Origin of the sequence: Rubellimicrobium roseum (genome assembly GCF_006152145.1) — a bacterium.
Taxonomy (GTDB): Bacteria; Pseudomonadota; Alphaproteobacteria; order Rhodobacterales; family Rhodobacteraceae; genus Rubellimicrobium; species Rubellimicrobium roseum.
On the sequence record NZ_VDFV01000003.1, the window covers coordinates 1 to 113,677 of the forward strand.

Here is a 113,677-nt window from a genome sequence, read left to right on the forward strand (position 1 = left end):
CCCCCTCAGACCGGGAGCTTGAATCACACCGTCACAGCGGGAGCGAGCAGATCAATGGGTCCTGAACCTAATGCACTATCTCTGCAATGTGATCATTGATCGCGGCACAAATACGCAGTTGTGGGCAGACCTTGTGCGTCGGCCGAGAAGGCCCAGTACTTCGTGAGTGGTCTCAGGTGGAACAAGAAGTTCGCAACGCCCACGCACAACTCTTCGGCTCTTCTTCGTAGCGAACATTTCCTGAAGAACGATGACGGCCATGCCGTCGAAGCTCCCTTGATCTTGCGGGTGCTCAAGCGTGAGAATTTGGACGACGACATCGTCGTCGTGTCGCGCTGGTCTGGAGGCACGCCATTAAGTGCAAAGCGTTTTCCCCACGTTCACGCTGGAGCGAGGGTCCACCTCGACACGCGTTGACAATGGGGTCGCCGTTCTCTCAGGAGAAAAAAGGCCAAGGCTGCCTCATGGCCAGAGAGGCCAAGGATCAGCCTGATACAGGTTTGGAATCCGCAGGGGATAACCGGAACGGAGGCCATACGGGCGCATAGAGCCGGCGGCAGTCGTCTACCGAGCCCGAGACTATGGTTATAAGGCTGGTCATGACCTAGGCTCAGGGTCTGTAACGGTTCTGGCCTTTCAGCGGCTTAGCTGATTCAGGCGGCCCGACCTTGGAGGGGGGCATGACGGGACAGTTCTGGTTGACGAACGAGCAGGTGGAGCGGCTACGGCCGCACTTCCCGAAGCCCCGGGTCGATGACCGGCGAGGGCTGAGCGGGATTCTGTTCGTCCTGCGCAATGGGCTCAGATGGCAGGATGCGCCGGCTGTCTACGGACCGCACAGCCAAGGGTGCCCTGGTGCTTCTGGCCGAGATGCCACTGGCCAAGAGGCTGCTGGGCGACAAAGGCTATGACGCCGACTGGCTGCGCGACGAACTGGAAGCCCGAAACGTCCGGGTCTGCATCCCCGCTTGCAGTGGACGAAACCACCCCGCCAGCCATAACCGGCGGCTCGACAAGAAGCGATGCCGGATCGAGAACGCCTTCGCCCGCCTCAAAGATTGGCGCGGGATCGCCATGCGCCACACCCGCCGTGGCGACCCGTTCCTGTCCACCATCGCGTTGGCCGCAGCCGTCATCCTCTGGCTTCAGTAACGAGGCTCGACCCTTACCGGCCGTCGTGCCGCCGAGGCCTGCGGCATCGGCCCGAGAGATTGATTTAAGGGCCGGCGCGTCTGACCGCCGACACATTCAGGGTCATCGGTGCAAGGACCCAGGCGCTTTGCGCCGGCCAGATGGGCCACTTCGTGCCTTCATGATGGCGCCGGTGACCCACAGGTGGGCGAAAATGGTTCGATGCAGCGCGACGTGAGACTGGTGGATGTTCGCCCTTGACGGCATAGATGCCGCAGACCGCAGCCGCGCCACGGCCGGCGCAGGACAGATAGTAGCTGATTCAAGTCATCTCATCATGCTCTTAGCCGATATCACGCTGCTTAGCCTGTCGGGCTTCTTTGCGGGCATGGTCAACGCCATCGCGGGCGGCGGCACGTTCCTGACCTTCGGTGCGTTGACGTTGGTCGGCCTGCCTCCGATCTCCGCCAATGCGACGTCCTCCATCACGCAGTTTCCAGGCTATGTCACATCGACGCTCGCCTACTGGCACGACCTCAGGCGGATATGGCGGAGCGCGATGCTGCTCGGCGTCATGTCCGCGATCGGTTCAGCGGGTGGTGCGCTGATCCTGCTCGCGCTATCCAACCCTTCCTTCCGGTCCATGGTGCCCTGGCTTCTGCTCGCTGCGACCGCACTCTTCGCGGCCGGACCTTGGCTCAAGCCAAAGGGCACCGTCAGGACGGGCAAGGAGGAGAGCGCGTCACCGTTCGCCCTTGTCCTTCAACTCCTAACCTCGATCTATGGCGGCTTCTTCGGCGCGGGCATGGGCGTAATGATGCTGGCGACGCTGGGTCTGACCCAGAGCGGCGATTACCATCGTCTGAACGCCCTGAAGAACCTGTTCGCGGCCATCATCGCGGCCGTCGCGATCGTCGTGTTCGTCGGCGGTGGGGTTGTGGCCTGGCCTGAAGCGCTCGTGATGATCCCGGCCGTGGCGTTTGGCGGCTATGCGGGCGTTTGGACGGCTCGGCGCGTTCCGCAGGTTGCTGTGCGGGTGGTGGTCGTCGCGATCGGGCTGCTGCTAGCGGTCTACTACTTCGCCCAAGGCTAGGTCGCTAGTAGTTTCCGACGCCTGGACAGAATCCAGTTGGATTGCGGCCAGTTCCTGAGGCAGCAGGCCAAGCAGGGAACTTTGGCGTGTGACAGACCTAAGCACCGCGCAGCGTCGTCGGTGCGTCTGGGGGAACTGCCTTGTCGCAGCCCGGCTCCGGCCTGCGAACCAAGTCGTTTCGGCAGGCGGATGACGAACGCAGGCCTGATAAATCGCTAGGTTCAGGAACCATTGATCTGCTCGCTCCCGCTGTGCCGGTGTGATTCAAGCTCCCGGTCTGAGGGAGTGGTGATGAGCAACCTGTACTGGCTGACGGACGATCAGATGGAGCGCCTGCGGCCCTTCTTTCCCAAGAGCCATGGGCGGCCACGCGTGGATGACCGACGTGTGTTGAGCGGCATCATCTTCGTCAATCGCAATGGGTTGCGCTGGCGGGATACTCCTGCGGAGTACGGCTCACGAAGACGCTTTATAGCCGCTGGAAGCGCTGGAGCGGCATGGGCGTGTTCGCTCGGATGATGGAAGGCCTGGCGGCGGAAGCCGACGTTCCCAAGACGATCATGATCGACGCGACCTTTCTCAAGGCACGCCGCACGGCCTCGAGCCTGCGGGTCAAAAAGGGGGCGCGGTCGGCTCATCGGGCGCGCAAAGGGTGGGCTGAACACCAAACTGCACGCCATCACCGATGCCGAAGGGCGGCCGATCCGGTTTTTCCTGATCGCCGGCCAGGTGAGCGACTACACAGGCGCGCTCGCCCTTCTGAGCAGCTTGCCCAAGGCCGACTGGCTGCTGGCGGACAAGGGCTATGACGTGGACTGGTTCCGAGAAGCCCTACAGGACAAAGGCATCAAGCCCTGCATCCCGGGCCGGAGCTCTCGCGATAAGCCGGTCAAGCACGACAAACGACGCTACAAGCGCCGGCACAGGATCGAGAACATGTTTGGCCGGCTGAAAGACTGGCGCCGTGTCGCCATGCGTTATGACCGCTGCCCCAAGGTGTTCCTTTCAGCCATCGCGCTCGCCGCAACCGTCATGTTCTGGCTGTGAGTCCTGAGCGTAGAGGCATTCGACGGTGGCGCAGTCGATGCGCGTGTCGAGAAGCGCGGGCCGGAGCATCATGTGACTTGGTCGTGATACACGTTGAGAGGCCAGTCTCGCAGGCGGCCGGATTCCGCCGATGAATTCACCTCAGTATATCTGTATGAAATGAATGAAAAAATCTTTCTGGACGCGTCAGAAGCGTCGCCTATTTTATCACGTAAGTTGAAGTTAGCTGAACCAAAACACGCGATGCGAGTGAACGGGTGGTAGCGAAGCTGCGCCGTCCCGTGGGCCCGATGTCGCCATACAGGGAGTGCCAAAGATGCCGTCGTCAATTCAAGCCAGCGCCCAATGGTGGGTGAATGATCAGACGCCAGGCAATCCTTACGGCAAGAGCGAGGATTACGAGGCCTTTCTCGACTACTTGGGGGAACTGGATCGCAGCCTGACGCCCGAAACTGCCGCGGAACCGCTGAGGATCAACCTTCACGAACTCAATGATCATCCCGACTACAAGGCCGCTGCCGTCGGCGCCCTGCAGGCTTGGTCCTCGGTCACGCCGCTGAACTTTGAGATCGTCGACGATGCGCCCTTCGACAGCGAAACGGACTGGATGGAGGTCGTAAGCCCCGAATTAGGCGAGCCCGATGATGGAAGCGCCTATTCGAGCGACCGCTACGTCAGCATCGGCCAGCGGTTCCACGACACCGAGCCGGACATCACGGACATCGGCGGCTACGTGTTCGACTCTTTCGTCCACGAATTCGGGCACGAGTTCGGCTTGAACCATCCCGGCCTCTACAACTACAGCGGTCCTGGTGGCGTCCAGATCAACTATCTGAACAACGCGACTTGGATCTATGACCGCCAGCAGTATTCGGTCATGTCCTACTTTGATGGGATCGATGTCGGCGAAACCAGCCGCTGGTCCGCCTCGACGCCGCTCATCGCCGATATCGAGGCGATCATCCGCCGCTTCTTCTCGACCGTCGATGAGGGCGGGGTGCGGACCTACCAGACGATCAACTTGAACACGGGCGACGACGTCTACGGCTTCAATGCCACGGTCTATGGCCACGAGTTGGAGGCGTCAGGCCCGCAGCGCGACATCGGCTTCGTCATTCATGACACCGGCGGAACCGACACGATCGACTTCTCCGGCTCCACAGCCGGCACGATCCTCGACCTGCGCGCCGGCCGGTTCTCCAGCGTCAACGGCCACACCAACAACGTGGCAATATTTGCAGGGCACAACGCCGACCAAGCCGGGTACCACATCGAGGTCGGCATCGGCAGCCGCCATGACGACATCCTGATCGGCAACAGGGGCCGCAACGTCCTGGACGGCCGTGCGGGTGACGATCGGATGGCCGGTAACGGCGGCGACGATACCTACTTCGTCGACTCCCTGGACGACATCGTGCGCGAGAGGGCGAACAGCGGAACGGACACTGTCATCGTCGTGGCCGAGGGACTGGACGTTGGCCAGATCGCGAATGTCGAAACGATCATCTATGCCGGCGGATCACCCGTGCCGCCTGTGGATGAACGCGACGACGGCCCACCCAGCGCTGGAGGGCCGCTGAAGGATATCCTCATCGGCGACGAAGGGAGCAACACGCTCGACGGTGGCGCGGGGGGCAGCACGATCTTCGGCCTGGACGGCGACGATCGCATCATCGGCGGCCGCGACACCCTGGCCAGCCGCGACATCAACAACACGATCGACGTGGAGGACCTTGAGGACCAGACCGAGAGCGACGACGGCAATGACGCGCTCTATGGCGGGCGTGGGAACGATACCCTGCTCGGCGGAGCCGGTGACGACACTCTGGACGGCGGACGTGGTGACGACATTCTGAAAGGCCAGGATGGCATCGACGTCTTCCGAGGCGGCGCGGGCGCCGACACGGTCGATTACAGCGAGGAAAGCCCGTTCCAGCTGCTCGTCAATCTTCAGACGAATGTCGCCAGCGGTGGCACCGGCTCGGGCGACACCTTCTTCAGCATCGAGAACCTCATCGGGTCCGACGACCGCATCGACCGCTTCGTCGGCACGTCTGCAGCCAATCATTTCCAGGGCCGGGGGGGCGGTGACTACTTCAACGGCCGCCGTGGCGATGACCTGCTGGATGGCGGTAACGACGGCGACATCCTGTATGGCGAAGGCGGCAACGACACGATCATCGGCGGTGCCGGCCAAGACTATATGGATGGCGGCAGCGGTTCCGACACGGTCGTGTATGCGGGCAGCTCCGGCGGCGTCACGATCGATCTGGCCGAGGGGACGGCCCGTGGAGGCGACGCCGATGGCCCGGCCCAGATCGTGGGACGCGGCACGGTCATCCGGCACGACATCCTTGCCGGCTTCGAGAACGCCGTCGGGTCCTTCTCGGATGACCACATCATCGGCAGCGCCCGGGCCAATGAATTGTACGGTGGATCGGGCAGCGATACGCTGGCAGGGGGAGGCGGTGCCGACAGGCTGAACGGCGGTGCCGGCCGCGACACGGCGGACTACGCCGACGCGGCCCGAGGTGTCAGGCTCGACATGGCTCGGGGCCAAGTCGGCGACGACACTTTTGTCTCGATCGAGAACCTGGCCGGCTCCGGCTTCGACGACCGGCTGCGAGGCAACGATGCCGCCAATGTCCTGACTGGCCAAGGCGGCTCCGACTCGCTCGTGGGCGAAAGCGGCGACGACACCCTGCTGGGCGATTTCGCCTATGAAGGCGACGCCCCGCCTCGTCCCGGGATGGGCACCGGCTACACCACGCTGGGGCCGGATGCGACGAACAACTCGATCGCGACCGCATGGGACATTTCGGACAACTTCTCCCTGACCGAAGATCCCGACATCTTCGACTCGACGAGCGTGCTTCACACGACCGTCAACGCCACCGGAAACGGCCAAGGCGGATTCTACCGGATCGATCTGGCGGCTGGAACGGTCATCACGATCGACATCGACGGGATCGCCGACCCCAATGTCCACGACAGCTGGGTCAGGCTTCTCAACAGCGAAGGCGAGATCGTCGCCCAGAACGACGACGGCGGCGGCGATCCGGGTTCGGCGACCAACCGGGATTCCAGCACGGTCTTCGTGGTGCAGGAAACCGGAACCTACACCATCGTGGAAGGAAGCTGGTCCGAGACGGCGCCGGGCGACGGCTGGTCGGAATCCGTGCCGGAAGGTTCGACCTACGAGCTGAACGTCTCGGTCGAGTTCCCGCCTCCGCCCGCCAATCCCGGCGCGGCAGGGGCCGATCGGCTCCTCGGTGGTCGCGGGAGCGACTTGCTGGATGGCGGGCTGGCAGCCGACGTGCTGCTCGGCGGCCGGGGGGAGGACTCGTTCCGCTTCTCGACCACGCTGGGACGAGGCAACGTCGATCGGATCGGAGACTTCGATGTCGCCGACGACATGATCCTTCTCGACAGGCGGATCTTCGAGGGTCTGGGCGACGACGACGGTGCCCTCGCCTTCGGCGTGTTCCGCAGGAGTTCGGCGGGTGTCGCTCAGGATGCGACCGATCGCATCATCTACGACACCGACAGCGGAACCTTGTCGTATGATGCCGACGGGTCCGGGCAGACTGACGCGGTCCGGTTCGCACGGCTAAGTGCGGGTCTGGGTCTTTCGGCCGATGACTTCTACATCGTCTAGGCCGAGCCGGGGAGGGAGCGGTTCATTCTCCCTCCCTTGGCGGACCTTGCCTTTCCCTGGCATCGGGGCCGCGGTCCAACGGCAGCAAGTGGAGGTCCGATGAGTCGTTTGGTTGATCGCCGCACCGTGCTGCTCGCCCTTGGGGCCGCAGCTACCGCCGCGCATGCCGGCGCTGTCTCCGCACAGCCGGCCGAGATCAACGGCACCATCAAGTTCCAGGGTGGCGCGCCCATCCCGAAGGGAGAAGTCGAGATATCCCTCGAAGGCGTGGCCATCGAGGATGGCACGCGGCATCGAGCAGCGGACATCCGCGTCAGCAGCGACGGCGTATCGAGGGCGATGAACTTCTCCTTTTCGCCGTCGGCCAGTTCGACCCCCCTCTCTGGAACCCGGATCGTTGCGCGTCTGGAACGCGCGGATGGCTGGCTGCTGGCAAGGGGCAGCGCACGACTCGAGGCCGACTCGTCCATCTCCATCACACTCTCCACCGCGATGTACTGAGGGGAGTCTGTCCGGTTCCGGCGAAGGCGGATTTCGATACACCTTCGTCGAACCGGGCCGGCCCGCCGCAGGGTCGCTGACGACCCTGAGCCGCAGCGGATGCCAAGAGGCACGTCGGCTACTTTTTGGTCGCTCCGCTCCCGTCCGGCGTAGGCGCGCTCCGCGATGGGAGATGCCGGGCAAGATTGGCAGGAATATGACGTTATGTTCTCCGGTCTTGACGGCTGTTTCAGCGCCCTGCCTGCCAAGGGGCGATTGCTATCTTCCTGAGCAGCGCCTTCAATGGCGCCAGTTCGTCATCCGGCTCGAAGGAATCTCGACATGACAGGATACTCGAAGTTGCTGATGTCCGCGGCGGTCTGCCTTGCGGGGGCAGGGGCAGAGGCCAAGACGCTGGTCTACTGCTCCGAAGGATCGCCCGAAGGCTTCGACCCGGCGCCCTACACGGCCGGCACCACCTTCGACGCTTCCTCGCGCCCGATCTACAACCGCCTCGTGGAGTTCGAGAAAGGCACGACCAACGTGGTCCCCGGCTTGGCCGAGAGTTGGGAGGTCAGCGAGGACGGGCTGCAGTACACCTTCCGCCTGCGTCCGGGCGTGACCTTCCACACCACCGACTGGTTTACCCCTACGCGCGAAATGACCGCCGACGACGTGATCTTCTCGTTCGAGCGGCAGCGCGACGCGGCGAACCCCTGGAACCAGTACACCGCCGGGATCAGCTACGAGTACTTCAACTCGATGGACATGGGCTCGCTCATCGAGAGCATCGAGAAGGTGGACGACCTGACGGTCCGGTTCAACCTGACCCGTCCCGAGGCTCCGTTCTTGGCGAACCTGGCCATGGACTTCGCCTCGATCATGTCCAAGGAATATGCCGACCAGCTCGAGGCCGAGGGCCGGATGTCGGACCTGAACCAGCAACCGGTCGGCACCGGGCCGTTCCAGCTCGTGGCCTACCAGCAGGACGCGGTCATCCGCTACAGCTCCAACCCGACCTACTGGAATGGCCAGCAGCCGATCGACGACCTCGTCTTCGCGATCACCACCGACCCGGCGGTGCGGCTGCAGAAGCTGCAGGCGGGCGAGTGCCACATCATGCCCTATCCGGCGCCGGCTGATATCGAGGCGATCCGCGCCGACGAGAGCCTGACCCTGATGGAGCAGCCGGGCCTCAACGTTGCCTACCTCGCCTACAACACCCAGGTGCCGCCCTTCGACAACCCGCAGGTCCGCCGCGCGCTCAACATGGCGATGAACAAGCAGGCGATCATCGACGCGGTGTTCCAGGGCACAGGCGAGACGGCCAAGAACCCGATCCCGCCCACGATGTGGAGCTACAGCGAGGAAACCCAGGACGACGCCTACGATCCCGAGGCGGCGCGCCAGATGCTCGAGGAGGCCGGCGTCACCGACCTGTCGATGAAGGTCTGGGCGATGCCCGTTCAGCGGCCCTACATGCCGAACGCCCGCCGCACGGCCGAGCTGATCCAGGAGGACTTTGCGGCGATCGGCGTCGACGTGGAGATCGTGTCCTACGAATGGGGCGAGTATCTTGAGCGCTCCTCGGCGGAGGACCGCGACGGCGCGGTGATCCTGGGCTGGACCGGCGACAACGGCGACCCGGACAACTTCCTGGGCGTGCTGCTGTCCTGCGCCGGCGTGGGCGAAGCCAACCGGGCGCAATGGTGCAACGAGGAGTTCTCGGACCTCATCAACCAAGCCAAGGCGACCGCTGACCAGGAGGAGCGCGCGGAACTCTACCGGCAGGCGCAGGCGATCTTCAAGGAAGAGGCGCCCTGGGCCACCATCGCGCACTCGACGGTCTTCATGCCGATGTCGAACAGGGTGCAGGGCTACATCATGAGCCCGCTTGGCTCGCACCACTTCGAAGGCGTGGACATCGCCGAGTAAGGCCCAGTCCTTGAACACGGGCGCGGCGGACCACCGCCGCGCCCTATGGATTTAAGATCATGATACGTTTCATCCTCGGTAAGCTGCTTTATCTCGTGCCGACCTTCATCGGCGTCACGATCGTCGCCTTCGGCTTCGTGCGCGTTCTCCCCGGCGATCCGGTGCTGCTGATGGCCGGCGAGCGGGGGATCACGCCCGAGCGTTATCAGCAGCTCATGCAGCAATTGGGTTACGACCAGCCGGTGTGGCGGCAGTACCTGGAGTTCCTGGGCCGGCTCTTTCAGGGCGACCTCGGTGAGTCCTTGGTGACCAAGAGCCCGGTCCTGAGCGAGTTCCTGACCCTGTTCCCCGCCACCGTGGAACTGGCGCTCTGCGCGATCCTGCTCGCCACCCTGATCGGCATTCCCGCCGGGGTGCTGGCAGCGGTCAAGCGCGGATCGTGGTTCGACCAGGTCAGCATGGGCACCGCGCTCATCGGGTATTCGATGCCGATCTTCTGGTGGGGGCTCCTCCTCATCATCCTGTTCTCGGGCGTCCTGGGCTGGACCCCGGTCTCGGGACGAATCTCACTCCTGTTCTTCTTCCCCGAGGTGACAGGCTTCATGCTGATCGACAGCCTTCTGTCCGGGCAGGACGGTGCCTTCGGCTCGGCGGTGGCGCACCTGATCCTGCCGACGATCGTGCTGGCGACCATCCCCCTCGCCGTGATCGCGCGGCAGACGCGGTCCGCCATGCTCGAGGTGCTGGGCGAGGATTACGTCCGCACCGCCCGCGCCAAGGGCTTGCCCTGGCGCCGGGTGGTCGGCATCCACGCGCTGCGGAACGCGATGATCCCGGTGGTCACCACCATCGGCCTGCAGATCGGCGTGCTCATGGCCGGCGCGATCCTGACCGAGACGATCTTCTCCTGGCCGGGCATCGGTAAGTGGATGGTGGACTCCATCTTCCGGCGCGACTACCCGGCCGTGCAGGGCGGGCTCCTGATGGTGGCGGCCATCGTGATGGCTGTGAACCTGATCGTGGACCTGCTCTATGGACTCATCAACCCGCGCATCCGCCATGTCTGACCTTCCGAAGGAGAAGCGGGCATGACCGCGACACCCGACCTCGCCAACAAGCCGCCTGCCGGCACCCGCCGCCAGATGCTGGCCGAGTTCTGGTTCTACTTCAGCCAGAACCGCGGCGCGGTCATCGGGCTCTGGGTCACGGTCGCGCTGATCCTCGTGGCCCTGGCGGCCCCCTTGCTCGCGCCTCATGCTCCTTCGATGCAGTACCGCGACGCGTTCCTCGTCCCGCCCTTCTGGCAGGAGGGGGGTAGCACGCGCTTCCTGCTGGGCACCGACGCCATCGGGCGCGACATCCTTTCGCGGCTGATCTACGGCTCGCGTTATTCGCTGTTCATCGGGTCTGTCGTGGTCTCCATCGCGCTGGTAGGGGGCATCGTGATCGGCCTCATCGCCGGGTTCTTCGGCGGCTGGGTCGATGCCGTGATCATGCGCGTCATGGACGTGATCCTGGCCTTCCCCTCGCTGCTGCTGGCGCTCGTGCTGGTCGCGGTCCTGGGGCCGGGCCTCACGAACGCGATGATCGCCATCGCCTTGGTGCTCCAGCCGCACTTCGCCCGACTGACCCGCGCGGCGGTCATGGCCGAGAAGAACCGCGAATACGTCGTCGCCTCGCAGGTGGCCGGGGCGGGGCGACTGCGGCTGATGTTCCGCACGATCCTGCCCAACTGTCTCGCGCCTCTCATCGTGCAGGGCACGCTGTCCTTCTCCAACGCCATCCTCGACGCGGCGGCGCTGGGCTTCCTCGGGATGGGCGCGCAGCCGCCAACCCCCGAATGGGGCACGATGCTCGCCGAGGCGCGCGAGTTCATCCTGCGCGCGTGGTGGGTGGTGACCTTCCCGGGCCTCGCCATCCTGATTACGGTGCTGGCGATCAACCTCATGGGCGACGGGCTGCGCGACGCCCTCGACCCCAAGCTGAAGCGGAGCTGAGGCATGGCCCCCGTTCTCGAGATCCGAAACCTGTCCGTGAGCTTCGACACGTCCACTGGACCGTTCCACGCCGTGCGCGGCATCGACCTGTCCGTGGACAGGGGCGAGGTTCTGGCCATCGTCGGCGAAAGCGGCTCGGGCAAGTCAGTCGCCATGCTGGCGGTGATGGGCCTTTTGCCCGACACGGCCACGGTGACGGCCGACGTCATGCGCTTCGGTCCCCATGACCTGTTGACGATCGGAGAGGACGAGCGCCGGGCGATCATCGGGCGCGAAGTCACGATGATCTTCCAGGAGCCAATGGCCAGCCTGAATCCCTGCTACACCGTCGGCTTCCAGATCGAGGAGGTCCTCCGGCTCCATCTCGGGATGACGGGCCGGGCGGCGCGGTCCCGGGCGGTCGAGCTGCTGACCGCCGTGGGATTGCCTGATCCGGCGGACAAACTTCGCAGCTACCCGCATCAGTTGTCGGGCGGGCAGTGCCAACGGGTGATGATCGCGATGGCGATCGCCTGCAACCCGACCCTCCTGATCGCGGACGAACCGACGACCGCGCTCGACGTGACGATCCAGAAGCAGATCCTCGACCTGCTGCTGACCTTGCAGGAGAAGCACGGCATGGCCCTCATCCTGATCACGCACGACATGGGCGTGGTCGCTGAAACGGCGGATCGCGTCGTCGTGCAGTATCAGGGCCGCAAGATGGAGGAAGCACCGGTGCTGAACCTCTTTGAGGCGCCGCAGAGCCCCTACACCAAGGCGCTGCTGTCGGCCCTGCCCGAGAACGCCACGGGTCGCCGGCTGTCCACGGTCAAGGACTACATGGACCAACTGGCGGGAGGCGCGGCATGAGCGGGCGCGACGAGCGGCCCGGCGAAGGGCCGGGGACGACCGATCCGCGCGGCGTCGGGCCGGGCGTCGAGCGCCAACTGGGTGTCGGGCCCGCAGGTGCCGAGCCCGCGACGGTGCGGGCGGACGAGGCCGGCCGGCGCCCGACCGGGGGCGATCCGGTCCGGCATCCGTCCCCGTTGCTGGACGATCCGGTCCTCGAAGGGCGGGCCATCACCCGCGACTACCATGTGGGCGGCGGGCTCTTCCGCGGAGCGAAGGTGGTGCAGGCCGTCCGCGGCGTGGACTTCGCCGTGCCGCGCGGCAAGACGCTGGCCATCGTGGGCGAAAGCGGCTGCGGGAAATCGACACTGGCGCGCATCATCACCCTGATCGACCCGCCGACCTCCGGCACCCTCCTCATCGAGGGCAAGCCGGTCGAGATCACGGGACGACGCCCCTCCCGCGAGCTGCGCTCCCGGGTGCAGATCGTGTTCCAGAACCCGCACGGGTCGCTCAACCCCCGCCAGAAGGTCGGCCACGTGCTGATGGAGCCACTGGAGCTCAACACTGATCTCCCCGCGGCCGAGCGGCGGGACCGCGCGCGCGCCATGCTGGAGAAGGTCGGCCTCCTGCCCGAGCATTTCGATCGCTACCCCCACATGTTCTCGGGCGGGCAGCGGCAGCGGATCGCGATCGCGCGCGCGCTCATGGTCAATCCGTCGATCCTGGTGCTCGACGAGCCGGTCTCGGCCCTCGACCTCTCGGTGCAGGCGCAGGTGCTCAACCTCCTTGCCGATCTCCAGAAGGAGTTCGGGCTGACCTACGTCTTCATCAGCCACGACCTGTCGGTGGTACGGCACATCGCTGACGAGGTGATGGTCATGCTGCGCGGCGAGGTGGTGGAGCGCGGCTCGCGCGAGGCGGTCTTCGCCGACCCGCGACACGATTATACGCGCACTCTCTTTGCGGCCACGCCTGTCACCTCCCTTCAGTCGATCCGCGCACGGGTGGAGCGTAAGGCCAGTCGCCGGGCGGCCTCGGAGGGACGCTTCCACGCGTCCTGAAATCCGCCGTCCTGATGCGGCTCAGGAAGAGGCACGCTGCTGCCGGGGTACAAGAGAAGTTTTGCCCGTCCAGGACTCGAGTCGCGTCCGCTACGCCGGAGGTTTGGAACCGCCGTGAGCCGTCCGCGAAGCGCCGGGCCCAGAATATGCACCCGGCTGTCCTGCACCTGAGGCTTGGGCGCGAACTGTGCGCCCAAGCCCTCATCGCCCGAACCGCGATCTTGCCCGCCTTAGGCGATGACGGTGTTGTCTGTTCGGCGGATCGCCACGATGGCCGAGCGGGGCAGTCCGGTGCCGTCGGGCCAGGAGCCGCCCGGGTGCTGGATGCCCGCGAACACCGTGCGCCGGTCCGCGGAAAAGGCCATGCCGGTCACTTCGGCGCCGTTCGGCCCCGTGAGGAAGCGCGCGATCTCGCCCGTCGCCGGGTCGCCCACCAGCATCTGGTTGTTGCCCTGGCCGGCGAAGTCGCCCTCGTTGCTGTCGTCCCCGTCCGTCTGGATCCACAGAAGGCCCTTGGAGTCGAACATCATGCCGTCGGGCGAGTTGAACATGTTGCCTTCGGTCACGTTGGGCGAGCCGCGATAGGCGCCCTCGGCGTGGACCGTCGGGTTCCCGGCCATGACGTAGAGGTCCCAGGTGAAGGCCGGGTCGGCGTGGTCCTCGTTCGCCGGGTACCAGCGCACGATCTGGCCGAACTCGTTCTCGGCGCGGGGGTTGGGGCCGCCCTGGACCGGGACCATGGCGTCGCCGCCGGCGTTGGTCGCCTCCGGCGCCCGGCGCGAGTTGTTGGTCAGCGCGCAGTAGGCCTGGACGGCATGCGGATGGATGGCCACCCATTCCGGCCGGTCCATGGTGGTGGCGCCCACAGCCGAGGCCGCCTGGCGGGTGTGGATGTGGATCATGGCCTGGTCCATGCCCGTCGCCTCGGGCGTCAGGGCGATCCACTGCCCGGTCCCGTTCTCGAAGAACCTGGCCACGTGGAGCAGGCCCTCGTCGAGCAGCGCGTCGGTGCTCTGGCCCGGGACGTAGCGGCCGTTCGACACGTACTTGTAGAGGAACTCGCCGCGCTCGTCGTCGCCCAGGTAGACGACCACGCGCCCGTCGGGCGCAAGCGTGACGGCGGCGTTCTCGTGCTTGAAGCGGCCGAGCGCGGTGCGCTTGACCGGCGTGGCGGCGGGGTCGAGCGGGTCGATCTCGACCACGTAGCCGAAACGGTTGGGCTCGTTCGGGTTTTGCGAGAAGTCGAAGCGGGGATCGAACCTTTCGTAGGCGTAGCCCGACTCGATGGCGATGCCGTAACGGTCGAAGCCCTGGGGCAGCTCGATCTCGGGATCGGTCGAGCCGAAGTAGCCGTTGAAGTTCTCCTCGCAGGTCAGGTAGGTGCCCCAGGGCGTCCGGCCGGCGCCGCAGTTGTTCATTGTGCCCAGCACCTCCCGCGCGGTCGGATCGGCGGCGGTCTGGAGCAGCGCATGGCCCGCGGCCGGGCCCGAGATCCGCATGGGGGTGGTGTGGTCGATGCGGCGGTTGAACTCGCTGTCGAGCGCGATGGACCATTCGCCGGCGTCGGACTGGAGAAGCTCGACGATCGTGACGCCCTGCGCGGCCTGGGCCTTCTGCACCTCCTCCAGGGAGGCCGGCACCACCTCGTAGTCCATCGCGGCGGCCTTCTCCTCCTCGGTCGTGGCCGCGGCCGCGCGGGCCTCGGCCTCGGCCGCCATGCGGGCCGCCGTCTCGGGCAGCAGGACGTCGAGGTTGGTGTATTCGTTGTTCACCGCCAGGATGTTGCGGTTGTTCAGGACGAACATCTCCATGCCGTCGGTGTTGTCGCCCACGGCCCGGCGCTGGCCTTCGACGGTGACCCCGGTCGCGGGATCGAACGCGGGCGCGTCCGAAAAGAGCGGGTCGCCCCAGCGCACGAGCACCTGCGCGGTGTAGCCTTCGGGAACATGCACCTCGAAGTCGGTCGCGGTCGGGATCGGCGTGAAGCCGAAGCGCGAGGACGCCGCGCCCTGCGCCAAGGCCGAGCCGGTGTTCAGCAGGCCCATCGCCGCCGCCCCCGAGCCCACGGCCAGCACGCCGCCCAGAAAGCCCCGGCGCGAGATCGCCGCCTCGACCACGCGGTCGAAGTCCACCGTCTCCGCCGCAGGGCGGTTGCGCTCGTCGAGCGCGTCCCAGTTCATCGGCTTGCGGTTGAAAATGTGCATGACTGAACCCCTTGGCGTGTCGTTGGTCGGCTGATGCCGGTCGGCCGTGAGAGCCGGATAGAGCGACAGCGTGACAGCCCGATGACACGTCGGTCGCCTTACGCAGCGCAAAAAATGGATCGCGCCAGCCTTGGAATCAATGACGAAGAGTGAGGGGAGTCCCGCGCTTCGTCCGCGGCGCAGATTTTTTTAAAGGCACGGCGGACGGGTCGGACGGCCAGCCGTATCGGGAAGGGTGGGGCCATGATCGGGACCATTGCGCCCAGAAAACGGTGCCCGACTTGTCAGTAATGTGCACTTTATGGTGTTCGGGACGCCTTTAAGGCCTAATGCCTGACCGCGAACCGGCCCTCAGTCAGACTACGGCGCATTGTCGTTCTCTGCCCGAACGTTACCGCGCCAGCAGTTCGGGCACATGAAGGCGGATCATCTCGGTGTCGTCGGCCTGGTCCGGGCTTCGGCCCGAGGAGAAGGGCAGGTTGTTGTCATTGGCGACAAGGATGTGGTCCGGACCGTCCATGACCACGCTTTCGATGGTCTGGAACGGGAACAGGAAGCGATCACCGATCCGTCCCGGCCCGATGCCTTGCGGGTCGGACAGGCCAAGAAGGTCGATCTGATCCAAGCGAGCGATGCGGCCGGAGGCATCCCTCTGCCCCAAGTCGATCATCGTGACCCGCTTGACCTGCGCGGGCTCGGGAAAGCAACTTCCCGCGTCGGCGGGCGGGGTGACTTCGGCACAGGCCCGGGCTGCATCGCCTTGGTGGTTGTCGCGCTCTATCACCAAAGCATGTCTGGCGTCCACGAAGCTGATATCACCGATGGACGTGGCCCCCTCGGTCAGGGCAAGACGTCGGACCTCGCCCGTCCAGGCACGCTGAACCGGATCGAACTGCAAGAGGAGGACGTCATCCTCGGTTGCGCCGTGCGACGTTCGCAGTGGCTGTTCGAGCACTGCCCAAAGTTGGCCATCGGGGGCAAGCCCCAGGCCCTCGAAGCCCGCCGAATTGGCCACCTGCCAAGTTGCGGGACCGGGCGCCGTGCCCGGAGCCACGGAGGGGTGGTCGGGCGAGCGCAGCATCCGGCCCTCATAGATGGTTGAATAGATCCCCGTAATGCGGCCATCGAGCGTTGCCGAGAGAAGGAACGGCCCGAATTCGTCGCCGATCCAGACCTGATCGCCGATGACCTGAATGGATTCCGGATCGAAATCCCCCCCGGTCAGATACCGGGCTTGGGTGCCCTCCTGCACGATGCGGAAGGGCACGAGTTGGTCCGGGTCGCGCAACCAGATCCGATTGGCCACCCTGATGGTCCCAAGTCCGAACTCCGGCACGAGGTGTACGAAGGACAGGAGCGCATCGGGCGAGTTGCGCTTGGAGCCGAAGCCGTTGTCGATCACGGCCCAGATGCCGCCGGTGGCCGGGCGCTCCTGCGCAAAGCCGGAGATCCCCTGCACCGGCTGGCCCAGGAACGGCGTGGGCAGGCCCGTACGCTGGGGCACGCTGTAGGGCTCGTCGACGCGCGAGAGCGGGTCGAGGAAACGACCGCTCAGGAAGTTCTCGCGCGGAGCGTCCGGGGGCGGGGCCGAGAAGGTGGCCGCTGGCAACCTGGAATGACCTGCCAGGGTGGCGTCGACCCTCTGCTGTGATGCCGCAGGGCTGCCCAGGGCGACGGCCAAGATCAGGACGGACGGAATGGCCATGCGCATCGCGTTCTCCAGAAGGTCCAGATGCCGTCAAGGTGGCTGCGCAACTTGAACCGGATGTGACAGCGACTGGGCAGGCCGCCGGTGGATCAAGTGTTCCGCGCAGCCGTAGGTCAGAGTCACCGTGCTGAGAATAACCGAATGTTCTTGCGGCGTCCGCGCTCGTGGCCTGACAAGGCCCAAGCGGGAGAGGTCCCGGAACGGAGCGGTTGACCACCCCTGGCATCGGTGGACCTGTGGTCAGCCGCGGGGCACGGTCGCCAGTGCCTTATCGGGCCTTCCGGCCTAAGACGCAGTCCGCTCGGGCCCCTACCTAAACGGAACCGAAGCCGTGGGCGCGTGCGCACCGTTTCCCCAGGAGCAGGAAACTTCATCCAAGATATGAAAAGGAAGGTCGCCCCACAGCAGGAGCGCCCTCTAGGAGTTGGGCAACAAGGAAAAGGGCCGCCGAGTTGATTTTATTAAGGGTTCGTTCTCGACCTTCGGCGGCTCTCCTAGGGTTTTCAGGCCGCGCGGGATCGACGTCCGACGCCCACTCCCGTTGCCATGGCGAGTGCGGCAAGGAGGAGGACCCCAGAACCGGGAAGGGGGATCGGGGCTGGGACGTCTTGCCCGACCCCAAGGGCGGCGAGGTCGTAGGTCGTGCCGTCCACAAGCCCGCCCAGCGGGTCCTCCCCGACCGGGTCGAGGAAGAACAACTCGAAGGTCAATGCCGTCCCGAAGATACTGGCCGCCGGGCCGTCGAGGTCGTCGAAGGTCAAAGCGAGGAGGTCCTCGCCTCGACCGATAGAGAAGGCAAGACCACCCAGGACCAGGCCGTTGCCGTCGGACAGGTCGAGCGTGGCCCGTGCCGTGTCGTAGGGGGACGCGAGGTCGAAGCTCAGGGCGAAGATGGCCCTGAGATTGCCCAGCGGCCCGGCGCCCTCCGCGATGGCATCGCCCTCGAAGAGGAGATCGCCGGCGCCGCCCTGGGCGACGAAGACGGCCTGGGCCGAAGGGATGTCGATCACGGGGACAGCCGCGGCCGGCAGGCCGGCGAGCCCGGCCCCGACAAGGGTCGCGGCCGCGAGAAGCGCTTTCATCCGGGTCATCCTTTGCAAGGGCAGGGAAGGGGGGCGCTTATGCGCCCACCAGGGGGAAGTCTTCGATGAAGGTGATCGCGTTGGCAGTCACGTTGTCGCCGCGGACATAGATCGCGTCGTCGGCGCCCTCGGGGTCGTCGAGGTAGACGATCACGTTGCGGCCGGCCTGCCGGACCGAGGCCACCGACACGCCTTCACCCAGCGCGATGGCATCGACGCCCACCTCGTAGTCGAGGATCGTGTCGCGCTCGCGAAGGCCATCCAGCGCCTCGGCCCCGAACAGGAACACATCGGCTCCGGCATTGCCCCGTGCGGTGTCGAACTTGCCCGCCAGGGTGGCGATCAGGTCGGCGCCCGTGGTGCCTTCCAGCCGGTCGCGGCCATTCGTGCCCAGAATGAACTCGAACTCGGGCTCGTCGAGGACCGTATCCTCGCGGAAGGCGAGGTTCTGGATGCGCTCGTCGTCCACGCGTCCGGTGTCCGCCTCGGCATAGGCCGTCTCGTCGGTCGCGTGATTGGCCGCGAGGTACTCGGCGAAGGCGTCCTGCTCGGTGCCGTTGTCGGCGAAGGTCGCCACGCCGTCGCGGGTCCCGTCGGGCGAGCCGTTGCCGTCGAGGTCCACCAGATCCACCCGATCGGCCCCGCCCCCTTCGGGGAAGGGATAACCGTCGCCCCCATCCGCGAGGAAGCCGAGCGTGACGATCCGCACGCCGGCGCCTGCGTCGCCCACGATCTCGCTGTCACGCACCAGCACGTCGAGATCGTTGCCTTCGCCGTCGGTGATGGCGGCGTTGACGATGCGCGAGCCCGCCGGCTGCGTGGCGTCGAAGCTGAACTGGAGCCCCGAGATCTGGGGGAAAGCGCCGGCCGCGGCCGGCAGCCCGGACGCCGCATGCTCCAGAATGGCAACCAAGTCGGCACGGCTGATGGTGACGAGCGTGAGACTGTTGTTGAAGGCGAGCGCGGCGGCGATGTCCGCTTGGCTGATGCCGCCCTCAGGCTTCACGAGGTTCCCCGCGCTGTCGAGGATCGCGCCGTTGGGCTGGCGCACGAAGCTGTCGCCGCCCGCCGGCACCACCGTCTCGCCGATCGAGGCGCGGATGCCGCCCCCGTTCTTGATCGAGACCAACACCGTATCGTCGACCTGGCGCGCATAGGCAAGGTTGGCATCCGAGGTGAGGTTGCCTAGGTTGGTCTCTTGCGTCCTCACGCCGTCGGGGTCGGTCGCGGTCTCCACCCCCGAGCGGTTGCCGTTGAGGAACACGTCCGCGCGCCCGAAGACGTTACTCTGGGTCGCAACGATCTGCTCCTCGATGGCGTCCGCAATGGCCTGCACCTCGGGATCGACCAGCTCCTCGGCCCCGAGCCGCGCCACCCCTGCGGCGTCGGTGGCGTAGGCGCCCGAGACCTCCGGGTCGTAGCTGTCGGCGACGACCCGGCCCTCCTCGTCAAAGTCGACCACCAGACGGCCCACATACTTGTAGTTGCCGTCGGTGTTGACGACCGCCGTCACCCCGCCGTCGGCGTTGGTGAGGAACCGCGGATACTGGCCCTGCGCGCTGTCGCCGTCGATCAGCACGTCAGTCTCGTCCAGGAGCCGCGTGTTGGAGCCGCCCGCCACGATGACATCGACGTTCGACAGCCGCTCGGCCAACGCGAACTCGATGTCGATCTGCTGCATGTGCGCGAGGAGGATCACCTTGTTCATCGCCGGATTGGCGGCGAGGAGGACGTCGACCTCTTCCTGGATCACCGCGGCCAGCGCGTCGAGCTCGGCCGCCGTGGGCTGGGTGCCCGCCCAGGGCGGGAAAACTCCGACGCCGCCTGTGCTGGACAGTCGGGCCAGGGTCGGAGTGGTCGCTCCGACGACGCCGATCAGTTCGCCGCCTTCCTCGAGAACGGTCGAGGATGTAACCACGTTGCCGACCGGCGCTTGGCCCCCCTCGATCTCGAGAGGCGCGAGGTCCGGGTCGGTCGAGAAGTCGAGATTTGTGGACAGGTAGGGGAAGAGTGTGCCGCCAAAGTCCTGCCCGTCCAGGGTCGTGCCCGTCAGGGCGCCAAAGTCGCCTGGCGCCGCGCCGCTGATCAGGTCGGCCAGCGTGGCAGTGCCCTTGTCGAACTCGTGGTTGCCTAGGGCGATGGCCTCGAAGCCCAGCTCGTTCTGGATCTGGATGTCCGCGATGCCTCCCGATCCGAACACCGCCTGAGAGGCGTCGAAGAACACGCCGGGGATGAAGGCGTCGCCCGAGGACAGGCGGAGGGTGTTGTCCGCGATGCCGTCATCGCCGAGATCCTGCGCCTCAAGCGCGTTCAGCACCGCCGAGGCGTTCGGCGCATAGAGCACCGAGGACCCCGTACCCTCCTGGTCGGACAGGTGGAGCAACTCCAGCGTATAGGTCTCTGGCTCAGGCACATTCAGGCCGAGGTCGAGGCCCACGACGATCGGATCGTGGTCCGAGGCGCGATAGGGATCACTGGTGTAGAGCGACGGATCGCGTCCGAAGTCGAGGTTGTAGTCCAGCGCGTCGGCTTCGTCGGCGTTGGCGTTCCAGTAGGCGGCGCCCGTCACCTGCGCGGCAAGGCTCTCGTTGGCCAGCGCGTAGTCGAGAGTGCCCGTCAGGCCGTCGAAGACGTAGCTGGGGCTCTCGGGGTCGTAGACCTCGCCCAGGTCGGTGAAGTCGTCCGCGGTGCCCAGCGTATCGTCCGCGCCTTCGCGGATCGCGGTGATCGGGTCTTCCCTCCGATAGGAGTTTAGGTCGCCCAGGATCAGGACGTCCGTCTCGCCGGTGCCTGTCGGATCGGTCGCCAGCCAGTCGACCAGCGCCTCGGCCGCAGCCTCCCGCACGTTCGAGCTGGCGCCCTGCCCATCGCCGATATCCACGTCGCCATCGACGGCCGAGCCCTTGGACTTGAGGTGGTTGATGACCGCGGTGAAGCTTTCGCCGGTGGCAGTCTCGGTGAAGGTCTGCGCGATTGACGGTCGCTGGACCCCTTCGGTCTGGAAGCGCGGATCGACCGTCTCGTCGAGAAGGGCGAAGTCGCCCTGCAGCGACACCGTTTCCGTGTTGTAGAGGAAGCCCACCTTGATGGCGTCGCCTCCGAGCGTCCCGCCCGTGGCGCCCTCGATCGCACCGGCCTCGACATAGGAGTAGGTGCCGCCGGCCGCATTCAGGGCCTGTGTCAGGGCCATCAGCGACACCGAGCCCGCTGGATCGTTCTCGATCTCCGTGAGACCGATCACGTCGGCGTTCATCGCCTGGATGGCGGCGACCAGCTTGGCCTCTTGTCGCGCGAACTCTTCGGAGCTGTTCGCCCCGCGCGGGTTCTGCGTGCCGTCCGGCCCGGTGTCGCCTGTAATCGTAGTGAAGTAGTTCAGCACGTTGAAGGACGCGACGCGCAGGGTGCCGCCCAGTTCGGCCGGCGCCTCGGGGCGCGGATTGTTCTGGACGAGCGTGCCGTCGGTCGGCTGGTGGATGCGGTACTCCGGCTCCTCGCTGCCCGTGGGATCCGCAGAAAAGCCGATCACGCCCGTGAGGCCGGTGTAGCCGTCGCCCATGCGGAACACGTCGCCCGCCGACAGGATGCCATCGGCGCCGAGGAACGGCACTTGGATCGGGGACGGGTTCTGCGCGATGGACCCGTCATCGACCACGAGCGAGCGCGACGCCACCTCCTTCAGAAACTGCTGGTAGCCTTCGACGCTGGGCGCGTTGGTCTGGGTGTAGGTCTCGATCCGACCCTCGGAGGTCAGGCGGATGGTGCCGAAGCGGTCGAGCTGGAACAGCTCGCTCACCGTCAGCTCCTCCGGCACGGTGACGCGCATGCCCTCGTAGGCTTCGAGGTTGGCGACGTAGTCGCCGTCCGCGTCCTGCAGCACGGTCGCGGTGGGAAAGCTGATCGTCACCGCCTCGGGCAGGGGATTGCCGCTGGAGACGATGGTGGCCGCGTCAGCCAGGATCTCGGTCTCGCCCGCATCCTCGCGCACCCGGCCCTCGACGGTCACGAGGTCGCCGACCGCGACCGCCTGCGAGGAGGCGACGAATACGCCCTCGGAGGTGCTGGCCTGCGCGTCCGCATCCGCGTCCTCTTCCTGGACGTAGAAGCCGCCGAGCCCCGGCAGGAGTTGGGTGACGATGCCCTGGATACGCACGGCCTCCCCGTTCAGCGGGCTCGCATCGGCCGCGCCGGCGACGCCCACCAGCGTGCTGTCGGCGAGATCGGTCGAGCCCTGGACCTCGTGGATCCTGACGTCGCGGTAGACGACTTCGCCGCCAATGGCACCGCCAGCAGTTGGGGTGTTCACCCCCCGGTCGTTGTTGAAGTCAAGGAGGCGGAAGTCCGAGGCTTGATCGGTATCCACGCCATCGGCGACCCGGCCGACCCCTGCGGGCAGCAAGGTGCCGTCCGGCCCGACCACGGGCGCCCCGAAGGCAAAGGAGGCCGCTCCCTCGCCGTCCGACACGCCCACCGAGTCGAGCACGACCTCCGAGCCCGTGACTCTGGTGCCAGTGATCGTGGGAGTCTCGACCAGCGCGAGCGTGTAGCTGGAGTTCTCGACGAAGTTGGACGACAGCACCGCATTGGGCGTGACGCCATAGACGTTGCTCACGAGGCTGTTGCCCAGCAGGAAATAGCCGTTCTCGCCCACCACATGCTCAGCGGTCAAGTCGAAGCGCCTGTCAATCGAGCCGTTATCGGTGATGGCATCGCTTTCTACGACGATGAGGCTGAGGCCCGCGAGAGACTGGCCCGGGGTTCCCCGCAATTCGATGTACTCGGCATCGTCCCCGGTCGTGGAGCCCAGCACCTCGTTGATCACCAGGGCCGGTGCCGTAGCGATCGCCGCCGTGCCGATGATGGATGCTTCGCTTCCACCGGAGGAGCCTTCCTGCAGGCGGTCTGTTGCCTGGGTATCGCTGGCGACGGGAACTTCGCTGAAGGACGGCAGGCCACGCAGGAGTGGTCCGGCGGTGACGGGTCTGTTCATGCTGCACCTTTCTAGAGAGCAGGTTCTTGGTGCCAGTACTCTCGATTGTTGACAGTATCGCAACAAAGAGGCGTTCTGACGCCACGTCGCTCATCAAGTCATCCAGTGTGGCGGCTCGGAGATGCGTAGGGTTCGTGCCTCTGGATGGGGCAGGACAGCGCCGGGAGGTCGTCAGAGGTCCGGATGCAGATCACCTGACCCGCGACGAGGCTGACGCCTCGGGAGGCGTCATCGCCTCGCCGCGGGAGATCGATGTGAGCTTCCCCGTCGTCCGGTGGGCCGGGCCGCAGGCTGCGGGACGCGCCTGATCTTCCACCCGCCTGCTGCCTCATTGGACGGCCCTTGCGGTTCGGCTATCAAAATTGTCCGTGCATACCTGCAGCGTTGACCGCTGAGGAATCTGGTGCCTCCGCGGCCGGATCGACCGACCGACGCGCCATCATCGCCTGCGCTCTCCTGCGGATCGGCGCTGTTGCGTGTCCTGCGAACGGGCTCCAACGCACATGGCCAGATGGGTCATGAGTTCGGTCATCCGTCACGAGTTCGGGGCCAAAGGCGCGCTCCGTCGATGGAGGCAGATCCGCGCCCGCCGTCGATGTCGTGACCCGCGATCCGCATCCGGCCAACGCGACCGTCCCGAAACAGGTGGCGGTCGACCGCCGGACGGGCAGGGTGCCTCACCTGCGATGCCCACGAGCCTCATCTCAGGGTCCGGACGGACCTTCGGCCGACGCGGAGGCCGTCTGCTGCGCGGTCGGCGCGACCCTCCAGATCGTGTTCGACAGGTCGTCAGCCACGATCAGGGCGCCGCGCGGGTCCACCGTCACGCCCACAGGCCGTCCCCGCGTGTTGCCCTCGTCCAGAAGGAAGCCGGTCACCACGTCGATCGGATCGCCGGCGGGCTCGCCGTCGCGGAACGGAACGAAGACCACCTTGTAGCCGACCGGATCGCTGCGGTTCCAGCTGCCGTGCTCGCCGACGAAGACACCTTCGGCGAAGTCCTCACCCATGGCCTGGTTCGAGAAGGCGACGCCGAGTGCTGCCACATGCGCCCCCAGGGCATAGTCCGGCTCAAGGGCCGAGGCGACCATCTCGGGGTCCTGCGGTTGCGCGCGCGGGTCCACGTTCTGGCCCCAGTAGCTGTAGGGCCACCCATAGAAGCCGCCCTCTTGCACCGTGGTCAGGTAATCCGGGACGAGGTCGGGGCCGATCTCGTCCCGCTCGTTGACGACAGCCCAAAGGTCGCCCGTCCCGGGCTGGATGGCGAGGGCGGTGGGATTGCGCAAGCCGGTGGCAAAGGGCCTGTGAGCTCCGGTTGCCACGTCGATCTGCCAGATCATGGCCCGGTTTTCCTCGGCGTCGATGCCCCGTTCGGTGATGTTGCTGTTGGACCCGATGCCGACGTAGAGGAAGCGGCCGTCGGCGCTGGCGGTCATCGCCTTGGTCCAGTGATGGTTGATCTCCGACGGCAGCTCCGTGAGCGTGACAGGCTCCCCGCTCGCTTCGGTTTGCCCGTCCTCATAGGCGAAGCGGACCACCGCGTCCTGGTTGGCGACGTAGATCGCCCCGTCCACCAGCGCCAGGCCGTAAGGGGCGTTGAGTCCGTCCGCAAAGACCGTCTGGAGTTCGTAGGCGCCGTCGCCATCCGCGTCGCGCAGCAGCGTCAGCCGATCGCCTCCTTCGACCGGGCTCTTGCCCAGGCTCTTGATGAAGCCCGCGACGATGTCCTTGGGACGAAGCGCGGGCGCGCCCCCGCCGGACCCTTCCGCGACCAGAATGTCCCCGTTGGGCAGGACGAGCATCTGGCGCGGGATCATGAGGTCCGTGGCGATGGGCGTGACCGTGTATCCTTCGGGCACCGTGGGAAGATCGTCGCCCCACAGCGCCGGCCTCGGGACGGCCATGGACGGCAACAGGCCGCGGCTCGGCTCGGGCAGGGCCGGGTCGGAGCCGTAAAGCGAGGACTGAGCCATGGCGCCCGGGGGCAGGGCGGCCAGAAGCCCGGTCAGCAGGAGCGAGCGCATCATCCGATCTCCCTGACTCGGAGCCCGGAGTAGCCTATCCAGGCCGCCGCGAGCGCCAGCGCCGTTGCCGCCACCGACAGATAGAGGCCCTCGGGCATCGTGGCCCAGGCGTCCTTGGCGTGGACCAGCGCGTTGATGAAACCGACCACCCAGGTTGCGAGCAGCACGAGGGCATAGAGAACCGCGCGCCCGTTGCGGTGCGCGCGGCCGCGCAGAAGGTTGACCATCGCCCAGAGCAGCGCGAAGCCGCCGCCGAGCAGTCCACCGGCGTTGAGCCAGGCCGCGAAGTTGGCCCACTGGATCTCGAAGGTCCGCCAATAGGCGATGTCGCTGACCAGCGCGCTCAGGAACAAGGTGACCGGGAAGGCGAGAAGGATGGAGTGTAGGGGATGGAGCGGTCGCAGGGGACCTGGAGCGAAGGTTGCAACCACGGTGTCTCCTCTCAGGCTCGCATCCTGCCGCGCGCCCCTAGGTTCAGCGAGACGGTCGATGGGGGAATGCGCCCGTGGTCCAGAGGTTCCGCAAGCCGCCTGGATCTGCGGCCAAGCTCCCGCCAGCATCCGTTGTCCCAATGCCCGCGCCGGCTCTGGCAGGGACGGGAGGTCCGAGCGGACCTGACATCACGCGCTGGTGGGTCCTTTGCTGCCCGGATCCGAGAGGGACCGATACACCGACGACCTGGCGATCCCGAGCTGCCGGGCGATGGCGGAGGGGGAGAGCTTCTCCTCGTTGCGGAGCCGCCGCACCTCGGCAGGGTCGATTTTGGGCTTGCGTCCCTTGTAGACGCCCTTGGCCTTGGCCGCCGCGATCCCTTCCATCTGCCGCTCGCGCCGTAAGTTCGTCTCGAACTCGGCAAAGACTCCCAGCATGTCGAGGAAGGCCTTGCCCGCCGCCGTGGAGGTGTCGATGGGCTGCTCGGTCGCCCTGAGCGTGACCTCCTTCTGCTTCAGCTCATGGACGAGGTCCTGCAGGTCCCTGAGCGAGCGCGCCAGCCGGTCGATGCGGGTGACCACAAGGGTGTCGCCGGGCCTGAGGAATTGCAGGAGCAATTCGAGCTCGGCCCGGCCCTGCCGCGAGGTGCCGGTTCGCGTTTCCGAGCGCACGATCTGGCAGCCGGCCCGCCAGAGCTCCGCTTCCTGGAGCGAAGGGTCCTGATCGGACGAGGACACGCGGGCGTAACCGTAGAGGGCCATCACAAGGCTCATCCGTCCGACTGGGATCCAGACCCGAGTAGGCTAGCCTGCGACATGGCCGAGCGCCATCCCATCCGAACAACAGGTCTCGTCGTCGACCCGACAGTTGCGACGGAGGCTGCGGATCGCTCACAGACCCCGGCCCCCTTGATCGTCTCGATCCAGCGCGGGTCCTCAGTTGGTCGCGCCCGAATGGTTGATGAAGGGATAACCCATAAGCGCTTTTCGCATGACATGCGGAACAGCATCTGCGACGGCAGCAAGACCCAAGAAGCGCAAATCGGCACCGCGATCCGTTGCCTGCATGATCATGGGCGGCTGGCGAAGAGTGGGAGAGCGTCCGATCCAACCACGTCTCCCGGGCCGAGAACGCCCGATCGGCATCTCGGGCGAGGACGGCATGCCCGTGACACCCGAGGCTGGGGTCATCGACCCGTTCCCTCTCAGATGCACCCATAGCACCTGGGACGAGACCAGCCTGAACGAGCCTCTGAAGCGGCAGGCCGCGACCCAGGTCGTGCTGGCTGGGCAGCACACCTGTAACGGCTCACCATGCCTTCCGATGCGGTCTGTGTCCTCGACGGAGTCGACAACAAAGTGGCGCTGCACGACCTGCGGACGAACCAAGCGCCACGATCACGGCAACCGAAGTGGCCAGCAGCCGCAACAAGGCGGCCCGCTCAGGCCAGTTGGCACGAACTCTTGGTGGCAGCCTTGCCGATAGTCGGTCTTGGCAGGCCAAGCTCGCACGCCGACCCGCCCGCCCATCGTTCAAGTGACCCGATGCTGCCGATGCCTGGGCCCGAGATGGCGCCATTCGACAAGTAGAGGAACGACCAGCCGTCGCTCCTCCAGGCCTGGCGGTCCAACTTGAAGCCGCAAAGGCGCAGGCTGACGCTCAGTCGTCTTCCTTCTGCAGGGCTGCGTACTCCTCCTCGCTGAGGGAAGCGAAGCCCACCTCGGCCGCATCGAGATCCCGCTCCGATTCCTCGTCGGACACCTGCGCCTCCTCGCCCTGGTTCTCGACGATGCCGCGAATGATGCTTTCGGCCTCGATGTCCATGAGAGCCTCCCCGATCTCGTCCCGCAGATCGAGACCGGGCTCGGTGGTGTAGAGCGTCACGGTGTAGCGGCGGCGGAAGAGCGTGGTCATGGGATCTCCTTCGGGGTCGAGATGTGGTCAGCCATAACGGTCGTTCCGGTGGAACTAGCTGGACCATCCCCGGATGGAAGGACGATCTTCCGGGCGGCCGCCTGCTTTGTGAGATCCGGAGTCCGCCGTCGCAACCAGATCACTGGCTGGCCGCCAGAGCCGGGACGGAAGGGAACGTCACCGTCGGCAGGCCGCCCCCGGGTCAGACGCCCCCGCCTGTTCCGGGTGGTCGCTCGTCGTACCTGTCTGCCTGACATCGCCGGATCAGGTCTTGCAGCATGGCTTCCAGCTTCTCGGCGTTGCGGGGGCCGAGAATGCGCCGCAGGTCCTGGTCGAAGCGGATGGCCCGTTGGCCCAGCGTGGCGAACGTCTCGTGGCCCCGGTCGGTCAGGGTCAGGTTCTCGCTGCGCCGGTCCACGTCGTCGGTCCGCCGCGCGAGAAGGCCCCGCGCTTCCAGGGCCGCGACGGCGCGGCTCACCTTGGTCTTCTCCATGTGCGAGATGCGGCAGATCGTGGCGGCCGTCATGGCCCCGAACTTGCCCAGATTGGCGATGATGCGCCATTGGGTACGAGTCAGGTCATGTTCGGCGCGATAGATCGCCTGGAAGTCCCGGCTCGTCGCCTCGGCGGCCTGATTCAAGAGGTAGGGAAGGAAGGTCTCAAGGTCGAAGCTCCGCGGCTGGCCGCTCTCATCCTGCATCGTCGTCCTCGCGTCTCGTTCAGGGCTGGGCGCCATCTCGCGCGTCGATCACGCCGTGGGCGTCATACGGTCGGGGTGGGCGACGACGACGGGAGGCAACTCCGCCAGGCGGCTCCCGATGGCCGCGATCCGGGGATAATCGGCCAAGGCCACGCCCCAACGTTCCGCATGGTAGATCTGTGGGACAAGGCAGATGTCGGGCAAGGTGATGCGGTCGCCGTGGCAGAACCGCCCCGTGGAGCCGTCGGCCAGCATCGCCTCGAGCCCTTGCAGGCCCAAGGCAATGAAGTGGCGCATCCAGGCCTCCTGCGCAATGGCGCCCCGCGACGCCTGAACGGCGTGGTGGGCGACGCGAAGGTTGCACACGGGCTGGATCTCGGCCGCGACGGCCAGCGCCAGCGTCCGTACCCGTGCCCGGCCAGGAGCGTCGACCGGCAGGAAGCCCGCGTGCCGCGTCTCGTCCAGGTATTCGAGGATGGCGAGCGACTGAGTGAGCCGCAGCCCGTCGATCTCCAGCGTGGGCACGAGTCCCTGCGGGTTGCGCGCAAGGTTCTCGGGGCCGGTCTGCTCGCCCCGGGGCAGGTCCACAGCGCGGCGCTCGTAAGGCAGGCCCAGCAGGTTCAGGGCGATGCGCACCCGGTAGGCCGAGGACGAGCGCCAATAGTCGTGCAGGACGATGAGCGCGGAGGAGGGCATGTCGATCGCTCGTGAGAAGGTGGACCTCCGACCGACGCTAGGATTGACTAAGTTGCGGATGCAACGATCATCCAGCGCAACCGGCATGACGGAAGCGGGCCGTGTCTTGGAGGACCCCATGACGACTCACCGATTGCCCGAGGGCATGATCCGTGCGGCGGTCACGAGCGGCCCGCACGAGGGCTACATGCCCGGCTTCGGGAATGACTTCGAGACGGAGGCCCTGCCGGGTGCGCTGCCGCAGGGCATGAACAGCCCGCAGAAGTGCAACTACGGCCTTTACGGCGAGCAGCTCTCGGGCACGGCCTTCACGGCGCCCTCCCACCAGAACGAGCGGACCTGGTGCTACCGCATCCGGCCCTCCGTCAAGCACACGGGTCGGTTCCAGAGGATCGACGTGCCCCACTGGAAAAGCGCCCCCCACGTGCTGCCTGACATCGTCAGCCTCGGCCAGTACCGATGGGACCCGGTGCCCCATGCGGGCGAGCCGATGTCCTGGATCACGAGCATGCGCACCGTCACCACGGCCGGCGACGTGAACACCCAGACCGGCATGGCGAGCCACATCTACACCGTCACCGCCTCGATGGTGGACGAGTACTTCTTCTCGGCCGACGGCGAGCTTCTGGTCGTGCCGCAGGAGGGACGGCTGCGGTTCTGCACCGAGCTCGGGATCATCGATCTTGAGCCCAAAGAGATCGCCCTCCTGCCGCGCGGCCTCGTCTACCGCGTCGAGGTGCTGGACGGGCCGTGCCGCGGGTTCGTGTGCGAGAACTACGGGCAGAAGTTCCAGCTGCCGGGCCGCGGGCCCATCGGTGCCAACTGCATGGCCAACCGGCGCGACTTCAAGACGCCCGTGGCGGCCTTCGAGGACCGGGACGCGCTCTCCCGAGTGGTCATCAAGTGGTGCGGCCAGTTCCACGAGACGCGGATCGGGCACTCGCCGCTCGACGTGGTGGCCTGGCATGGCAACTACGCGCCCTGCAAGTACGACCTGCGCACCTACTGTCCCGTGGGCGCGGTGCTCTTCGACCACCCCGATCCGTCGATCTTCACGGTGCTCACCGCACCCTCGGGGCAGGAGGGGACCGCCAACATTGATTTCGTGCTGTTCCGCGAGCGCTGGATGGTGGCCGAGAACACCTTCCGCCCGCCCTGGTACCACAAGAACGTCATGAGCGAGTTGATGGGCAACATCCACGGCGTCTACGACGCCAAGCCCAAGGGCTTCGTCCCCGGCGGCATGTCCCTGCACAATTGCATGCTCCCCCACGGCCCCGACCGGACCGCCTTCGAGCGCGCATCGAACGCCGATCTCAAGCCCGAGAAGCTCGATGAGACCATGTCCTTCATGTTCGAGACCCGCTTTCCGCAGCATCTGACCGAGTGGGCAGCCAAGTCCGCGCCCTTGCAGGACGACTATCTCGACTGCTGGGACAGCCTTGAGAAGAAGTTCGACGGCACGCCGGGCGTGAAATGATGGTCAGTCGGGGGGCGGGGTCCGGGCTGGTCCTTTATCCCCGCTCGCCGCTCCAGCCCCGCCCCTGACCAGGCGGACCGTGGCTCCCCTTCCACCGTTCCGGACAGATCCTTGCCCCTTCTGCGCTCCTGGCTCGACGCCGCCAACGATCCCGCGGGCCCGTTCCCGCTCAACAACCTGCCCTATGGCGTGTTCTCCGCGCATGGGGGCACACCCCGCTGCGGCGTGGCGATCGGGGACATGATCCTCGACGCCACGGGGCTGGAGGCGGCGGGAGTTCTGCGTCTCCCTGGTGGCCCGCTCCTGGCCGAGCCCGCCTGGAATGCCATCATGGCGGCGGGATCGGATGTGTGGGACGCGCTGCGGGCGCGGCTCACTGCGCTTCTGGCCGAGGGCGCGCCCGAGCGGGCCTCGGTCGGGCCTCATCTGGTGCCCTTGGCCGGGGCGCAGCTCCACCTGCCGTTCCGCGTGGCGGAGTACACCGACTTCTACGCCGGGCGGCATCACGCGACCAACGTGGGCACCATGTTCCGCGGCCCCGAGAACGCCCTGCCGCCCAACTGGCTGCACCTCCCTATCGGCTACAACGGCCGCGCCTCGTCGGTGGTCGTCTCGGGAACGCCCGTGCGTCGGCCCTGGGGTCAGGTGAAGGGCCCGGATGACGCCGCGCCTCGCTTCGCGCCCTCGGCCCGCTTCGACATCGAGCTGGAACTTGGCGCCGTGGTGGGCACGCCCTCGCAAGCCGGCCAGCACGTCACGGTGGCCGAGGCCGACGCGATGATCTTCGGCTATGTGCTGCTCAACGACTGGTCGGCCCGTGACATCCAGGCCTGGGAGTACCAGCCGCTCGGCCCCTTCCAGTCCAAGGCCACCGCGACCACCATCTCGCCCTGGATCGTCACCAAGGCGGCGCTTGAGCCCTTCCGCACCTCCACGCCCGCGCGCGAGGTGCCGCTCCTACCCTACCTGGAGGAGCCTGGGCCCATGCTCTACGACATCGCGCTTGAGGTGGCCCTCATCCCCGAGGGCGGCGAGGAGACGGTCATCAGCCGCACCAACTATGCGGAGATGTACTACTCCACCGCCCAGCAGCTCGCGCACCACACCACCTCGGGCTGCGCGATGCGCACGGGCGACCTCCTCGGCTCAGGTACGATCTCGGGCCCGACCAAGGATAGCCGCGGCAGCCTGCTGGAACTGTCCTGGGGCGGCAAGGAACCGATCGCCATCGCAGGCGGCGCCCGACGCTTCATCGAAGACAACGACACCGTGACGCTCCGAGGTGAGGCCAGGGGCGACGGCTACACCATCGGCTTCGGCGACTGCACGGGACAGGTCATCCCGGCGTTGCCCCAGCCTTATGAAAGGTAAGGTCCCTTGAGGCTTGTGCCTTTCCAGGGAGCCACGACGCCCCCCACGCCAGCCCTGTCCGGCTTCAAGTCGCAAGGGGCAACCGGTCGAACTCCAGGCGCGGCGCGGCTCCGCCAACTCCCGGACCGTGAGGAAAAGCCTCGCCCGAGCGGGACCGGCTTCGACTTCACGACGCTTGTTGACCGGAACTCGTCCGACCCGCGGAACCCTCTCCCGTAATCCTCCGCCTCGACACAGAACGGAAGCGCCCGAAGCGAACCAGTTACCCGTAGGCGTGCGCGGGGCCACAGGTCAGGCGCAGCCGTGCACCAGCAGAGTGGTCGACGTGGACACACGCCTGGATGCGCAACGCCCGCCAGCCGAAGGCACCCGCTTGGGCAAGCCCACAACGACAATCTGGCCCATCTGTGCCTTCGCCATCCGACCGGCGGCGCTTGCCGACGAAAAGGTCCGGCGTGGCCGGCGCGGAAGCCAGAGCGGTTCAGTCCCGCTGCCGTTCGCCGTCCAGCACGGAGGCGAGGAGAGCGCCCACAGAGGTCGTCGAAGCATGTACGCGCCAGAACCTTGAATGTGCCGCCGCGGTCCTTGCGCCCGGCCCACCTCTAGAATGGGCCGAGCGTTGCGCTATTGACCCCACCTTCGCGACCGGACGCGCTGGCCAGGCACGACCACCGCCGGACCGCCTAAGCCGGCCAACCAGCCGCGCCGCACAGATTTGGCCGGCTCCATGTTGCCCGCTCGGACCGGTTTTCTTACCCGTGCGGGGGCGAGGCGCTTGCGCAGGGCGGGACCAGGATCTATCGATCAGGCATGTCGTGATCCGTCCCGCCGCTCCTGAGCATGATCTCGCCCGCCATTCCGGTGGGTGGGCATGTCATGGAGAGTGAGCCCAATGAAGCACGACAAGGTGTCCGACGAGCGTCGACGTGGAGAAACCCGCGAGCGCATCATCCGCGCGGCCGAGCAGGTCCTTGCCCGGGCCTATCGCTTCGCTTCCCGCCAGGAGATGATCGAAAGCCAGTTCCGCGTGCGCGAAAGCGTGGTGCGGGAGATGAGGCGCCGCCTGAGGTGAGCCCGGATCGGGACGGGGCGACCCGTCCCGATGGCGCGTGATCGTGACGCTTCCTCGGCCCGTACCGGGCGTCGTCGTCCCGTTCGCGCCGAGTCTCGGCAAAGGGACGGGCCACGCGGCGTGCACCGCCGGTCCACAAGTGCGGCGCGCAGGCTGGCACGCTCGCGCTTGGCACCAAGGGCCTGATCCGCGAGCGACTACGACGCGAGCGTCCCACCGTCGGTTTGCGCGGTCGACGGGATGGTTATCAGCGACAACCTTGACGACGGTCAGCGCGGGAACTGAGACAGCCAGCCTTAGCGGCGCACCTTTGGCGGGCGGAACGCCACCCGCATCGACGGGCAGAGGGCAATTAGTTCCATGTCTTGCGCGGCCTCGTGCCGGGGGCGAAACGGATCGCGTGCAATTACAGATGTCTGCAATCTTCTGCACGCCGAACTTCCCAATGGCGAGTTCATGGGCATCGCCCAAGTTGCAATGCACCAGCGGTCGGATGAGTTGCCCAAGCAGATCGCCCCTGTCAAAAGAACGAAGCGCATCGCCGACCTGGGTGGCGCGGCGGTGGTCGAGGTGACGACCCAGGGCGTCCCCGAACCCGAGGTGGCGCTGCGCTCGACAGCTTCGATGCTGTGAAACCGCGCCGGTCAGGCATCGCACCGGTCACGAGCCGCCGGATCGAGCAAGGATGTCCCTTCGCTCGGCGCCTTTTCGATGCTGGCGGATTTCCGACGCGACACGGAGCAGACGCCGTGCGCCGGGGAGGGCAGCGACAAGCATCTCTGACTTGGAGGGATCAACTGCCGCGTCCACGACCACGGCAAGCGCCTCTCGGGCCGGGGCGGCCCGAGCCCGCCAGTCAGGACATCGTCCGCCTAGCCGCCCTCCAAGCCTCGGGGGTGGTTCCTTCCGCTTCACGGAAGGTACGGATGAGATGGGAGGCGTCGCAGAAGCCGGTTTCGGCCGCGATGCGCGCCACCGAGCGGTCTGTCCGGGCGAGCAGGTGGCGCGCCTGCGCCAGGCGGATTCGCCGGTCGGCCTCGCGCGGGGTCACGCCCAGCGCGTCGGCGAAGTGGCGCTCCAGCCGGCGCCGGCCGACGCCCAGGCGGGTGGCGAGGTCCGTCACGCCCAGCGGCGCCTCCATCGACTGCTGCATGGCGAGAAGGGCGCGCTTCACCAGCGGGTCGGGGGTGGTCAGTTCCAGCGGCAGGCCGGGCTGGGGCCGCTCGGCGCCCATCGCCTCGTCGATGATCATGATGGCAAGGCTCTTCCTGGCCGCCGCCGGGCCGATGTGGCGATCCACGAGGAAGGCGGCCAGATGCGCCGAGGAGGCCCCGCCCGAGCAGGACAGCCGGTCGCGGTCCACCACGAAGATCTGGTCCGACACGGGCACGAGACCGTCGAACTCGTGCAGGAAGTCCTCGTGATGGAACCAGCTCACGCAGGCCTTGTAGCCGTTCATCAGCCCCGCGCGGTGCAGGATGAAGGTGCCCGTGCAGACCCCCACCAGCGGCACGCCCGCCTCGGCCGCGCGGCGCAGGAACGCGGTGTGGTCAGGGTGCAGGCGCTCGATCTCGTCCACGAGACCGCCCACCACCACCACGTAGTCGAAGCGCTTGGGGTCGCCCAGCGGCTCCTCAGGGCTGACGCGGACGCCGCAGCTCGACGGCACGGGGTCGGGGCCGGGCGAGAGCACGCGCCACTGGCACAGGATCGGGCGCGACCGGTCGCCCTCGTCGGCGGCCAGCCGCAGCACGTCCACGAAGTTGGCGAAGGCGCAGAGCGTGAAGCGCGGCGCCAGGATGAAACCGATGCGCAGGCGGGGGGCAGGAGAGGGCATGGCGGATCACGGGACAATGGAGCCGTCCCGTTCATACAACGGTTCTGACGCAATAATACAGGCCCAGGCCGCCGGTTCTGTCATCATGCCGTCATCTGACGCGCCCTGACCGCGAGTCCCTGCATGACCCATTACTCCGCCTTCGCCCTCCTCAAGAACGCCCTGTCCGGCCACAAGAACTGGCGCGAGCAGTGGCCCGATGCCCAGCCCAAGGCCGAGTACGACGTGATCATCGTCGGCGCGGGCGGGCACGGGCTCGGCGCGGCCTACTACCTTGCCAAGGAGCACGGGATCACCAACGTCGCGGTGATCGACAAGGGATGGCTCGGCGGCGGCAACACCGGCCGCAACACCACCATCGTCCGCTCAAACTATCTCTATGACGAAAGCGCGCGGCTCTACGACCACGCCCTCGACCTGTGGGACGACCTGAGCCAGGACCTCAACTACAACGTCATGTATTCGAAGCGCGGCGTCATGATGCTCGCGCACAACGTCCACGACGTCCAAAGCTTTCAACGCCACATCCACTCGAACCGCCTCAACGGCGTGGACAACCGTTGGCTCTCGCCCGCGCAGGCCAAGGAGTTCTGCCCGCCTCTCAACATCTCGCCGGACGCGCGCTACCCGGTGATGGGCGCGGCGCTGCAGATGCGGGCCGGCACGGCGCGGCACGACGCCGTGGCCTGGGGCTACGCGCGGGCGGCGGCGGCGCGGGGCGTGGACATCATCCAGAACTGCCCCGTCATCGCCATCCGCCGCGGACCCGACGGCGCCGTGCAGGGCGTGGACACCGCCAAGGGCTTCATCAAGGCCAAGAAGGTGGCCGTCTCGGCCGCCGGGAACACCTCGGTCGTGATCCAGTCGGCGGGCCTGCGGATGCCGCTCGAAAGCTACCCGCTGCAGGCGCTCGTCTCCGAACCCGTGAAGCCGATCTTCCCCTGCGTGGTGATGTCCAACACCGTCCACGCCTACATCAGCCAGTCCGACAAGGGCGAGCTGGTCATCGGCTCGGGCACGGACCAGTACGTGAGCTACTCGCAGCGCGGTGGCCTGCCGTTGATCGAGCACACGGTCGCGGCGATCTGCGAGGTGTTCCCGATCTTCTCGCGGATGCGGATGCTGCGGAAATGGGGCGGCATCGTCGACGTGACGCCCGACCGCTCGCCCATCCTGGGCAAGCTTCCCGTCAAGGGGCTCTACGTCAACTGCGGCTGGGGGACGGGCGGATTCAAGGCCACGCCCGGCGCGGGGCATCTCCTCGCCTGGACCGTTGCCAAGGACGAGCCACACCCAATCAACGCGCCCTTCACGCTCGAACGCTTCACCACCGGCCGGCTGATCGACGAGGCCGCCGCCGCTGCCGTCGCGCACTGAGGTCCACATGCTCCTGATCCACTGCCCCTACTGCGACGAGACCCTCCCCGAGCCCGAGTTCGCCTACGCGGGCGAGGCGCATATTGCGCGCCCCGCCGACCCCATGGCGCTCACGGACGAGGAATGGCGCGACTTCCTGTTCATCCGCTCGAACCCGCGCGGCACCCATTATGAGCGCTGGCGGCACGTCCACGGCTGCGGGCGCTTCTTCAACGCGATCCGCGATACCGTGAGCGATAAGTTCGCCATGACCTACCGCGCGGGCGAGCCGCGCCCGAACCTCGACGCCCTCAAGGAGGCCGCCGAATGACGCAGCCGTTCCGCATCCCCGGCCGCGGCCGGGTCGACCAGTCCCGCCCGGTGCAGTTCACGTTCGACGGCCGCACCGTCACCGGCTGCCTGGGCGACACCGTGGCCTCGGCGCTGCTCGCCAACGGCATCCACCTGATGGGCCGGAGCTTCAAATACCACCGCCCCCGCGGCGTCGTTTCCGCCGGGTCCGAGGAGCCCAACGCGCTCGTGGGGACCTCGCGGGGGCCGGGCCGCTTCGAGCCCAACACCCGCGCGACCATGCAGGAGATCTGGGACGAGCTGCGGGTCGAAAGCCAGAACCGCTGGCCCGGCCTCGCATTCGACATCGGTGCGATCAACGACCGCTTCGGGCGCTTCCTGCCCGCAGGCTTCTACTACAAGACCTTCATGTGGCCGCGCTCCTTCTGGGACAAGGTCTACGAGCCCTTCATCCGCGCCGCGGCGGGCCTGGGCCGCTCGCCCACCGAGCCCGACCCTGACCTCTACGCGAGCCGCAACCTCCATTGCGAGGTCCTCGTCGTGGGCGCGGGCCCGGCGGGCCTCGCCGCCGCGCTGGCGGCCGGGCGCTCGGGCGCCTCGGTCGTCCTCGTGGACGAGCAGTCCGCGATGGGGGGCACGCTGCTGTCCGAGCCCGACGTCCGCATCGACGGGCAGGGGGCCTGGGACTGGCTGGCCGCGACGCTGGCCGAGCTGCGGTCCCTGCCGAGCGTGCGGCTCATGACCCGCACGACGGCCATCGGCTATTACCACCAGAACATGGTTGGCCTCTGCCAGCGCGTGACCGACCACCTCGCAAGCCCGCCCGAGGGCGCCCCGCGCGAGCGGCTCTGGCGCGTCCGCGCTGGGCAGGTCGTGCTGGCCCAGGGCGCCATCGAGAAGCCGCTGGTGTTCGACGGCAACGACCGTCCCGGCGTGATGCTGGCGGGCGCGGCGCAGACCTTCCTACACCGCTTCGGCGTGAAGGTCGGTGACCGCGCCGTGGTCGTCACCAGCCATGACAGCGCCTGGCATACGGCCTTCGACCTCGCGCGGGCGGGGGTCAGGGTGCCGGCCATCGTCGACGTGCGGGCACAGGTCCCGCCGGATCTGGCGGCCCGGGCGCGGTCGCTGGGCATCGAGGTCCTGGCCAGCCATACCGTCACCGGCACGACCGGGCGGCTCCGCGTGGCCTCGGTCATGGTCAACCCAGTGCGGGGCGACCGCGTCGGCCCCTGGCGCGGCATCGACTGCGACGCTCTGCTGATGTGCGGCGGCTGGACGCCCTCGCTCCACCTCTTCTCGCACACCAAGGGCTCGCTGGCCTGGGACGCGCAGGCCGGGGCCTTCCTGCCCGACCGCAAGACAGAGGACTGCGAGATCGCCGGCGCGGGCCGGGGTCTCTGGGGCATCGCGGCGGCGCTGGAGGACGGCGCCAAGGCGGGCACGGCGGCGGCCAAGGCCCTGGGCCGCGTGGCGGGCGTCGGGACCTTCGCGGTCGAGGACGACCGCACGGGCAGCGGCGTGGTGGTCAAGGAACTGCCCACCGACCGCGACGCGAGCTTGGCAAAGGCCTTCATCGACTTCCAGAACGACGTGACCGCCAAGGACATCCGCCTCGCCGTGCGCGAGGGGATGCGCTCCATCGAGCACGTCAAGCGCTACACTACCAACGGGATGGCGACCGACCAGGGAAAGCTGTCCAACATCAACGGCCTGATGATCGCAGCCGACGCGCTGGGCAAGGAAGCGCCGCAGGTGGGCCTGACCACCTTCCGCCCGCCTTACGCGCCCACGACCTTCGGGGCTTTGGCAGGTTACCACCGGGGCAGCCACTTCGAGGTCACGCGCAAGACGCCCATCGACGCCTGGGCCGAGTCGCGGGGCGCGGTCTTCGAGCCCGTCGCCCTCTGGCGCCGTGCCCGCTACTTCCCGCAAGGGGCCGAGGACATGCGCGCCGCCGTGGCCCGCGAATGCCGGGCGGTGCGGACGGCCGTGGGCCTCTTCGACGCCTCGACCCTGGGCAAGATCGAGGTCATGGGACCGGACGCCGCGACCTTCCTCGAACGGATGTACACCAACCCCTGGGCCAAGCTGCAGCCGGGCCGCTGCCGCTACGGCCTCCTGCTGGGCGAGGACGGCTTCATCCGCGACGACGGCGTGATCGGGCGCCTCACAGCAGACAAGTTCCACGTCACGACCACCACGGGCGGCGCGGCGCGCGTCCTGAACATGATGGAGGACTACCTCCAGACCGAATGGCCCGATCTCGACGTCTGGCTCACCTCCACGACGGAAGCCTGGGCCGTGGCCGCCGTCCAGGGCCCCAACGCCCGCAAGCTGCTGGAGCCGCTGGTCGAGGGGCTGGACCTCTCGGACGCTGCCTTCCCGCACATGGCGGTGGCGGAATGCACCGTCGCGGGCTTCCCGGCGCGGCTCTTCCGGGTGTCCTTCACGGGTGAGCTGGGTTTCGAGATCAACGTCCCCGCCCGCCACGGCCTCGCGTTGTGGGAGAAGCTCTGGCAGGCCGGCCAGTCCCACGGGATCACCGCCTACGGCACCGAGACGATGCACGTCCTGCGGGCCGAGAAGGGCTTCATCCTCGTGGGCCAGGATACCGACGGCACCGTGACCCCCGGCGACGCCGGACTCGACTGGGCCATCGGCAAGCAGAAAAAGGACTTCGTGGGCAAGCGCTCGCTCCAGCGGCCCGACATCGTGGCCAAGGGGCGCAAGCAGCTCGTGGGCCTTCTGACCGAGGACCCCAGGGAGGTGCTGGAAGAGGGCGCGCAGATAGTGGCCGACCCCCACCAGCCCGTGCCGATGACGATGATCGGCCACGTGACCTCCTCCTACTGGTCCGAGGCGCTGGGTCGCTCGATCGCCATGGCGCTGGTCGAGGGCGGGCGCGACCGCGAGGGGCAGACCCTTCACATCCCCATGCCGGGCCGCACCCTGCGGGCCAAGGTGACGGGAACCGCCTTCGTCGATCCCGAAGGCCAACGGCTCAAGGTCTGAGAGGCACGCCATGACCGCACAGATCCACACCTTTCCCCGCTCGCCCGTGACCGTGGCGGTCCGTCCGCTGGCCACGCGCTTCTCGCTCCGCCTGCGGCCCGGGCACCGGGAGACGGGGGAGGCCGCGCTCGGCCTGCCCCTGCCGCATCGCATCGGCCGCATCTCCGTCGAGGGCGGTCGGCAGGCGCTCTGCCTCGGTCCCGACGAATGGCAGCTCGACGCGCCCGAGGCCGAGGCCGACGCGATCCGCGCCGCGCTGCCGGGCTCCCTTCCGCACGCGTTGGTCGAAGTCACCGACCGCGAGGTGACCTTCGTCCTCGAAGGCCCGGGCGTGCTCGACCTCCTGTCCATCGGCATCGCCCGCGACCTGTCCCGCCTCGAAATCGGCCGTGGCGCGCGCACCGTGTTCGACGGGGTGCAAGCGGTGCTGGTGCGCGAAGCCGGGGAGCGCTTCACCCTCTCGGTCTGGCGCAGCTTCGCGCCCCATGTCGAAGAGCTGCTCCACCGCGGCGCCCGCGAACTCGCTCTCGGGCTCTAGCCGGCAGGTCCCCACCGGCGCGGGCGCGCGGCTCGTGCCGTCACGTCACGGCTGGCCGCTTCAGGAACCCCCGCGCGCGCCCGACGTTTCCCTCCCAGGGAGTCGGCCGATCCATCGGCCGGGGGGAGGATGACAGGAATGGCACGACGCTGCCGCCCGGCCGTGGGCGGGGCGCCTCTGGGGCGCCCATGACGGCCCGCGTGTCGCTCGACGACAAGTACGCGGCCACGGAAGGGCGCGTCTTCCTGACCGGTATCCAAGCCCTCGTTCGCCTGCCCATGACGCAGATGCGGCGCGACCGCGCAGCGGGGCTCAACACCGCCGCCTTCATCTCGGGCTACCGCGGCTCGCCGCTGGGCGGCTACGACCAGCAGCTTCTCGCGGCCCGGCGCTTTCTCGACCCGCTGGACGTCACATTCCAGCCGGGGCTGAACGAGGACCTCGCCGCCACCGCTGTCTGGGGCAGCCAGCAGGTGCCGCTGTCCAAGCGGGCAACCAAGGACGGCGTCGTCGGCCTCTGGTACGGCAAGGGGCCCGGCGTGGACCGCTCGGGCGACGTGTTCAAGCACGCCAACGCCGCAGGAACCTCCGCTCACGGAGGAGTCCTCGCCATCGCGGGGGACGACCACACCTGCAAGTCCTCCTCGATCCCGCACCAGTCCGACCACGCCTTCATCTCGGCGATCATGCCGGTGCTGTACCCATCCTCCGTGCATGAGTTCCTGCCGCTCGGGCTCCTCGGCATCGCCATGTCGCGCTTCTCGGGCTGCTGGGTCGGCTTCAAGGTGATCTCCGAGACGGTCGAGACCACCGCCGTCGTGGACCTCGCGCCCGAGTCCCGCCAGTTCGTGACTCCGGAGGACTTCGAGCTGCCCCCCGGCGGCCTCAACATCCGCTGGCCCGACCCGCCGCTCGTGCAGGACGAGCGCCTCCAGGAATGGAAGGGCTACGCCGCCCGCGCCTTCGCCCGCGCGAACCGGGTGGACGAGGTCACCTTCGACACGCCCGGCGCCCGCTTCGGCATCGTGGCCTCCGGCAAGGCCTACGAGGACGTGGACCAGGCGCTGCGCGAGCTGGGCCTGGGCGAGCGCGAGCTGCATCAGGCCGGCGTGCGCATCTACAAGGTCCGGATGCCCTGGCCGCTGGAGCCCGAGGGCGTCCGTGCCTTCTCCATGGGGCTTGAGGAGGTGCTGGTCGTCGAGGAGCGGCGCGAGATCATCGAGCACCAGATCAAGCAGCAGCTCTTCAACTGGCGCGCGGACGTGCGGCCGCGGATCGTGGGCAAGTTCGACCACATGGACCGGCCCTTCCTGCACCTCTCGGCGGGTCTGACGGTGGCCGAGGTCGCCCGCGCCATCGTGGACCGGCTGGTGGCCAACGGCCTGCCCGACGACCTGAAGGCCCGCATCACCGAGCGGATCGAGCGCATGGAGCGGCTGGAGCGCGACATCGCCGGCCACCAGCCCCCGGTGATCCGGCGGCCCTGGTATTGCGCGGGCTGCCCGCACAACACCTCGACGCGCGTGGTCGAGGGCTCGACCGCCATGGCGGGCATCGGCTGCCACTACATGGTCCAGTGGATGGACCGCAGCACCGACACCATCACCCACATGGGAGGGGAGGGCGTCCCCTGGACCGCGCTGTCCCGCTACACCGACGAGCCGCACCGCTTCGTCAACCTGGGCGACGGCACCTTCTTCCACTCCGGCATCCTCGCCATCCGGCAGGCGGTCGCGGCCAAGACCAACATCACCTACAAGCTCCTTTACAACGACGCCGTCGCCATGACCGGCGGGCAGCGCGTCGACGGCGAACTCTCCCCCGAGCGCCTGACCCACATGCTCCGCAACGAGGGCGTGCAGGAGATCCGCTTTCTGGCCGAGACGCCCGAGGCCTACGATCCCTCCGACCTGCCCCCCGGCACGCAGATCCGCCCCCGCGATACCATCGACGACACGATGCGCGAATTGCGCGACCTGCCGGGCGTCACCGCCATCGTCTATGTCCAGACCTGCGCGGCCGAGAAGCGGCGGCGCCGAAAGCGCGGCACGCTCCCCGACCCCGACTTGCGGCTCTGGATCAGCCCCGAGGTCTGCGAGGGCTGCGGCGACTGCTCGGTCCAGTCGAACTGCGTGGCCGTCGAGCCGCTGGAAACCGAGATGGGTCGCAAGCGGCGCATCAATCAGTCCTCGTGCAACAAGGACTATTCCTGCCTCAAGGGCTTCTGCCCCTCCTTCGTGACCGTGAAGGGCGGCCAGCCCCGCCGGCTCGCGGCGGCGGCCGGGCCCGATACGGCCGACCTTCCCGCGCCAGTCCTGCCGACCCTGGACCGCACTTGGAACATCGCCGTGGCGGGCGTCGGCGGCACGGGCGTCCTGACCATCGGCGCGGTCCTCGGGATGGCGGCGCACCTCGACGGGCTGAGCCCCATGGTGCTCGACATGGCCGGGCTCGCGCAGAAGGGGGGGGCGGTCCTCAGCCACATCCGCATCGGGCGCGGCGACCGCACTCTGACCGAGCCCCGCATCGTCACGGGCGGCGCGGACGTGCTGCTCGCCGCCGACACCGTTGTGGCGGTTTCCAAGGAAGCCGCCGTCCTCTGCGACCCGCAGCGCACGGCGGGCGTGGTGAACACCCACCTCACGCCGGTCTCGGACTTCGTGCGCAACCGCGACTTCGACTTCCGGCAGCGCGACACCGAGACAATGCTGCAAGGCCACCTCAAGTCGCGCCATTTTCACGATTTCACCGCGGCGGGCCTGGGCGTCGCCGGGGACGAGATCGCCTCCAACGTCCTCATGCTCGGTTACGCCTGGCAGCAGGGCCTCGTCCCCGTCTCGCTGGCGTCCATCGAGCAGGCCATCCGTCTCAACGGCGTGGCGGTGCAGGCCAACCTCGACGCCTTCGCCTGGGGCCGGGTCATGGCGCACGATCCCGCGCGGCTGCCACAGCGGCCCAAGGCGGACCGGCCGTCGCTGGACGAGATGACCGTGCCCGAGATCGTCGCCCACCGGCGCGACCACCTCACCGTCTATCAGGGCCGCAAGCTCGCCGACCGCTACGCCGCCCTGGTGGCGCGGGTAGAGGAGGGAACGCAAAGGCTCTCCGATTCCGCGATGCGCGAACGCATTGCCCGCGCCGTCGCCACCGGCTATGCCCGCCTCCTCGCGCCCAAGGACGAATACGAGGTCGCCCGCCTGCTGACCGCCCCCGAGTTTCGGCAAGGCCTGGAGGAGGCCTTCGAAGGCGACTTCAGCATCGCGCTGAACCTCGTTCCGCCGAGCCTGCGCGCGGCTGGCGAGAACGGCGAACGCCCGCCCAAGCGCGAGTTCGGGCCCCGGATCTTCCCGGTCCTCAAGGCGCTCGCCCGCATGAGGCACCTCCGCGGCACGCCGCTCGACCCCTTCGGCCGCAGCGCCGAGCGCCGGGCCGAGCGCGCCCTGATCCGCGACTACGAGGCCGACGTGGACCGGGTGCTCGCGCGCCTAACCGACGCCAGCGCCCCTACGGTGCTCGCGCTCCTCGATCTCGCCAATCAGATCCGCGGTTACGGCCCCGTGAAAGCCGCAGTGATGGAGGCCGCTGCCACGTCCCGCGCCCGGCTCCTTGACGAGCTGGAGCGCCCCGCCCAGCCTCCCACGACCACCCACGCCATGGCCGCCGAATGAACGCGCCACTTCTCCGCTTCGACCTGGGCGACGATCTCGGCGCGTTGCGGGACCTTGTGCAGCGCTGGGCGCAGGAGCGCCTGAAGCCCATGGCCGCCAGCATCGACCGGCAGAACCTCTTCCCAGCCGAGCTTTGGCCCGAGATGGGCGACCTCGGCCTCCTCGGCCTCACGGTCCCCGAGGAGTTCGGCGGCACGGCGCTGGGCTACCTCGCCCACGTCGTCGCGGTCGAGGAGATCGCCCGCGCCAGCGCCTCCGTCTCGCTCTCCTACGGCGCGCATTCCAACCTTTGCGTGAATCAGCTCGCGCTGAACGGCAGCCCCGACCAGAAGGCCCGCTTCCTCCCCGACCTCGTGGCGGGCCGCAAGGTCGGCGCTCTTGCCATGTCCGAAACCGGCGCGGGCTCCGACGTCGTCGGCATGAGGGCCCGCGCCGAGCGCCGGGGCGACGCCTTCATCCTGAACGGATCGAAATACTGGATCACCAACGGCCCCGACGCCGACGTGGCGATCGTCTACGCCAAGACCGACCCCGACGCCGGGTCCAAGGGCATCACCGCCTTCCTGATCGAACGGGGCACCCCCGGCTTCGTCCAGTCGCCGCACCTCGACAAGCTCGGCATGCGCGGCTCCAACACCGGCGAGCTGGTCTTCACCGACTGCGCGGTGCCGCCCGAGAACGTGTTGGGCGAGGTCAACCGCGGCACCCGCGTCCTCATGTCCGGCCTGGACTACGAACGCGTGGTCCTCGCCGGCATCGGCCTCGGCATCATGCAGGCCTGCTTCGACGAGGTGCTGCCTTACGTCCGCGAGCGCCGGCAGTTCGGCCAGCCCATCGGGTCCTTCCAGCTCATGCAGGCCAAGGTCGCGGACATGCACGTCGCTCTCAACACCGCCCGCGCCTACACCTACGAGGTCGCGCGCGCCTGCGACCGGGGCCGCGTGACCCGCGCCGATGCCGCCGCCTGCGTGCTCTACGCCTCCGAGCAGGCCATGGTGCAGGCCCATCAGGCCGTGCAGGCGCTGGGCGGGGCCGGGTTCCTCAACGACTCGACCGTCAGCCGCCTCTTCCGCGACGCCAAGCTCATGGAGATCGGCGCGGGCACGAGCGAGATCCGGCGCATGCTGATCGGGCGCGAGCTGATCGGGACCTGAATGCGCCTCAAGACCCACGCCCAGCACGGCTCCGAGACCTTCAAGGCCAACCGCGCCGCTCACCTCGCGCTGCTCCGGCAGGCGCGCGACGCCGCCGAGGCCGCCGCCCAAGGGGGTGGTCCCCAGGCCCGCGAACGCCATGTCGCGAGGGGCAAGCTCCTCCCCCGCGACCGCGTCGCCAACCTCCTCGACGCAGGCTCCCCGTTTCTCGAAATCGGCGCGACCGCCGCCCACGGCATGTACGACAACGCCGCCCCCGGCGCGGGGCTGATCGCCGGGGTGGGCCGCGTCCATGGCCTCGACGTCATGGTCGTCGCCAACGACGCCACCGTGAAGGGCGGCACCTACTACCCGATGACCGTCAAGAAGCACCTCCGCGCGCAGGAGATCGCGGAGGAATGCCACCTCCCCTGCGTCTATCTCGTGGACAGCGGCGGCGCGAACCTGCCCAACCAGGACGAGGTCTTTCCCGACCGCGACCACTTCGGCCGCATCTTCTACAATCAGGCGCGCATGAGCGCGAAGGGCATTCCCCAGATCGCCGCCGTCATGGGCTCCTGCACCGCCGGGGGCGCCTACGTCCCCGCCATGTCGGACGTGAGCATCATCGTCCGCAACCAGGGCACCATCTTCCTCGCCGGTCCCCCGCTGGTCCGCGCCGCCACCGGCGAGGTCGTCTCCGCCGAGGACTTGGGCGGCGCCGACGTCCACACCCGCCTGTCCGGCGTTGCGGACTACCTCGCCGAGGACGATCTCCACGCCCTCGCGCTCGCCCGCCGCGCGGTCCTCAGCCTCAACCGGTCCGCCCGCCCGCTCCCCGCCGGCACGCCCCCCGCCCACGACCCCGAGGACCTCCTCGGCATCGTCCCCGCCGACCTCCGCACGCAGTACGACATCCGCGAGGTGATCGCCCGCGTGGTCGACGGCTCCGACTTCGACGAGTTCAAGGCCCGCTTCGGCGAGACGCTCGTCACCGGCTTCGCGCAGGTCATGGGCCAGCCCGTCGGCATCGTCGCCAACAACGGCGTCCTGTTCTCCGAGTCCGCCCAAAAGGGCGCGCACTTCATCGAGCTCTGCTCCCAGCGCCAGATCCCCCTCGTGTTCCTCCAGAACATCACCGGCTTCATGGTCGGCCGCCGCTACGAGAACGAAGGCATCGCCCGCCACGGCGCCAAGATGGTGACGGCCGTCGCCACCACCGCCGTCCCCAAGGTCACACTGATCGTCGGCGGCTCCTTCGGGGCGGGCAACTACGGCATGGCGGGCCGCGCTTACTCGCCGCGCTTCCTCTGGACCTGGCCCAACTCGCGCATCTCCGTGATGGGCGGAGAGCAGGCGGCGGGCGTCCTCGCCACCGTCCGCCGCGACGGGATCGAGAGGGCAGGGGGCCAGTGGTCCCCCGACGAGGAGGCCGAGTTCAAGCGCCCCACGCAGGAGATGTTCGACCGACAAAGCCACCCCCTCTACGCCTCCGCCCGCCTCTGGGACGACGGCGTCATCGACCCAAGGAAGACGCGCGAGGTGCTGGCCCTGTCGTTGTCCGCCGCCCTGAACGCCCCTCAAGAGAGCACACGTTTCGGCGTGTTTCGGATGTGAAACGATGTTCCAGCGCATCCTGATCGCCAACCGGGGGGAGATCGCCTGCCGTATCATCGACACGGCCCGCCGGCTCGGCGTGGACACGGTCGCCGTCTTCTCCGACGCCGACGCCGACTCGCGGCACGTCGCCCTAGCCGACCGCGCGGTGCGGATCGGCCCCTCGCCCGCCGCTGAGAGCTACCTGAACGCGTGGGCCATTTTGGACGCAGCTCGGACCACGGGCGCGCAGGCCATCCACCCCGGCTACGGCTTTCTGTCCGAGAACCCCGACTTCTCCGACGCGGTGACCCAGGCGGGCCTCGCCTTCATCGGCCCCTCCGCCGCCGCCATCCGCGCCATGGGCATCAAGGATGCCGCCAAGGCGCTGATGGAGCGGGCCGGGGTGCCGGTCGTCCCCGGCTACCACGGCGAGGACCAATCACCCGAGCGCCTTGCCGCCGAGGCCGGCCGGATCGGCTATCCCGTCCTCATCAAGGCCGTCGCGGGCGGCGGTGGCAAGGGGATGCGCCGCGTGGACGACCCCGTGCGCTTCCCCGAGGCGCTGGCCGCTGCCCGGCGTGAGGCGCAGAATGCCTTCGGCAACGACGCCGTCCTGATCGAAAAGTACGTCGCCACTCCCCGCCACATCGAGGTGCAGGTCTTCGGCGACGGCACCCGCGCCGTCCACCTCTTCGAGCGCGACTGCTCCCTCCAGCGCCGCCACCAGAAGGTCATCGAAGAGGCCCCCGCGCCGGGCATGCCCGACGACATGCGGCAGGCGATGGGGAGCGCCGCCGTCCGCGCCGCCGAGGCCATCGGCTACTCCGGGGCGGGCACCGTCGAGTTCATCGTGGACGCCTCCGACGGCCTGCGCGCCGACCGCTTCTGGTTCATGGAGATGAACACCCGCCTGCAGGTCGAACATTCCGTGACCGAGGCGATCACCGGACTCGACCTCGTGGAATGGCAACTCCGCGTCGCCGCCGGCGAGCCGCTTCCCCTCCAGCAGGAGGACCTGACGATCCGCGGCCACGCCGTCGAGGCCCGCCTTTACGCAGAGGACGTCTCCGCCGGCTTCCTCCCCGCCACCGGCCGCCTGTCACGGCTCCGCTTCCCCGAGGGCGTCCGTATCGAGACCGGCGTGCGCGAAGGCGATGCGATCACCCCCTGGTACGACCCGATGATCGCCAAGCTCATCGCCCACGGTCCCACGCGCGGGGCCGCGCTCGACCGTCTCGCCCGCGCTCTCGCCGGGACCCAAGTCGCGGGCTGCACGACGAACCTTGCCTTCCTGTCCGCGCTTCTGGCGCAGCCGGACTTCCGCGCGGGCCGCCTCGACACCGGCCTGATCGAGCGCGACCTGCCAACGCTCACCCAAGCCGCTTCGCCCCCGCCCGAGGCGACGGCGTTCGCCGCCCTGGCGGCCGCCGATCCCGACGCGGGCCCGCTCGCCGGCTTCCATTTCTGGACACCGCTCACCCACCGCGTCGCATTGCGCCGGGGGGACGAGGCGGTGACGGCCCAGGTCACCATCCTGGCCGACCGCGCCACCGTCACGCTCGACGACCACACGCTGGAGGCCACCCGGCGCGGCGACCGCTGGCAGGTCGGCGCCTCTGACTTCGACCTCCTCGCCGAGCCCGACCGGATCACCGTCTTCGCCGGTCCCCTCGGCACCCACGTCTTCGCGATCCCTGACCCGCTCGACCGCGAGACGGCCGCGGCCGGGGCGGACGTGACGCTCTCGCCCATGCCGGGACTCGTGCGCGCGCTCTTCGTGGCGCCCGGCCAGGAGGTGCGGCGCGGCGACACCCTCGCCGTGGTGGAAGCCATGAAGATGGAGCACGCCCTCACCGCCTCGCGCGACGGCATCGTGGCCGAGGTGCTGGCCGGGGAGGGCGCCCAGGTCGAGGCCGGCGCGCCCCTGATCCGCCTGGAGCCCGCCGATGGCTGACGTCGAGATTGTCGAGGTCGGCCCCCGCGACGGCCTCCAGAACGAAGCCCGGATCATCCCGACGGCCAAGAAGATCGCCCTGATCGACACGCTCGCCGCCGCTGGCTTCCGCCGCATCGAGGTGGCGTCCTTCGTGAGCCCCCGCTGGGTCCCCCAGATGGCCGACTGCGCCGAGGTCCTGGCGCAGGTCCATGGCCTGGGCCCGCGCTTGATGGCACTGGTCCCCAACCTCAAGGGCTTCGATGCCGCGATGGCCGCGCGCACCGACGTGATCGCCGTCGTCACCGCCGCCTCCGAGGGCTTCGCCCGCGCCAACCTGAACGCGTCCGTCGCGGAGAGCCTCGACCGCCTCCGCCCGGTGCTGGAGGCCGCCCGCCGCATCGCCATCCCTGTCCGGGGCTACGTCTCGACCGTCACCGACTGCCCCTACGACGGCCCGACCCCGCCCGGCTCGGTCGCCCGCATCGCCGCCGCCCTGCGCGACATGGGCTGCGAGGAGATCGCCTTGGGCGAGACCCTCGGCCGCGCCATGCCCGAGAGCATCGACGCCATGCTCCGCGCCGTGCTGGAGGAACTGCCCCCCGACCGCCTCGCCGGGCACTTCCACGACACCGCGGGCCGCGCACTGGACAATGTGGACGCCGCTTTCGACCGCGGCTTGCGCATCTTCGACGCCTCCATCGCGGGTCTCGGCGGCTGCCCCTTCGCCCCCGGCGCCGCTGGCAACGTGGTGACCGAATCTCTCCACGACCACCTGACAGCGCGGGGCCACCGCACCGGCCTCGACCGCGCGGCGCTCCTGCGGGCCACCGACCTCGCCCGCTCGCTCCGGGACCCCCCATGACGCTCCGGCTTGAGACCGACCCTCGCGGCATCGCCCGCCTCACCCTGAGCCGCCCCGAGCGGCACAACGCGCTCGACGCACCCCTGATGGACGCGCTGACCGAGGCCGCCCACCGCATCGCCCGGGACCCCGCCATCCGCGTCGTCGTGCTTGCCTCCACCGGCCCCACCTTCTGCGCCGGGGGCGATCTCGGCTGGATGCGCGCCCAGACCGAGGCCGACGGTCCCACCCGCGCCGCCGAGGCCCGCCGCCTCGCCGGGATGCTCCACGCGCTCGACACGCTGCCCAAGCCGCTGATCGCCGAGGTGCGGGGCCCGGCCTATGGCGGCGGCGTAGGGCTTCTCGCGGTCTGCGACATCGCGGTCGCCGCCGACACCGCGACCTTCGCCATGACCGAGACGCGCCTGGGCCTCATCCCCGCGACCATCGGTCCCTATGTCCTCGCGCGGATCGGCGAGCCCGCCGCGCGCCGCCTGATGCTCCCCGCCCGCCGCTTCGACGCGACCGAGGCCGTCGCGCTCCAGCTTCTCGCCCGCGCCGTCTCACCCGACGCCCTCGCCGCAGCCGTCGAGGAGGAGGCCACCGCCTTCCTCGCCTGCGCCCCGGGCGCGGTCGCGGACGCCAAGGCCCTGATCCACAGCCTGCGCCCGCCCGTCCCCGACGCCGTCGAGCGCTCCGTCGCCGCCCTCGTCGCCCGATGGGAGAGCGAGGAGGTGCGCGAGGGCCTGCGCGCCTTCTTCGCCCGCGAACCCACCCCTTGGACGCGTGGCTGACCCCACTGGACCCGAATCGCGAAGGGTGCCACCCCTTCGCCCAGCGAACAGGGAGGAGCCCGCATGATCCTGGAAACCGCCGAGCTGACCGTCACGCCCGGTCACGAAGCCCAATTCGAGGCCGCCGTGCGCGAGGCGATCCCCCTGTTCCTGGCCTCGCGCGGCTGCCGGGGCGTCCGCCTGCACCGCGTGATCGAGACGCCCGGCCTCTACCGTCTCCTCGTCGACTGGGCGACGCTGGAGGACCACACCGTCCACTTCCGCGGCTCGGAGGCCTTCACGCAATGGCGGGCGCTCGTCTCGCCCCATTTCGCGGCGCCTCCCAGCGTGACCCATTCCGAGGAGGCGCTCGCCTCCGGTTGACAGCCCCGCGCCCGGACCGGAAGGTCGCGCGAGCCCATCCAAGGAGGCAGGACATGGCCGTCGAGGACTACGGACGCATCGGGAACGATCCCGTGCAGGCGGTGACCCTGGTGAACGGTCCCCTGCGCGCCCGGCTCATCACCTATGGCGCCCGCCTGACCGAGCTGCACGTCCCCGACCGCGAGGGCCGGACGGCGGACATCGTGCTGGGCCACGACACGCTGGCGGAGTACGAGGCCAGCAAGGCCTTTTTCGGCGCCACCGCCGGGCGCTACGCCAACCGCATCCGGCGCGGCCGCTTCCATCTCGACGGGCGGGACCACCAGCTCGACGTCAACGAGGGCCCGAACCACCTCCACGGCGGGCGGGCGGGCTTCGACCGGGCGAACTGGCGGCTGGACGAGGCGACGGAAACCCGCGCCGTCCTGTCCCTGATCTCGCCCGACGGCGACATGGGCTACCCCGGCGCCTGCCATGCGGTCACGACCTACGAGCTCGCGGACGAGAGGACGTTCCGCATCACCATGACCGCGAGCGCCAGCGCCCCCACGCCGGTCAACATCGTCCACCATTCCTACTTCAACCTGGCGGGGCAGGGGGATGTGCTGGGGCAGGAGCTTCGCCTCGACGCCCCCTTCTACACCCCCGTCGACGCCGAGCTGCTGGCCACGGGCGAAATCCTGTCGGTCGCGGGCACCCCCTTCGACTTCACCACCCCCAAGCCCATCGGCCGCGACTTCGCCGCCCTGGGCGCGGTGGGCGAAGGGGTGTTCGATTCGGGCGGCGGCTACGACCACAACTGGGTCTTGGCCGGGGCGGGCGAGGCGATGCGGCTCTGCGCCGAGGCGCGCGACCCCGCCTCGGGCCGCCGCATGAGGCTTCTCACCAACCAGCCGGGCGTGCAGCTTTACACGGGCGGCTACCTGAACGAGCAGGTCATCGGAAAAGGCGGCCGCCCCCTCCAGCGCTTCGCGGGCTTCACGCTGGAAACGCAGGTCTTTCCCGGCTCGCCCAACCACGCGCATTTCCCGTCCAGCATCCTGCGGCCGCGTCAGACCTACGACCACCGGATGGAGTTCGACTTCTCCGCCGATTGATTCGGCACGCCTGTCAAGGTGTTGCGCGAAACGGTCCCCCACCGTTCGGTGGTCGAAGAAACCGTTTACGATTTTTCCCTAGCCTGGGTTCATTCACAGGAGGGAAACCATGTCCGACAACTTCCAGAACCACCAGCGGGGCCTCGAAAGCCCCGCCGACCGCCATCAGGCGATCACGCCGTCCGACACGGCCCCGGTCGTGCCGCGCCCCCGCGCGCTCTGGTGCCAGACGGCGGGCGACCTGGCCATCGAGGACCGCGACGGCACGCGCCTGACCTATGCGGTTGCCGCGGGCCAGATCCTGCCCTTCCGCGCAGTCCGGGTGCTGGCCACCGGCACCACTGCCACCGTCTACGGGTGGGACTGATGATCGGCCTCACCCTCGGGCTGACGGGCGCGGCCGTGCGGCCGCCGTCGGCCCAGATCATCTGGATCATCGCCCCGACCACGATCATCGCGGCGGGCTCGGTCATCCGGGGCGCCTGATCATGGCGACGCGGTGTCTGTCCGATCGTCACAATGCGCTCGTCCTCTGCAGGGCGGGCGCGTCCGGGATTTCAACCCGCCCAGGCCAGCTCCGGCCCCTTGGGCACGATGCCCGTCGGGTTCAGCGCCCGGATCGAATGGTAGCCGCGTTTGATGTGATCCAGGCTGACCGTGGGGCGCACGCCCGGCATGTCCAGCACGCGCAGCATGTAGCCTTGAAGCGCCGGGTAATCCGCGATCCGGCGCAGGTTGCACTTGAAAAGGCCGTGATAGGCCGCGTCGAAGCGCACCAGCGTCACGAACAGCCGCACGTCGGCCTCGGTCATCCGGTCGCCCAGAAGGAAGCGCCGGCCGTCCTCAAGACGAGCCTCCAGTCCATCAAGCTGGGCGAAGACCTCGGCGAACGCCTCCTCGTAGGCCTCCTGCGTGGTGGCGAAGCCCGCCCGGTACACCCCGTTGTTCAGGCGCGGATAGATTCGGTCGTTCAGGGCGTCGATCTCGGCGCGCAGGTCCTCCGGGTAGAGGTCGGGACCCGAGGCAAGCTCCCCGAATCCCGAATCCAGCATCCGCAGGATGTCGGCCGACTCGTTCGAAACGATGGTCCGGGCCCGCTTGTCATAGAGCACCGGCACCGTCGCCCGCCCGGTGAAGTCCGGGTCAGCGGCCGTGTAGATCTGGTGCAGGTACCCGGCGCCCGTCACCGGGTCGCCGTCGCCGGGAAAGCGCCAGCCCTGGGTGGAGAGTTCCGGCTCCACCACCGAGACGGAGATGACCTTTTCCAGCCCTTTCAGCGCACGGCCGATCAGGGTGCGCGAGGCCCAGGGGCAGATCAGCGCCACATGGAGGTGGTAGCGCCCGGCTTCGGCCGGAAAGCCTCCCCGGCCGGTCGGACCGGGCGAGCCGTCCGGCGTCACCCAGTGGCGGAAGGACGACACCTGCCGGACGAAGCCGCCCTTCTCGTCCTTGGCCTGCACGGGCTGCCAATCCTCGGTCCAGCGGCCGTTCACCAGCATTCAGGCCTCCTTCTCCGTCAGGCTCACCGAGGTGCCCCAAGGGTCGGCAAGGCTCATGGCCCCGCCGGTCCGGCCCAGGATCGGGGCGAGCGCCGCCGGCTCGGCGAGGATCTGGAGATCGGCGAGGCCAGTGGAGGGGTAGGACCGGCGTGCCGCGCCCCGGCTGTTCCAGACATTCGCGCCCAGATGGTGATGGTAGCCCCCCGACCCGAGGAAGCTCGCGCCCGGGTAATGGGTGACGATCTCGAAGCCCAGGGTCCCGTGGTAGAAGGCCTCGGCCTCCGGGACCGCGCCTACCTGCAGGTGGACATGACCCACGACGGTGCCCTCCGGCGCCCCCCTCCAGGGTCCATCGGCGGCTCCGGCCACCCCGGTGACGTCCATGGGCAGGGTATCCATGCGGATCGCCCCGTCCTCCACCGGCCAAACCGCACGCGGTTTGTCGGCATAGACCTCGATCCCGTTGCCTTCGGGGTCGGCCAGGTAGACGGCCTCGCTCACGAGGTGGTCGGAGGCGCCCTGGACGGGCACGCCGGTCTCGGCCGCGTGCCGAAGCCATCGCCCCAGCGCGGCGCGCGAGGGCAGGAGGAACGCCGTGTGGAAGAGCCCTGCCTCGCGCCGGGAGGAGCGTCGGGCGGCGCGATCCTGGCGGAGTTCCAGCAGCACGCGATCGCCCGCGCCGAGGAGAGCGTTGTCGCCGTCCCCGCCCAGACGCGAAAGACCGAGGGCCTGCTCATAGAAGCCCTGCACGGCGGCAAGGTCGTTCACGGTCAGCGCGACGCGGCCGATCTCGAGTGGAGCGGAGGCGGTGGACATGGACGATCTCCCAGAAGGACGTGGCGAATCTCAGCGGGCCGCGCGGTTGCCTATGGCATAGGCGCCGTCGCCCAGCAGGGCCTGCACGAGGAGGGTGACGGTCCAGAAGGCGGGATATTCCCAGCCACCGCCCGCGTTCGAGAAGAAAAAGCCGGCCGAGCCGTGGCCGAAATAGGCGGCCCCGACCATCACCGGGACGAGCAGCAGCGACACCCAGCGGGTCGCCATCCCGGCGATCAGGGCAAGCCCGCCCAGAAGCTCGACGGCTATGGTGACATAGGCCAGCGCGGCGGGCAGGCCGATGGAGGCGAAGTAGCCGGCGGTGCCCGATGGCGTGAAGACGGCGATCTTCATCCAGGCGTGGAGGACGAAGAGCACGCCCATGGCGACGCGGAGAAGAAACGCCGCGAGATCGGCTTGGGACGGGGTGGCGCGGGACGCCGTGGCGGTGGCGAAGGTCATGGTCGTGGTCCTCGATTGAGATTGCCCGGACGGGCTTGCCACCTCCATATGCATCAGGTCCGCCACGTCGATAATCCAGGGGAGCGGAAGAACATTCCATCCTCCCGGGAAGGAATGGCCCTACGTGCCGCGCAGGCCACGAACCAGGGTCTCGATCAACACGCGCACCTTGGCGGCCGGATGGCGGCCAGAGGGCGTCATGGCAAAGATCCCATGCGGCGCCTCCTCGCATCCCACGAGGCACCGTTCCACGTGCCCGGCCCGAAGAGCCTCGGTCACCACGAAGTCGGGAAGATAGGCGATACCCAAGCCCGCCTCCGCAGCGGCCAGGCACACGGAGGCGTTCGAGAAGGTGAGCCGTCCCGCGACGGTTACCTGACGTCCGTCCCCGAACGTCCAGCGATGCGGGTCGCGTCGGTTGGTGTCGATAATGCAGTCATGGCGGGCGAGATCCTCGGGCCTCTCGGGCCGACCTTTTTCGGCCAGATAGCCGGGCGAGGCCACGGCCACGATCCGCGCCTCGGCCAGCTTGCGCGCGACCAGGGTGGAATCGCCGGGGCGCCCGACGCGGATCGCCATGTCGAAGCCTTCCTCGACGAGCCGGACCAGACGATCGGTGAAATCGACCTCCAGCGCGATCTGGGGAAAGTCGCCGGCGAACCGGGCCAGAAGCGGCGCCAGCCGCAGCGTGCCCAGTGTCAGCGGCGCCGAGACGCGCAGCCGGCCCTTGGGCACGGTTCCAGAGCTGCGCACCTCGGCATCGAGCGCGTCCAGCTCGTCCAGCAGTCCGCGAAGACGGTCATGATAAAGTTGGCCCGCCTCCGTCGGCTGAAGCGCCCGCGTGGTGCGGTGCAGGAGCCGCACGCCCAGCTCGGCCTCCAGCCGGGCCACCAGCTTGGAGGCCTGGCCCGAACTGGTTCCCAGCCGCTGCGCCGCCGCCGCAAAGCTGCCCGCCTCCATGACGGCCATGAACATGCGATCGGCGGCGAGGCGGTCCATGGCGGCTCCGGTCGGGGGGCGTCCGGAGCCTACGACCGGCCATGGGCGGCCGAAAGGGCGTCAGGCGGCCTGCTGCTCGGCCGCGGCGTTGATGACGCTCTCGGCGAGGTCGGTCAGGAGCTTGTCCGTCTTCTCCTCCTCGGCCAGAGTCTCGCGCAGGAGGTTCTCGGCGTCCGTGTTGCCCAGTTGCTTGGCCCAGGACGCGAGCGTGCCGTAGCGGCAGATCTCGTAGTGCTCGATGGCCTGCGCGGCGGCGAGCAGGCCCGCGTCGGCCGCAGGGGAGCCCTTGTACTCCTCCATGATCTCCTCGCCTTCCTCGACAAGGCCGTCCATGGCCGCGCAGGTCTTGCCTTGGGCGCGTTTGCCGATGGTCTCGAACACGCGCTGAAGGCGCTCGATCTGGCCCTCGGTCTCGTCGCGGTGCTGCTCGAAGGCCTGCTTCAGCTCGGCGTGCTGGGCCGCGCGGGCGTGCTTCTTGAGAGCCTGCAGGGCCTTTCGCTCGGCGTAGTAGGCGTCGCGAAGGCCGTCATGGAACAGTTTCTCCAAATTCGCGGCGGGCATAGGTCTCTCCATCCAATGGATCGTGAGCCTGACGAACGCTGCGCCCCCGCTGCTGTTCCCGTCCGTTTGCCGCCTAGGGCGGGTTTGCCGCTCATTGTCCAAGGACCTCTGGCCAGCCTCTCCTGTCCGCCTAGTTGCCGGCGAAGCCATCACATAGGAGGGCTCTTCCATGTTCCTGCGCGTCGACAAGCTCCAGATCGAGCTGCCACCCCCCAGGAAGCAGGACCCCAACGCCGCCTTCGCCCTCCAGGAGCTTCTGGGCGGCAAGTACGGCGAGATGTCCACGCTCGGAAATTACATGTTCCAGAGCTTCAACTTCCGCTCCAAGTCGAAGCTGAAGCCCTTCTACGAGCTGGTGGCCGCCATCACCGCCGAGGAGCTGGGGCATGTGGAGTTGGTCTCGAACGGCGTGGCGATGCTGGCCAACGGGCCGGACGCGGCGGCGGACGATTCGGGGACCGGCGGCGACATCAGCGAGGGGCCCTTCGGGCAGATGCAGGACATCCGTCTGGCCGCAGGCTTCCTGTCGCACGGCGGCGGGGCGGTGCCGATCGACTCGAACGGGATGAGCTGGAACAAGGACTTCGTGACCACGACCGGCAACGTGGTCTTCGACCTCCTCCACAACTTCCATCTGGAATGCGGGGCGCGGCTGCACAAGCTGCGCGTCTACGAGACGCTGGACAGCTCCGACGCCACGGGTCGCGAGGTCTGCGGTTACCTGCTCGTGCGCGGCTCGGTCCACGCCCACGCCTATGCCTTGGCGCTCAAGAAGCTGACCGGCGTCGCCATCGAGCAGATGCTGCCCACGCCCAACATTCCGCTGGGCAATATACCGGAATGCCAGAAGTACCTGCAGGAGGGCGCGCACCGGCGGCTCTATACCTTCTCGCCCTCGGATTACAGCGCGATCCGGGGCATCTGGGAAGGCGAGATGGCCCTGCCCACCGACCCGCCGGGCGAACTGGTCGTGGTCGAGGGAATGCCGGACGGCGGGCGCATCCACGACCTCGTGGGCCAGCCCTCGGCCTTCACGCCCGACTACGCGCCCGAGGAGTTCTACGAGATCGCGAGCAGGCTGACGCAGAAGGCCCATCAGGGGGCGGGCTCCCTCTAGGACGCTCGCGCTGTCCCGGCGCAGTGCTAAGGTCCCTCCGTCTTCACGGAGGGACCATGTCGATCTATGAAATCCGCGACCCGCGTTTCCGCGCCTTGATCCAGCCTTCGGCGCGTCTCGACCACCTTGGCACCGGCCTGCGCTGGGCCGAAGGGCCGGTCTGGTTCCCGGCGCACCAGGCTCTCTATCTCAGCGACATCCCCAACGACCGCATCCTGCGCTGGACCGAGGGCACGGGCCTGTCAGCCTTCCGGACGGCTGTCGGTTACACCAACGGTCACACCCGCGACCGCGAGGGACGGTTGGTGAGCTGCTCGCACGGGACACGCTCGGTGGTCCGCACCGAGCACGACGGCACGACGACGATCCTCGCGGAGAGCTACGGCGGCCGGTGGCTCAACTCGCCCAATGACGTGGTCGTGGCGCGCGACGGGGCCGTGTGGTTCAGCGATCCGACCTACGGCATCCTGTCGGACTACGAGGGCTACGAGTCGGTGCCCGAGCAGGACGAGAACGCCGTCTATCGCATCCCGCCCGGTGGCGGAGAGCCCGAGCGAGTGGCGACGGGCTTCGTCCAGCCGAATGGCTTGGCCTTCTCGCCGGACGAGTCGCGGCTCTATGTCGCCGAGAGCGGGTCGAGCCATGACGATGCGGTGCCATCCGTGCTGCGGGTCTTCGAGATGGAGAACGGGCGGCTGGGGGAGGGCAGGGTCTTCGCCCATGTGGAACCGGGTCCCCCGGACGGTCTGCGGGTGGACGCGCGAGGGAACGTCTGGTGCTCGGCCGCCGACGGCGTTCAGGTCTTCTACCCCGATGGCACGTTGATCGGCAAGATTCTCGTGCCCGAGCGGGTGGCGAATCTCTGCTTCGGGGGGCCGCGCGGCAATCGGCTCTTCTTGGCCGCCACGACCTCGGTCTATGCGGTCTACGTCAATGCGCGGGCAGCAGCCTGAATGCGAAAGGGGCGACCGTTAGGTCGCCCCTGTCACGCCGGATGATTGGAGCGGGCGATGAGATTCGAACTCACGACCCTTACCTTGGCAAGGTAATGCTCTACCCCTGAGCTACGCCCGCGCTCCGTGGGAGGGTATCTACCGATAGGCGCGGAGGGCTGCAAGAGGTCGCGAAAGCATTTCCGCAAGGATCTTGGGGGACGCGCCAGAAACGAAAAGGGCGGCCCGAAGGCCGCCCCATCACGACGGAGACTGGAGCGGGCGATGAGATTCGAACTCACGACCCTTACCTTGGCAAGGTAATGCTCTACCCCTGAGCTACGCCCGCCCGTTCCGTGATGGGGTGTCTACTCATCGCTGCATCACGCTGCAAGGGGAGAAATGCCCGCTTGCCGCCGGGTCGTCAGGCGGCAGGCTGTCCGCGCTCCGCCTCCTCGGCCAGGCGGCGCTGTCGCCGCTGCTTCCAGAGGTTCAGACCTTCGACTCCGCCGGCAAAGACCATGGCGGCGTAGATGAAGCCACGCTCCACGTGGAAGTGGAAGCCATCCGCCACCAGTGCCATGCCCACCATCACCAGGAAAGCCAAGGCCAGCATCTTGGTCGAGGGATGGTTCTCGATGAAGTTCGCTATGGGGTTCGCCGCGACCATCATGATGACGATGGCGATCACGATGGCGGCGACCATTACCGGGATGTGGTCGGCTATGCCCACGGCGGTGATGACGCTGTCCAGCGAGAACACGAGGTCGAGAACGACGATCTGCGCGATCACCGCCGCGAAAGAGGCATGGACGACAGCATCTGTTCCATGGTGACCGCCGTTACCCTCTACATCCTGAAAGATCTCGTTAGCGCCCTTGTAGATCAGGAACAGGCCACCCCCGATCAGGATCACGTCGCGCCAACTGAGTCCGAATCCCGCGATGGTGACGAAGGGCTCGGTCAGTCCGATGATCCAGGCAATCGAGAGGAGCAGCAGCACCCGCATGATGAGTGCGAGCAGGAGCCCGACAAGTCGGGCTCGGGCGCGCTGCTGCTCGGGCAGGCGCTGGGAGATGATGGACAGGAAGATGACGTTGTCCACTCCCAGCACGATCTCCAGGATCGTCAGGGTGAGGAACGAGGCCCAGACGGCCGGGTCCGAGAACAGCTCGATCATGATGTGGCGCCGTATCGTTCAAGGGCGGGCGCCGCCCAGCGGCGCGCTTGTTTGCACAATGACCTTACGCGCGCCGGGGTTCCGACTGCCATAGCGAACGATGGTCGTGGGTGCGGTCGCCTAGCGTCCGGGGTGGCCGTCCCAGAAAACATTGAAGGTCCGGCGCAGGCCGGTTGGCCTTGCCACGCCACAGTTCAAGGTGCAGCCAGGCATGAACCAACGCCCGCACCTGGGATGCAGCCTGGCTGTTGACACGCAGTAGGCAGCCAGCGACTGAAGCGGCTTCGTAGCGGATCGGATCACCCAATCCTTCGGTCAGGAGCCATCTTACGTGGTCAAAAGTGACGGCCTCGGCGCCGGTCAGGGCACAGGCTTTCCCGAGCTTTGGCCAAGGCTCTGCAACGTCGTCCTTAGCGACCTCGCCAGTGACCCGTACGTGTATAAAGATCACGCAGGCCGGTCTGCCGAGCAGACATGGACGCCCCTCGTCAATGTCCCTCTGTTAAGGCCTGCCAAGGTTTGTGCAAAGAAGCCGAGCCGTAGGATTGTCCAGTCGCGCGGTCTCGATATTTCGATGGAGCAGGAAGTGGAACGTTTCGGTCCCTTGTCCCGACAGGTAGGCGATCGACCCCGCGCGCCCGGCCCGGATGCGGGCCACGAAGGGAACCAGCGGCCTGGGCCGCAGCCTAGGCAGCGCGATCAGGAACACCCTCGCATGCCTTGCCGCGTGGCGTCCCAGGTGTCGAAGGCGAAGCGGGCAGCAATCGCGCCGCTGGACACCCTGACCAAGCCATGAGGCACGCCAGCTCGGACGGCGAGACCTCGATCCAACGCCGCCTCAACCACGGCCGTTGTTGTCCGTCGACCTGGTGACGGGGATCGCCATCGTGCCCTTCTGACCTTGGCGTGCCTAGACGAGGGCCGAGCCCAGCAAGGCCAGGGCGGCGAGCGCCAGCATGGTCAGGGTCAGCATCATCCCAAGAGGCCGAAGCGGTCCCAGAGCACGACGGGGGCGAGAGCCATGGAATGGATGAGTCGGCCGGACAGCAGCATCAACCCAAGGCCATGCAGGAGCGTGGCGCCCCAGTCCGCCAGTTCCAGCAGCCCCAGAAGCATTATCCCCAGCGGTGCGTACTCGGCGCAGTTCCCCTGGGCCCGCAGACGATGCAGCATCTCGGGGTCCCCACCGTCGCCGAGGCTGATGCGGCGGCCCCGCCGGTACAAGATGACCCGCGCGGTGAGCCCCAGGAACAGCGTCGTCAGCAGCGCCGCATAAAGGGACGTCACCGGCAGGGCCATGTCAGCCGATCTCCACCAGAAGGTCCTTGGCGTCGATCTGTGCGCCAGGCTGGACGTGGACAGCCTTGATTGTCCCGTCGCGGTCGGCGTGGATGCCCGTCTCCATCTTCATCGCCTCGATGGTGAGGAGAAGGTCGCCCGCCTTCACGGGCTTGCCCGCCTGGGCCGCGACCGTCGCCACCACGCCCGGCATGGGCGCGCCGACGTGGAGCGGGTTCCCAACCTCGGCCTTGGGCCGGCGCTGCGCCAGCGCAGCGGCCGAGCGGTTCGGCACCCGGATCGTGCGCGGCTGGCCGTTCAGTTCGAAGAAGACGCGGACCTCGCCCTCGGCCGTGGTCTCGCCCACGGCCTGAAGCCGGATCTCCAGCGTCTTGCCGGGGTCGATCTCGGCGCTGATCTCCTCGCCTTGATCCATGCCGTAGAAGAAGGTCTTGGTCGGCAGGGTCCGCACGGGGCCGTAGGCCTTGTGGCGGCTCATGTAGTCTGAGAAGACCTTGGGATACATGAGATATCCGTTCAGGTCCTCGTCGTCGAGCGGGGGCACGTCCAGGTCGGCGCTGGCCTTGGCCCGGACCGCCTCGATGTCCACCGGCGGCATATGCGCGCCAGGACGGTCCGTGATCGGCGCGTCGCCCTTGAGCACCTTGCGCTGCAGCGTCTCGGGCCAGCCGCCCGGGGGCTGGCCGAGATTGCCTTTGAGCATGTCCACGACCGAGTCGGGGAAGGCCACCTCGGTCGCCGGGTCCTCGACCTGCGCGCGCGTCAGGCCTTGGGCGACCATCATCAGGGCCATGTCGCCCACCACCTTGGATGAGGGCGTGACCTTCACGATGTCGCCGAACATCATGTTGGCGTCGGCATAGGCTTGGGCGACCTCGTGCCAGCGCTCCTCCAGCCCCAGGCTCCGCGCCTGCGCCTTGAGGTTGGTGAACTGCCCGCCCGGCATCTCGTGCAGGTAGACCTCGGAGGCAGGAGCCTGAAGGCTCGACTCGAAGGCGCAGTACTGGGCCCGCACGGCCTCCCAATAGTTGCTGATCCGGCGAATGGCCGCGATGTCGAGCCCGGTGTCGCAGTCGGTGTGGCGCAGCGCCTCGACGATGGAGCCCAGGCAGGCCTGCGAGGTGCCGCCCGAGAAGGCGTCCATCGCCGCGTCCACCGCGTCCACGCCGGCGTCGGCCGCCGCCAGGATCGTCGCCACCGCCGCGCCCGAGGTGTCGTGGGTGTGGAAGTGGATCGGCATGCCCACCTCCTCCTTGAGCGCCTTGATGAGGACACGCGCGGCGGGCGCCTTGAGGAGCCCCGCCATATCCTTGAGGCCCAGAACATGGGCGCCGGCCGCCTCCAGTTCCTTGGCCATGGCGACGTAGTACTTGAGGTCGTACTTCGAGCGGTCGGGGTCGAGGATGTCGCCCGTGTAGCAGATCGCCGCCTCGCAGACCTTCTCGGCCTCGATCACCGCGTCCATGGCGACGCGCATGTTCTCGACCCAGTTGAGCGAGTCGAAGACGCGGAACACGTCCACGCCGGACTCGGCGGCCTGGGCCACGAAGAACTGCACCACGTTGTCGGGGTAGTTGGTGTAGCCCACCCCGTTCGAGGCCCGCAGAAGCATCTGCGTCATGATGTTGGGCATCCGCGCCCGGATGTCGCGCAGCCGCTGCCAGGGGCATTCCTGCAGGAAGCGGTAGGCCACATCGAAGGTCGCGCCGCCCCAGCATTCGACCGAGAAGAGCCCGGGCATCATCTGCGCGTAGGCGGGCGCCGCGTTGATCATGTCGATCGAGCGCATCCGGGTGGCGAGCAGCGACTGGTGGCCGTCCCGCATCGTCGTGTCGGTGACAAGGAGCCGGGTCTGCGCCTTCATCCACTCTGCGACGGCCTTGGGGCCTTTCTCATCGAGGAGCTGCCGCGTCCCGGCCTGCCACGTGCCCAGCGCCTGAACCGGGGGCTTGGCTTTTCGGGCGTCGGCGGCGGGCTTGGCGCGACCGGCGGTCTCGGGGTGGCCGTTCACCGTGATGTCGGCGATGTAGGTCAGGATCTTGGTCGCCCGGTCCTGCCGCTTGGCGAACTCGAACAGGTCCGGCGTCGTGTCGATGAACTTGGTCGTGTACCGGTTCGACAGGAAGGTCGGGTGCTTGAGCAGATTGATGACGAAGTCGATGTTCGTCGATACGCCCCGGATGCGGAACTCGCGCAGGGCGCGGTCCATGCGGGCGATGGCCATCTCGGGCGTGGGCGCGCGCGCCGTGACCTTGGTCAGGAGCGAGTCGTAGTAGCGGGTGATGACCGCGCCCGAATAGGCCGTGCCGCCGTCGAGCCGGATACCCGGGCCGGTGGCGCTGCGATAGGTCAGGATGCGCCCGTAGTCGGGGATGAAGTTGTTCGCCGGGTCCTCGGTCGTCACGCGGCACTGGAGCGCGTGGCCGTCGAGCTTCACGTCCTCCTGCCGGGCGGCGCCGGTGGCTTCGGCGAGGCTCTTGCCCTCTTCCAGCAGGATCTGGGCGCGCACGATGTCGATGCCGGTGACCTCCTCGGTCACGGTGTGCTCGACCTGAACGCGGGGGTTCACCTCGATGAAGTAGAACTTGCCCGAGTCCATATCCATCAGGAACTCGACGGTGCCCGCGCATTCGTAGTTGACCGCGCGCGTGAGGCGGACGGCCATCTCGCAGACCTCCTCGCGCTGCTCCTGCGTGAGGTAGGGGGCGGGGGCGCGCTCCACGACCTTCTGGTTGCGCCGCTGGACGGAACAGTCACGCTCCCACAGGTGATAGATGTTGCCCTGCTTGTCGCCGAGGATCTGCACCTCGACGTGGCGGGCGCGCAGGATCATCTTCTCGAGGTAGCCCTCGCCGTTGCCAAAGGCGGCCTCGGCCTCGCGCCGGCCCTCCAGCACCTTGGTCTCCAACTCGTCCTCGGACAGGATCGGGCGCATGCCCCGGCCGCCGCCGCCCCAGGAGGCCTTGAGCATCAGCGGATAGCCGATCCCGGCGGCCTCGCGCTTGATGGCCTCCATGTCGTCGCCCAGGACCTCGGTCGCCGGGATCACGGGCACGCCGGCCTGGATCGCCACGCGCCGCGCGCTGGCCTTGTCGCCCAAGGCCCGCATGGTCGCGGCGGTGGGGCCGATGAAGACGATTCCCTCGGCCTCGCAGGCGTCCACGAGGTCGGGGTTCTCGGACAGGAGCCCGTAGCCCGGATGGATCGCGTCGGCGCCCGACATCTTGGCGACGCGAATGATCTCGGGGATCGACAGGTAGGCCTGCACGGGCCCCAGCCCCTCGCCGATGCGATAGGCCTCGTCGGCCTTGAAGCGGTGGAGACCCAGCTTGTCCTCTTCGGCATAGACCGCGACGGTGCGCTTGCCCATCTCGTTGGCGGCCCGCATGACCCGGATGGCGATCTCGCCCCGGTTGGCGATCAGGATCTTCTGGAATTCGGGCATGGGCGGGCTCCGCTTAAGGACGCGGCACATTAGGCGCGCCGCGACGCAGCGCAAGGGTCGGATTGCGACGCTCCCGAGCGTGCTCACGGCGCTTGCCGGAACATAACACGAACGAGAGCCTTTCCTTGAAACGAGGGTCGGGATAGGGTCCGGGGCCATGAGCCTTTCGCCTGACTCCGACCTCCCGCTTTCGCGCCGCGCCATGGCCGGCGCGGTTCCCCGGATGCCCTATCTGGACGACCTCAACCCCGCGCAGCGCGCGGCGGTCGAGGCGCTGGACGGGCCGGTGCTGATGCTCGCGGGGGCGGGCACCGGCAAGACCAAGGCGCTGACGGCGCGGATCGCGCATCTGCTTGCGACGGGCAAGGCGCGGCCCAACGAGGTGCTGGCCGTCACCTTCACCAACAAGGCCGCGCGCGAGATGCGCGACCGCATCGGCCGCATGGTGGGCGAGGCGGTCGAGGGGATGCCCTGGCTTGGCACCTTCCACGCGATCTGCGTGAAGCTCCTGCGGCGGCACGCCGAGCTGGTGGGGCTCCGGTCGAACTTCACGATTCTCGACACCGACGACCAGATCCGGCTCCTGAAGCAGCTCGTGCAGGCGGCGGGCATCGACGAGAAGCGCTGGCCGGCGCGGCAGCTGTCCCACATCATCGACGGGTGGAAGAACCGGGCGCTCACGCCGGGCAACATCCCGGCAGCGGACGTGGCGGCCTTCGATCACAAGGGGGTGGACCTGTATGCCGCCTACCAGCAGCGGCTCAAGGATCTGAACGCCGTCGACTTCGGCGACATCCTCCTGCACGTCATCGGCATCTTCAAGGCGCATGAGGACGTGCTGGCCCAGTACCAGCGCTGGTTCCGCTACATCCTCGTGGACGAGTACCAGGACACCAACATCGCGCAGTACCTCTGGCTGCGGCTCCTGGCGCAGGGGCACCGCAACATCTGCTGCGTGGGCGACGACGACCAGTCGATCTACGGCTGGCGCGGGGCCGAGGTGGGCAACATCCTGCGCTTCGAGCAGGACTTCCCCGGTGCGACCGTGGTGCGGCTGGAGCAGAACTACCGCAGTACGCCGCATATCCTCGCCGCCGCGTCCTCGGTGATCGCGGGGAACAAGGGGCGGCTTGGGAAGACGCTCTGGACCGCCTTGGGCGAGGGGGAGAAGGTCCGGCTCATCGGCCATTGGGACGGCGAGGAGGAGGCACGCTGGATCGGCGAGGAGATCGAGGCCATGCAGCGCGGCACCCGCGGCATGGACCCGATCGACTTGGACGGTATCGCCATCCTCGTGCGGGCGTCCCACCAGATGCGCAGCTTCGAGGACCGATTCCTGACCATCGGGCTGCCCTACCGCGTGATCGGCGGCCCACGCTTCTACGAGCGGCAGGAGATCCGGGACGCCATGGCCTATTTCCGGCTGGCGGTGTCCCCGGACGACGACCTCGCCTTCGAGCGGATCGTGAACACCCCCAAGCGTGGCTTGGGCGACAAGGCGATCCAGACGATCCAGGTCTGCGCCCGGCAGAACAAGGTGAGCCTGCTCGACGGTGCGCGGATCGCAGCCGAGACCAAGCTGGTCGCGGGCAAGGGCGGGAACGAGCTGCGCGTCTTCGTGCAGGCCATGGAGCGCTGGCACGATCAGGTCGTGCGCGAGGGCGACACCCATGTGGAGCTCGCGCAGATGATCCTGGACGAGTCGGGCTACACCGCAATGTGGCAGAACGACAAGTCGCCCGAGGCGGCGGGGCGGCTCGAGAATCTCAAGGAGCTGGTGAAGGCGCTGGAGGAGTTCGACTCGCTCCAGGGCTTCCTCGAACACGTGGCGCTGGTCATGGACAACGCGGCCGAGGGGGGCGAGGAGAAGGTGTCGATCATGACGCTCCACGCCGCCAAGGGGCTGGAGTTCCCGGCGGTGTTCCTGCCCGGCTGGGAGGATGGGCTGTTCCCCTCGCAGCGATCCCTGGACGAGGGGGGCCTCAAGGGCCTGGAGGAGGAGCGGCGGCTCGCCTACGTGGGCATCACGCGGGCGGAGCGGGTGGCGACCATCTCCTTCGCCGGGAACCGGCGGGTGCACGGGCAGTGGCAAAGCTCCCTTCCGAGCCGGTTCATCGACGAACTGCCCAAGGACCATGTGGAGATCCTGACGCCGCCCGGCCTGTATGGCGGCGGCTACGGCGCGGCGGGCATGGCGATGGGCGCGAGCCCCGTGCTGCAAGCGGCCGAGGCCTCGGATCTCATGAACCGGGCGGCGCGGGCCGATGTCTACGCGAGCCCCGGCTGGCGCCGGCTCCAGGCGCGGGCGCAGGTGCGGCCGATGCGCGAACCGGGCGAGTCGCGCGGCCTGACCATCGACGCCACGGCCGAGTCCTCCTTCACGCTGGGCGACCGGGTGTTCCACCAGAAGTTCGGCTATGGCCGGATCGTAGGCGCCGAGGGCGACAAGCTCGACATCGCCTTCGAGAAGGCGGGCGAGAAGAAGGTCGTGGCCAAGTTCGTCGTGCCCGCGCCGGGCGGCGGCGGGGACGACGTGCCGTTCTGATCTGAGGGGCGTCCGCATCGGGGCCTGTCTCCTGTGTGTTGGAGACAGGATGGGCGCGGAGGGTTAACGAAGTCTGATAGCACCGAGCGTTGCGCGGTCGCAGGGATTTTTCATGTGTGGCAGCTACTTAGTCGTTAACGGCGGATTAAGGCCTGTGGGGAGCGTCGTGCCGATCCGGTCATCCGGTCGAGGCCGAGTCCGCATGGTAACGGCGCATCCACTCATGGGTGGTGGCGTCCGCCAGCTTGGCGACGCCGGGCCTGAGGGCGTCAGGAGCGGGCTGGGGAAGGCCCAGGGCCCCCAGGATGCGACCCAGGGTGGCCGAAGGATCGGCTGAGAGACGTTCGTAGGCGACCGGCAGCGGCTCGATGCCCTGTTCGTCGAACCAGGTCCGCCAGGCGGAGTCGTGGCCCTCCAGCTCGGCCACCTTGCGCGCGATCCGGTCGAAGTCGTAGGCCGGCTCTTTCGGCGGGGCGAGGCGTTCTAGCTCGGTGCCGTCGGGGGCAACGTGCCATAGGCCGGTCTGCTCGGCTTTCACCAGCGACACGGCCTGCCCGAGCTTGTCCACGCGAGACAGGTGGATGTAGAGGACCCTGCCGAAGGCCGCCTCCAGACGGGCCCTGTCGGACGGCAGATCCGGGAACACCTGCCCGATCAGGGCCGACAGGCCGTCGAGGTCCCTTCTCATGAGTCGGAGGCCGAAGACTCCAGTCTGTCCGCGGCCTACCTTTTTAGCCGCTTCGAGATGGGAAGCCGCGTGGCCGGGGGTGTCCCGAGCGCTTCGGCCCGGAAAGCCCCACCGCTCGACCCAGACGGGATCGAGGTCGGTCATGAAGTACGAGTCCGGGCACCCGGCGACCTTCGTGGAGGCCAGCAGGTCGCAGAGCAGCGTGCTCCCTGTCCTTGGAGTTGCGCAGATGATGTAGGCGTCCATCAAAAGGCCCCCGGGTCGGTGATCCGCCGTCTCCGCATGGCCGGTCCGGCGACCTCAGAATGCTTTCAGGATCGGCCAGAGCGTCGCAACGAGCAGGAGCGCCATAGTGACGTTGAAGGCGCGGAAGCGGGCGGGGGAGGTCAGGATGCGGCGCATCTCCTGGCCCAGCATGGCCCAGGCCGAGATGCAGGGCAGGTTGATCGCGCCGAAGACGGCGGCGACGAGGAGGACCGCGCCGAGGCTCTGGTCGGCGGCGTAGAAGGTGAGGGCCGAGATCACCATCATCCAGCCCTTGGGGTTGACCCACTGGAAGGCCGCCGCCTGCCAGAAGGTGAGGGGACGGGCGGCGCGGGGCGCCTCGGGCGTCGAGGGCTTGGCCGTGGCGATCTTCCAGGCGAGCCAGAGGAGATAGACGACCGCGAAGATCTCGAGCGCCGAATGCGCCCAGGGCAGGGCTTCGAAGATGCCGTGGAGGCCGAGGCCCACGGCGACGATCATGGCGGTGAAGCCGAGCCCTACGCCCAGCATGTGCGGCAGCGACCGGCGCAGGCCGAAGTTCGCGCCCGACGCCATGAGCATGAGGTTGTTGGGCCCGGGCGTGATCGAGGACACGAAGGCGAAGCCGGCGAGGGCGGGGAGGAGATCGAGCGTGGTCATGATGCGCAATCCTACGGCGCAGACGGGTACATGGGATTGCGAAATCGCGCGTGATGGCGGTAGGATCGCAATCCATGACGGATCTGGATGCCATCGACGAACGCATATTGCGCGAGCTGCGCCGGGACGGGCGGATCTCGAACCTGCACCTGTCGGAGCGGGTGGGGTTGTCAGCTTCGGCCACGCTGCGGCGGGTCGAGGCGCTGGAGCGCCGGGGCGTCATCCGGGGCTACCGGGCGGTGCTGGACGGCGCGCAGGTGGGACGGGGCTACGTGGTCTATGTCGCCGTGGGCCTGAGCGAGCACGGCAAGGCCGCGCAGAAGGGCTTCGAGGCGGCCATGCGGGCCGCGCCCGAGGTGGTCGAGGTCCACAACATCGCGGGGGCTTTCGAATACCTGCTGCGGGTCGAGGCGCGGGACCTGGCCGCCTACAAGGCCTTCCATACGGACGTGCTGGGGACGGTGCCGGCGGTGCGGTCGATCACCAGCTATATTGTCATGGAGTCCCCGAAGGACGAGCGAGCCTGACCGCCCCCAGGTCGAGGAGGTGGAAGGCCACGCCCGCCACGAGGCCCCAGAACGCCGCGCCGATCCCAAAGGCCGCGACGCCCGAGGCCGTCACCGCGAGCGTCACCACGGCCGGGACTCGGGTGGCGGCGGCGTTCGTGGCGCCCGTCAGCGCCCCGGTCAGCGGCCCGAGAAGCGCGATGGCGACGATGCCGGCCACGAGCGAGGGCGGCAGCGCCGCGATGGCGGCGATGACGAGGGGCGAGGCGAGGCCCAGCGCCACCCAGATGCCGGCATAGGCGAGGCCGACGATCCAGCGGCGGCCCTTGTCCGGGTGCACGTCGTCGCCCAGGCAGATCGCGGCGGTGATCGCGGCCATGCTGACCGGATGGGCCCCGAAGAGCCCGGCGCCCGCCGACAGGAGTCCCGTGGTGGTGAGCGCCGCGCCCACGGGGGGCTCGTAGCCCGCCGCGCGCAGGGTGGCGAAGCCGGGCAGGTTCTGGGATGCCATGGTCACGAGCGCGAGGGGAACGGCGAGGCCCATGAGCACGCCCGCGTCGAATTCGGGCCGGACGAGGACGAGCGCGGGAAGGCCTGCGACGGCCGGCGCGTGGGCGGCGCCGGTGAGGAAGGCGAGGGGGAGGCCGACGGCCAGCGCGGACAGCACCGCCCAAGCGGGGTTGCGCAGCCGCACCAGCGCAAAGATCGCGACCATGGGGCCGAGGAGGGCCGGCGATTCGGCCGCCGCCGGGGCGAGCTTGAGGACGAAGGGCAGCAGCACGCCCGCCAGCATCCCGGCCGCGATGGCGTCGGGAATCAGCGCCACGAGCCGGCCGAGCGGGCGGATCAGGCCCATCGCCGCGATCAGGAGGCCCGACAGGACGAAGGCTCCGGCCGCCTGCTCCATGGAAAGGCCCTGGGTGGCGGCGACCAGCGCCGCGCCCGGCGTGGACCAGGCCAGCACCATCGGCATCCGCGCCCAGAGGCTGAGCCCGGCGCTGCCCAGCGCCTTGGCGAGCGAGACGGCGAGCACCCAGGAGGCGGTCTGCTCGGGGCTCGCCCCCACAGCGGCGGCGGCGGCGAGCACCAGCGCCACCGTCGAGCCGAAGCCCACGAGCGCGGCCACAAGCGCCGCCGAAAGAAGGGATGCCCGCATCTGCCCTGTCCTGCCGTTGCGGGCGCGACCATGGCGGGTCGCGGCGGCGGACGGAAGGGGGGCTCAGATGCCCCAACGGGCCGCGCGGTGCCGGGCGCGGGCGACCGAGGGCGGCTCGGGTTCGGGCGGCGGAACGGGAGGAAGGCCCATGTCGTCGCGCAGGTGCGGGGGCAGGTGGTCGAGGATTTCCTCCTCGGCCAGACCGCGGCCGCGACCCTGCCCCGGCCGGCCCATGGTCGAGGCCGGATGGGCGTGGATGACGTCCATCAGGATGCCGAGGACCGAGCGGGGTCGGTCGAGATGGGTCGTGGCCATGCTATCCTCCCTGGGTCGGACCGCCACCGCAGGTCCGTTACCGCGAAGGATGCCCCGGGAGGCCCGGCCGCGTCCTGATGGAAGGCTGAAACCTCCACGAAAAAAACGGCGGTCGCCCAGGGAGGAGGGCGCCGCCGTCCGGTAGGAGCGGCCCAGGGAGGAGGAGAGGGCCGCCGTTCCGATGAGAATGCGACAGGACCAGGGAGGAGGAGAGGTCCCGCCGCAGTTCCGCACGACGCCCAGGGAGGAGGACGGGCGCCGGCGAAGTCGTGAATTCCGTGCGGCGGAGCCGGGGAGGATCGGCCCCGCCGCGAGCCGCCGACACCCAGGGAGGAGAAGGGCGCCGGCGTATTCCGTGCGGTGGAGCCCAGGGAGGAGGGCTTCCACCGCGACCGTTGCGAGGGGGCCTCGGGAGGAGGTGAGTCCCTGTCCCGCAGAGGCGATCCGGACCCGGGGAGGACGGACCGGACCGTAGATCCGTCAGGCGCCGTAGGCGGCGCTCCGGGCGAGGGCAGGAAGATCCGCCGTGTTCAGCCCGAGGTCGTGGAGTTCGCGCGGCCCGAGCGTGGACAGTTCGGCCAGCGTCTCGCGGTAGAGGCGGTAGCGAGCGATGCGGGTCGCGAGATCCGCACGGAGCTGCCCGATCCGTTCGGCCAGCGAAAGCCCGGTGGCGGCGTGATGGGTGTCGTGTGCGTAGGCCATGATCGTTTCTTTCGTTCCGGTTCATCCCGGGCCATCGGGGCCTCGGGACGGCGCTGTTAGCGCTGTCGGGAACACAAATAGACAATTGCTGCGACTGCACAATGGAGCTTGGGCGCAAGGCCGCCATGCAGTCAGCGCATGGAGTTGCCGCATTTTCTGGCATCCTGTTGCATGACTGGAGGGAAAGGGGCCGCCGTCGGCGCGCTGCGCGGAGGGCGGGCCCTTGCGCTTTGCCCGGTCCGCGACAAGGGTTGCCCGCCGGAAGGGCGGCCGTCGAACGGGCAGCCGCCGCTGGGGCGTCCGGTCCAGCCGGACAGGATAGGGCCGACAGGCGACAGGAGTGTGACGGATGGGTCCGACACGAGAGCAGGTGATGGCGGCGCTGGCCCGCGTGGCGATGCCGGGCGGCGGCGATCTGGCCGGCAGCGGGCTCGTGCAGGCGCTGGCGGTGGCCGAGGGAGCGGTGCGCTTCGTGCTGGAGGCGCGGGGCGTGGACGAGGCGCGGGCGCTCGAGCCCGTGCGCGCGGAGGCTGAGCGGGTGGTGCGGGCGATCCCCGGGGTCACGGGCGTGTCCATCGTCGTGACCGCGCATGGGCCGGCGGCGAAGGCCCCGGCTCCGCCTCCGCCGTCGGGGGCGCCCTCGCTGACCATCGGGAGGCACCCGACGCCGCAGGCGGGTCCGCAGCGGGTGACGGGGGTCGACCGCATCCTCGCGGTGGGCTCGGGCAAGGGGGGCGTGGGCAAGTCGACGGTCAGCGCCAACCTCGCCGTGGCGCTGGCGCGCGAGGGGCGGCGCGTGGGGCTTCTGGACGCCGACATCTACGGGCCGTCGCAGCCGCGGATGATGGGGGTGAGCAAGCGCCCCGCCTCGGCCGACGGCAAGACCATCGAGCCGCTGCACGCCCATGGCGTGACCCTGATGTCCATCGGGCTCATGGTCGACCCGGACAAGGCCATCGTGTGGCGCGGGCCGATGCTGATGGGGGCGCTCCAGCAGATGCTGACGCAGGTGAACTGGGGGCGGCTCGACGTGCTGATCGTCGACCTGCCGCCGGGGACGGGGGACGTGCAGCTCACGCTCTGCCAGAGGACGCACCTGACCGGTGCGGTCGTGGTCAGCACGCCCCAGGATGTGGCACTGATCGACGCCCGCAAGGCGATCGACATGTTCAGGACGCTCCACACCCCCATCCTGGGCCTGATCGAGAACATGAGCAGCTTCGTCTGCCCGAACTGCGGCCACGAAAGCCATGTCTTCGGTCACGGCGGCGTCGAGGCGGAGGCGCGGAAGGACGGCATCCCCTTCCTCGGCCGGCTTCCCATCGACTTGGAGACGCGGATCTCGGGCGACGAAGGCGTGCCCGTGGCAGCCGGGGAGGGGCCCATGGCCGAGGCCTGGCGCGGCATCGCCCGCCGGCTGGTCGAGGGCGGCATGGCCTGATCCGAGTCGCCCGGCTCCTCGCGACCGACCCACGCGGCGGCCCTCCGGGGTCGCCGCTTTCGTTTTGGCCCGATGCCGACAAAAAGCCGTCACAATCCGATTCGGATTTGCCTCACGAACGAGGTTCAAGGGCTAAGCGGCTGAAACACCGAAGAATGTGACCCAAGCGCCGCGAACCGTGCCGCGAATCTGTGCTGCGCCAGGACGGTTGACGAAAGGTTACCGGCGGTTCTTTGCCGGTCGAAGTTTCTGTCGTCCACAGGCCCCTCCGAAGGGGTCTTGCCCTGATGTTCCGAGAAAAGCGGGCTTTTCCACAGGGCTGTCCACAGCAAGATGGCGCTTGGGCTGTGACATTCGCGCAAAGGGCGGCCCTGAAGGCAACATAGGCCTTGAGTACCAGGAATTCCCATGGCATCCCTAATGGTGTCGGAAGCGGCGCGGGATACCCAGGGGCGACAAAGAACCCCGACCGAGACGCAGTCATACAGGCAAATCCATTCCGGTTGCTTCCGATATCGAGAGCAGGACAGCGAACGCCACAGGCAGAACGATCCGGCGCGCGAGCGAGCAGCATCCCCCCAGGTGCGCGCGCAGTCGGACTTCCCGGAAGGGACGGAAACGGCGGATCAGGTGTGGCAGCCCGGATCCGCCGTTTTCGTGTCGAAGGACCAGCACCGCGGGGGTTTGGGGCGTAGCGGGTTCCGGTGATCACGGCCAGCTTCACAGGCGAATATCCGCAAAGGATCGACGGCAAGGGCCGGATGTCGATCCCGTCGGACTTCCGCCGCGTGCTGGAGGCCAACGATCCAAACTGGACCGAGGGGCTGAACCCGTCGCTCTATCTCCTCTATGGCGAGCATCTGAGGGATCATCTCAAGGCCTACACGGTCGCGGCCTTCAACGAGGTCGCCCAGCAGATCATGGCCATCAAGCCGCGCACGCCCGAGGAGGCGCAGCGCAAGGCCGTGTCGCAGCGCCTGATCCTGGGCCAGTCGGTGCGGCTGGAGGTCGACCGCGACGGCCGCATCGTCATGCCGATCCGCCAGCGCCAGAAGCTGGGCCTGACCGAGGGCGAGGTCGTCTTCTCGGGCGGAGGCGACCATTTCGAGATTTGGGCGGCGGCGACCTTCGAGGAGAAGGTGGGAGCCCAGATGCGCGCGTTCCTGGAAGCGCAGCCCGAAGGCTTCGATCCCATGACGCTGGTCTGGGGCGGCTGAGATGATGGCCGAGCCGCATATCCCGGTCCTGCTGCGCCCCCTGCTGGCGGCCTGCGCCCCCGTGTGCGGCACCTGGATCGACGGGACCTTCGGCGCCGGCGGCTACGCGCGCGGCCTGATCGCCGCCGGAGCGGCGCGCGTCATCGGGATCGACCGGGATCCGCTGGCCCATCACATGGCGGCCGGGTGGCTTCCGGGATTTCATGGAACCATCGACCTGCGCGAAGGGACCTTCGGGGAGCTGGACCGCATCGCCGCCGAAGCGGGCGCGGAACAGGTCGAGGGCGTGGTGCTGGATCTCGGCATCTCGTCGATGCAGATCGACACGGCCGAGCGGGGCTTCTCGTTCCAGAAGGACGCGCCGCTCGACATGCGGATGTCGCAGTCGGGCCCGAGCGCGCGCGACCTCGTGAACGAGGCTGGGGAGGAGCGGCTGGCCGATATCCTGTATCTCTACGGCGAGGAACGGGCCTCGCGCCGGATCGCGCGGGCGATCCTGGCGGCGCGCCCCGTGGAGACGACGCTGGAACTGGCCGAGATCGTGGCGCGGTGCCTGCCGCGCCAGAAGCCCGGCGAGAAGCACCCGGCGACGCGCACCTTCCAGGCGTTGCGGATCGCCGTGAACGACGAATACGGCGAGCTGGCGCGCGGCCTGGAAGCGGCCGAGCGGGTGCTGGCCCCGGGGGGGCTGCTGGCGGTGGTGAGCTTCCACTCGGTCGAGGACCGGATGGTGAAGCGGTTCCTCCAGCTTCGCGCGGGGCGGATGGGGCAGGGGAGCCGCTATGCACCCGAGGCCGAGGCCGAGGCCCCTGCCTTCGAGATGGTGACGCGCAAGGCGGTCGAGCCCGACGAGACGGAGCTGGCGGCCAATCCCCGCGCGCGCTCGGCCAAGCTGCGCGTCGCGCGGCGGACGTCGGCGCCCGCGGGACGGATCAACGACGAGGAGATCGGCATGCCGATGCTCCCGACAAGCCGGACCACCGGCGGACGACCGAGGCGATGAGGGAGCGAGAGCGATGAAGGGTCTGATCACGATCGGCCTGGCCCTGCTGGTGATGGGCCTGGGCTTCTGGGCCTATCAGGAGAACTACGCCACGCAGGCCAGCCTTCGCGAGGTGCGCGACCTCAGGGGCCAGATCGCGGCGGCGCAGGCGCGGCTCGATCGGCTGGAGGCCGAATGGGCCTATCTCAACCGGCCTGACCGGCTGCGCGACCTCGCCGAGATCAACTTTCAGCGGCTGGAGCTGCTGCCGCTGATGCCCGAGGCCTTTGCGGCCGTGGACGAGGTGCCCATGCCGTCGGACACGCTGGCTCCGGTCCTGTCGGAACTCATCGTCTCGCACGGGACGCCCGGCGACGGGGAGGAGCCGCTGTGACCACGCGCGAGCTGGCCCTGGCGGCCGCCGCGCTCGGGCGCGGGGCCTGGGCGCGACGGCCCTCGCTGCGGCTCCTGCGCCGCGCCGCCACCCGCGACAGTGCCGAGCGGGCGCGCATCCGGGCCGAGAAGCGGATCTGGATCCTCGCGGGGGTCTTTGCCCTGGCCTACGGCACCGTGGGCACGCGCATGGCGGTGCTGGCTTCCACCGAGCCCGAGGAGCCGCAGGTCGCGAGCGCGATCGACGCCCCGATCCTCAGCACCCGCGCCGACATCGTGGACCGCGAGGGGCGCATCCTGGCCACCAATCTCGCGACCCATGCGCTTTATGCCCAGCCGCGGCAGATGGTGGACCCAGCCCGTGCCGCGCGCGAGCTGGCGGCGATCTTCCCCGACCTCGAGGAGGCCGAGCTGCTGCGCGACTTCACGGGGCCGCGCAAGTTCCTGTGGATTCGCCGCCAGATCAGCCCCGAGCAGGTGCAGGCCGTCCACGACATCGGCGAGCCGGGGCTGCTGTTCGGACCCCGCGAGATGCGGCTTTACCCGAACGGGCCGGTGGCGGCCCATATCCTGGGGGGCGCGGGCTACGGGCGCGAGGGCGTCGATTCGGCCGAGGTGATCGGCACGGCCGGGGTGGAGCGCCACTTCGACGCCCGGCTGCGTGACCCCGAGCGGCAGGCCGAGCCGCTGGCGCTGTCGCTCGACCTCACCATCCAGGCCGCTATGGAGGAGGTGCTCCAGGGCGGCATGACGCTGATGAACGCCAAGGGCGCGGCCGGCATCCTGATGGATGTCCACACGGGCGAGATCCTGGCCATGGCCTCCCTGCCGGACTTCGATCCCAACACGCGGCCCCCGGCGGCCACGAGCGGCGACCCCGGTGACAGCCCCCTGTTCAACCGGGCGATCCAGGGCGTCTACGAACTGGGTTCGGTGTTCAAGATCTTCACCGTGGCGCAGGCGCTGGACCTCGGGCTCTTGAACCCCGAGACCATGATCGACACCCAGGGACCGATGACCTGGGGCCGCTTCCGCATCAACGACTTCCACTATTATGGCGCCGAGAACACGGTCACGGACGTGATCGTGAAGTCCTCGAACATCGGCACCGCCCATATCGCCCTGATGATCGGGCCCGCGCGGCAGAGGGCCTTCCTGCAGGGGCTGGGCCTTCTGGAGCCCACCCATGTCGAGATGACGGAGGCGCGGACGGGCCGGCCTCTGCTGCCGGCGCAATGGTCCGAGATCAGCCTCCTGACCATCTCCTACGGGCATGGGGTCTCGACCTCGCCCCTGCACCTGGCGGCGGCCTATGCAGCCATCGGCAACGGCGGGACGGCGGTGACGCCGAGCCTTGTCCACGAGGAGAACCGCGAGCCCGGGCCGCGCGTCCTGAGCGAGCAGTCCGCGCGCCAGTCGGTCGACATGCTGCGGCAGGTGGTGTCGCGGGGGACGGCCTCGCTCGCGGACGTGCCGGGCTACGAGGTGGCGGGCAAGACCGGGACCGCCGACAAGCCGCGCGCCACGGGCGGCTACTACGACGACAAGGTCATCGCGACCTTCGCGGGGGTCTTCCCGGCGAGCGATCCCCAGTACGTCATCGTGGTCAGCCTCGACGAGCCCGTGGAGACCTCGGGGACCGAGCCGCGCCGGACGGCGGGCTGGACGGCGGTGCCGGTGGCGGCCGAGCTCGTCCGGCGCGCGGCGCCTTTGCTGGGGCTTCGTCCGGCGGTTGAAGTGGCGGCGGCGGACGGTGTAACCGAGCCCGCGAACTGACGCGGAGGGCCAGCATGGCCGAGACCAAGACATTGGCCGAGCTGGGCCTGACCGCGCCGGGCGGGCGCGATCCCGCCGTGACGGGACTGTCGGTGGACAGCCGGATGGTGGAGCCGGGGCACCTCTTCGCCGCGCTGCCCGGCGCCACGATTCACGGCGCGCATTATGTCGAGGCCGCCGTCCTGCGCAGGGCCGCCGCCGTGCTGACCGACGCCGAGGGCGCGCGCCTCGCGGAAGGCAAGCTGGGCGGGGCCGTCCTGATCCTGGCCGAGGACGCGCGGCAGGTCTTTGCCCGGAGCTGTGCGCTGTGGTTCGGGCCGCATCCCGAGGCGGTGGTCGCCGTCACAGGCACCAACGGCAAGACCAGCGTGGCGAGCTTCTGCCGCCAGATCTGGATGGGCCTGGGGTTGAGCGCGGTGAACCTGGGAACCGTGGGCGTCGAGGGAGCGTGGGAGGCCTCGCTGCGCCACACGACGCCCGATCCGCTCACGCTGCACCGGGTGCTGGCGCAGGCACGGCGCGCGGGCGTGACCCATGTGGCGATGGAGGCCTCCTCGCACGGGCTCGACCAGCGGCGGCTCGATGGCGTGTGGCTGGCTGCGGCCGGGTTCACGAACTTCACTCAGGACCATCTCGACTACCACGGAACGTTCGAGGCCTATTTCGACGCCAAGATGCGGCTGTTCCGGGCCGTGCTGCCCGAGGACGGCGTCGCGGTCGTGAACCTCGACGACCCCAAGGGGCCGGAGGTCGCGGCCATCGCCGCCGCACGCGGGCTGGAGGTGATCGGGACCGGCGCGGCCGAAGGGGCGCGGCTCCGGCTTTTGGGCCAGCGCTTCGACGCCACGGGGCAGGACCTGCGGTTCGCCTGGCAGGGCGAGGTGAGGCAGGTCCGGCTCGACCTGATCGGAGGCTTCCAGGCCGAGAACGTGCTGGTTGCGGCGGGTCTCGTGATCGGCGCGGGCGAGGACCCGGAGACCGTGTGGAAGGCGCTGCCGCTGCTGAAGACGGTGCGGGGGCGGATGCAGCTGGCGGCCCGGCGAAGGAACGGAGCGTCCGTGTTCGTGGACTATGCCCATACGCCCGACGCGGTGGAGACGGCGCTGGCGGCGCTGCGGCCCCACGTCATGGGGCGGATCATCGCCATCGTGGGGGCGGGCGGGGACCGCGACCGGAGCAAGCGGCCCTTGATGGGGGCGGCGGCGGCGCGCCACGCGGACCTCGTGATCGTCACGGACGACAACCCGCGCAGCGAGGACCCCCGCAGCATCCGGGCCGCCGTGATGCAGGGCGTGCGCGAGGCCGGAGGCGCGGAGCGGGCGACCGAAGTGGGCGACCGCGCCGAGGCGATCCTGCGGGGCGTGGATGCGCTCCAGCCGGGGGATGCGTTGCTCGTTTGCGGCAAGGGGCATGAGACGGGGCAGATCGTCGGCAACGAGATCTATCCGTTCGACGACGTGGAGCAGGCGAGCGTCTCGGTCGCCGTGCTGGAGGGACGGGAATGAGCCTTTGGACGGCGGACGAGGCCGCGGCGGCCACGGGCGGGACGGCGACGCGCGACTGGGTGGCCGGGGGCGTGTCCATCGACACACGGACCCTTCGGCCGGGCGACCTGTTCGTGGCGCTGAAGGCCGCGCGGGACGGGCACGACTTCGTCGCCCAGGCGCTGGAGAAGGGCGCGGCGGCGGCGCTGGTGACCCGCCGACCCGAGGAGGTGGCGGAAGATGCGCCCCTCCTGATCGTGCCGGACGTTCAGGCGGCGCTGGAGGACCTGGGCCGGGCCGGGCGGGCGCGGAGCCGCGCGCGGGTCGTGGGCGTCACCGGCTCGGTGGGCAAGACCTCGACCAAGGAGATGCTGCGGTCGGCGCTGGAAACGCAAGGGACGGTCCATGCCGCCGAAGCCTCCTACAACAACCATTGGGGCGTGCCGCTGACGCTGGCGCGGCTTCCGGCCGACGCGGACTTCGCCGTGGTCGAGATCGGCATGAACCACCCGGGCGAGATCGCGCCGCTGGCCCGGCAGGCGCGGCCGCACGTGGCGCTCATCACGACCATCGGGGCCGCGCATCTGGAGGCCTTCGGGTCGCTGGAGGGCATCGCCGCCGAGAAGGGGGCGATCTGCGAGGGTCTGGAGCCCGGCGGCGTGGCCGTGCTGCCCGCCGACGTGCCGCAGCTTCCGGTCCTGCTGGCCTGCGCCGAGACGGCGGGCGCGCGGGTCGTCACGTTCGGGCTGGCGGACGGGGCGTCCCACCGGCTCCTCGACCTGCGCATGGCCGGGGGGGCTACGGTGGGGCGCGCGCTGGCCGGGGACGAGCCCGTGCATCTGAAGGTCGCCACCGAGGGCGCGCATTTCGCCGTCAACGCCTTGGGCGCGCTGGCGGCGGCCGAGGCGCTGGGGGCGGAGCGGGCGCTGGCGCTCAACGGCCTTGCGGGTTGGACCCCGCCCAAGGGCCGTGGCGGGCGCGAGGAGATCGAGTGGGGCGACGGCCGGATCACGCTGGTCGACGACGCCTTCAACGCCAACCCGACCTCGATGGCGGCGGGGCTGGCCGTGCTGGCGGGAATGCAGCCCGAGGATGGGCCTGGCCGCATCTCGCGCGGGCGGCGGATCGCCATCCTGGGCGACATGTTGGAGCTGGGGCCCGAGGAGGCGGCGCTGCACGCGGGCCTTGCGGAGGACCCGGCCATGGAGGCCGTCGACCAGGTGCATTGCGTAGGCCCCCGCATGAGGGCGCTGCACGCGGTGCTGCCCGCCGACCGGCGCGGCGAATGGGCCGAGCGGCCCGAGGCCCTGTCGGGCCACCTGCGCCGGCTTGTTGACGCGGGGGACGTGGTGCTGGTCAAGGGCTCCAAGGGGAGCCGCGTCTCGCTCGTCGTTGACGCGATCCGACGGATGGGGCAAGGCGCGCCGTCCATCGAGGGAGGCTGATCCGCATGCTCTACTGGCTGACCGCGCTGTCGGACGGGGGGGACGTGTTCAACCTCTTCCGCTACATCAGCTTCCGGGCGGGCGGGGCTTTCCTGACGGCGCTGATCTTCGGCTTCGCCTTCGGGCCGCGCCTGATCGGCTGGCTGCGGGTCAAGCAGGGCAAAGGCCAGCCGATCCGCAGCGACGGACCGCAGACGCATTTCATCAAGGCGGGCACGCCGACGATGGGAGGCCTCCTGATCGTGGGGGCGGTGCTGACCGCGACGCTCCTGTGGGCGCGGTGGGACAATCCCTTCGTCTGGATGGTGCTGTTCGTGACGCTGAGCTTCGCGCTCCTGGGCTTCGCGGACGACTACGCTAAGGTCACCAAGCAGACCGTGGACGGGGTGTCGGGGCGCGTGCGGCTTGCCATCGGCTTCGTGGTGGCGGCCATCGCCGCCATCTGGGCGGCGGCCTGGCATCCGGCGGAGCTGACGAACCAGCTCGCGCTCCCGTTCTTCAAGGATGCTCTCATTCACCTGGGCATCCTGTTCGTGCCCTTCGCGATGATCGTGATCGTCGGCGCCGCCAATGCGGTGAACCTGACCGACGGGCTCGACGGGCTGGCCATCATGCCGGTGATGATCGCGGCGGGAACCTTCGGGGCCATCTCCTACGCCGTGGGGCGGACGGACTTCACCGAATACCTGGGCGTTCACTTCGTCCCCGGCTCGGGCGAGATCGTCATCTTCTGCGCGGGGCTGATCGGCGGGGGACTGGGCTTCCTGTGGTACAACGCCCCGCCGGCGGCGGTGTTCATGGGCGACACCGGGTCCCTGGCCCTGGGCGGCGCGCTGGGCGCCATCGCCGTGGCCACCAAGCACGAGGTCGTCCTGGCCATCGTCGGCGGGCTCTTCGTGGTCGAGGCGCTGTCGGTCATCATCCAGGTCTTCGTCTACAAGCGCACCGGCCGGCGTGTCTTCCTGATGGCGCCGATCCACCACCACTTCGAGAAGAAGGGCTGGGCCGAGCCGCAGATCGTCATCCGCTTCTGGATCATCAGCCTGATCCTCGGGGTGATCGGGCTGGCCACGCTGAAGGTGCGCTGAGTGAGGGTCCGGCGGCTGGAGCCGGGCGACCGGGCCGGCTGGGACCGTCTCTATGCCGGCTATGCCGGATTCTACGGCGTGGCGCAGACGCCCGGGATGCACGACCGGGTCTGGGGCTGGCTCCACGACCCGGCGCACGAGGTCGAGGGGTTCGTCGCCGAGCGGGGCGGGGCGCTGGTGGGATTGACCCATTTCCGCGCCTTCGCGCGGCCGCTCTCGGCCACGACTGGCGGGTTCCTGGACGACCTGTTCGTCGATCCCGAGGCACGGGGCTGCGGCGCGGCCGAGGCGCTGGTCCGCGCTGTGGCCGAGGAGGGGCGCCAGCGGGGCTGGTCGGTGATCCGCTGGATCACAGCCAAGGACAACGCCCGTGCCCGCAGCCTTTATGACCGGCTGGCGCGGGCGACGCCCTGGGTGACCTACGATCTCGCGCCCTGAATCCCCGGCTTGCGGGGCCGCACCTGCGCGGGGATAAGGCCACCGGCAGAGCGGAGGGGCAGCATGATCGCGGTTCAGAACGTGGCGGGCACGCGGGTGGCGGTGCTGGGACTGGGCCGGTCGGGGCGCGCGACCGTGCGGGCGCTGGAGCAGGGCGGGGCCACGGTGGTCGTCTGGGACGATGGCGGCGAGGCGCGCGCCCAGGCCGAGGCCGACGGGCTGGAGGTCCGGGACCTGACCAAGGCGAAGTCCTGGGACGGGGTCTCCCTTTTGGTGACGAGCCCCGGCATCCCGCACCTTTACCCGCAGCCGCATCCCGCGATCGCGGCCGCCTGGGACGCCGGGGTGCCCGTCGACAACGACATCGGGCTGTTCTTCCGCTCCTTCGCGACCGACGCCTGGGACGGCTTCGGCACGCGGCCCAAGGTCGTGACCGTCACGGGATCGAACGGCAAGAGCACCACGAGCGCGCTGATCCATCATATCCTGGCCGAATCGGGACGGCCGAGCCAGTTGGCCGGGAACATCGGGCGCGGGGTGCTGGACCTGGAGCCCGCGCGGGACGGGGAGGTCGTCGTGCTGGAGCTGTCGAGCTACCAGACGGACCTCGCCCGGGCCCTGACGCCCGACGTCGCGGTGTTCACCAACCTGAGCCCCGACCATCTGGACCGCCACGCAGGTCTGGGGGGCTACTTCGCGGCCAAGCGGAGGCTGTTTGCGGAAGGGGGACCCGACCGCGCCGTGATCGGCGTGGACGAGAACGAGGGGCGCTACATGGCGAACCAGCTTTCGGAGGGGCCGGGGGATGACCGGGTGATCCGCGTCTCCTCGGGGACCAAGCTGGAGGAGGCGTCCTGGGCCGTCTTCGCGCGCAAGGGGTTCCTGGCGGAGTGGCGCAAGGGGCGGCAGGTGGCGAGCGTGGACCTGCGGAGCATTACCGGCCTGCCCGGCGCGCACAATCACCAGAACGCCTGCGCGGCCTGGGCGGTGGCGCGCAGCCTCGGCCTGGGCCCCAAGGCCATCGAGGCCGCGATGCGGAGCTATCCGGGGCTGCCGCACCGCAGCCAGCGCATCGCCGAGAGAGGCGGCGTCGCCTTCGTCAACGACTCCAAGGCCACCAACGTCGATTCGGCGGCCAAGGCGCTGCAGGCCTTCGCCCGCATCCGCTGGATCTGCGGGGGGCTGGAGAAGGAGGGGGGCCTCGGGCCTCTGGTGCCCCATCTGGGCTCGGTCGCGAAAGCCTACGTCATCGGGCGGGAGGCTGCGGCCTTCGCGCGCCAGCTTCCGGGGATCGAGGCCGAGGTCTGCACGACCATGGCCCGCGCCGTGGAACGGGCCATCGCCGAGGCGCAGGCAGGCGAGACGGTGCTTCTGGCCCCGGCGGCGGCGAGCTTCGATCAGTACGACAACTTCGAGAAGCGCGGCGAGGACTTCGTGGCCGAGGTCCGGGCGCGACTGGGGTAGGGCAGGGGCATGGTCACGGCTTTGGGTCATCCTGAGCCGAGCCTGCCCGCCAAAGCTTAAGGAAGCGTAGCACCACCGAACGGTGGGGGACCGATTCGCGCAACACCCCGGCGGACCGGGACCTACCCTATGGAGGCGGGGCCCCGGCGCCGGCGTTCCAGAGCGGGACGGTCGAGATCGACATCTTGGCCGAGCCCTGGCTCAGTTCGGTCGCGTGGGCGAGGTAGACGAGGACCTGGTTCTCCTCGTCGTAGATGCGCGTGACGCGCAGCGACTTGAGAATGATCGACTGGCGCTCGGAGAAGATCTCCTCTCCTTCGGGCGAGGTGTCGATGTCGCCCAGCCCGATGGGGCCGGTCTGGCGGCAGGCGATGGAGGAGTTGGAGGGATCCTCGAACCAGTTGCCCTGGCTGAAGCGGTCGATGAGCGACCGCTCGAAGTAGGCGACGTGGCAGGTGACGCCCTCGACCTCGGGATCGGGCAGCGCCTCGACGATGACGTCGTTGCCAACCCAATCGACGCCGACGCGGCCCACCTCCTCGGCGGAAAGAAGCGCGGGCAATGTCGAGAATATCACGGACAGGAGAGCAAGTTTCATGCGCCGGGAACGCGAGCCTGCCCCAGCGGTTCCCCTCACCAAAGGGCGCTTGTCCCGCATCGGAGCCCAGGGCTCCGACCGTCCAGCTTCGCCCAGAACGTCATCGGGTCGCTTCATGGCTGCTGAATACTTGAGCATTGGCACGAACCGCACCGCCGATTTGCTGCATTGCAGCGAAACAGGGGCGTGCTCTGATGTATTCAGTCCAAGACCCGCCACATTCGGAGCAGTTTCATGACTCTACACCGTTCGGCGCGCCTTGTCACGCTATTTGCCGTCGGGCTCGCGCTCGCCACCCCCGCCCTGGCCGAGGAGGAGCAGGGGGCCTCGCTGCGCGACATCCTGGCCTGGGGAACCACGACGACCGCCTATGTCCAGCTCGTCCCGGCGGACGGCCATCCGGCGGACCTCGTGTTCCTGAACGAGCTCACGCACGGGAATCCGCTGGAGATGATCTTCGCGCTGGAGCTCGATGGCCTGGTGGTCGATGTCGAGGTCATCAACGGCATCGGCGAGGAGCCCGACATCGTGACCGTGCTGCCGCCGCCGGGCTTCGTCGCGGTGCCGGAACGGCTGGAGGTCGACGAAGGCCAGACGGGCCGCATCGAGATCCAGCACGCCCTCCTGAGCTGACCGCTTGACTTGGGGCCGGTCCGGGGCAGCATCCGAAGGGTGCCGCCCGGAGGTCGAATGCCGCAGGACCCGCCCGCCCTGATCCTGGAGACCGCGATCTACGCGGAGGACCTCGACGCCGCCGAGGCCTTCTATGGCGACGTGCTGGGGCTGGCCCGCATCTCCCGCGTCGGGCGGCGGCATGTCTTCTACCGCTGCGGGCCGGGGGTGTTGCTGATCTTCAACCCCGCCGAAACCGAGGTGGTCGATCCCGCCTCGCCGCTGCCGGTCCCGCCGCACGGGGCGCGGGGGCCGGGGCACCTGTGCTTCGCGGCCGAGCCGCTGGGACTGGCAGCCTGGCGCGCGCGGCTGGAAGCGGCCGGGATCGCGATCGAGGCCGAGACCGACTGGCCCTCTGGGGGCCGCTCCTTCTACTTCCGCGATCCGGCGGGCAACTCCCTGGAGGTGGCCGAGGCGCGGATCTGGGGGGGCTGATGGAGTCGGTCTGGACGATGGGCCGCGGGGAGGGTCCGCTGCATCAGGAATTCGGCTGGCTCGTGAAGGGGCTCGAATGGGCCGGCGAGATCATCGACGTGCTGGCGATCCTGCTCCTGCTGATCGGGGCCATCCGGTTCATCGTCGGAGTGGTCCAGGCCGAGCTGTCGCGCGATTCTGGGGTGCGGTTCCGAGGCCTCAACCGGGAGCGGGTGGAGCTGGCCCGCTACATCCTGTCGGGGCTGGAGCTGCTGATCGTCGCGGACATCATCCGCACGGCGCTGAGCCTTGCGCTGTCGGATCTGGTGTTCCTGGGCGTTCTGGTGCTGATCCGGTCGGTGATCTCCTTCTTTCTCGACCGCGAACTGGAGCAGCTTCGCCAGGAGTTGTCGGAGCCGCCTCTCGTGGCCCCGCATCGGGAGGACTAGCGCGCCGCGCGCAGGATGGAAGGGGAGCGCCGTGACGGGCCGGCGCGGGGCTCCTCCATGTGGCGCTGGCGGTGGTCGCGAACGCCGCGGCGCCCGAGCGGGCGGTTTCGCCGCCGGCGACCGTGGCGACGCTGCTCCTTGCGGGGCTTGTGTCGAAGGCGTGATGCGGTTCGGTTGACCCCGCACGGGCCGAGCGCTAAGCCGCAGGGCGCGGGCGCGCGGGCGCCCCATAGGTCCGGAGGCGCGCGTGGACGACGGCTTTCTGAGGGAATACCTCCCCATCATCATCTTCCTGGGGCTCGCGGTCGCCCTGGGGATCATCCTGATCCTGGCTGCGGTGGTCCTGGCCGTGCGCAACCCCGACCCGGAAAAGGTGTCGGCCTACGAATGCGGCTTCAACGCCTTCGACGACGCGCGGATGAAATTCGACGTGAGGTTCTACCTCGTGTCCATCCTGTTCATTATCTTCGACCTCGAAGTCGCCTTCCTGTTCCCCTGGGCCACGGCCTTCGGCGAGCTGTCCATGGCGGCCTTCTGGTCGATGATGATCTTCCTCGCCGTGCTGACCGTCGGGTTCGCCTACGAGTGGAAGAAGGGAGCCCTTGAATGGCAGTGAAGGACGACACCAAGAAGCCCGGCCTGATCCTTCCCACCGAGGAGGAGATGCAGCGTGCCGGGAGCCTTGTGCAGGGCGGGCCGCAGACGGGCGGCCTGGAGGTGCAGGGGGTCCAGACGGGGCTCTACACCGCCGGGGCCGACCGCGAGGTCACCGTGCGCGAGATGAACAAGGACCTCCAGGACAAGGGGTTCCTCGTCACCTCGACGGCCGACATCATCAACTGGGCGCGCACGGGCTCGCTGCACTGGATGACCTTCGGGCTCGCCTGCTGCGCCGTGGAGATGATGCACACCTCCATGCCGCGGTACGACCTCGAACGCTTCGGGACGGCGCCGCGGGCCTCTCCGCGCCAGTCGGACCTCATCATCGTGGCGGGCACGCTGACCAACAAGATGGCGCCGGCCTTCCGCAAGATCTACGACCAGATGCCCGAGCCGCGCTACGTGATCTCCATGGGATCCTGCGCGAACGGCGGCGGCTACTACCACTTCGGCTACTCGGTCGTGCGCGGCTGCGACCGGATCGTGCCCGTGGACGTCTACGTGCCGGGCTGCCCGCCCACGGCCGAGGCGCTGCTCTACGGCATCCTCGCGCTCCAGCGGAAGATCCGCCGGACCGGCACCATCGTCCGCTGAGGCCCAACCCATGACCGACACCACCGATCTCCAGACCCCCGCGCAGGTGCCCGAGGCGCCCACCGATCCGCTCGACGCGCTGGGCGCCTCGATCGTCGCCCGGCTGGGCGACGCCGCGATGGGCCATGCGGTCACGCATGGCGAGCTGGCCATCGAGGTCGACATCCGCCGGATCGTGGAGGTGGTGGGCTTCCTTCGCGCCGATTCGGCCTGCCCGTTCTCGTGCCTGATCGACATCACGGCGGTGGACTGGCCGGGGCGCGCCAAGCGCTTCGACATGGTCTACCACTTCCTGTCGATGTACACGAACCGCCGCATCCGCGTGAAGGCGCAGGTCTCCGAGGAGGAGATGGTCCCCTCGATCATCCCCGTCTTCCCAGGCGCCAACTGGTTCGAGCGCGAGGTCTTCGACATGTACGGGCTCGTCTTCTCGGGCCACCCGGACCTGCGGCGGCTGCTCACGGATTACGGCTTCCGCGGCCATCCCTTGCGCAAGGACTTCCCGCTCACGGGCTTCAACGAGGTCCGCTACGACGAAGTGCAGAAGCGCGTCGTCTACGAGCCGGTGAAGCTTGCGCAGGAATGGCGACAGTTCGACTTCCTGAGCCCCTGGGAGGGCGGGGCCTTCGCGCTGCCCGGCGACGAGAAGGCCGGCGCGTCGAATCCCCAGAAGGGCAAGGCCACCACCCCCAACACCAACCGCTGAGAGGCGCAGCATGGACGGCGATCTGAAGGGCGACATCCGGCCCAACCTCCGCGGCACCGACATCGAGCGCGGCGGCGAGGCCGGCACGCGGGGCTTCGAGGACACCCTTACGGGCGAGCAGAAGATCCGCAACTTCAACATCAACTTCGGCCCGCAACACCCGGCGGCGCACGGGGTTCTCCGGCTGATCCTCGAGCTCGACGGCGAGATCGTGGAGCGCTGCGACCCGCATATCGGGCTGCTGCACCGGGGCACCGAGAAGTTCTGCGAGCACAAGACCTACCTCCAGGCGCTGCCCTACTTCGACCGGCTCGACTACTGCTCGCCCATGGCGATGGAGCACATGTGGTGCCTCGCCATCGAGAAGCTGACGGGCGTGACGATCCCCCGCCGGGCCTCGCTGATCCGGGTTCTCTATTCCGAGATCACCCGCGTCCTGAACCACCTGCTGAACGTGACGACCTGGGCCATGGACGTCGGCGCGCTGACGCCGCCGCTCTGGGGCTTCGAGGAGCGCGAGAAGCTGTTCATGTTCTACGAGCGGGCCTCGGGCGCGCGGATGCACGCGGCCTATTTCCGGCCCGGTGGGGTACACCAGGACCTGCCGCCCGTGCTCCTCGACGACATCGAGGCCTGGGCGGACCACTTCCCCAAGGTGCTGGACGACATCGACGAGCTGCTGACCGAGAACCGGATCTTCAAGCAACGCAACGTCGATATCGCGATCATCACCGAGAAGGACGTGCAGGACTGGGGCCTGTCGGGGCCTATCGCGCGCTCGGCCGGGCTGGCCTGGGACCTGCGGCGGTCGCAACCCTACGAGTGCTACGACGAGTTCGATTTTCAGGTGCCGGTGGGCAAGAACGGCGACAACTACGACCGCTACCTGATCCGCATGGCGGAGATGCGCGAGTCGACCAAGATCATCCACCAGGCCATCGCCAAGCTGCGCGTGGAGCATGGCGACGTGCTGGCGCGGGGCAAGATCACGCCGCCCAAGCGCGGCGAGATGAAGACCTCGATGGAAGCCCTGATCCATCATTTCAAGATGTACACCGAAGGCTTCCACGTCCCGGCGGGCGAGACCTACACCGCCATCGAGGCGCCCAAGGGCGAGTTCGGGGTCTATCTGGTCGCCGACGGCACCAACAAGCCGTACAAGGCCAAGATCCGGGCCGCCGACTACCTGCACCTGCAGGCCATGGATCACCTCGTGAAGGGGCACATGCTCGCGGACGTGTCGGCGGTGATCGCCACGCTCGACATCGTGTTCGGGAGCATCGACCGCTGAGGCAGTCGCGCGCCGCCGGGACGGCCCGGCGGCCAGGGAATCGGGAGGGCAGGATGATCGTTCGAGCCGTGGCGCTGGTGGTGGCGGGGGGCGTCGCCCTTTCGGCCTGCAGCCGGTCCAGCCCCCTCGTCAGTCCGGCTCCGCAGGGGGCCGCGCAGCCCCAGCCGGTCGGCGCCCCCGTCACGGCCCCGCCGCGCGACCGTCTGGTCGCCGCGCTGGAGTCCGAGGGCTGCCTCTTCAGCCGCGAGACCTCGGGCGCGGTGCTGCTGCGCGCGAACCTGACGCAGGCCGAGGCGGCGCGCATCCTGGGCGAGCTCGACGCCGAGGGGCGGCTCGAGGCCGGGGGGACGGAAGGGGCCGAGACCATCCGGCTCCTGTCCGCGAACTGCATCTGAATCCGCTCGGCCGGGGTCTGTCCCCGGCCGGCTTCGCGCTGTATAGGCGCCCTGACCACGCCGCTGACCTCTGATCGGACCCCCATGCTCCGTCGCCTCGACAAAGACCAGCCCGCCGCCTTCGCCTTCACGCCCGCCAATCGCCGTTGGGCCGAGGCGCAGATCCAGAAGTATCCCGAGGGCCGGCAGGCCAGCGCCGTGATCCCCCTGCTGTTCCGCGCGCAGGAGCAGGAGGGCTGGGTCTCCAAGCCCTGCATCGAGGAGGTCGCTCGGATGCTGGGGATGCCCTACATCCGGGTGCTGGAGGTCGCGACCTTCTACTTCATGTTCCAGCTCTCGCCCGTGGGGAGCATCGCGCATATCCAGATCTGCGGGACGACGCCCTGCATGCTGCGCGGGAGCGAGGAGCTGATTGAGCTCTGCCAGCGCCGCATCTCGGCCGAGCCGCACCATCCTGGCGCCGACGGCAAGTTCTCGTGGGAGGAGGTCGAGTGCCTGGGGGCCTGCGCCAACGCCCCGATGGCACAGATCGGCAAGGACTACTACGAGGACCTGTCGGCCGAGAGCCTGAACCGCGTGCTGGACGAACTGGAGGCGGGCCGCGTGCCGAAGCCGGGCTCGCAGACCGGGCGCTTCGCTTCGGAGCCCGCGGGCGGGATCACGACGCTGCAGGCGTTCACCGGCGGGCACGAGCACAACGCCAGCGTGGACCTCGCGCTGACCATCGGCGACACGGTCAAGCGGATCGACGGGACCGAGGTGCCGTTCCGGGCGCCCTGGCTCCGCACCCCGCAGCAGGACGAGGTGCCGCCGGTTCCCGTCGAGGAGGTGCAGGCGGTGACTCCACCGGACGGCGAGCCGGCCGAGGCGCCGGTGCGGACGGACATGGAGCATGTGGGCCGTCCGCCGGGCGTGCGCCATCCGCTGCCAGGCGGCGAGACCGTCGCGCCGGCGCCCGAAGGCGAGCCGCTGGGCGTGACGCCGGACGGCAGCCAGACGGCCGGGCCGGACGCGACCAGCGCCGAGATCGAGACGGCGCCGCTTTCGCCCGAGCAGGTACCGGCCGTGCTGGTGGCGCCGCGCGACGGCGTGGGCGACGACCTGCAGCGCATCCAGGGGATCGGGCCCAAGCTCGAAGCCGTGCTGCATGACTTGGGCGTCTGGCACTTCGACCAGATCGCCTCGTGGAACCCCGGCGAGGTCGCCTGGGTCAACTCGCGCCTGGGCCAGTTCCGCGGCCGCATCGAGCGCGACAACTGGATCGAGCAGGCCCGTCGGCTTGCCACCGAAGAGGGACGGGGATGGCAGCAGGCCGAGACTCCCGCGCCCTGAGCGGCCACAAGCGGCTGGTGCCCCGGAGCGGGCGGCCCTCGCGGCCTGCGGCTCCGACGGAGGACCCGCGCCTGAAGGCCACGCCCAAGGGGCCGGACCCGCGTCTCGGGGCGGCCGGGCGGCGCGCGGCGCTGGTGCTGGCGGGCGTGGGCCTGTTCTGGATCGCCGTCACGGCGCTGGGCGACGCCCTTGGCTGGTCCCCGCGCCTGCGGGCGCTGCTCGACCTATTCGCTCTCGCGGGCTTCGGCTTCGCGCTCTATCTGACATGGCAGGTCTGGCGGCTGAGCCGGACGCACAAAGGGTAAGGCCCATGCTTGAGGACAAGGACCGCATCTTCACCAACCTGTACGGGATGCACGACCGGTCCCTCGCCGGGGCCCGCGCGCGCGGCCACTGGGACGGGACCAAGGACATCCTGGACAAGGGGCGTGACTGGATCGTCAACGAGATGAAGGCCTCGGGGCTGCGGGGGCGGGGCGGAGCCGGCTTTCCCACGGGCCTCAAGTGGTCCTTCATGCCCAAGGAGTCGGACGGGCGGCCCGCCTATCTCGTGGTCAACGCCGACGAATCCGAGCCCGGTACCTGCAAGGACCGGGAGATCATGCGCCATGACCCGCACACGCTGGTCGAGGGCTGCCTGATCGCCTCCTTCGCGATGGGGGCCCATGCGGCCTACATCTACATTCGCGGCGAATACGTACGCGAGAAGGAATCGCTCCAGCGCGCCGTGGACGAGGCCTATGACGCGGGGCTGATCGGGCGGAACGCCTGCGGCTCGGGCTGGGATTTCGACCTCTACGTGCATCACGGGGCCGGCGCCTACATCTGTGGCGAGGAAACGGCGCTGCTGGAAAGCCTCGAAGGCAAGAAGGGCATGCCCCGGATGAAGCCGCCCTTCCCGGCGGGAGCGGGGCTCTACGGCTGCCCGACGACGGTGAACAACGTCGAGTCGATCGCCGTGGCGCCCACCATCCTGCGGCGCGGCGCGTCGTGGTTCTCGTCCTTCGGGCGGCCCAACAACGCGGGGACCAAGCTCTTCGCGATCTCGGGACACGTGAACAAGCCCTGCGTGGTCGAGGAGGCCATGTCGATCCCCTTCGTGGAGCTGATCGACAAGCATTGCGGCGGCATCCGGGGCGGCTGGGACAACCTCAAGGCGGTGATCCCCGGCGGCTCGTCGGTGCCGAACATTCGGGCCGAGGTGATGAAGGACGCGATCATGGACTTCGACTGGCTGCGCGAGCAGCGGTCGGGCCTGGGGACGGCCGCCGTCATCGTCATGGACCAGAGCACGGACATGGTGAAGGCGATCTGGCGGCTCGCCAAGTTCTACAAGCACGAGTCCTGCGGCCAGTGCACGCCCTGCCGTGAAGGCACTGGCTGGATGATGCGCGTCATGGAACGGCTGGTGAAAGGCGAGGCGGAGGTCGAGGAGATCGACATGCTGCTCGACGTCACCAAGCAGGTCGAGGGTCACACGATCTGCGCCCTGGGGGACGCCGCGGCCTGGCCGATCCAAGGCCTGATCCGCAACTTCCGCGACGAGATCGAGGACCGCATCCGGGCCAAGCGCACGGGCCGCGTCACGGCGCTGGCGGCGGAATGAAGCGGAGCGGCCTCCTCGGCTTGGCGGGGGCCGTTCTCCTGACGGCCTGCGGAGGACTGGAGATCGCCCCCGACGGCAGCGCCACGGTCCCCTACATGGACCGCGACTGGACGGTGCGGCGGGTCGAGGCAGAGCCGCGGCCCGACCTGTCGGACGGGGCGCTGTTGCGCCTGCCAGACGGCGGGTTGGCGGTGCCACCCGATGCGGCGTTTGTCGATCAAGGGCCGGCGATCCGGGTCCGGGGCGGCGTCACGCGGCCGGCGGCCAGCGACGTGCTGGCTCTGTACTGCCAGGAGCGCGGGCTCGACGTGGCGCCAGGCTGGCGGGGGGCACCGGTGCGCTTCGACGACACCGGGGCCGAGTTTGTCTTCTACACCGACTGCTGAGGGACCCGGGGCGGGCCTTCGACGCTTGAACCCGGAGCGGACACGAGGTCCGCGTCACCGGAGGAAGCGCGCGATGAAGGCAAGGGCATTGGTGGCCGGGTTGGCCATCTGGGGCGGGGCGGCGGCAGCGGCGGACCTCGTGGTCGCGGGGGCGGCCGGGACGGTGGCCTGGCCCGGAGAGCTGGAAGTGGTGCGCAATGTCGGGTCCCGTGACGGGCACCGGGTCGTGGTGCCGGAACCGGGCGGCGCGCGGGCAGCGATCGAATGGCGCAGCCCCGTCGAGGTCCGGGTGCGGACCCTGTCGGGCGAGCGCCTGAGCCCCGCCCTTCAGGCCGCAGCCCGGGTCGAGGCCACGACCTGCGATCGGGGCGTGCCGGTGGATGCGCGCGAGGCGTTCGAGCTGAACGGGACCTACGTCCTTCGCTTCGACTGCGCCTGGCTTCAGGATCAGTAGGTGCTGGGCGGATCGCTCGCGGGGAAGCTTTCGTCCGACATCTCGTCGGCCAGGTCCCAATGCCGGACGGGCAGGGTCATCTCCTTGGTCCCGGCGTTGCGGACGGGCTGGTAGGGCGATTTCGTGCCGCTCTGCCCGCGAAGCTGGGCCGCATGGGGCCGCAGGGCGTAAGCGGCCCCGGCGAGCCCCAGGGCGAGAAGGGCAAGGGCCGGACGGGTGAAGGTCATGGACGCGTCTCCGGTTCGGGTGAATCGCAGACGCAACGGCGGCGACGCAGGGATGTTCCCGCCCGTGCCGCAAGGAACGGATGCGCGGCGGCCGGTCTCGAGGCATGATGGCGATGCGCCACCAACCGGGAGGACCTGATGCCGCATCTCGCCCAACTCAACATCGGTCGCCTCGTCGCCGACACGGACGATCCCCGCGTGGCCGAGTTCATGGCGGCGCTCGACCGGGTCAATGGGCTCGGCAAGCGGATGCCGGGCTTCGTCTGGATGATGGAGGGCTCGGGCGCGCCGGGGACGGGCAACACCGAGGCCAAGATCGGCGGCGATCCGCGCTTCGTGTCGAACCTGACGGTCTGGGAGTCGGTCGCGGCGCTGGAGCACTTCGTCTGGAATACCGTCCACCGGCAGTTCTATGAACGTCGGGCCGAATGGTTCGAGGTGCTGGGAGGCATGCACTTCGTCATGTGGTGGGTGCCCGAAGGGCACCGGCCCACGCTGGAGGAGGCGCTGGAGCGGCTGGCCCATGTGGAGGCGCATGGAGATTCGGACCACGCCTTCGGCTGGCGGCACCTGCCAAAGGCGCGACTCTGGCGGACCCGCGCCTGCTCACAGGGGGCCGCCTGACGGGACCGGGGCCTGTCACCAGCCCACGGCGAGTTGATATGGCTTAGCGGCCGGCGCACCCCACATGCTGGGCGGAGTGAACGGCCGGACCGGATGCCCCGCAACCGGCCTTGGACAGGAGCCCCCGCCATGATCGCCGTCCTTCGCGCCCTTGCGCTTCTTTGCGCACTTCCGTTGACCGCCGCCGCGCAGGAGAGGCCACCGCTGGGGCAGGTCGAATCGATCACCGAGGGGCTGATCGACACGGCCATCGCCTACGAGATCGGCGAGCGGTGCGAGAGCCTCGATGGACGCAGGATCCAGGGGCTCGCCTATCTCCTTTCGCTCCAAGCCGAGGCGCGGCGCCTGGGCTACTCGCCCCAGGAGATCGACGCCTTCATCGATGACGACGGCGAGAAGGACCGGCTGGAAGCCATCGCCCGGGGCCGGCTGCGCGACATGGGCGCCGTCGAAGGGGAGTGGGACACCTACTGCGCCGTCGGTCGAGCGGAGATGGACCGGGGCAGCCGGATCGGGCGGTTGCTGACCGACTAGGCGGGGCACGGGCCAGGGGATCGCAAGCGCGGGAGCAGCGCTCGGAGCATCTGGCCCTTGGGCGGGGTCCACGCTAGAAGGCGCGGCAAACCGGGGCGACCCATCGCGCCCCCGAGCCGAAAGGGATGCCCGCATGTCCGACCTGAAGCCCATCAACATCGACGGCACGGTCTACGAAGTGCCGGGCGCCATGACGGTGCTCCAGGCCTGCGACATGATCGGGATCGAGATCCCGCGATTCTGCTACCACGAGCGTCTGTCCATCGCTGGCAACTGCCGCATGTGCCTCGTGGAGGTGGTGGGCGGCCCGCCCAAGCCGTCAGCTTCCTGTGCGCTGCAGGTCAAGGACCTCCGCCCCGGCAAGAACGGCGAGCCGCCCGAGGTCAAGACCGCCTCGCCCATGGTCAAGAAGGCCCGGCAGGGGGTGATGGAGTTCCTGCTCATCAACCACCCGCTCGACTGCCCGATCTGCGACCAAGGCGGCGAATGCGACCTGCAGGATCAGGCACTGGCCTACGGGCTCGACTTCTCGCGCTACCGGGAGCCGAAGCGCGCCGTGGAGGACCTGGAACTGGGGCCTCTGGTCGAGACGCACATGAACCGCTGCATTTCCTGCACGCGCTGCGTCCGCTTTACGACCGAGGTCGCGGGCGTGACCGAGATGGGCCAGACCGGGCGCGGCGAGGACAGCGAGATCACGAGCTATCTCAACCAGACGCTGTCGTCGAACCTGCAGGGCAACATCATCGACCTCTGCCCCGTCGGCGCGCTGGTCAGCAAGCCCTACGCCTACAAAGCGCGGCCCTGGGAACTGGTCAAGACCGACTCGGTGGACGTGATGGACGCGCTGGGGTCCGCGATCCGCGTGGACGTCAAGGGACGAGAGGTCATGCGCATCCTGCCGCGCAACCATGACGGCATTAACGAGGAGTGGCTGTCCGACAAGGCCCGCTTCGTGTGGGACGGCCTGCGGCGGCAACGGCTCGACACGCCCTATGTGCGCGAGAATGGCAGGCTTCGGAAGGCGACCTGGGGCGAGGCGCTGGCCGTGGCCGCCCAAGCCATGAAGGGCCGCCGGGTGGCGGGCCTCGTGGGCGACCTCGCCTCGACAGAGGCGGCCTTCGCGCTCAAGGACCTGATGGCCCGCGTCGGTGGCGTGGTCGAGTGTCGGGTGGACGGGACCCGGCTCCATGCCGAGGGGCCGCGCGGCGCCTGGGCGGGCAACGCCCGGATCGAGGACCTGGCCACGGCCAAGAGGATCGTGATCGTCGGCTCCAACCCGCGCGCCGAGGCGCCGGTGCTGAACGCACGCATCCGAGGTGCCTGGCTCAAGGGCGCGGACGTAACGGTGATCGGCGAGGCCGCCGACCTCACCTATGACTACGACTATGCCGGCGCGGATCGCGCGGCGCTCGACCGGCTGCGGCAGGACGCGCAGGCGACCGAGAACGCGGTCGTCATCCTGGGGCAGGGGGCCCTGCGCGAGGCGGACGGCGAGGCAGTGCTGAGCCATGTCCTGGGCCTCGTGGAGGCGATGGGGGCCAAGCTTCTCGTGCTGCACACGGCGGCGTCGCGCGTGGGCGCCATGGACGTGGGCTGCGTGACCGAGGGCGGGATCCAGGCCGCCGTCGAGGGGGCAGAGGTCATCTGGAACCTGGGTGCCGACGAGATCGAAATCGGGGTAGGCCCCTTCGTCATCTACCAGGGCAGCCATGGCGACCGCGGCGCGCACCGTGCCGACCTGATCCTGCCCTCCGCTGCCTGGACGGAAGAGAACGGAATCTTCGTGAACACCGAGGGACGTCCGCAGCTGGCGCTCCGCGCGGGCTTCGCGCCCGGCGAGGCCAAGGAGAACTGGGCGATCCTGCGCGCCGTCTCGGGCGCCATCGGCTCGCCCCAGCCCTGGGACAGCCTCGCGCAGCTTCGGCAGGCGCTGGTCACGGCGCATCCGTACCTGGCCGAGATCGACAGCGTGGCCTCGAACCGGCTGCCTCACCTGCCGCCGCGCCGGATGGGCGACGCGACCTTCCGCAACGCGGTGCGGGACCACTACCTGACGAACCCCATCGCGCGCGCGAGCCGCGTCATGGCCGATCTCGCGCAGCTTGAGGCGGGGCGTCAGCAGAAGCGCTTGGCGGCGGAGTGAGGCAGGCCCGCATGGGCCGCCCCACTTCGAGACAGGACGACGGAATCGGCTGGAAACCGGCGGGGAGTTGCTGTTTACAGCACCTCGCCGGAGAGGCCCCCACAAGCTTTGGCCCGAACGGCAGATCGACGGTCTAGAGGATTGCGATGGCTGACTTCTTCACGAACAACTGGCTCGGCATCGTGCTCCTCACCCTGGGGCAATGCCTGCTGATCCTTGTGCCGCTCCTCGTGGCGCTGGCGTTCCTGCTGTATGCGGACCGCAAGATCTGGGCGGCGGTGCAGATGCGGCGCGGGCCCAACGTCGTCGGTCCCTTCGGGCTGATGCAGAGCTTCGCGGACTTCCTGAAGTACATCGTCAAGGAAGTGGTGATCCCCGCTGGCGCGGACAAGGCCGTCTTCCTGATCGCGCCGCTCATCTCCTTCGTCGTGGCGGTGATCGCCTGGGCGGTGATCCCCTTCAACGACACCTGGGTGCTCGCCGACGTCAACGTGGCGATCCTCTACGTCCTCGCGATCTCCAGCTTGGGCGTTTACGGGATCATCATGGGCGGCTGGGCTTCGAACTCCAAGTATCCGTTCCTCGGCTCGCTTCGGTCGGCCGCGCAGATGATCTCCTACGAGGTCTCGCTCGGGCTCATCATCATCGGGGTCATCATCTCGACGGGCTCGATGAACTTCGGCGACATCGTCCGGGCGCAGGACACCGGCGCGGGCATCTTCGGCTGGTATTGGGTCGTCCATTTCCCGATGGTGTTCCTGTTCACCATCTCGGCTCTGGCCGAGACGAACCGCCCGCCCTTCGACCTGCCCGAAGCCGAGTCCGAACTCGTGGCCGGCTACCAGGTGGAATACAGCTCCACGCCATTCCTGCTGTTCATGATCGGCGAGTACATGGCCATGGTGCTGATGTGCACGCTGACGGCGCTGCTGTTCTTCGGGGGATGGCTGTCGCCGATCCCGGGCCTGCCGCACGGCGTGTTCTGGCTCATCCTCAAGATCCTGTTCTTCTTCTTCATCTACTCGATGGTGAAGGCGATCACGCCCCGCTACCGCTACGACCAGCTCATGCGGCTGGGCTGGAAGGTATTCCTGCCGTTCTCGCTCTTCTGGGTGGTGCTGGTGGCGTTCCTCGCGAAATTCGAAGTCCTCGGCGGAGCCTGGGCCCGCTGGACCTGGGGAGTCTGACATGACGCAGCATTTCGACTTTGGCCGCGCCGCGAAGTACTGGCTCCTCCAGGACTTCGTGAAGGGCTTCGCGATCGGGATGAAGTACTTCTTCAAGCCCAAGGCGACGGTGAACTACCCGCACGAGCGCACGCCGCTCTCGCCGCGCTTCCGGGGCGAGCACGCGCTGCGGCGCTACCCCAACGGCGAGGAGCGGTGCATCGCCTGCAAGCTCTGCGAGGCCGTGTGCCCGGCGAACTGCATCGTGATCGACGCCGAGCCGCGCGAGGACGGCTCGCGCCGGACCACGCGCTACGACATCGACATGACCAAGTGCATCTACTGCGGCTTCTGCCAGGAGGCCTGCCCGGTGGACGCCATCGTCGAGACGCCGAACCTCGAGTTCTCGACCGAGACGCGCGAGGAGTTGCTCTACAACAAGGACAAGCTCCTCGACAACGGCGCGCGGTGGGAGGTCGTCATCGCCCGCAACCTCGAACTCGACGCGCCGTACCGGTGACCGGGATGGCGGATCAAAATCCCTTCGCGGCGTGGATGAAGATGGGCCAGGACTGGGCCCGCGCCGTCAACCCTGCTCTCGAGAGCTTCACACCCAAGGGTTTCGAGGCGCTCATCCCCACCATGCCCAAGAACGTCATGGAGATGTTCATGGGCAAGACGATGAACCCCGACGGGCTGGACGCGCGGACGCGGCTGCTCGTCACGCTCGCGGGCCTGACGATCCAGGGCGCGCAGGCCGAGCCGCAGGTGCGCCTGACGGTACGCCACGCGCGCGAGGCCGGGGCCAGCAAGCAGGAGATCGCCGAGACCATCGCGCTGGCCGGTCTCTTCGGCGGGGTCCCCGCGATGACCAAGGCGATGGAGCTCGCCACAGAGGCGATGAAGGAGGACAAGACCTGAGATGACCGCCGCCGCCCTCGCCTTCTACGCCTTTGCCATAACCACCCTGACGGGCGGCCTGATGACCGTGGTGAGCCGTAACCCGGTGCATTCGGTCCTGTGGCTCATCCTGTCCTTCCTCAGCTCCGCCGGGCTCTTCGTGCTGCTGGGCGCCGAGTTCGTCGCCATGCTGCTCGTGATCGTCTATGTCGGCGCGGTCGCGGTGCTGTTCCTCTTCGTCGTGATGATGCTCGACGTCGACTTCGCCGAGCTCAAGGCCGAGATGGCGCGCTACATGCCGCTCGCGCTGCTGATCGGGCTCATCATCCTGATGCAGCTCGCGATCGCCTTCGGCGTCTGGGAAGTGGATGCCGGCGCCGCCACGCGGGTCGCCGCGCCCATCGTCGGGGTCGACAACACCCGTGCCATCGGCCTGCTGCTCTATGACCGCTACTTCCTGCTGTTCCAGCTCGCCGGGCTGATTCTGCTCGTGGCCATGATCGGGGCCATCGTGCTCACGCTGCGCCACCGCCAGGACGTGCGCCGCCAGGATGCGCTGGCCCAGATGTTCCGCGACCCGGCCAAGGCGATCGAGCTGCGCGAGATCAAGCCGGGGCAGGGCCTCGCCGCCCCCATCGAAGGAGCCCGCCGTTGATCGGCCTCGAACACTACCTCACCGTCTCGGCGGCGCTCTTCGTGGTGGGCGTCTTCGGGCTCTTCCTGAACCGGAAGAACATCATCATCCTGCTGATGTCGATCGAGCTCATCCTCCTCGCCGTCAACATCAACTTCGTGGCCTTCTCGTCCTACGCGGGCGACCTGGTGGGCCAGATCTTCACGCTCTTCGTGCTCACGGTCGCGGCGGCCGAGGCGGCCATCGGGCTCGCCATCCTGGTCTGCTTCTTCCGCAACCGCGGCACGATCGACGTCGAAGACGTCAACGTCATGAAGGGCTGACGCCGTGACCACGATCATCCTCTTCGCGCCACTCATCGGCAGCCTGGTCTGCGGCTTCGGCTGGCGTTTCCTGGGCGAGCAGGCCGCCTGCTGGTTCGCCACCGCGATGCTCGGCCTTGCCGCGTTCCTGTCCTGGATCGTGTTCTTCACGGTCGACGGCCCGGCCCAGCATGTCGAGATCATGCGCTGGATCCAGTCCGGCACGCTCGACTCCGCCTGGTCGATCCGGCTCGACCGCCTGACCGCGATCATGCTCGTGGTCATCAACACGGTTTCGGCGCTCGTGCACCTCTACTCGGTGGGCTACATGGCCCATGACGAGAACTTCCACGAGGGCGAGAGCTACCGGCCGCGCTTCTTCAGCTACCTGTCGCTCTTCACCTTTGCGATGCTGACGCTGGTGACGGCGGACAACCTGCTCCAGCTCTTCTTCGGTTGGGAAGGGGTTGGCCTCGCGTCCTACCTCCTGATCGGCTTCTACTTCCGCAAGCCGTCGGCGAACGCGGCGCAGGTCAAGGCCTTCGTGGTCAACCGCGTGGGCGACTTCGCCTTCCTGCTCGGGATCTTCACGCTCTACTTCCTCGTCGACTCGATCCGGCTCGACGACATCTTCGCCGCCGTGGGCGAACTCGCGCAAACCGAGGTCTCCTTCGCCTGGAGCACCTTCAACGCCGCCGAGCTGGTCGCCTTCCTCCTGTTCTTTGGCGCGATGGGAAAATCGGCGCAGCTCTTCCTGCACACCTGGCTGCCGGACGCGATGGAGGGGCCGACGCCTGTGTCGGCGCTGATCCACGCGGCGACCATGGTGACGGCGGGCGTGTTCCTGCTCTGCCGCATGTCGCCGGTCTTCGAGGTCGCGCCCTACGCCAAGAACTTCATCGTTTACGTCGGCGCCTCGACGGCCTTCTTCGCGGCGACCGTCGGCCTCGTGCAGAACGACATCAAGCGCGTGATCGCCTATTCGACCTGCTCGCAACTCGGCTACATGTTCGTGGCCGCGGGCGCGGGCGTCTACGGCGCGGCCATGTTCCACCTGTTCACGCACGCCTTCTTCAAGGCCATGCTGTTCCTAGGCGCCGGGAGCGTGATCCACGCCACCCACCACGAGCAGGACATGCGCAACTACGGGGGCCTGCGCACCTATATCCCCTACACCTACTGGGCGATGGTCATCGGGACGCTGGCCATCACCGGCGTGGGCATCCCGCTCACCTATATCGGCTTCGCGGGCTTCCTGTCCAAGGACGCGATCATCGAGACGGCCTGGGCCTCGGGCAACGGCTTCGCCTTCTGGGCGCTGGTGATCGCGGCCTGCTTCACCGCCTTCTATTCCTGGCGGCTGATCTTCCTGACCTTCTTCGGCCAGCCGCGCTGGGGCCATGCGTCCCATGCCCATGACCCGCACGCCTTCGTGCCCGCCGACGGCACCGGCTCGGCCCCGCTCGTGGGGACCGAAGCCACGCCGCATGGCCACGACCATCACGACGACCATCACCATGTGCCGCACGAGAGCCCGACGGTCATGCTCGTCCCCTTGGGCGTCCTCGCCCTGGGCGCCGTGTTCGCGGGGATGATCTGGCACAACAGCTTCTTCGGCGACCATGAGCGCATGACGGCCTTCTTCGACATGCCGCACGGCGAGGAGCACGGCTCCGAGGCGCGCGCGGGAGACGCCCACAGCGAGGGCGAGGCCCATGCCGAAGCTGGCGCCACGCCCGAGGAGGCCGCCGCCGAGGATGGCCAAGCCAGCGAGGCCGCGCCCGAGGAGGCCACCGCAGCCCCGACCGAGGAGAGCGATGTGCTCGTCCCCGGACTGGGCGGCGCCATCGCCATGAACCAAGCCAGCGAGGCCGTGCTCGACGCAGCGCACCATTCGCCGGCCCTGGTGAAACTGTCACCGTTCCTGGCGATGCTGATTGGCACCGCGCTGGCCTACGTGATGTACATCCGCCGCCCGGACCTGCCGGGCCGGATCGCCGCGACCAACCGGCCGCTCTACGAGTTCCTGCTCAACAAGTGGTACTTCGACGAGATCTATGACGCCGTCTTCGTGCGGCCGGCCGCGTGGCTCGGCAGCTTCCTCTGGCGGCGGGGGGACGGGACGGTCATCGACGGCACCATCAACGGCGTCGCCATGGGCGTCATCCCGACCTTCACGCGCCTCGCGGGCCGGTTCCAGTCCGGCTACGTCTTCCACTATGCCTTCACCATGGTCGTCGGGATCGCCATCCTCCTGACCTGGTTCACGATCACCGGGGGAGCCGAGTGATGCTTCTTTCGCTCGTCACCTTCCTGCCGTCCCTCGGCGCGATCGCCCTGCTCCTGCTGCGCGGCGACGACGAGGCCGCGCGCCGGAACATCCGTTGGATCGCCTTCGCGACCACCGTGCTCACCTTCATCGCCTCGATCTTCGTCCTGGGCGGGTTCGATGCCTCGAACCCCGGCTTCCAGTTCGTCGAGGAGCGCGAGTGGCTGCTGGGTCTCCAGTACAAGCTCGGCGTGGACGGCATCTCGGTGCTGTTCGTGATGCTCACCACCTTCCTCATGCCGCTGGTGATCGCCTCGGCCTGGGAGGTGGAGCACCGCCTGAGGGAGTACATGGTCGCCTTCCTCGTCCTCGAGACGCTGATGATCGGCGTGTTCGTGGCGCTCGACCTCGTGCTCTTCTACCTGTTCTTCGAGGCCTCGCTGATCCCGATGTTCCTGATCATCGGGATCTGGGGCGGCGCGAACCGCATCTACGCGGCCTTCAAGTTCTTCCTCTACACCTTCCTGGGCTCGGTCTTCATGCTGGTGGCCATGGTCGTCATGTTCGGCCAGGCCGGCACGACGGACATCCCGACGCTCATGGGTTATGAGTTCTCGACCGAGACGTTCCAGATCCTGAACATCCCGGTCGTCGGCGGCCTCCAGACCATGCTGTTCATCGCCTTCTTCGCCTCCTTCGCGGTGAAGATGCCGATGTGGCCGGTCCACACCTGGCTGCCCGACGCCCACGTGCAGGCGCCGACCGCGGGCTCGGTGGTGCTGGCGGCCATCCTGCTGAAGATGGGCGGCTACGGCTTCCTGCGCTTCTCCCTCCCGATGTTCCCGGTGGGCTCGGAGGTCATGGCCGACTTCGTCCTGTGGATCTCGGCCATCGCCATCGTCTACGGCTCGCTCGTGGCGCTGGTGCAGACCGACATGAAGAAGCTCGTGGCCTATTCCTCGGTCGCGCACATGGGCTTCGTCACCATGGGCATCTTCGCCGCCAACCAGCAGGGCGTGGACGGCGCGGTGTTCCAGATGCTGAGCCACGGCTTCATCTCGGGGGCGCTCTTCCTCATCGTCGGGGTGGTCTACGACCGGATGCACACGCGCGAGATCGCGGCCTATGGCGGGCTCGCCAACCTGATGCCGGCCTATGGCGCGATCTTCCTCCTGTTCACCATGGCCAACGTCGGCCTGCCGGGCACCTCGGGCTTCGTGGGCGAGTTCCTGACGCTCGCCGGCGCCTTCCAGGCCAACACCTGGGTCGCCGCCATCGCCACGACGGGGGTGATCCTCTCGGCCTCCTACGCGCTCTGGCTCTACCGCAGCGTCGTCCTGGGGCCGGTAGTGAACAAGGCGCTGCGCGGCATCCAGGACATGACCGCGCGCGAGAGGGCGATCTTCGCGCCGCTCGTGGTCATGACCATCGCGCTCGGCGTCTATCCGTCGCTCGTGACCGACATCGTGGGGCCCGCCGCCGAGGCGATGCTGCGCCCCGTGCAGGAAGCCCAGGCGGCCTTCGGGGCGGAGACCCAGGTCGCGCAAGTTGAGGAAGGGGCCGCGGAATGACCGGCGACTTCGATGTGATCCGGCCCGAGACCTACCTCGCGCTCTATGCCATCCTGGCGCTCCTGGGCGGGGTCTTCACGCTCAAGGATCGCGCCACGCCGATCCTGCTGTGGCTGACCGCCGCCGTCCTGGCGCTGCTGGCCTGGTGGATCGGGGCGCGTGACGGGCTCGACGTCGCCTTCAACGGCAGCTTCGTCGATGACGGCTTCGCCCGCTTCGCCAAGGTACTGATCCTGTCGGCCGCGGCGGTGACGCTGATCCTGAGCCAGGACCACCTGACGCGCGCGGGCACGCTGCGCTTCGAGTACCCGATCCTGATCGCGCTCTGCGCGCTGGGCATGATGATCATGGTCTCGGCCGGGGACCTGCTCACCCTCTACATGGGGCTCGAGCTGCAGGCGCTGTCGGCCTACGTGCTGACCTCGATCCGCCGCGACAGCGTGCGCTCGACTGAGGCGGGGCTCAAGTTCTTCGTCCTGGGCGCCTTGTCCTCGGGGCTCCTGCTTTACGGCGCGTCGCTGACCTACGGCTATGCCGGGACGATCGACTTCGCGGGCATCTTCGCGGCGACGGGCGACGGCGCCTCGCTGGGGCTGATTTTCGGTCTGGTGTTCATCATGGCCGGGCTGGCCTTCAAGATCTCGGCCGCGCCCTTCCACATGTGGACGCCCGACGTCTACGAAGGCGCCCCCACGCCGGTGACGCTGTTCCTGGCCACGGGCTCCAAGGTTGCCGCCGTGGGTCTTCTGGCTCGCGTGGTCCACGACGCCTTCGGCATGGTCGCGGGCGACTGGCAGCAGATCGTGGCATTCCTGGCGGTCATCTCGATGTTCCTCGGGTCCATCGCGGCCATCGGGCAGCGAGACATCAAGCGCCTCATGGCCTATTCCTCGATCTCGCACATGGGCTTCGCGCTCATGGGTCTGGCCTCGGCCACGGCCTTCGGGGTGCAGGCGATGCTGATCTACATGGCGATCTACGTGGCCATGAACTTCGGCACCTTCGCCTTCATCCTGTCGATGGACCGGAACGGCCAGCCGGTCACCGACATCCGGTCGCTCAACATGTATTCGCGTCGCGAACCGCTTCGGGCCTTTGCGCTGCTGATCCTGATGTTCTCGATGGCGGGCGTGCCGCCGATGATCGGCTTCTTCGCGAAGTTCTACGTGCTGCGCGCGGCTTACGAGGGCGGGCTCACCTGGCTGGCCATCGCGGGAATGGTGGCCTCGGCGATCTCGGCGTTCTTCTACCTGCGCATCGTTTACTTCATGTACTTCGGCGAGGACGGGGAGCGGCTGGACAGCCGGATGCCGGGCGCGCATTGGGCGGTGCTGATGGTCTCGGCGGCGGTGATGGTGCTGGGGGTGTTCAACCTCTTCGGCCTCGAGCCCCTGGCGGCGGCGGCGGCGGCCACCCTTGTCAACTGAGCCGCTTCCGCACGGGCTCTGGCCCGAGGGCTACGCCCTGGTCGTCCTGGACGAGGTGGACAGCACCATGGCCGAGGCGCGGCGACGCGCCCCGGCGCTGGACCGGCCGACCTGGATCATGGCCCGCCGGCAGAGCAATGCGAAGGGGCGCCGGGGACGGACCTGGCTGGGCGGGGACGGGAACCTCGCCGCCACGCTCGTCTACAAGCCCTGGTGCACGCCCGCCCAGGCGGCGAACCGGTCCTTCATGGTCGCCAACGCGCTCTTCGAGTCGCTGGCGCTCTACATCGACCGCAGCGCGCTGTCGCTGAAGTGGCCGAACGACGTGCTGCTGAACGGCGGCAAGGTGGCGGGCATCCTGCTGGAAAGCGCATCCAGCACGGGGCCGCTGGTGGATTGGCTGTCCATCGGAATCGGCGTGAACCTGTCCAAGGCTCCGCATGACCTGCGCACGGAGTTCGCGCCGGTGTCGCTGGCGGGCGAGGGCGGCGAGGTCGTCGCGCCCGAGGAGTTCCTGCACGTCCTGGCGGGGCATTTCGCGACGCAGGAGCTCAAGCTTGGCACCTGGGGCTTTCCGCGCATCCGAGAGGATTGGCTGGCCAACGCCGCACGCCTGGGCGAGATCGTCACCGCCCGCACTGCCACGCGCGAGATCACGGGCGTCTTCGAGACGGTGGACCAGGCCGGCAACCTGATCCTGCGGGTCGAGGGGCGCGAGGTGCTGATCCCGGCGGCGGACGTGTATTTCTGATGCTGCTCGCGGTCGATTGCGGCAACACCAACACCGTCTTCGCGCTCTGGGACGGCACGCGCTTCCTCGGGACCTGGCGCATGGCCACCGACTGGCGGCGGACGGCGGACGAATACTATGTCTGGCTCACCTCGCTGATCCGCTTTCGCGAGGTCGAGGCCGCGGTGGACGAGGTCATCATCTCGTCGACCGTGCCGCGGGTGGTGTTCAACCTTCGGGTGCTCGCGGACCGCTACTTCGGCTGCCGGCCGCTGGTCGTGGGCAAGCCCGAGTGCCGGCTTCCCTGCCCGCCACGGGTGGACGAGGGGACCCAGGTCGGGCCCGACCGGCTGGTGAACGCCGCCGGCGCCTTCGACCGGCACGGGGGCAACCTGATCGTGGTGGACTTCGGGACCGCCACCACCTTCGACGTGGTGGACGACGACGGCGCCTATGTGGGGGGCGTGATCGCGCCCGGCGTGAACCTGTCGCTGGAGGCCCTCCACATGGCCGCCGCCGCGCTGCCGCACGTGGACGTGACCAAGCCGCAACGCGTGATCGGCACCAACACCGTCGCCTGCATGCAGTCGGGCATCTTCTGGGGCTACGTCGGACTCGTGCGCGGGATCTGCGAGCGCATCCAGGCCGAACGGGAGCGGCCGATGCGGATCATCGGAACCGGCGGGCTCGCCCCCCTGTTCGGACAGGGAGACGTCCTATTTGACCGGGTCGAGGACGACCTGACCATCCACGGGCTCACCGTGATCCACGCCTTCAACAAGGAGACGGCATGACCGTCGCAACGACCAACCCCGAGGCCCGCGCATGAGCGGGGAGCGCCTGATCTACATGCCGCTGGGCGGCGCCGGCGAGATCGGCATGAACGCTTATGTCTACGGCTACGGTCCGCCCGACCGGGAGCGGCTGCTGGTCGTGGACCTGGGCGTCACCTTCGGCGACATGGACGGCACGCCGGGCATCGACCTGATCCTGCCGGACGTGGCCTGGCTGGAGGCGCGGCGGGACCGCATCGAAGGCATCGTCGTCACCCATGCCCACGAGGACCACGTGGGCGCGCTGGGCCTCGTCTGGGACCGCCTGCGGGCTCCGATCTACGCCCGCAAGTTCACCGCCGCCATCGCGCGGCTGAAGCTGGACGAGCGGGGCGGAGCGCCGGAATCGGCGCTCCGGGTCGTGGAGGCCTGGCCCGAGGTCCTGGAACTGGGGCCCTTCCGCGTGGGCTTCGTGCCGATCAGCCATTCCATTCCGGAAAGCGCGGGTCTGGTGATCGACACGCCGCAGGGGCGGATCGTCCATTCGGGCGATTTCAAGACCGATCCCGACCCGGTGATCGGCGAGCCCTTCGTGCCCGCCGTCTGGGAGGAGATCGCCAAGGGCGGGGTGCGGGCTCTGGTCTGCGACTCGACGAACGTGTTCTCGCCGAACCCCGGGCGCTCCGAGGCGAGCCTCGTGGACAATATCGAGGCGCTGCTGCGCGAGGCCAAGGGGATGGTCGTGGCGACCACCTTCGCCTCGAACGTGGCGCGGCTCCAGACGCTCGCGAACGCGGCGATGGCGGCGGGGCGGTCGGTCTGCCTTCTGGGCCGGGCCATGCGGCGGATGGTGGAGACCGCCATCGACACCGGGCTTCTCACGCAGTTCCCGAAGGTTGTCTCGCCCGAGGACGCGAGCCAAGTTCCGCGCGAGAATCTGCTGCTGCTCGTGACCGGCTCGCAGGGCGAGCGGCGGGCGGCCTCGGCGCAACTCGCGAGCCAAGGCTACATGGGGCTCTCGCTCAAGGAGGGGGACACGTTCCTCTTCTCGGCGCGGACAATTCCGGGCAACGAGCGCCCGGTGGCGCGGATCATGAACCAGCTCTCGGAAAAGGGCGTGGACGTGATCGACGACGCGGGCGGGCGCTACCACGTCTCGGGCCATGCGAACCGCCCCGATCTGGAGCGCTTCCATGACCTCGTGAAGCCGCAGTTCCTCATCCCCATGCATGGCGAGCATCGGCACCTGCGCGAGCACATGAAGCTGGGCGAGGCCAAGGGCCTGAAGGGCATCGTCGCCACGAACGGCATGATGATCGACCTGTCGGGCAATGCGCCCAAGGTGGCCGAATACGTCGAGACGGGGCGGACCTATCTGGACGGCGGCGTGCTGATCGGGGCCATGGACGGGGTCATCCGCGACCGGATGCGGATGGCGCTGAACGGGCATGTCGTCGTCACGCTGATCGTGGACGAGAAGGACGAGCCGCTGGGCGAGCCCTGGTGCGAGATCATGGGGCTGCCGCACAAGGGGCGCGGCAACAGCGACCTCGTGGAGGTGCTGGAGGCGGAGCTGAGCCAGTTCATCGGCCGGGCCGAGAAGCGGACCCTGCGCGACGACGAGCGGCTCGAGAAGGAGATGATCCGCATCGTGCGCCAGGCCTCTCAGGCCGAGATCGGCAAGAAGCCCGAGGTGACGGTGGTGGTGAGCCGGCTGGCCTGAGGCCAGCCCGATAACCTAGCTGCAGACCGAGGCGGGCTTCGGCCCGCCTTTTCTTTACGAGCAGAGGTAGAAGGCGCCGCCGACGCCGATGACCGTCACGGCGGCGGCTCCGGCAGCGGCAGGGACGGCAAGGGCGCTGCCCAGAGCGGCGGCCGAGGGGCCCAGCGAAGAGGCAACGGCCGAGGCCTGCCCCGAGACGAGCACGGCGCCGGTGCCGTGGGCGACGGCGGTCACCGCTTCGGCGTCGTTGTCGATGCGCCGTCCGGTGGCGAGGCTCATCATGGTCAAGCCCAGCGTCTCCACGCCATCGGCCACCACGTTCACCCGGTCGCAAACGGTCTTCGTGCAGCGACCCCGGTAGTTCCGGACACCGGGGACCAGCAGCCAGCCCTCGTGGTCGTCCTCGGCCAGGCAGTAGCCGTCGGTCTCTTCCAGCCGCATGGTGGTGCCGAGGACATGGATGATGGCGGCACTGTCGCAGGCCACCCGCTCGCCCCAGGCGCGGTCCCAAGTGCGCGAGGGCCACATCCGCAAGCGTTCCCGCAGGCCGGGGGACGGAGCGCCCATGGCCTCGGGGACGATGATGAGCTCCTGCGCGTTGACGCGGGTGGCGCAGCTCTGGGCCTGCGCCGCCCCGCCGAGGAGCGTGAGAAGGAGCGCGAGAGCGAGCCTCACCCGGCGCGACGCTCCGCGAAGCTCATGCGGATGAAGGCGGGGACGTCGTCGCCCATGCCCACGATCCGGTCGTCGGCGGCATCCGAGCGCGGGCGGCGTTCGGCGACCTCACGCTCGGGCCGGTTGCGCTCGGGCCGGGGCGCCCGCTCCGGGCGCGGGGCGCGAACCTCCTCGACCGGTACGGTCTCCTCCACGGTAGCCACGGGTTCGGGCGCGTGGGACTCGCGCCGTTCCTCGCGGTCGCGGCGGGGGCGGCGCTCGTTGCGCTCGGTCCGCTCGCGCCGGGGCCGGTCCTCGCGCATCTCGCGCGGGGGGGCGTCCTTGAGCGGATTCTCGATGCGCGGGATCTCCTTCTGGACCAGCGCCTCGATGGCCGAGAGATACTTCTCGTCCTTGGGGGCGCAGATCGTCAGCGCCTTGCCCGAGCGGCCCGCACGGCCCGTCCGGCCGATGCGGTGCACGTAGTCCTCGCTGTGCGAGGGCACGTCGAAGTTGAACACGTGGCTGACGGCCGGGATGTCGAGGCCGCGGGCGGCCACGTCGGAGGCGATCAGGAGCCGCAGCTTGCCGTCACGGAACGCCTCCAAGGTGCGGGTCCGCTGCGACTGGTCGAGGTCGCCGTGGATCGCCTCGGCGTTGTAGCCGTGTTTCTTGAGCGACTTGGCGACGATGTCGACGTCGATCTTGCGGTTGCAGAAGATGATCGCGTTGGTGCAGGCCTCGCCTTCGGCGTCGATGAGCGCGCGCAGGACGGCCCGCTTCTCGCTGCCCTCGGTCTCGCGGCGGGTCGGCTTGAACATGACCAGCCCCTGGGCGATGTTTTCGCCCGTCGTGGCGGCGCGGGCGACCTCGACCTTGGCGGGGTTCGACAGGAAGGTCTTGGTGATCCGCTCGATCTCGGGCGCCATGGTGGCGGAGAAGAACAGCGTCTGCCGCGTGAAGGGCGTGAGCGAGAAGATCCGCTCGATGTCCGGGATGAAGCCCATGTCGAGCATCCGGTCGGCCTCGTCCACGACCATGATCTGCACGCCCGTCAGCAGCAGCTTGCCACGTTCGAAATGGTCGAGCAGGCGGCCGGGGGTGGCGATCAGCACGTCCACGCCGCGGTCGATCAGCGCGTCCTGATCCTTGAAGGACACGCCGCCGATCAGCAGCGCCTTCGTCAGCTTCAGGTGCTTGGTGTACTTGTCGAAGTTCTCGGCCACCTGGGCGGCCAGCTCGCGCGTGGGGCAGAGCACGAGGCTGCGCGGCATCCGGGCGCGGGCGCGGCCCTGCGCGAGGCGCGTGATCATGGGGAGCACGAAGCTCGCCGTCTTGCCGGTGCCGGTCTGGGCGATGCCCAAAACGTCGCGGCCTTCGAGCGCGGACGGGATGGCGCCGGCCTGGATCGGCGTGGGCGTCTGGTAGCCCGCGTCGGTCAGGGCCTGGAGCACGCGGGGGTCGAGATTGAGGTCGGAGAATTGGGTCAAACGCTATCCTGACGGAAAATTTGGGTTGCGGCGTGGGTGGCCGCATCCTGTCGCGCGGCCCGGCCCGGCCGGATTGCCGGGGCTGTGTCCTGATAAACGCCCCGGCGTTACGAGGAAAACGACGAAAGGTCAAGGCTGTGCCGGACTTGAGGGTGCGGCATCGTGACCTAGCTGACGCAGCGGACAGAGGAGGTTTCGATGATCCAGAAGTATGGAGAGGCGCGCTGGCAGGGTGGGCTGCGGGACGGGCAGGGCACGCTGTCGACCGAGACCGGCTCGCTGAGGGACCAGCCCTACAGCTTTGCCAAGCGGTTCGGCGACGAGAAGGGCACCAACCCCGAGGAACTGATCGGCGCGGCCCATGCGAGCTGCTTCGCCATGCAGATGAGCGCCTTCATCGAGCAGTCCGGAACCAAGGCGGAGAGCATCGAGGCCCGCAGCACCGTGACGCTGACCGTGGGCGCCGAGGGCGCCGACATCACGCGCGTTCATGTGGAGGTGGTGGCCTCGGTGCCGGGCATGACCGCCGAGCAGTTCCAGGAGATCGCCGAGCGGACCAAGGCGGGCTGCCCGGTGTCGAAGGTGCTCAAGGGCGCCGACATCACGATGGCGGCGCGGCTGGGCTGACGGGGGTCAGCGGCGGCGGGCGAGACGCTTGAGCGCGTATCTCAGGGCGGCCTTGAGCAGGAGCTTCTTCATGGGGGTCTCCGGGTTGGGATACCCTCGATATGGGGACGCGGCCCTAATGTTGAAGGGGACGGAACTGCGCGATTGCGCGCAGGGTCGGAGCGTTTCCCGCCATCTGGGGGCATGAGGGGACGGCCTCCGAAGGCTGCCCGCGGGACGCCACTCCGGGCGGGCAGGGGGCGCGTCCACGACGCGCGGCGGCTGGGGGATGGGTCCCCAGTGGTCCGGAAGGCGCTTTTCCACGGACCTGCAAAGAGCGGAACGGGGGTGCCTTCCGAGGGCGGGAGAGTCTGTGTCCCGCCAGCGGCCCCGTCATGTAGGGCCACTCTGCGGGGCAGGGGTTAACGGTTTCCTACAGCACCGAACGGTCCTGCCCCGATTCGCGCAACACCTCATAGGAACCGAAGAAGGTCCGAGCCCTGCAGTGAGGTCGTCTCCTGGGAGCCTCAGATCACAAGGTCTGACCTGCTTCGGCAAGCTCAGCATGTCCCGACCAAGGATGGTCGAACCGCCACCAAGCGCCGTTCACTCGGAAAGAAGAACCTCCCGTTAGGCTTGTCATTCGGCCAGCACCGTTCGGCAGCATCATGCGCCTTGGCAAGCATGGGTGGTATCACTCGTGCGACTTCTATCCCAACCGTCCCATGCTGGCTAACGATCCTGAAATCAGGCCTGTCAAAATGAATTGCGGTCAGGGGAAAGAGGCCGATCGGCAATCGGAAGTCCCTGAGAAGCAGTCTCAGCAGTCTACGTTCGTGGAATATGCCCTCCTCGCCTTTCGAGTGGGGGCGAGGCTCAGTCAGGCTCGGTAGCCGTACTGGTAATTCGACAGGGTCGTTGGCCGTAAACAGAACGACAGGCTTCTGGAGGCGGGTCACGCCGCCGCCATCATCTCCTTGGTCGCGGTCAGGCGCACGTCGGGGTGGTCGCGGACCACGCGGTCGATGTCCCATTGCAGGCGCGTCAGGAACACCACGTCGCCGTCGTTGTCGTGGGCGATGTGCTGCTTGTTCTTGGCGACGAGGTCCTCGACCGCGTCCTTTGGGCCGTTGACCCAGCGGGCGGAGTTGAACTGCGTGCCCTCGAAGCGGACGGGAAGGCCGTATTCGAGCTCGATGCGGGAGGCCAGCACCTCGAACTGGAGGGCGCCGACGACGCCCACGATGAAGCCCGAGCCGATCATGGGCTTGAAGACCTTGGCGGCACCCTCCTCGGCGAACTGCATGAGGGCCTTTTCGAGGTGCTTGGCCTTCATCGGGTCGCCGGCGCGCACGGTCTGGAGGAGCTCGGGCGCGAAGGAGGGGATGCCGGTGGCGCGGAGGGGCTCTCCTTCCGTCAGCGTGTCGCCAATGCGGAGCTGGCCGTGGTTGGGGATGCCGATGATGTCGCCGGCCCAGGCTTCCTCGGCCAGTTCGCGGTCGGCGGCGAGGAAGAGGACGGGGTTGGTGATCGACATGGGCTTGCCGGCGCGGACGTGGTGGAGCTTCATGCCGCGCTCGAAGTGCCCCGACGCGAGGCGGACGAAGGCCACGCGGTCGCGGTGCTTGGGGTCCATGTTGGCCTGGACCTTGAAGACGAAGCCCGCGACGGCCTCCTCGTCGGGGGCAATCTGGCGGGGCTCGGCGCGCTGGGGCTGGGGCTCGGGGCCGTATTCGCCAATGCCGTCCATGAGTTCCTTGACGCCGAAGCTGTTGATCGCGGAGCCGAACCAGATCGGGGTCATATGGCCCTCGAGGATCGACTGGCGGTCGAAGGCGGGGAGGAGGCCGCGCGCCATCTCCACCTCCTCGCGCAGTTTTTCGAGGAGGTCGGCGGGGACGTGCTTCTCGATCTCGGGGTCGTCGAGGCCCTTGATCTGGACCGTCTCGGCCACGCGGTTGCGGTCGGCTCGGTCCATCAGCTCCAGCCGGTCGTGGAGCATGTCGTAGGCGCCCACGAAGTCGCGGCCCTGGCCGATCGGCCAGGAGGCGGGCGTCACGTCGATGGCGAGGTTCTCCTGGATCTCGGAGATGATCTCGAAGGTGTCGCGGGATTCCCGGTCCATCTTGTTGCAGAAGGTCAGGATGGGGAGGTCGCGCAGGCGGCAGACCTCGAAGAGCTTGCGGGTCTGGGACTCGACGCCCTTCGCGCCGTCGATGACCATGACGGCGGCGTCCACGGCGGTGAGCGTGCGGTAGGTGTCCTCGGAGAAGTCCGAGTGACCGGGCGTGTCCACGAGGTTGAAGCGGAAACCGCCGTAATCGAAGGACATCGCGGAGGCCGAGACGGAGATGCCGCGCTCCTTCTCCATCTGCATGAAGTCGGAGCGGGTGCGCCGCGCCTCGCCCTTGGCGCGCACCTGTCCGGCCATCTGGATGGCACCCCCGAAGAGGAGGAACTTCTCGGTCAACGTGGTCTTGCCGGCGTCGGGGTGCGAGATGATCGCAAAGGTCCGGCGGCGGGCGATCTCGGGCGGGAGGGGGGCGCGGTTGGTCATGGCCCGGCCCACATAGGGGCAAAGCGATCTTGGGGCAACGCCGGGGCGCCTGGGCCACGGTGACGCGGGGACCGCGCGCGGCCCGTTGCGCCGGGTCGGCCGGCGGAGGAGGATGCCGGGACGCGCCCCGGATCGGGCGCGAGGGATCAGGGGTTGGCGACATGAGGGCGAAACGTCGGGGCGCGGTGGCGCTCCTGTGCCTGCTGGCGGGGTGCTCGGGCGGCAGCGGCGGGGGCGGCGAGCCGCTGCGCAGCTACGAGGACCTCGCGGACGAGGCGCTGGCCCTGGCGGACGAGATCAAGGCCATGGACACGGTGCCCGGCGAGGACCTGCCTGTTTCGGGAAAGGCGCGCTACGAAGGTATCATGGCCGTGACCGTCGAGGACGGGTCGCGGCTGGCCGGGGCCATGGAGATGGAGGTCGACTTCGGCGACGCCTCGGACCCCGTCTCGGGCCGTGTCTCGAACATCGTCTCGTCGGACGAGGAACGCTATGGGGGCAGCCTCGCGCTGTCGGACAGCCGGCTCGACCGGACGGCGGATGGGGATGTCGATCCGACCTTGGTGGCCGACCTCGGGGGCACGGTGACGGGGCCCGATGACCGGACGACCCGGGTCGAGGCGGATATCTGGGGCTCCTTCGGGGGCGAGGGGGCCAGCCACGCGGGCGGTTTCGTCGGCGGGCGCGCCTGCACGGCGGGAGACTGCCAAGGCCTGGACGGCGCCTTCATCCTGGAGCCGCCGGGCGGAACGGGCCCCGACACCGGGACGGGGGGGACGGGCGCAGCCGTTGGGGGCTCGGTGTGCAACGGCGACTGCGGAGGCGACTTCGGTTCGGCTCAGGGCGTGGACCCGGACGATATCTAGGCGGGCAGAGAAGCAAGGGGACGGAATGGACCTGGGCATCAAGGGACGGCGGGCGCTGGTGACAGGAGCCTCCAAGGGGCTCGGGCGCGGCTGCGCCGAGGCGCTGGCGGCGGCGGGCGTGGACCTCGTGCTGAACGCGCGGGGGGCGGAGGCGCTGGAGGAGGCGGCCGAGGCGATCCGGGCGGCGCACGGCGTCACGGTCGCGACCGTCGCGGCGGACGTGACGACCGACGAGGGGCGCGCCCGGGTGCTGGAGGCGGCGGGCGGGCTCGACATCCTCGTGACCAACGCGGGGGGGCCGCCGCCGGGGCTCTGGCGCGACTGGGCGCGCGAGGATTTCCAGCGCGCCATCGAGGCCAACATGCTGACGCCCATCCTGCTCATGCAGGCGATCCTGCCGGGGATGTGCGACCGGGGCTGGGGGCGGGTGGTCAACATCACCTCGACCTCGGTCAAGGCGCCCCTGCCGCCGCTGGGGCTGTCGAACACCGCGCGGGCGGGGCTCACGGGCTATGTCGCCGGCGTCTCGCGGCAGGTGGCGTCCTTCGGGGTCACCATCAACAACCTCCTGCCCGGCAGCCACGACACCGACCGCATCAAGGCGCTGGACATGGCGACGGTGGAGCGCGAGGGCATCCCGATGGAGGAGGCCCGAAAGCGCCGGATGGCGTCG

100 protein-coding genes, 2 tRNA genes and 2 pseudogenes (1 of these 104 cut by a window edge) are annotated in these 113,677 nt (G+C 68.6%); 73 read left to right on the forward strand and 31 right to left on the reverse strand.

What is annotated here, in order from left to right; genetic code table 11:
- Positions 1-162: 162 nt before the first annotated feature.
- The 12 genes and pseudogenes from FHG71_RS04065 (at position 163) to FHG71_RS04115 (ending at position 13,236) form a co-directional block, all read left to right on the forward strand.
- The gene (locus FHG71_RS04065) at positions 163-417 is read left to right on the forward strand and encodes a YigZ family protein (protein ID WP_246045334.1); all 255 of its coding nucleotides are present in this window, start codon (positions 163-165) and stop codon (positions 415-417) included.
- A gap of 263 nt (positions 418-680) precedes the next feature.
- Positions 681-1,152, forward strand: a pseudogene (locus tag FHG71_RS04070) (transposase).
- 226 nt (positions 1,153-1,378) lie between these two features.
- Complete coding sequence (locus FHG71_RS04075) at positions 1,379-2,224, forward strand: sulfite exporter TauE/SafE family protein (protein WP_218014031.1); 846 nt, start codon at positions 1,379-1,381, stop codon at positions 2,222-2,224.
- 291 nt (positions 2,225-2,515) lie between these two features.
- Positions 2,516-2,743: a transposase gene (locus tag FHG71_RS24700; RefSeq protein ID WP_425467321.1), complete on the forward strand. Its 228-nt coding sequence runs from the start codon at positions 2,516-2,518 to the stop codon at positions 2,741-2,743.
- A gap of 96 nt (positions 2,744-2,839) precedes the next feature.
- Positions 2,840-3,271, forward strand: a pseudogene (locus tag FHG71_RS24705) (IS5 family transposase); the annotation flags it as partial.
- Between the two features lie 316 nt (positions 3,272-3,587).
- Positions 3,588-6,929, forward strand: coding sequence for a M10 family metallopeptidase C-terminal domain-containing protein (locus FHG71_RS04085; RefSeq protein ID WP_139080355.1), 3,342 nt, complete (start codon positions 3,588-3,590; stop codon positions 6,927-6,929).
- A 99-nt stretch (positions 6,930-7,028) separates the two neighbouring features.
- Positions 7,029-7,430 (forward strand): hypothetical protein, encoded by a 402-nt coding sequence (locus FHG71_RS04090; protein ID WP_139080356.1) that lies wholly within the window; start codon positions 7,029-7,031, stop codon positions 7,428-7,430.
- A gap of 321 nt (positions 7,431-7,751) precedes the next feature.
- Positions 7,752-9,344: an ABC transporter substrate-binding protein gene (locus FHG71_RS04095; RefSeq protein WP_218014032.1), complete on the forward strand. Its 1,593-nt coding sequence runs from the start codon at positions 7,752-7,754 to the stop codon at positions 9,342-9,344.
- 59 nt (positions 9,345-9,403) lie between these two features.
- A complete protein-coding gene (locus tag FHG71_RS04100) occupies positions 9,404-10,411 on the forward strand; it encodes an ABC transporter permease subunit (protein WP_139080358.1) in 1,008 nt (335 codons plus the stop codon).
- A gap of 21 nt (positions 10,412-10,432) precedes the next feature.
- Complete coding sequence (locus FHG71_RS04105; protein WP_139080359.1) at positions 10,433-11,341, forward strand: ABC transporter permease subunit; 909 nt, start codon at positions 10,433-10,435, stop codon at positions 11,339-11,341.
- Positions 11,342-11,344: 3 nt separating this feature from the next.
- Positions 11,345-12,193 carry an ABC transporter ATP-binding protein gene (locus tag FHG71_RS04110; protein WP_139080360.1) on the forward strand — a complete coding sequence of 283 codons (849 nt, stop codon included), beginning with the start codon at positions 11,345-11,347 and terminating at the stop codon, positions 12,191-12,193.
- Complete coding sequence (locus FHG71_RS04115; protein WP_139080361.1) at positions 12,190-13,236, forward strand: dipeptide ABC transporter ATP-binding protein; 1,047 nt, start codon at positions 12,190-12,192, stop codon at positions 13,234-13,236. Before FHG71_RS04110 ends, FHG71_RS04115 begins: the two co-directional genes overlap by 4 nt.
- Before the next feature lie 230 nt (positions 13,237-13,466).
- Here FHG71_RS04115 and FHG71_RS04120 read toward each other — a convergent pair whose 3' ends face one another.
- The 10 genes from FHG71_RS04120 to maiA all read right to left on the reverse strand — a co-directional run bounded on the left by FHG71_RS04120 (position 13,467) and on the right by maiA (position 28,983).
- Positions 13,467-15,440, reverse strand: a complete 1,974-nt coding sequence (locus tag FHG71_RS04120) for a PhoX family protein (protein ID WP_139080362.1) — start codon at positions 15,438-15,440, stop codon at positions 13,467-13,469.
- A gap of 391 nt (positions 15,441-15,831) precedes the next feature.
- Complete coding sequence (locus FHG71_RS04125; protein WP_246045335.1) at positions 15,832-17,145, reverse strand: esterase-like activity of phytase family protein; 1,314 nt, start codon at positions 17,143-17,145, stop codon at positions 15,832-15,834.
- A gap of 506 nt (positions 17,146-17,651) precedes the next feature.
- On the reverse strand, positions 17,652-18,230 hold the full coding sequence (locus FHG71_RS04130; RefSeq protein WP_139080364.1) for a hypothetical protein: 579 nt from the start codon (positions 18,228-18,230) through the stop codon (positions 17,652-17,654).
- A 37-nt stretch (positions 18,231-18,267) separates the two neighbouring features.
- Positions 18,268-23,217: an ExeM/NucH family extracellular endonuclease gene (locus tag FHG71_RS23935; protein ID WP_218014033.1), complete on the reverse strand. Its 4,950-nt coding sequence runs from the start codon at positions 23,215-23,217 to the stop codon at positions 18,268-18,270.
- 704 nt (positions 23,218-23,921) lie between these two features.
- Entirely contained in the window at positions 23,922-25,244 is a 1,323-nt protein-coding gene (locus FHG71_RS04140; RefSeq protein ID WP_139080365.1) for a PQQ-dependent sugar dehydrogenase, read from the reverse strand.
- Entirely contained in the window at positions 25,241-25,672 is a 432-nt protein-coding gene (locus tag FHG71_RS04145) for a DUF2231 domain-containing protein (protein WP_139080366.1), read from the reverse strand. Before FHG71_RS04145 ends, FHG71_RS04140 begins: the two co-directional genes overlap by 4 nt.
- Before the next feature lie 189 nt (positions 25,673-25,861).
- Entirely contained in the window at positions 25,862-26,434 is a 573-nt protein-coding gene (locus FHG71_RS04150) for a recombinase family protein (protein ID WP_139080367.1), read from the reverse strand.
- An 898-nt stretch (positions 26,435-27,332) separates the two neighbouring features.
- Positions 27,333-27,587 (reverse strand): hypothetical protein, encoded by a 255-nt coding sequence (locus tag FHG71_RS04155; protein WP_139080368.1) that lies wholly within the window; start codon positions 27,585-27,587, stop codon positions 27,333-27,335.
- Positions 27,588-27,789: 202 nt separating this feature from the next.
- Positions 27,790-28,287 carry a MarR family winged helix-turn-helix transcriptional regulator gene (locus FHG71_RS04160; RefSeq protein WP_139080369.1) on the reverse strand — a complete coding sequence of 166 codons (498 nt, stop codon included), beginning with the start codon at positions 28,285-28,287 and terminating at the stop codon, positions 27,790-27,792.
- Positions 28,288-28,335: 48 nt separating this feature from the next.
- Complete coding sequence (gene maiA / locus FHG71_RS04165) at positions 28,336-28,983, reverse strand: maleylacetoacetate isomerase (protein WP_139080370.1); 648 nt, start codon at positions 28,981-28,983, stop codon at positions 28,336-28,338.
- 118 nt (positions 28,984-29,101) lie between these two features.
- On the opposite strand from maiA, the gene hmgA reads away from it, so the two are divergent.
- From hmgA to FHG71_RS23415, 4 genes are all read left to right on the forward strand, one after another.
- Entirely contained in the window at positions 29,102-30,463 is a 1,362-nt protein-coding gene (hmgA, locus tag FHG71_RS04170; protein ID WP_139080371.1) for a homogentisate 1,2-dioxygenase, read from the forward strand.
- A gap of 111 nt (positions 30,464-30,574) precedes the next feature.
- Positions 30,575-31,834, forward strand: a complete 1,260-nt coding sequence (gene fahA, locus FHG71_RS04175; RefSeq protein WP_139080372.1) for a fumarylacetoacetase — start codon at positions 30,575-30,577, stop codon at positions 31,832-31,834.
- A gap of 892 nt (positions 31,835-32,726) precedes the next feature.
- Positions 32,727-32,906, forward strand: a complete 180-nt coding sequence (locus FHG71_RS04180; protein WP_139080373.1) for a hypothetical protein — start codon at positions 32,727-32,729, stop codon at positions 32,904-32,906.
- Positions 32,907-33,362: 456 nt separating this feature from the next.
- The gene (locus FHG71_RS23415) at positions 33,363-33,539 is read left to right on the forward strand and encodes a hypothetical protein (protein ID WP_176559285.1); all 177 of its coding nucleotides are present in this window, start codon (positions 33,363-33,365) and stop codon (positions 33,537-33,539) included.
- Positions 33,540-33,762: 223 nt separating this feature from the next.
- On the opposite strand, the gene FHG71_RS04185 is transcribed toward FHG71_RS23415, so the two are convergent.
- On the reverse strand, positions 33,763-34,743 hold the full coding sequence (locus FHG71_RS04185; RefSeq protein WP_139080374.1) for a GlxA family transcriptional regulator: 981 nt from the start codon (positions 34,741-34,743) through the stop codon (positions 33,763-33,765).
- A gap of 123 nt (positions 34,744-34,866) precedes the next feature.
- Between FHG71_RS04185 and FHG71_RS04190 the strand changes: the two genes are divergently transcribed.
- The 13 genes from FHG71_RS04190 to FHG71_RS04250 all read left to right on the forward strand — a co-directional run bounded on the left by FHG71_RS04190 (position 34,867) and on the right by FHG71_RS04250 (position 51,762).
- On the forward strand, positions 34,867-36,120 hold the full coding sequence (locus tag FHG71_RS04190) for a sarcosine oxidase subunit beta family protein (protein ID WP_139080375.1): 1,254 nt from the start codon (positions 34,867-34,869) through the stop codon (positions 36,118-36,120).
- Positions 36,121-36,127: 7 nt separating this feature from the next.
- Positions 36,128-36,430, forward strand: a complete 303-nt coding sequence (locus FHG71_RS04195) for a sarcosine oxidase subunit delta (RefSeq protein WP_139080376.1) — start codon at positions 36,128-36,130, stop codon at positions 36,428-36,430.
- Positions 36,427-39,426 (forward strand): sarcosine oxidase subunit alpha, encoded by a 3,000-nt coding sequence (locus tag FHG71_RS04200; protein ID WP_139080377.1) that lies wholly within the window; start codon positions 36,427-36,429, stop codon positions 39,424-39,426. Before FHG71_RS04195 ends, FHG71_RS04200 begins: the two co-directional genes overlap by 4 nt.
- Before the next feature lie 10 nt (positions 39,427-39,436).
- On the forward strand, positions 39,437-39,964 hold the full coding sequence (locus tag FHG71_RS04205; RefSeq protein ID WP_139080378.1) for a sarcosine oxidase subunit gamma: 528 nt from the start codon (positions 39,437-39,439) through the stop codon (positions 39,962-39,964).
- A gap of 188 nt (positions 39,965-40,152) precedes the next feature.
- Entirely contained in the window at positions 40,153-43,632 is a 3,480-nt protein-coding gene (locus FHG71_RS04210; RefSeq protein WP_139080379.1) for an indolepyruvate ferredoxin oxidoreductase family protein, read from the forward strand.
- Positions 43,629-44,786 (forward strand): acyl-CoA dehydrogenase family protein, encoded by a 1,158-nt coding sequence (locus FHG71_RS04215; RefSeq protein ID WP_139080380.1) that lies wholly within the window; start codon positions 43,629-43,631, stop codon positions 44,784-44,786. The genes FHG71_RS04210 and FHG71_RS04215 overlap by 4 nt, the downstream gene beginning before the upstream one ends.
- Positions 44,787-46,382 (forward strand): carboxyl transferase domain-containing protein, encoded by a 1,596-nt coding sequence (locus tag FHG71_RS04220; protein ID WP_139080381.1) that lies wholly within the window; start codon positions 44,787-44,789, stop codon positions 46,380-46,382.
- A gap of 4 nt (positions 46,383-46,386) precedes the next feature.
- Positions 46,387-48,318, forward strand: coding sequence for an acetyl/propionyl/methylcrotonyl-CoA carboxylase subunit alpha (locus FHG71_RS04225; RefSeq protein ID WP_139080382.1), 1,932 nt, complete (start codon positions 46,387-46,389; stop codon positions 48,316-48,318).
- Entirely contained in the window at positions 48,311-49,162 is an 852-nt protein-coding gene (locus FHG71_RS04230; protein WP_139080383.1) for a hydroxymethylglutaryl-CoA lyase, read from the forward strand. The genes FHG71_RS04225 and FHG71_RS04230 overlap by 8 nt, the downstream gene beginning before the upstream one ends.
- Entirely contained in the window at positions 49,159-49,935 is a 777-nt protein-coding gene (locus FHG71_RS04235; RefSeq protein ID WP_139080384.1) for a crotonase/enoyl-CoA hydratase family protein, read from the forward strand. The genes FHG71_RS04230 and FHG71_RS04235 overlap by 4 nt, the downstream gene beginning before the upstream one ends.
- A 63-nt stretch (positions 49,936-49,998) precedes the next feature.
- On the forward strand, positions 49,999-50,298 hold the full coding sequence (locus tag FHG71_RS04240; RefSeq protein WP_139080385.1) for an antibiotic biosynthesis monooxygenase family protein: 300 nt from the start codon (positions 49,999-50,001) through the stop codon (positions 50,296-50,298).
- A 53-nt stretch (positions 50,299-50,351) separates the two neighbouring features.
- Positions 50,352-51,395, forward strand: coding sequence for an aldose epimerase family protein (locus FHG71_RS04245; RefSeq protein WP_139080386.1), 1,044 nt, complete (start codon positions 50,352-50,354; stop codon positions 51,393-51,395).
- A gap of 109 nt (positions 51,396-51,504) precedes the next feature.
- Entirely contained in the window at positions 51,505-51,762 is a 258-nt protein-coding gene (locus FHG71_RS04250) for a spike base protein, RCAP_Rcc01079 family (protein ID WP_139080387.1), read from the forward strand.
- 190 nt (positions 51,763-51,952) lie between these two features.
- Here the strand turns inward: FHG71_RS04250 and FHG71_RS04255 are convergent, their stop codons facing one another.
- The 5 genes from FHG71_RS04255 to FHG71_RS04275 all read right to left on the reverse strand — a co-directional run bounded on the left by FHG71_RS04255 (position 51,953) and on the right by FHG71_RS04275 (position 55,744).
- Positions 51,953-52,894: a glutathione S-transferase family protein gene (locus tag FHG71_RS04255; protein WP_139080388.1), complete on the reverse strand. Its 942-nt coding sequence runs from the start codon at positions 52,892-52,894 to the stop codon at positions 51,953-51,955.
- A complete protein-coding gene (locus FHG71_RS04260; protein WP_139080389.1) occupies positions 52,895-53,710 on the reverse strand; it encodes a VOC family protein in 816 nt (271 codons plus the stop codon). It lies immediately after the preceding gene.
- Positions 53,711-53,740: 30 nt separating this feature from the next.
- Positions 53,741-54,172, reverse strand: a complete 432-nt coding sequence (locus tag FHG71_RS04265) for a DoxX family protein (protein ID WP_139080390.1) — start codon at positions 54,170-54,172, stop codon at positions 53,741-53,743.
- Between the two features lie 120 nt (positions 54,173-54,292).
- Positions 54,293-55,171, reverse strand: coding sequence for a LysR family transcriptional regulator (locus tag FHG71_RS04270; RefSeq protein WP_139080391.1), 879 nt, complete (start codon positions 55,169-55,171; stop codon positions 54,293-54,295).
- A 60-nt stretch (positions 55,172-55,231) separates the two neighbouring features.
- The gene (locus tag FHG71_RS04275; RefSeq protein ID WP_425467322.1) at positions 55,232-55,744 is read right to left on the reverse strand and encodes a YciE/YciF ferroxidase family protein; all 513 of its coding nucleotides are present in this window, start codon (positions 55,742-55,744) and stop codon (positions 55,232-55,234) included.
- Between the two features lie 157 nt (positions 55,745-55,901).
- Between FHG71_RS04275 and FHG71_RS04280 the strand changes: the two genes are divergently transcribed.
- Positions 55,902-56,849: a manganese catalase family protein gene (locus FHG71_RS04280; RefSeq protein WP_139080393.1), complete on the forward strand. Its 948-nt coding sequence runs from the start codon at positions 55,902-55,904 to the stop codon at positions 56,847-56,849.
- 56 nt (positions 56,850-56,905) lie between these two features.
- Entirely contained in the window at positions 56,906-57,802 is an 897-nt protein-coding gene (locus tag FHG71_RS04285; protein WP_139080394.1) for an SMP-30/gluconolactonase/LRE family protein, read from the forward strand.
- A gap of 46 nt (positions 57,803-57,848) precedes the next feature.
- Here FHG71_RS04285 and FHG71_RS04290 read toward each other — a convergent pair.
- From FHG71_RS04290 to pyc, 5 genes are all read right to left on the reverse strand, one after another.
- Positions 57,849-57,923: transfer RNA gene (locus FHG71_RS04290), tRNA-Gly, on the reverse strand.
- Positions 57,924-58,055: 132 nt separating this feature from the next.
- A tRNA-Gly gene (locus tag FHG71_RS04295) sits at positions 58,056-58,130 on the reverse strand.
- 75 nt (positions 58,131-58,205) lie between these two features.
- Positions 58,206-58,961: a TerC family protein gene (locus FHG71_RS04300; RefSeq protein ID WP_139080395.1), complete on the reverse strand. Its 756-nt coding sequence runs from the start codon at positions 58,959-58,961 to the stop codon at positions 58,206-58,208.
- Positions 58,962-59,933: 972 nt separating this feature from the next.
- Positions 59,934-60,260 carry an MAPEG family protein gene (locus tag FHG71_RS04305; protein WP_218014034.1) on the reverse strand — a complete coding sequence of 109 codons (327 nt, stop codon included), beginning with the start codon at positions 60,258-60,260 and terminating at the stop codon, positions 59,934-59,936.
- 1 nt (position 60,261) lies between these two features.
- Complete coding sequence (gene pyc, locus FHG71_RS04310) at positions 60,262-63,705, reverse strand: pyruvate carboxylase (protein WP_139080396.1); 3,444 nt, start codon at positions 63,703-63,705, stop codon at positions 60,262-60,264.
- 157 nt (positions 63,706-63,862) lie between these two features.
- Between pyc and FHG71_RS04315 the strand changes: the two genes are divergently transcribed.
- Positions 63,863-66,250 (forward strand): ATP-dependent helicase, encoded by a 2,388-nt coding sequence (locus FHG71_RS04315; RefSeq protein WP_139080397.1) that lies wholly within the window; start codon positions 63,863-63,865, stop codon positions 66,248-66,250.
- A 178-nt stretch (positions 66,251-66,428) separates the two neighbouring features.
- On the opposite strand, the gene FHG71_RS04320 is transcribed toward FHG71_RS04315, so the two are convergent.
- Positions 66,429-67,184 (reverse strand): Stf0 family sulfotransferase, encoded by a 756-nt coding sequence (locus tag FHG71_RS04320; RefSeq protein WP_139080398.1) that lies wholly within the window; start codon positions 67,182-67,184, stop codon positions 66,429-66,431.
- Positions 67,185-67,238: 54 nt separating this feature from the next.
- Positions 67,239-67,841, reverse strand: coding sequence for a LysE family translocator (locus FHG71_RS04325; RefSeq protein WP_139080399.1), 603 nt, complete (start codon positions 67,839-67,841; stop codon positions 67,239-67,241).
- Between the two features lie 74 nt (positions 67,842-67,915).
- On the opposite strand from FHG71_RS04325, the gene FHG71_RS04330 reads away from it, so the two are divergent.
- The gene (locus tag FHG71_RS04330) at positions 67,916-68,368 is read left to right on the forward strand and encodes an Lrp/AsnC family transcriptional regulator (RefSeq protein WP_139080400.1); all 453 of its coding nucleotides are present in this window, start codon (positions 67,916-67,918) and stop codon (positions 68,366-68,368) included.
- Here FHG71_RS04330 and FHG71_RS04335 read toward each other — a convergent pair.
- The 3 genes from FHG71_RS04335 to FHG71_RS04345 form a co-directional block, all read right to left on the reverse strand.
- Entirely contained in the window at positions 68,337-69,503 is a 1,167-nt protein-coding gene (locus tag FHG71_RS04335) for a benzoate/H(+) symporter BenE family transporter (protein ID WP_139080401.1), read from the reverse strand. The two genes, FHG71_RS04330 and FHG71_RS04335, sit on opposite strands and share 32 nt — an antisense overlap.
- Before the next feature lie 63 nt (positions 69,504-69,566).
- On the reverse strand, positions 69,567-69,818 hold the full coding sequence (locus FHG71_RS04340) for a hypothetical protein (protein WP_139080402.1): 252 nt from the start codon (positions 69,816-69,818) through the stop codon (positions 69,567-69,569).
- Positions 69,819-70,298: 480 nt separating this feature from the next.
- A complete protein-coding gene (locus FHG71_RS04345) occupies positions 70,299-70,520 on the reverse strand; it encodes a DUF1127 domain-containing protein (RefSeq protein ID WP_139080403.1) in 222 nt (73 codons plus the stop codon).
- Between the two features lie 349 nt (positions 70,521-70,869).
- On the opposite strand from FHG71_RS04345, the gene FHG71_RS04350 reads away from it, so the two are divergent.
- From FHG71_RS04350 to murD, 10 genes are all read left to right on the forward strand, one after another.
- Positions 70,870-71,961, forward strand: a complete 1,092-nt coding sequence (locus tag FHG71_RS04350) for an Mrp/NBP35 family ATP-binding protein (RefSeq protein WP_139080404.1) — start codon at positions 70,870-70,872, stop codon at positions 71,959-71,961.
- A gap of 704 nt (positions 71,962-72,665) precedes the next feature.
- Positions 72,666-73,178, forward strand: a complete 513-nt coding sequence (locus FHG71_RS04355; RefSeq protein WP_246045336.1) for a division/cell wall cluster transcriptional repressor MraZ — start codon at positions 72,666-72,668, stop codon at positions 73,176-73,178.
- Between the two features lies 1 nt (position 73,179).
- Positions 73,180-74,181, forward strand: coding sequence for a 16S rRNA (cytosine(1402)-N(4))-methyltransferase RsmH (gene rsmH, locus FHG71_RS04360; RefSeq protein WP_425467323.1), 1,002 nt, complete (start codon positions 73,180-73,182; stop codon positions 74,179-74,181).
- Positions 74,182-74,194: 13 nt separating this feature from the next.
- Positions 74,195-74,554, forward strand: coding sequence for a cell division protein FtsL (ftsL, locus tag FHG71_RS04365; RefSeq protein WP_139080405.1), 360 nt, complete (start codon positions 74,195-74,197; stop codon positions 74,552-74,554).
- A complete protein-coding gene (locus tag FHG71_RS04370; RefSeq protein WP_246045337.1) occupies positions 74,551-76,329 on the forward strand; it encodes a peptidoglycan D,D-transpeptidase FtsI family protein in 1,779 nt (592 codons plus the stop codon). Before ftsL ends, FHG71_RS04370 begins: the two co-directional genes overlap by 4 nt.
- A gap of 14 nt (positions 76,330-76,343) precedes the next feature.
- Positions 76,344-77,834: a UDP-N-acetylmuramoyl-L-alanyl-D-glutamate--2,6-diaminopimelate ligase gene (locus FHG71_RS04375; RefSeq protein ID WP_139080406.1), complete on the forward strand. Its 1,491-nt coding sequence runs from the start codon at positions 76,344-76,346 to the stop codon at positions 77,832-77,834.
- Positions 77,831-79,258 carry a UDP-N-acetylmuramoyl-tripeptide--D-alanyl-D-alanine ligase gene (locus FHG71_RS04380; protein WP_139080407.1) on the forward strand — a complete coding sequence of 476 codons (1,428 nt, stop codon included), beginning with the start codon at positions 77,831-77,833 and terminating at the stop codon, positions 79,256-79,258. Before FHG71_RS04375 ends, FHG71_RS04380 begins: the two co-directional genes overlap by 4 nt.
- Before the next feature lie 5 nt (positions 79,259-79,263).
- The gene (mraY, locus tag FHG71_RS04385; protein WP_139080408.1) at positions 79,264-80,346 is read left to right on the forward strand and encodes a phospho-N-acetylmuramoyl-pentapeptide-transferase; all 1,083 of its coding nucleotides are present in this window, start codon (positions 79,264-79,266) and stop codon (positions 80,344-80,346) included.
- On the forward strand, positions 80,347-80,784 hold the full coding sequence (locus tag FHG71_RS04390) for a GNAT family N-acetyltransferase (protein WP_246045338.1): 438 nt from the start codon (positions 80,347-80,349) through the stop codon (positions 80,782-80,784). It begins immediately after the preceding gene.
- Positions 80,785-80,847: 63 nt separating this feature from the next.
- The gene (murD, locus tag FHG71_RS04395; protein WP_139080409.1) at positions 80,848-82,248 is read left to right on the forward strand and encodes a UDP-N-acetylmuramoyl-L-alanine--D-glutamate ligase; all 1,401 of its coding nucleotides are present in this window, start codon (positions 80,848-80,850) and stop codon (positions 82,246-82,248) included.
- A 127-nt stretch (positions 82,249-82,375) separates the two neighbouring features.
- Here murD and FHG71_RS04400 read toward each other — a convergent pair whose 3' ends face one another.
- On the reverse strand, positions 82,376-82,846 hold the full coding sequence (locus tag FHG71_RS04400; protein ID WP_139080410.1) for a CreA family protein: 471 nt from the start codon (positions 82,844-82,846) through the stop codon (positions 82,376-82,378).
- A gap of 234 nt (positions 82,847-83,080) precedes the next feature.
- Here FHG71_RS04400 and FHG71_RS04405 point away from each other — a divergent pair, with 234 nt between their 5' ends.
- From FHG71_RS04405 to FHG71_RS04465, 13 genes are all read left to right on the forward strand, one after another.
- Positions 83,081-83,479 carry a hypothetical protein gene (locus tag FHG71_RS04405; protein ID WP_139080411.1) on the forward strand — a complete coding sequence of 133 codons (399 nt, stop codon included), beginning with the start codon at positions 83,081-83,083 and terminating at the stop codon, positions 83,477-83,479.
- Positions 83,480-83,536: 57 nt separating this feature from the next.
- Positions 83,537-83,953, forward strand: coding sequence for a VOC family protein (locus FHG71_RS04410; RefSeq protein ID WP_139080412.1), 417 nt, complete (start codon positions 83,537-83,539; stop codon positions 83,951-83,953).
- Positions 83,953-84,381, forward strand: coding sequence for a DUF1622 domain-containing protein (locus tag FHG71_RS04415; protein ID WP_139080413.1), 429 nt, complete (start codon positions 83,953-83,955; stop codon positions 84,379-84,381). The genes FHG71_RS04410 and FHG71_RS04415 overlap by 1 nt, the downstream gene beginning before the upstream one ends.
- A gap of 247 nt (positions 84,382-84,628) precedes the next feature.
- On the forward strand, positions 84,629-84,997 hold the full coding sequence (locus FHG71_RS04420) for an NADH-quinone oxidoreductase subunit A (RefSeq protein WP_246045339.1): 369 nt from the start codon (positions 84,629-84,631) through the stop codon (positions 84,995-84,997).
- A 164-nt stretch (positions 84,998-85,161) separates the two neighbouring features.
- On the forward strand, positions 85,162-85,635 hold the full coding sequence (locus tag FHG71_RS04425; RefSeq protein ID WP_139080570.1) for a NuoB/complex I 20 kDa subunit family protein: 474 nt from the start codon (positions 85,162-85,164) through the stop codon (positions 85,633-85,635).
- A 10-nt stretch (positions 85,636-85,645) separates the two neighbouring features.
- Positions 85,646-86,341, forward strand: a complete 696-nt coding sequence (locus tag FHG71_RS04430) for an NADH-quinone oxidoreductase subunit C (protein WP_139080414.1) — start codon at positions 85,646-85,648, stop codon at positions 86,339-86,341.
- Positions 86,342-86,351: 10 nt separating this feature from the next.
- Positions 86,352-87,632: an NADH-quinone oxidoreductase subunit D gene (locus FHG71_RS04435; protein WP_139080415.1), complete on the forward strand. Its 1,281-nt coding sequence runs from the start codon at positions 86,352-86,354 to the stop codon at positions 87,630-87,632.
- Positions 87,633-87,685: 53 nt separating this feature from the next.
- A complete protein-coding gene (locus FHG71_RS04440; RefSeq protein WP_139080416.1) occupies positions 87,686-88,027 on the forward strand; it encodes a hypothetical protein in 342 nt (113 codons plus the stop codon).
- 84 nt (positions 88,028-88,111) lie between these two features.
- Complete coding sequence (locus FHG71_RS04445; RefSeq protein WP_139080417.1) at positions 88,112-89,359, forward strand: NADH-quinone oxidoreductase subunit E; 1,248 nt, start codon at positions 88,112-88,114, stop codon at positions 89,357-89,359.
- Positions 89,329-89,664: a DUF5337 family protein gene (locus tag FHG71_RS04450; protein ID WP_176559286.1), complete on the forward strand. Its 336-nt coding sequence runs from the start codon at positions 89,329-89,331 to the stop codon at positions 89,662-89,664. Before FHG71_RS04445 ends, FHG71_RS04450 begins: the two co-directional genes overlap by 31 nt.
- 5 nt (positions 89,665-89,669) lie before the next feature.
- Entirely contained in the window at positions 89,670-90,965 is a 1,296-nt protein-coding gene (gene nuoF, locus FHG71_RS04455) for an NADH-quinone oxidoreductase subunit NuoF (RefSeq protein WP_139080418.1), read from the forward strand.
- Positions 90,962-91,351, forward strand: coding sequence for a hypothetical protein (locus FHG71_RS04460; protein ID WP_139080419.1), 390 nt, complete (start codon positions 90,962-90,964; stop codon positions 91,349-91,351). Before nuoF ends, FHG71_RS04460 begins: the two co-directional genes overlap by 4 nt.
- A gap of 73 nt (positions 91,352-91,424) precedes the next feature.
- Positions 91,425-91,805 carry a hypothetical protein gene (locus FHG71_RS04465; protein ID WP_139080420.1) on the forward strand — a complete coding sequence of 127 codons (381 nt, stop codon included), beginning with the start codon at positions 91,425-91,427 and terminating at the stop codon, positions 91,803-91,805.
- On the opposite strand, the gene FHG71_RS04470 is transcribed toward FHG71_RS04465, so the two are convergent.
- A complete protein-coding gene (locus tag FHG71_RS04470) occupies positions 91,799-92,032 on the reverse strand; it encodes a hypothetical protein (protein ID WP_139080421.1) in 234 nt (77 codons plus the stop codon). The two genes, FHG71_RS04465 and FHG71_RS04470, sit on opposite strands and share 7 nt — an antisense overlap.
- Positions 92,033-92,170: 138 nt before the next feature.
- On the opposite strand from FHG71_RS04470, the gene FHG71_RS04475 reads away from it, so the two are divergent.
- From FHG71_RS04475 to FHG71_RS04540, 14 genes are all read left to right on the forward strand, one after another.
- The gene (locus tag FHG71_RS04475) at positions 92,171-92,656 is read left to right on the forward strand and encodes a DUF3291 domain-containing protein (RefSeq protein ID WP_139080422.1); all 486 of its coding nucleotides are present in this window, start codon (positions 92,171-92,173) and stop codon (positions 92,654-92,656) included.
- A gap of 129 nt (positions 92,657-92,785) precedes the next feature.
- Positions 92,786-93,190: a DUF5333 domain-containing protein gene (locus FHG71_RS04480; protein ID WP_139080423.1), complete on the forward strand. Its 405-nt coding sequence runs from the start codon at positions 92,786-92,788 to the stop codon at positions 93,188-93,190.
- A 133-nt stretch (positions 93,191-93,323) separates the two neighbouring features.
- A complete protein-coding gene (gene nuoG, locus FHG71_RS04485; RefSeq protein WP_139080424.1) occupies positions 93,324-95,336 on the forward strand; it encodes an NADH-quinone oxidoreductase subunit NuoG in 2,013 nt (670 codons plus the stop codon).
- A gap of 146 nt (positions 95,337-95,482) precedes the next feature.
- On the forward strand, positions 95,483-96,523 hold the full coding sequence (gene nuoH, locus FHG71_RS04490; protein WP_139080425.1) for an NADH-quinone oxidoreductase subunit NuoH: 1,041 nt from the start codon (positions 95,483-95,485) through the stop codon (positions 96,521-96,523).
- A gap of 1 nt (position 96,524) precedes the next feature.
- On the forward strand, positions 96,525-97,022 hold the full coding sequence (nuoI, locus tag FHG71_RS04495) for an NADH-quinone oxidoreductase subunit NuoI (protein WP_139080426.1): 498 nt from the start codon (positions 96,525-96,527) through the stop codon (positions 97,020-97,022).
- Between the two features lie 5 nt (positions 97,023-97,027).
- The gene (locus FHG71_RS04500; protein WP_139080427.1) at positions 97,028-97,423 is read left to right on the forward strand and encodes a carboxymuconolactone decarboxylase family protein; all 396 of its coding nucleotides are present in this window, start codon (positions 97,028-97,030) and stop codon (positions 97,421-97,423) included.
- Position 97,424: 1 nt separating this feature from the next.
- The gene (locus tag FHG71_RS04505) at positions 97,425-98,057 is read left to right on the forward strand and encodes an NADH-quinone oxidoreductase subunit J (protein ID WP_139080428.1); all 633 of its coding nucleotides are present in this window, start codon (positions 97,425-97,427) and stop codon (positions 98,055-98,057) included.
- The gene (nuoK, locus tag FHG71_RS04510) at positions 98,054-98,359 is read left to right on the forward strand and encodes an NADH-quinone oxidoreductase subunit NuoK (RefSeq protein WP_139080429.1); all 306 of its coding nucleotides are present in this window, start codon (positions 98,054-98,056) and stop codon (positions 98,357-98,359) included. The genes FHG71_RS04505 and nuoK overlap by 4 nt, the downstream gene beginning before the upstream one ends.
- 4 nt (positions 98,360-98,363) lie before the next feature.
- The gene (gene nuoL / locus FHG71_RS04515) at positions 98,364-100,628 is read left to right on the forward strand and encodes an NADH-quinone oxidoreductase subunit L (RefSeq protein ID WP_139080430.1); all 2,265 of its coding nucleotides are present in this window, start codon (positions 98,364-98,366) and stop codon (positions 100,626-100,628) included.
- Positions 100,628-102,178, forward strand: a complete 1,551-nt coding sequence (locus FHG71_RS04520) for an NADH-quinone oxidoreductase subunit M (protein WP_176559287.1) — start codon at positions 100,628-100,630, stop codon at positions 102,176-102,178. The genes nuoL and FHG71_RS04520 overlap by 1 nt, the downstream gene beginning before the upstream one ends.
- The gene (gene nuoN / locus FHG71_RS04525; RefSeq protein WP_139080431.1) at positions 102,175-103,605 is read left to right on the forward strand and encodes an NADH-quinone oxidoreductase subunit NuoN; all 1,431 of its coding nucleotides are present in this window, start codon (positions 102,175-102,177) and stop codon (positions 103,603-103,605) included. The genes FHG71_RS04520 and nuoN overlap by 4 nt, the downstream gene beginning before the upstream one ends.
- On the forward strand, positions 103,595-104,356 hold the full coding sequence (locus FHG71_RS04530) for a biotin--[acetyl-CoA-carboxylase] ligase (protein WP_139080432.1): 762 nt from the start codon (positions 103,595-103,597) through the stop codon (positions 104,354-104,356). Before nuoN ends, FHG71_RS04530 begins: the two co-directional genes overlap by 11 nt.
- The gene (locus FHG71_RS04535; RefSeq protein ID WP_139080433.1) at positions 104,356-105,129 is read left to right on the forward strand and encodes a type III pantothenate kinase; all 774 of its coding nucleotides are present in this window, start codon (positions 104,356-104,358) and stop codon (positions 105,127-105,129) included. The genes FHG71_RS04530 and FHG71_RS04535 overlap by 1 nt, the downstream gene beginning before the upstream one ends.
- 31 nt (positions 105,130-105,160) lie before the next feature.
- On the forward strand, positions 105,161-106,831 hold the full coding sequence (locus tag FHG71_RS04540; RefSeq protein ID WP_139080434.1) for a ribonuclease J: 1,671 nt from the start codon (positions 105,161-105,163) through the stop codon (positions 106,829-106,831).
- Positions 106,832-106,885: 54 nt separating this feature from the next.
- Here the strand turns inward: FHG71_RS04540 and FHG71_RS04545 are convergent, their stop codons facing one another.
- Both FHG71_RS04545 and FHG71_RS04550 read right to left on the reverse strand, forming a co-directional pair.
- Positions 106,886-107,506, reverse strand: coding sequence for a hypothetical protein (locus FHG71_RS04545; protein WP_139080435.1), 621 nt, complete (start codon positions 107,504-107,506; stop codon positions 106,886-106,888).
- Positions 107,503-108,975 carry a DEAD/DEAH box helicase gene (locus FHG71_RS04550; RefSeq protein WP_139080436.1) on the reverse strand — a complete coding sequence of 491 codons (1,473 nt, stop codon included), beginning with the start codon at positions 108,973-108,975 and terminating at the stop codon, positions 107,503-107,505. The genes FHG71_RS04545 and FHG71_RS04550 overlap by 4 nt, the downstream gene beginning before the upstream one ends.
- 198 nt (positions 108,976-109,173) lie before the next feature.
- Between FHG71_RS04550 and FHG71_RS04555 the strand changes: the two genes are divergently transcribed.
- Positions 109,174-109,602, forward strand: coding sequence for an OsmC family protein (locus FHG71_RS04555; RefSeq protein ID WP_139080437.1), 429 nt, complete (start codon positions 109,174-109,176; stop codon positions 109,600-109,602).
- 934 nt (positions 109,603-110,536) lie between these two features.
- Here FHG71_RS04555 and FHG71_RS04560 read toward each other — a convergent pair.
- Positions 110,537-112,138, reverse strand: a complete 1,602-nt coding sequence (locus FHG71_RS04560) for a peptide chain release factor 3 (RefSeq protein ID WP_139080438.1) — start codon at positions 112,136-112,138, stop codon at positions 110,537-110,539.
- Positions 112,139-112,299: 161 nt separating this feature from the next.
- Between FHG71_RS04560 and FHG71_RS04565 the strand changes: the two genes are divergently transcribed.
- Together FHG71_RS04565 and FHG71_RS04570 are read left to right on the forward strand one after the other, a co-directional pair.
- Entirely contained in the window at positions 112,300-113,004 is a 705-nt protein-coding gene (locus FHG71_RS04565) for a hypothetical protein (RefSeq protein ID WP_139080439.1), read from the forward strand.
- A gap of 25 nt (positions 113,005-113,029) precedes the next feature.
- A protein-coding gene (locus tag FHG71_RS04570) for an SDR family oxidoreductase (RefSeq protein WP_139080440.1) crosses the window boundary here: on the forward strand, positions 113,030-113,677 show its 5' portion. The gene runs 132 nt beyond the window's last position; 648 of the gene's 780 nt are visible here — the first part of the coding sequence; its start codon is at positions 113,030-113,032; its stop codon lies beyond the right edge, outside the window.

Bases quoted from the DNA above. Each gene is read 5' to 3' on its own strand.
- FHG71_RS04075 (WP_218014031.1), top strand. From the start codon at position 1,379: ATGTTCGCCCTTGACGGCATAGATGCCGCAGACCGCAGCCGCGCCACG.
- FHG71_RS24700 (WP_425467321.1), top strand. From the start codon at position 2,516: ATGAGCAACCTGTACTGGCTGACGGACGATCAGATGGAGCGCCTGCGG.
- FHG71_RS04085 (WP_139080355.1), top strand. From the start codon at position 3,588: ATGCCGTCGTCAATTCAAGCCAGCGCCCAATGGTGGGTGAATGATCAG.
- FHG71_RS04090 (WP_139080356.1), top strand. From the start codon at position 7,029: ATGAGTCGTTTGGTTGATCGCCGCACCGTGCTGCTCGCCCTTGGGGCC.
- FHG71_RS04095 (WP_218014032.1), top strand. From the start codon at position 7,752: ATGACAGGATACTCGAAGTTGCTGATGTCCGCGGCGGTCTGCCTTGCG.
- FHG71_RS04100 (WP_139080358.1), top strand. From the start codon at position 9,404: ATGATACGTTTCATCCTCGGTAAGCTGCTTTATCTCGTGCCGACCTTC.
- FHG71_RS04105 (WP_139080359.1), top strand. From the start codon at position 10,433: ATGACCGCGACACCCGACCTCGCCAACAAGCCGCCTGCCGGCACCCGC.
- FHG71_RS04110 (WP_139080360.1), top strand. From the start codon at position 11,345: ATGGCCCCCGTTCTCGAGATCCGAAACCTGTCCGTGAGCTTCGACACG.
- FHG71_RS04115 (WP_139080361.1), top strand. From the start codon at position 12,190: ATGAGCGGGCGCGACGAGCGGCCCGGCGAAGGGCCGGGGACGACCGAT.
- FHG71_RS04120 (WP_139080362.1), bottom strand. From the start codon at position 15,440: ATGCACATTTTCAACCGCAAGCCGATGAACTGGGACGCGCTCGACGAG.
- FHG71_RS04125 (WP_246045335.1), bottom strand. From the start codon at position 17,145: ATGGCCATTCCGTCCGTCCTGATCTTGGCCGTCGCCCTGGGCAGCCCT.
- FHG71_RS04130 (WP_139080364.1), bottom strand. From the start codon at position 18,230: ATGAAAGCGCTTCTCGCGGCCGCGACCCTTGTCGGGGCCGGGCTCGCC.
- FHG71_RS23935 (WP_218014033.1), bottom strand. From the start codon at position 23,217: ATGAACAGACCCGTCACCGCCGGACCACTCCTGCGTGGCCTGCCGTCC.
- FHG71_RS04140 (WP_139080365.1), bottom strand. From the start codon at position 25,244: ATGATGCGCTCGCTCCTGCTGACCGGGCTTCTGGCCGCCCTGCCCCCG.
- FHG71_RS04150 (WP_139080367.1), bottom strand. From the start codon at position 26,434: ATGGCCCTCTACGGTTACGCCCGCGTGTCCTCGTCCGATCAGGACCCT.
- FHG71_RS04155 (WP_139080368.1), bottom strand. From the start codon at position 27,587: ATGACCACGCTCTTCCGCCGCCGCTACACCGTGACGCTCTACACCACC.
- FHG71_RS04160 (WP_139080369.1), bottom strand. From the start codon at position 28,287: ATGCAGGATGAGAGCGGCCAGCCGCGGAGCTTCGACCTTGAGACCTTC.
- maiA (WP_139080370.1), bottom strand. From the start codon at position 28,983: ATGCCCTCCTCCGCGCTCATCGTCCTGCACGACTATTGGCGCTCGTCC.
- hmgA (WP_139080371.1), top strand. From the start codon at position 29,102: ATGACGACTCACCGATTGCCCGAGGGCATGATCCGTGCGGCGGTCACG.
- FHG71_RS04180 (WP_139080373.1), top strand. From the start codon at position 32,727: ATGAAGCACGACAAGGTGTCCGACGAGCGTCGACGTGGAGAAACCCGC.
- FHG71_RS23415 (WP_176559285.1), top strand. From the start codon at position 33,363: ATGGGCATCGCCCAAGTTGCAATGCACCAGCGGTCGGATGAGTTGCCC.
- FHG71_RS04185 (WP_139080374.1), bottom strand. From the start codon at position 34,743: ATGCCCTCTCCTGCCCCCCGCCTGCGCATCGGTTTCATCCTGGCGCCG.
- FHG71_RS04190 (WP_139080375.1), top strand. From the start codon at position 34,867: ATGACCCATTACTCCGCCTTCGCCCTCCTCAAGAACGCCCTGTCCGGC.
- FHG71_RS04195 (WP_139080376.1), top strand. From the start codon at position 36,128: ATGCTCCTGATCCACTGCCCCTACTGCGACGAGACCCTCCCCGAGCCC.
- FHG71_RS04200 (WP_139080377.1), top strand. From the start codon at position 36,427: ATGACGCAGCCGTTCCGCATCCCCGGCCGCGGCCGGGTCGACCAGTCC.
- FHG71_RS04205 (WP_139080378.1), top strand. From the start codon at position 39,437: ATGACCGCACAGATCCACACCTTTCCCCGCTCGCCCGTGACCGTGGCG.
- FHG71_RS04210 (WP_139080379.1), top strand. From the start codon at position 40,153: ATGACGGCCCGCGTGTCGCTCGACGACAAGTACGCGGCCACGGAAGGG.
- FHG71_RS04215 (WP_139080380.1), top strand. From the start codon at position 43,629: ATGAACGCGCCACTTCTCCGCTTCGACCTGGGCGACGATCTCGGCGCG.
- FHG71_RS04220 (WP_139080381.1), top strand. From the start codon at position 44,787: ATGCGCCTCAAGACCCACGCCCAGCACGGCTCCGAGACCTTCAAGGCC.
- FHG71_RS04225 (WP_139080382.1), top strand. From the start codon at position 46,387: ATGTTCCAGCGCATCCTGATCGCCAACCGGGGGGAGATCGCCTGCCGT.
- FHG71_RS04230 (WP_139080383.1), top strand. From the start codon at position 48,311: ATGGCTGACGTCGAGATTGTCGAGGTCGGCCCCCGCGACGGCCTCCAG.
- FHG71_RS04235 (WP_139080384.1), top strand. From the start codon at position 49,159: ATGACGCTCCGGCTTGAGACCGACCCTCGCGGCATCGCCCGCCTCACC.
- FHG71_RS04240 (WP_139080385.1), top strand. From the start codon at position 49,999: ATGATCCTGGAAACCGCCGAGCTGACCGTCACGCCCGGTCACGAAGCC.
- FHG71_RS04245 (WP_139080386.1), top strand. From the start codon at position 50,352: ATGGCCGTCGAGGACTACGGACGCATCGGGAACGATCCCGTGCAGGCG.
- FHG71_RS04250 (WP_139080387.1), top strand. From the start codon at position 51,505: ATGTCCGACAACTTCCAGAACCACCAGCGGGGCCTCGAAAGCCCCGCC.
- FHG71_RS04255 (WP_139080388.1), bottom strand. From the start codon at position 52,894: ATGCTGGTGAACGGCCGCTGGACCGAGGATTGGCAGCCCGTGCAGGCC.
- FHG71_RS04260 (WP_139080389.1), bottom strand. From the start codon at position 53,710: ATGTCCACCGCCTCCGCTCCACTCGAGATCGGCCGCGTCGCGCTGACC.
- FHG71_RS04265 (WP_139080390.1), bottom strand. From the start codon at position 54,172: ATGACCTTCGCCACCGCCACGGCGTCCCGCGCCACCCCGTCCCAAGCC.
- FHG71_RS04270 (WP_139080391.1), bottom strand. From the start codon at position 55,171: ATGGACCGCCTCGCCGCCGATCGCATGTTCATGGCCGTCATGGAGGCG.
- FHG71_RS04275 (WP_425467322.1), bottom strand. From the start codon at position 55,744: ATGGAGAGACCTATGCCCGCCGCGAATTTGGAGAAACTGTTCCATGAC.
- FHG71_RS04280 (WP_139080393.1), top strand. From the start codon at position 55,902: ATGTTCCTGCGCGTCGACAAGCTCCAGATCGAGCTGCCACCCCCCAGG.
- FHG71_RS04285 (WP_139080394.1), top strand. From the start codon at position 56,906: ATGTCGATCTATGAAATCCGCGACCCGCGTTTCCGCGCCTTGATCCAG.
- FHG71_RS04300 (WP_139080395.1), bottom strand. From the start codon at position 58,961: ATGATCGAGCTGTTCTCGGACCCGGCCGTCTGGGCCTCGTTCCTCACC.
- FHG71_RS04305 (WP_218014034.1), bottom strand. From the start codon at position 60,260: ATGGCCCTGCCGGTGACGTCCCTTTATGCGGCGCTGCTGACGACGCTG.
- pyc (WP_139080396.1), bottom strand. From the start codon at position 63,705: ATGCCCGAATTCCAGAAGATCCTGATCGCCAACCGGGGCGAGATCGCC.
- FHG71_RS04315 (WP_139080397.1), top strand. From the start codon at position 63,863: ATGAGCCTTTCGCCTGACTCCGACCTCCCGCTTTCGCGCCGCGCCATG.
- FHG71_RS04320 (WP_139080398.1), bottom strand. From the start codon at position 67,184: ATGGACGCCTACATCATCTGCGCAACTCCAAGGACAGGGAGCACGCTG.
- FHG71_RS04325 (WP_139080399.1), bottom strand. From the start codon at position 67,841: ATGACCACGCTCGATCTCCTCCCCGCCCTCGCCGGCTTCGCCTTCGTG.
- FHG71_RS04330 (WP_139080400.1), top strand. From the start codon at position 67,916: ATGACGGATCTGGATGCCATCGACGAACGCATATTGCGCGAGCTGCGC.
- FHG71_RS04335 (WP_139080401.1), bottom strand. From the start codon at position 69,503: ATGCGGGCATCCCTTCTTTCGGCGGCGCTTGTGGCCGCGCTCGTGGGC.
- FHG71_RS04340 (WP_139080402.1), bottom strand. From the start codon at position 69,818: ATGGCCACGACCCATCTCGACCGACCCCGCTCGGTCCTCGGCATCCTG.
- FHG71_RS04345 (WP_139080403.1), bottom strand. From the start codon at position 70,520: ATGGCCTACGCACACGACACCCATCACGCCGCCACCGGGCTTTCGCTG.
- FHG71_RS04350 (WP_139080404.1), top strand. From the start codon at position 70,870: ATGGGTCCGACACGAGAGCAGGTGATGGCGGCGCTGGCCCGCGTGGCG.
- rsmH (WP_425467323.1), top strand. From the start codon at position 73,180: ATGATGGCCGAGCCGCATATCCCGGTCCTGCTGCGCCCCCTGCTGGCG.
- ftsL (WP_139080405.1), top strand. From the start codon at position 74,195: ATGAAGGGTCTGATCACGATCGGCCTGGCCCTGCTGGTGATGGGCCTG.
- FHG71_RS04375 (WP_139080406.1), top strand. From the start codon at position 76,344: ATGGCCGAGACCAAGACATTGGCCGAGCTGGGCCTGACCGCGCCGGGC.
- FHG71_RS04380 (WP_139080407.1), top strand. From the start codon at position 77,831: ATGAGCCTTTGGACGGCGGACGAGGCCGCGGCGGCCACGGGCGGGACG.
- mraY (WP_139080408.1), top strand. From the start codon at position 79,264: ATGCTCTACTGGCTGACCGCGCTGTCGGACGGGGGGGACGTGTTCAAC.
- murD (WP_139080409.1), top strand. From the start codon at position 80,848: ATGATCGCGGTTCAGAACGTGGCGGGCACGCGGGTGGCGGTGCTGGGA.
- FHG71_RS04400 (WP_139080410.1), bottom strand. From the start codon at position 82,846: ATGAAACTTGCTCTCCTGTCCGTGATATTCTCGACATTGCCCGCGCTT.
- FHG71_RS04405 (WP_139080411.1), top strand. From the start codon at position 83,081: ATGACTCTACACCGTTCGGCGCGCCTTGTCACGCTATTTGCCGTCGGG.
- FHG71_RS04410 (WP_139080412.1), top strand. From the start codon at position 83,537: ATGCCGCAGGACCCGCCCGCCCTGATCCTGGAGACCGCGATCTACGCG.
- FHG71_RS04415 (WP_139080413.1), top strand. From the start codon at position 83,953: ATGGAGTCGGTCTGGACGATGGGCCGCGGGGAGGGTCCGCTGCATCAG.
- FHG71_RS04425 (WP_139080570.1), top strand. From the start codon at position 85,162: ATGAACAAGGACCTCCAGGACAAGGGGTTCCTCGTCACCTCGACGGCC.
- FHG71_RS04430 (WP_139080414.1), top strand. From the start codon at position 85,646: ATGACCGACACCACCGATCTCCAGACCCCCGCGCAGGTGCCCGAGGCG.
- FHG71_RS04435 (WP_139080415.1), top strand. From the start codon at position 86,352: ATGGACGGCGATCTGAAGGGCGACATCCGGCCCAACCTCCGCGGCACC.
- FHG71_RS04440 (WP_139080416.1), top strand. From the start codon at position 87,686: ATGATCGTTCGAGCCGTGGCGCTGGTGGTGGCGGGGGGCGTCGCCCTT.
- FHG71_RS04445 (WP_139080417.1), top strand. From the start codon at position 88,112: ATGCTCCGTCGCCTCGACAAAGACCAGCCCGCCGCCTTCGCCTTCACG.
- FHG71_RS04450 (WP_176559286.1), top strand. From the start codon at position 89,329: ATGGCAGCAGGCCGAGACTCCCGCGCCCTGAGCGGCCACAAGCGGCTG.
- nuoF (WP_139080418.1), top strand. From the start codon at position 89,670: ATGCTTGAGGACAAGGACCGCATCTTCACCAACCTGTACGGGATGCAC.
- FHG71_RS04460 (WP_139080419.1), top strand. From the start codon at position 90,962: ATGAAGCGGAGCGGCCTCCTCGGCTTGGCGGGGGCCGTTCTCCTGACG.
- FHG71_RS04465 (WP_139080420.1), top strand. From the start codon at position 91,425: ATGAAGGCAAGGGCATTGGTGGCCGGGTTGGCCATCTGGGGCGGGGCG.
- FHG71_RS04470 (WP_139080421.1), bottom strand. From the start codon at position 92,032: ATGACCTTCACCCGTCCGGCCCTTGCCCTTCTCGCCCTGGGGCTCGCC.
- FHG71_RS04475 (WP_139080422.1), top strand. From the start codon at position 92,171: ATGCCGCATCTCGCCCAACTCAACATCGGTCGCCTCGTCGCCGACACG.
- FHG71_RS04480 (WP_139080423.1), top strand. From the start codon at position 92,786: ATGATCGCCGTCCTTCGCGCCCTTGCGCTTCTTTGCGCACTTCCGTTG.
- nuoG (WP_139080424.1), top strand. From the start codon at position 93,324: ATGTCCGACCTGAAGCCCATCAACATCGACGGCACGGTCTACGAAGTG.
- nuoH (WP_139080425.1), top strand. From the start codon at position 95,483: ATGGCTGACTTCTTCACGAACAACTGGCTCGGCATCGTGCTCCTCACC.
- nuoI (WP_139080426.1), top strand. From the start codon at position 96,525: ATGACGCAGCATTTCGACTTTGGCCGCGCCGCGAAGTACTGGCTCCTC.
- FHG71_RS04500 (WP_139080427.1), top strand. From the start codon at position 97,028: ATGGCGGATCAAAATCCCTTCGCGGCGTGGATGAAGATGGGCCAGGAC.
- FHG71_RS04505 (WP_139080428.1), top strand. From the start codon at position 97,425: ATGACCGCCGCCGCCCTCGCCTTCTACGCCTTTGCCATAACCACCCTG.
- FHG71_RS04520 (WP_176559287.1), top strand. From the start codon at position 100,628: ATGCTTCTTTCGCTCGTCACCTTCCTGCCGTCCCTCGGCGCGATCGCC.
- nuoN (WP_139080431.1), top strand. From the start codon at position 102,175: ATGACCGGCGACTTCGATGTGATCCGGCCCGAGACCTACCTCGCGCTC.
- FHG71_RS04535 (WP_139080433.1), top strand. From the start codon at position 104,356: ATGCTGCTCGCGGTCGATTGCGGCAACACCAACACCGTCTTCGCGCTC.
- FHG71_RS04540 (WP_139080434.1), top strand. From the start codon at position 105,161: ATGAGCGGGGAGCGCCTGATCTACATGCCGCTGGGCGGCGCCGGCGAG.
- FHG71_RS04555 (WP_139080437.1), top strand. From the start codon at position 109,174: ATGATCCAGAAGTATGGAGAGGCGCGCTGGCAGGGTGGGCTGCGGGAC.
- FHG71_RS04560 (WP_139080438.1), bottom strand. From the start codon at position 112,138: ATGACCAACCGCGCCCCCCTCCCGCCCGAGATCGCCCGCCGCCGGACC.
- FHG71_RS04565 (WP_139080439.1), top strand. From the start codon at position 112,300: ATGAGGGCGAAACGTCGGGGCGCGGTGGCGCTCCTGTGCCTGCTGGCG.